The sequence below is a fragment of the Phycobacter sedimenti genome, assembly GCF_038148855.1.
Classification (GTDB): domain Bacteria; phylum Pseudomonadota; class Alphaproteobacteria; order Rhodobacterales; family Rhodobacteraceae; genus Phycobacter; species Phycobacter sedimenti.
Genome location: NZ_JBBVGR010000008.1, coordinates 1 through 114,919 on the forward strand (window position 1 = coordinate 1; position 114,919 = coordinate 114,919).

General features: G+C 60.1%; 104 protein-coding genes and 2 tRNA genes (1 of these 106 cut by a window edge). 34 read left to right on the forward strand and 72 right to left on the reverse strand.

The genetic code is table 11. The features are described 5' to 3' along the window. The 3 genes from AADA15_RS14590 to AADA15_RS14600 all read right to left on the reverse strand — a co-directional run. Window positions 1-1,430, reverse strand: a 1,430-nt coding sequence (locus AADA15_RS14590; protein ID WP_341642290.1) for a cache domain-containing protein, incomplete at its 3' end; no start/stop codon positions are given. Window positions 1,431-1,586: 156 nt separating this feature from the next. Further along, entirely contained in the window at window positions 1,587-2,459 is an 873-nt protein-coding gene (locus tag AADA15_RS14595) for a ribokinase (RefSeq protein WP_341642291.1), read from the reverse strand. An 11-nt stretch (window positions 2,460-2,470) separates the two neighbouring features. Further along, entirely contained in the window at window positions 2,471-4,726 is a 2,256-nt protein-coding gene (locus tag AADA15_RS14600; protein WP_341642292.1) for an NADP-dependent malic enzyme, read from the reverse strand. 324 nt (window positions 4,727-5,050) lie between these two features. Between AADA15_RS14600 and AADA15_RS14605 the strand changes: the two genes are divergently transcribed. Further along, a complete protein-coding gene (locus AADA15_RS14605) occupies window positions 5,051-5,896 on the forward strand; it encodes a flagellin N-terminal helical domain-containing protein (protein WP_341642293.1) in 846 nt (281 codons plus the stop codon). A 99-nt stretch (window positions 5,897-5,995) separates the two neighbouring features. Beyond that, a complete protein-coding gene (gene mutS, locus AADA15_RS14610) occupies window positions 5,996-8,629 on the forward strand; it encodes a DNA mismatch repair protein MutS (RefSeq protein ID WP_341642294.1) in 2,634 nt (877 codons plus the stop codon). 55 nt (window positions 8,630-8,684) lie between these two features. Here the strand turns inward: mutS and AADA15_RS14615 are convergent, their stop codons facing one another. Both AADA15_RS14615 and hrcA read right to left on the reverse strand, forming a co-directional pair. After that, window positions 8,685-9,245, reverse strand: a complete 561-nt coding sequence (locus tag AADA15_RS14615) for a nucleotide exchange factor GrpE (protein WP_341642295.1) — start codon at window positions 9,243-9,245, stop codon at window positions 8,685-8,687. 9 nt (window positions 9,246-9,254) lie between these two features. Then, window positions 9,255-10,319 (reverse strand): heat-inducible transcriptional repressor HrcA, encoded by a 1,065-nt coding sequence (gene hrcA / locus AADA15_RS14620; RefSeq protein WP_341642296.1) that lies wholly within the window; start codon window positions 10,317-10,319, stop codon window positions 9,255-9,257. Between the two features lie 142 nt (window positions 10,320-10,461). On the opposite strand from hrcA, the gene rph reads away from it, so the two are divergent. Genes rph through AADA15_RS14640 form a run of 4 tightly spaced genes read left to right on the forward strand, consistent with a single transcriptional unit; the run spans window position 10,462 to window position 13,307 of the window. Beyond that, window positions 10,462-11,175, forward strand: coding sequence for a ribonuclease PH (gene rph / locus AADA15_RS14625; protein ID WP_341642297.1), 714 nt, complete (start codon window positions 10,462-10,464; stop codon window positions 11,173-11,175). Continuing rightward, complete coding sequence (gene rdgB / locus AADA15_RS14630; RefSeq protein ID WP_341642298.1) at window positions 11,172-11,786, forward strand: RdgB/HAM1 family non-canonical purine NTP pyrophosphatase; 615 nt, start codon at window positions 11,172-11,174, stop codon at window positions 11,784-11,786. The genes rph and rdgB overlap by 4 nt, the downstream gene beginning before the upstream one ends. Continuing rightward, window positions 11,783-12,949 carry a radical SAM family heme chaperone HemW gene (hemW, locus tag AADA15_RS14635; RefSeq protein ID WP_341642299.1) on the forward strand — a complete coding sequence of 389 codons (1,167 nt, stop codon included), beginning with the start codon at window positions 11,783-11,785 and terminating at the stop codon, window positions 12,947-12,949. The genes rdgB and hemW overlap by 4 nt, the downstream gene beginning before the upstream one ends. Before the next feature lie 4 nt (window positions 12,950-12,953). After that, on the forward strand, window positions 12,954-13,307 hold the full coding sequence (locus AADA15_RS14640; RefSeq protein WP_341642300.1) for a YbaN family protein: 354 nt from the start codon (window positions 12,954-12,956) through the stop codon (window positions 13,305-13,307). On the opposite strand, the gene AADA15_RS14645 is transcribed toward AADA15_RS14640, so the two are convergent. The 7 genes from AADA15_RS14645 to AADA15_RS14675 all read right to left on the reverse strand — a co-directional run bounded on the left by AADA15_RS14645 (window position 13,297) and on the right by AADA15_RS14675 (window position 20,741). Further along, a complete protein-coding gene (locus tag AADA15_RS14645) occupies window positions 13,297-14,193 on the reverse strand; it encodes a ParB/RepB/Spo0J family partition protein (protein WP_341642301.1) in 897 nt (298 codons plus the stop codon). The genes AADA15_RS14640 and AADA15_RS14645 overlap by 11 nt on opposite strands. Before the next feature lie 15 nt (window positions 14,194-14,208). Continuing rightward, a complete protein-coding gene (locus tag AADA15_RS14650; RefSeq protein ID WP_341642302.1) occupies window positions 14,209-15,018 on the reverse strand; it encodes a ParA family protein in 810 nt (269 codons plus the stop codon). Continuing rightward, a complete protein-coding gene (rsmG, locus tag AADA15_RS14655) occupies window positions 15,011-15,628 on the reverse strand; it encodes a 16S rRNA (guanine(527)-N(7))-methyltransferase RsmG (protein WP_341642303.1) in 618 nt (205 codons plus the stop codon). The genes AADA15_RS14650 and rsmG overlap by 8 nt, the downstream gene beginning before the upstream one ends. Continuing rightward, on the reverse strand, window positions 15,625-17,499 hold the full coding sequence (mnmG, locus tag AADA15_RS14660; protein ID WP_341642304.1) for a tRNA uridine-5-carboxymethylaminomethyl(34) synthesis enzyme MnmG: 1,875 nt from the start codon (window positions 17,497-17,499) through the stop codon (window positions 15,625-15,627). Before mnmG ends, rsmG begins: the two co-directional genes overlap by 4 nt. Before the next feature lie 12 nt (window positions 17,500-17,511). Further along, entirely contained in the window at window positions 17,512-18,798 is a 1,287-nt protein-coding gene (gene mnmE / locus AADA15_RS14665) for a tRNA uridine-5-carboxymethylaminomethyl(34) synthesis GTPase MnmE (protein ID WP_341642305.1), read from the reverse strand. A gap of 31 nt (window positions 18,799-18,829) precedes the next feature. Further along, on the reverse strand, window positions 18,830-20,101 hold the full coding sequence (rho, locus tag AADA15_RS14670) for a transcription termination factor Rho (protein WP_341642306.1): 1,272 nt from the start codon (window positions 20,099-20,101) through the stop codon (window positions 18,830-18,832). Between the two features lie 184 nt (window positions 20,102-20,285). Beyond that, complete coding sequence (locus AADA15_RS14675) at window positions 20,286-20,741, reverse strand: CopD family protein (RefSeq protein ID WP_341642307.1); 456 nt, start codon at window positions 20,739-20,741, stop codon at window positions 20,286-20,288. A gap of 416 nt (window positions 20,742-21,157) precedes the next feature. Here AADA15_RS14675 and AADA15_RS14680 point away from each other — a divergent pair, with 416 nt between their 5' ends. From AADA15_RS14680 to dnaQ, 4 genes are read left to right on the forward strand one after another with little or no spacing between them, the layout of a single operon-like run. After that, window positions 21,158-21,757 (forward strand): Maf family protein, encoded by a 600-nt coding sequence (locus tag AADA15_RS14680; RefSeq protein ID WP_341642308.1) that lies wholly within the window; start codon window positions 21,158-21,160, stop codon window positions 21,755-21,757. Further along, window positions 21,754-22,587 (forward strand): shikimate dehydrogenase, encoded by an 834-nt coding sequence (locus AADA15_RS14685; protein ID WP_341642309.1) that lies wholly within the window; start codon window positions 21,754-21,756, stop codon window positions 22,585-22,587. Before AADA15_RS14680 ends, AADA15_RS14685 begins: the two co-directional genes overlap by 4 nt. After that, window positions 22,584-23,177 carry a dephospho-CoA kinase gene (coaE, locus tag AADA15_RS14690; protein WP_341642310.1) on the forward strand — a complete coding sequence of 198 codons (594 nt, stop codon included), beginning with the start codon at window positions 22,584-22,586 and terminating at the stop codon, window positions 23,175-23,177. Before AADA15_RS14685 ends, coaE begins: the two co-directional genes overlap by 4 nt. Beyond that, window positions 23,170-23,907: a DNA polymerase III subunit epsilon gene (dnaQ, locus tag AADA15_RS14695; RefSeq protein ID WP_341642311.1), complete on the forward strand. Its 738-nt coding sequence runs from the start codon at window positions 23,170-23,172 to the stop codon at window positions 23,905-23,907. The genes coaE and dnaQ overlap by 8 nt, the downstream gene beginning before the upstream one ends. Window positions 23,908-23,983: 76 nt before the next feature. On the opposite strand, the gene secB is transcribed toward dnaQ, so the two are convergent. Continuing rightward, window positions 23,984-24,484 carry a protein-export chaperone SecB gene (gene secB, locus AADA15_RS14700; protein WP_341642312.1) on the reverse strand — a complete coding sequence of 167 codons (501 nt, stop codon included), beginning with the start codon at window positions 24,482-24,484 and terminating at the stop codon, window positions 23,984-23,986. Window positions 24,485-24,595: 111 nt separating this feature from the next. After that, window positions 24,596-25,117, reverse strand: a complete 522-nt coding sequence (locus AADA15_RS14705; protein WP_341642313.1) for an FxsA family protein — start codon at window positions 25,115-25,117, stop codon at window positions 24,596-24,598. 113 nt (window positions 25,118-25,230) lie between these two features. Between AADA15_RS14705 and AADA15_RS14710 the strand changes: the two genes are divergently transcribed. From AADA15_RS14710 to AADA15_RS14720, 3 genes are read left to right on the forward strand one after another with little or no spacing between them, the layout of a single operon-like run. Then, the gene (locus tag AADA15_RS14710; protein ID WP_341642314.1) at window positions 25,231-25,890 is read left to right on the forward strand and encodes a Tim44/TimA family putative adaptor protein; all 660 of its coding nucleotides are present in this window, start codon (window positions 25,231-25,233) and stop codon (window positions 25,888-25,890) included. Continuing rightward, complete coding sequence (gene mltA, locus AADA15_RS14715) at window positions 25,887-26,954, forward strand: murein transglycosylase A (RefSeq protein WP_341642315.1); 1,068 nt, start codon at window positions 25,887-25,889, stop codon at window positions 26,952-26,954. Before AADA15_RS14710 ends, mltA begins: the two co-directional genes overlap by 4 nt. Beyond that, on the forward strand, window positions 26,954-27,553 hold the full coding sequence (locus tag AADA15_RS14720) for a Smr/MutS family protein (protein WP_341642316.1): 600 nt from the start codon (window positions 26,954-26,956) through the stop codon (window positions 27,551-27,553). The genes mltA and AADA15_RS14720 overlap by 1 nt, the downstream gene beginning before the upstream one ends. Before the next feature lie 13 nt (window positions 27,554-27,566). Here the strand turns inward: AADA15_RS14720 and AADA15_RS14725 are convergent, their stop codons facing one another. The 4 genes from AADA15_RS14725 to hslV all read right to left on the reverse strand — a co-directional run bounded on the left by AADA15_RS14725 (window position 27,567) and on the right by hslV (window position 31,725). After that, the gene (locus AADA15_RS14725; RefSeq protein WP_341642317.1) at window positions 27,567-28,679 is read right to left on the reverse strand and encodes an alpha/beta hydrolase; all 1,113 of its coding nucleotides are present in this window, start codon (window positions 28,677-28,679) and stop codon (window positions 27,567-27,569) included. 86 nt (window positions 28,680-28,765) lie between these two features. Then, window positions 28,766-30,076, reverse strand: a complete 1,311-nt coding sequence (gene hslU / locus AADA15_RS14730; RefSeq protein WP_341642318.1) for an ATP-dependent protease ATPase subunit HslU — start codon at window positions 30,074-30,076, stop codon at window positions 28,766-28,768. 13 nt (window positions 30,077-30,089) lie between these two features. Next, complete coding sequence (locus AADA15_RS14735; protein WP_341642319.1) at window positions 30,090-31,160, reverse strand: hypothetical protein; 1,071 nt, start codon at window positions 31,158-31,160, stop codon at window positions 30,090-30,092. Window position 31,161: 1 nt separating this feature from the next. After that, window positions 31,162-31,725, reverse strand: a complete 564-nt coding sequence (gene hslV / locus AADA15_RS14740) for an ATP-dependent protease subunit HslV (protein WP_341642320.1) — start codon at window positions 31,723-31,725, stop codon at window positions 31,162-31,164. Window positions 31,726-31,959: 234 nt separating this feature from the next. Between hslV and AADA15_RS14745 the strand changes: the two genes are divergently transcribed. Continuing rightward, window positions 31,960-32,154 (forward strand): DUF1127 domain-containing protein, encoded by a 195-nt coding sequence (locus AADA15_RS14745; RefSeq protein WP_341642321.1) that lies wholly within the window; start codon window positions 31,960-31,962, stop codon window positions 32,152-32,154. An 80-nt stretch (window positions 32,155-32,234) separates the two neighbouring features. Here AADA15_RS14745 and AADA15_RS14750 read toward each other — a convergent pair whose 3' ends face one another. From AADA15_RS14750 to regB, 11 genes are all read right to left on the reverse strand, one after another. Further along, a complete protein-coding gene (locus AADA15_RS14750) occupies window positions 32,235-32,600 on the reverse strand; it encodes a Lin0512 family protein (RefSeq protein ID WP_341642322.1) in 366 nt (121 codons plus the stop codon). Then, window positions 32,600-32,944, reverse strand: coding sequence for a Lin0512 family protein (locus AADA15_RS14755; RefSeq protein WP_341642323.1), 345 nt, complete (start codon window positions 32,942-32,944; stop codon window positions 32,600-32,602). Before AADA15_RS14755 ends, AADA15_RS14750 begins: the two co-directional genes overlap by 1 nt. A gap of 69 nt (window positions 32,945-33,013) precedes the next feature. After that, a complete protein-coding gene (locus AADA15_RS14760; protein ID WP_341642324.1) occupies window positions 33,014-34,660 on the reverse strand; it encodes an alpha/beta hydrolase in 1,647 nt (548 codons plus the stop codon). A 113-nt stretch (window positions 34,661-34,773) separates the two neighbouring features. Further along, a complete protein-coding gene (gene trxA / locus AADA15_RS14765; protein ID WP_341642325.1) occupies window positions 34,774-35,094 on the reverse strand; it encodes a thioredoxin in 321 nt (106 codons plus the stop codon). A gap of 62 nt (window positions 35,095-35,156) precedes the next feature. Continuing rightward, entirely contained in the window at window positions 35,157-38,519 is a 3,363-nt protein-coding gene (gene addA, locus AADA15_RS14770) for a double-strand break repair helicase AddA (protein WP_341642326.1), read from the reverse strand. Continuing rightward, window positions 38,516-41,452: a double-strand break repair protein AddB gene (gene addB, locus AADA15_RS14775; RefSeq protein WP_341642327.1), complete on the reverse strand. Its 2,937-nt coding sequence runs from the start codon at window positions 41,450-41,452 to the stop codon at window positions 38,516-38,518. Before addB ends, addA begins: the two co-directional genes overlap by 4 nt. Further along, window positions 41,445-42,140, reverse strand: coding sequence for a nucleotidyltransferase family protein (locus AADA15_RS14780; RefSeq protein ID WP_341642328.1), 696 nt, complete (start codon window positions 42,138-42,140; stop codon window positions 41,445-41,447). Before AADA15_RS14780 ends, addB begins: the two co-directional genes overlap by 8 nt. Continuing rightward, window positions 42,141-43,136 (reverse strand): aminoglycoside phosphotransferase family protein, encoded by a 996-nt coding sequence (locus tag AADA15_RS14785; protein ID WP_341642329.1) that lies wholly within the window; start codon window positions 43,134-43,136, stop codon window positions 42,141-42,143. It abuts the gene before it with no gap. Then, window positions 43,133-43,609: a tRNA (adenosine(37)-N6)-threonylcarbamoyltransferase complex ATPase subunit type 1 TsaE gene (tsaE, locus tag AADA15_RS14790; RefSeq protein ID WP_341642330.1), complete on the reverse strand. Its 477-nt coding sequence runs from the start codon at window positions 43,607-43,609 to the stop codon at window positions 43,133-43,135. The genes AADA15_RS14785 and tsaE overlap by 4 nt, the downstream gene beginning before the upstream one ends. Window positions 43,610-43,686: 77 nt before the next feature. After that, window positions 43,687-45,234 carry a PAS-domain containing protein gene (locus AADA15_RS14795; protein WP_341642331.1) on the reverse strand — a complete coding sequence of 516 codons (1,548 nt, stop codon included), beginning with the start codon at window positions 45,232-45,234 and terminating at the stop codon, window positions 43,687-43,689. A gap of 87 nt (window positions 45,235-45,321) precedes the next feature. Beyond that, a complete protein-coding gene (gene regB / locus AADA15_RS14800) occupies window positions 45,322-46,719 on the reverse strand; it encodes a sensor histidine kinase RegB (protein ID WP_341642332.1) in 1,398 nt (465 codons plus the stop codon). A gap of 157 nt (window positions 46,720-46,876) precedes the next feature. Here regB and AADA15_RS14805 point away from each other — a divergent pair, with 157 nt between their 5' ends. From AADA15_RS14805 to AADA15_RS14815, 3 genes are all read left to right on the forward strand, one after another. Continuing rightward, the gene (locus tag AADA15_RS14805) at window positions 46,877-47,497 is read left to right on the forward strand and encodes an SCO family protein (protein WP_341642333.1); all 621 of its coding nucleotides are present in this window, start codon (window positions 46,877-46,879) and stop codon (window positions 47,495-47,497) included. A gap of 82 nt (window positions 47,498-47,579) precedes the next feature. Beyond that, window positions 47,580-48,134 carry an ActR/PrrA/RegA family redox response regulator transcription factor gene (locus AADA15_RS14810; protein WP_341642334.1) on the forward strand — a complete coding sequence of 185 codons (555 nt, stop codon included), beginning with the start codon at window positions 47,580-47,582 and terminating at the stop codon, window positions 48,132-48,134. 27 nt (window positions 48,135-48,161) lie between these two features. After that, window positions 48,162-49,337 carry a glycosyltransferase 61 family protein gene (locus AADA15_RS14815; protein WP_341642335.1) on the forward strand — a complete coding sequence of 392 codons (1,176 nt, stop codon included), beginning with the start codon at window positions 48,162-48,164 and terminating at the stop codon, window positions 49,335-49,337. Here AADA15_RS14815 and AADA15_RS14820 read toward each other — a convergent pair. Beyond that, window positions 49,334-49,930 carry an HD domain-containing protein gene (locus tag AADA15_RS14820; protein WP_341642336.1) on the reverse strand — a complete coding sequence of 199 codons (597 nt, stop codon included), beginning with the start codon at window positions 49,928-49,930 and terminating at the stop codon, window positions 49,334-49,336. The two genes, AADA15_RS14815 and AADA15_RS14820, sit on opposite strands and share 4 nt — an antisense overlap. A gap of 195 nt (window positions 49,931-50,125) precedes the next feature. Then, window positions 50,126-50,202: transfer RNA gene (locus tag AADA15_RS14825), tRNA-Arg, on the reverse strand. A gap of 158 nt (window positions 50,203-50,360) precedes the next feature. On the opposite strand from AADA15_RS14825, the gene AADA15_RS14830 reads away from it, so the two are divergent. After that, window positions 50,361-51,386 (forward strand): LacI family DNA-binding transcriptional regulator, encoded by a 1,026-nt coding sequence (locus AADA15_RS14830; RefSeq protein WP_341642337.1) that lies wholly within the window; start codon window positions 50,361-50,363, stop codon window positions 51,384-51,386. A 3-nt stretch (window positions 51,387-51,389) separates the two neighbouring features. Further along, window positions 51,390-52,601 (forward strand): winged helix-turn-helix domain-containing protein, encoded by a 1,212-nt coding sequence (locus tag AADA15_RS14835; RefSeq protein ID WP_341642338.1) that lies wholly within the window; start codon window positions 51,390-51,392, stop codon window positions 52,599-52,601. A 5-nt stretch (window positions 52,602-52,606) separates the two neighbouring features. Here the strand turns inward: AADA15_RS14835 and AADA15_RS14840 are convergent, their stop codons facing one another. The 21 genes from AADA15_RS14840 to AADA15_RS14940 form a co-directional block, all read right to left on the reverse strand. Beyond that, a complete protein-coding gene (locus AADA15_RS14840) occupies window positions 52,607-53,536 on the reverse strand; it encodes a helix-turn-helix transcriptional regulator (RefSeq protein ID WP_341642339.1) in 930 nt (309 codons plus the stop codon). Between the two features lie 132 nt (window positions 53,537-53,668). Then, window positions 53,669-54,127 (reverse strand): acyl-CoA thioesterase, encoded by a 459-nt coding sequence (locus tag AADA15_RS14845; protein ID WP_341642340.1) that lies wholly within the window; start codon window positions 54,125-54,127, stop codon window positions 53,669-53,671. Between the two features lie 19 nt (window positions 54,128-54,146). After that, a complete protein-coding gene (boxA, locus tag AADA15_RS14850; protein WP_341642341.1) occupies window positions 54,147-55,349 on the reverse strand; it encodes a benzoyl-CoA 2,3-epoxidase subunit BoxA in 1,203 nt (400 codons plus the stop codon). Then, window positions 55,350-55,523: a hypothetical protein gene (locus AADA15_RS14855; RefSeq protein WP_341642342.1), complete on the reverse strand. Its 174-nt coding sequence runs from the start codon at window positions 55,521-55,523 to the stop codon at window positions 55,350-55,352. It lies immediately after the preceding gene. Window positions 55,524-55,649: 126 nt separating this feature from the next. After that, window positions 55,650-57,101 carry a benzoyl-CoA 2,3-epoxidase subunit BoxB gene (gene boxB / locus AADA15_RS14860; protein WP_341642343.1) on the reverse strand — a complete coding sequence of 484 codons (1,452 nt, stop codon included), beginning with the start codon at window positions 57,099-57,101 and terminating at the stop codon, window positions 55,650-55,652. A gap of 51 nt (window positions 57,102-57,152) precedes the next feature. Beyond that, window positions 57,153-58,811 (reverse strand): 2,3-epoxybenzoyl-CoA dihydrolase, encoded by a 1,659-nt coding sequence (boxC, locus tag AADA15_RS14865; RefSeq protein ID WP_341642344.1) that lies wholly within the window; start codon window positions 58,809-58,811, stop codon window positions 57,153-57,155. 142 nt (window positions 58,812-58,953) lie between these two features. Then, the gene (locus tag AADA15_RS14870; protein ID WP_341642345.1) at window positions 58,954-59,409 is read right to left on the reverse strand and encodes a DUF309 domain-containing protein; all 456 of its coding nucleotides are present in this window, start codon (window positions 59,407-59,409) and stop codon (window positions 58,954-58,956) included. Between the two features lies 1 nt (window position 59,410). Next, on the reverse strand, window positions 59,411-60,229 hold the full coding sequence (locus AADA15_RS14875; protein WP_341642346.1) for an alpha/beta fold hydrolase: 819 nt from the start codon (window positions 60,227-60,229) through the stop codon (window positions 59,411-59,413). Further along, entirely contained in the window at window positions 60,229-61,770 is a 1,542-nt protein-coding gene (locus tag AADA15_RS14880) for a benzoate-CoA ligase family protein (protein WP_341642347.1), read from the reverse strand. The genes AADA15_RS14875 and AADA15_RS14880 overlap by 1 nt, the downstream gene beginning before the upstream one ends. 288 nt (window positions 61,771-62,058) lie before the next feature. Beyond that, window positions 62,059-63,564, reverse strand: coding sequence for a TRAP transporter large permease (locus tag AADA15_RS14885; RefSeq protein ID WP_341642348.1), 1,506 nt, complete (start codon window positions 63,562-63,564; stop codon window positions 62,059-62,061). After that, on the reverse strand, window positions 63,561-64,142 hold the full coding sequence (locus AADA15_RS14890) for a TRAP transporter small permease (protein WP_341642349.1): 582 nt from the start codon (window positions 64,140-64,142) through the stop codon (window positions 63,561-63,563). Before AADA15_RS14890 ends, AADA15_RS14885 begins: the two co-directional genes overlap by 4 nt. A 73-nt stretch (window positions 64,143-64,215) precedes the next feature. Continuing rightward, window positions 64,216-65,262: a TRAP transporter substrate-binding protein gene (locus AADA15_RS14895; protein ID WP_341642350.1), complete on the reverse strand. Its 1,047-nt coding sequence runs from the start codon at window positions 65,260-65,262 to the stop codon at window positions 64,216-64,218. A 527-nt stretch (window positions 65,263-65,789) separates the two neighbouring features. Further along, a complete protein-coding gene (locus tag AADA15_RS14900; RefSeq protein ID WP_341642351.1) occupies window positions 65,790-66,488 on the reverse strand; it encodes a fumarylacetoacetate hydrolase family protein in 699 nt (232 codons plus the stop codon). 228 nt (window positions 66,489-66,716) lie between these two features. After that, window positions 66,717-66,941, reverse strand: coding sequence for a hypothetical protein (locus AADA15_RS14905; protein WP_341642352.1), 225 nt, complete (start codon window positions 66,939-66,941; stop codon window positions 66,717-66,719). 226 nt (window positions 66,942-67,167) lie between these two features. Continuing rightward, complete coding sequence (locus tag AADA15_RS14910; RefSeq protein ID WP_341642353.1) at window positions 67,168-68,574, reverse strand: oligosaccharide flippase family protein; 1,407 nt, start codon at window positions 68,572-68,574, stop codon at window positions 67,168-67,170. A 10-nt stretch (window positions 68,575-68,584) separates the two neighbouring features. After that, window positions 68,585-69,358, reverse strand: a complete 774-nt coding sequence (locus AADA15_RS14915; protein WP_341642354.1) for a sulfotransferase family 2 domain-containing protein — start codon at window positions 69,356-69,358, stop codon at window positions 68,585-68,587. A gap of 165 nt (window positions 69,359-69,523) precedes the next feature. Beyond that, window positions 69,524-70,117, reverse strand: coding sequence for an acyltransferase (locus tag AADA15_RS14920; protein WP_341642355.1), 594 nt, complete (start codon window positions 70,115-70,117; stop codon window positions 69,524-69,526). 4 nt (window positions 70,118-70,121) lie between these two features. Further along, window positions 70,122-71,099, reverse strand: coding sequence for a glycosyltransferase family 2 protein (locus tag AADA15_RS14925; protein WP_341642356.1), 978 nt, complete (start codon window positions 71,097-71,099; stop codon window positions 70,122-70,124). Then, the gene (locus tag AADA15_RS14930; protein ID WP_341642357.1) at window positions 71,096-72,202 is read right to left on the reverse strand and encodes an acyltransferase family protein; all 1,107 of its coding nucleotides are present in this window, start codon (window positions 72,200-72,202) and stop codon (window positions 71,096-71,098) included. Before AADA15_RS14930 ends, AADA15_RS14925 begins: the two co-directional genes overlap by 4 nt. Then, window positions 72,199-73,668 (reverse strand): O-antigen ligase family protein, encoded by a 1,470-nt coding sequence (locus AADA15_RS14935; protein ID WP_341642358.1) that lies wholly within the window; start codon window positions 73,666-73,668, stop codon window positions 72,199-72,201. Before AADA15_RS14935 ends, AADA15_RS14930 begins: the two co-directional genes overlap by 4 nt. 18 nt (window positions 73,669-73,686) lie before the next feature. Further along, window positions 73,687-74,976, reverse strand: a complete 1,290-nt coding sequence (locus AADA15_RS14940) for a right-handed parallel beta-helix repeat-containing protein (protein ID WP_341642359.1) — start codon at window positions 74,974-74,976, stop codon at window positions 73,687-73,689. A 106-nt stretch (window positions 74,977-75,082) separates the two neighbouring features. On the opposite strand from AADA15_RS14940, the gene AADA15_RS14945 reads away from it, so the two are divergent. Beyond that, window positions 75,083-75,589 (forward strand): acyltransferase, encoded by a 507-nt coding sequence (locus AADA15_RS14945; protein WP_341642360.1) that lies wholly within the window; start codon window positions 75,083-75,085, stop codon window positions 75,587-75,589. Between the two features lie 3 nt (window positions 75,590-75,592). Then, window positions 75,593-76,303, forward strand: a complete 711-nt coding sequence (locus AADA15_RS14950) for an SGNH/GDSL hydrolase family protein (protein WP_341642361.1) — start codon at window positions 75,593-75,595, stop codon at window positions 76,301-76,303. Between the two features lie 17 nt (window positions 76,304-76,320). Here the strand turns inward: AADA15_RS14950 and AADA15_RS14955 are convergent, their stop codons facing one another. From AADA15_RS14955 to AADA15_RS14965, 3 genes are all read right to left on the reverse strand, one after another. Further along, window positions 76,321-77,565, reverse strand: coding sequence for a glycosyltransferase family 4 protein (locus tag AADA15_RS14955; protein WP_341642362.1), 1,245 nt, complete (start codon window positions 77,563-77,565; stop codon window positions 76,321-76,323). 5 nt (window positions 77,566-77,570) lie between these two features. Next, a complete protein-coding gene (locus AADA15_RS14960) occupies window positions 77,571-78,857 on the reverse strand; it encodes a nucleotide sugar dehydrogenase (RefSeq protein ID WP_341642363.1) in 1,287 nt (428 codons plus the stop codon). 349 nt (window positions 78,858-79,206) lie between these two features. Beyond that, entirely contained in the window at window positions 79,207-80,067 is an 861-nt protein-coding gene (locus AADA15_RS14965) for a glycosyltransferase family 2 protein (protein ID WP_341642364.1), read from the reverse strand. A 379-nt stretch (window positions 80,068-80,446) separates the two neighbouring features. Here AADA15_RS14965 and AADA15_RS14970 point away from each other — a divergent pair, with 379 nt between their 5' ends. The 3 genes from AADA15_RS14970 to dxs are packed head-to-tail and all read left to right on the forward strand — an operon-like array spanning window position 80,447 to window position 83,554. After that, window positions 80,447-80,695, forward strand: coding sequence for an exodeoxyribonuclease VII small subunit (locus tag AADA15_RS14970; RefSeq protein ID WP_341642365.1), 249 nt, complete (start codon window positions 80,447-80,449; stop codon window positions 80,693-80,695). Window positions 80,696-80,699: 4 nt separating this feature from the next. Further along, complete coding sequence (locus tag AADA15_RS14975) at window positions 80,700-81,584, forward strand: polyprenyl synthetase family protein (protein ID WP_437343203.1); 885 nt, start codon at window positions 80,700-80,702, stop codon at window positions 81,582-81,584. Between the two features lie 41 nt (window positions 81,585-81,625). Then, entirely contained in the window at window positions 81,626-83,554 is a 1,929-nt protein-coding gene (dxs, locus tag AADA15_RS14980; RefSeq protein WP_341642366.1) for a 1-deoxy-D-xylulose-5-phosphate synthase, read from the forward strand. A gap of 78 nt (window positions 83,555-83,632) precedes the next feature. Here dxs and AADA15_RS14985 read toward each other — a convergent pair whose 3' ends face one another. The 3 genes from AADA15_RS14985 to AADA15_RS14995 all read right to left on the reverse strand — a co-directional run bounded on the left by AADA15_RS14985 (window position 83,633) and on the right by AADA15_RS14995 (window position 85,227). After that, window positions 83,633-83,878 carry a hypothetical protein gene (locus tag AADA15_RS14985; RefSeq protein WP_341642367.1) on the reverse strand — a complete coding sequence of 82 codons (246 nt, stop codon included), beginning with the start codon at window positions 83,876-83,878 and terminating at the stop codon, window positions 83,633-83,635. A gap of 98 nt (window positions 83,879-83,976) precedes the next feature. Next, on the reverse strand, window positions 83,977-84,864 hold the full coding sequence (locus AADA15_RS14990) for an SDR family oxidoreductase (RefSeq protein ID WP_341642368.1): 888 nt from the start codon (window positions 84,862-84,864) through the stop codon (window positions 83,977-83,979). Between the two features lie 123 nt (window positions 84,865-84,987). After that, a complete protein-coding gene (locus tag AADA15_RS14995; RefSeq protein ID WP_341642369.1) occupies window positions 84,988-85,227 on the reverse strand; it encodes a hypothetical protein in 240 nt (79 codons plus the stop codon). 344 nt (window positions 85,228-85,571) lie between these two features. Between AADA15_RS14995 and AADA15_RS15000 the strand changes: the two genes are divergently transcribed. Next, complete coding sequence (locus AADA15_RS15000) at window positions 85,572-87,581, forward strand: hydantoinase/oxoprolinase N-terminal domain-containing protein (RefSeq protein WP_341642370.1); 2,010 nt, start codon at window positions 85,572-85,574, stop codon at window positions 87,579-87,581. A gap of 76 nt (window positions 87,582-87,657) precedes the next feature. Here AADA15_RS15000 and msrA read toward each other — a convergent pair whose 3' ends face one another. Then, a complete protein-coding gene (gene msrA / locus AADA15_RS15005) occupies window positions 87,658-88,170 on the reverse strand; it encodes a peptide-methionine (S)-S-oxide reductase MsrA (protein WP_341642371.1) in 513 nt (170 codons plus the stop codon). Continuing rightward, the gene (gene msrB / locus AADA15_RS15010) at window positions 88,167-88,616 is read right to left on the reverse strand and encodes a peptide-methionine (R)-S-oxide reductase MsrB (protein WP_341642372.1); all 450 of its coding nucleotides are present in this window, start codon (window positions 88,614-88,616) and stop codon (window positions 88,167-88,169) included. Before msrB ends, msrA begins: the two co-directional genes overlap by 4 nt. 164 nt (window positions 88,617-88,780) lie before the next feature. On the opposite strand from msrB, the gene AADA15_RS15015 reads away from it, so the two are divergent. Beyond that, window positions 88,781-89,302 (forward strand): glutathione peroxidase, encoded by a 522-nt coding sequence (locus AADA15_RS15015; protein ID WP_437343204.1) that lies wholly within the window; start codon window positions 88,781-88,783, stop codon window positions 89,300-89,302. Window positions 89,303-89,311: 9 nt separating this feature from the next. Here the strand turns inward: AADA15_RS15015 and AADA15_RS15020 are convergent, their stop codons facing one another. The 4 genes from AADA15_RS15020 to ade all read right to left on the reverse strand — a co-directional run bounded on the left by AADA15_RS15020 (window position 89,312) and on the right by ade (window position 94,054). Continuing rightward, entirely contained in the window at window positions 89,312-90,199 is an 888-nt protein-coding gene (locus tag AADA15_RS15020) for a DMT family transporter (RefSeq protein WP_341642373.1), read from the reverse strand. Between the two features lie 156 nt (window positions 90,200-90,355). After that, entirely contained in the window at window positions 90,356-90,646 is a 291-nt protein-coding gene (locus tag AADA15_RS15025; protein ID WP_341642374.1) for an HU family DNA-binding protein, read from the reverse strand. Between the two features lie 142 nt (window positions 90,647-90,788). Further along, window positions 90,789-92,255 (reverse strand): AMP nucleosidase, encoded by a 1,467-nt coding sequence (locus AADA15_RS15030; protein WP_341642375.1) that lies wholly within the window; start codon window positions 92,253-92,255, stop codon window positions 90,789-90,791. After that, on the reverse strand, window positions 92,252-94,054 hold the full coding sequence (gene ade / locus AADA15_RS15035; protein ID WP_341642376.1) for an adenine deaminase: 1,803 nt from the start codon (window positions 94,052-94,054) through the stop codon (window positions 92,252-92,254). Before ade ends, AADA15_RS15030 begins: the two co-directional genes overlap by 4 nt. A 193-nt stretch (window positions 94,055-94,247) precedes the next feature. Here ade and AADA15_RS15040 point away from each other — a divergent pair, with 193 nt between their 5' ends. Beyond that, window positions 94,248-95,018 carry a class II aldolase and adducin N-terminal domain-containing protein gene (locus AADA15_RS15040; RefSeq protein WP_341642377.1) on the forward strand — a complete coding sequence of 257 codons (771 nt, stop codon included), beginning with the start codon at window positions 94,248-94,250 and terminating at the stop codon, window positions 95,016-95,018. A 29-nt stretch (window positions 95,019-95,047) separates the two neighbouring features. Then, complete coding sequence (locus AADA15_RS15045; protein WP_341642378.1) at window positions 95,048-96,247, forward strand: hypothetical protein; 1,200 nt, start codon at window positions 95,048-95,050, stop codon at window positions 96,245-96,247. Here the strand turns inward: AADA15_RS15045 and AADA15_RS15050 are convergent. Beyond that, window positions 96,244-97,182: a GlxA family transcriptional regulator gene (locus AADA15_RS15050; protein ID WP_341642379.1), complete on the reverse strand. Its 939-nt coding sequence runs from the start codon at window positions 97,180-97,182 to the stop codon at window positions 96,244-96,246. The two genes, AADA15_RS15045 and AADA15_RS15050, sit on opposite strands and share 4 nt — an antisense overlap. A 78-nt stretch (window positions 97,183-97,260) precedes the next feature. On the opposite strand from AADA15_RS15050, the gene AADA15_RS15055 reads away from it, so the two are divergent. The 3 genes from AADA15_RS15055 (at window position 97,261) to AADA15_RS15065 (ending at window position 101,627) form a co-directional block, all read left to right on the forward strand. Beyond that, entirely contained in the window at window positions 97,261-98,424 is a 1,164-nt protein-coding gene (locus tag AADA15_RS15055) for an acyl-CoA dehydrogenase family protein (RefSeq protein ID WP_341642380.1), read from the forward strand. 376 nt (window positions 98,425-98,800) lie between these two features. After that, window positions 98,801-100,831, forward strand: coding sequence for an acetate--CoA ligase family protein (locus tag AADA15_RS15060; RefSeq protein WP_341642521.1), 2,031 nt, complete (start codon window positions 98,801-98,803; stop codon window positions 100,829-100,831). Window position 100,832: 1 nt separating this feature from the next. After that, window positions 100,833-101,627 (forward strand): carnitinyl-CoA dehydratase, encoded by a 795-nt coding sequence (locus tag AADA15_RS15065; RefSeq protein WP_341642381.1) that lies wholly within the window; start codon window positions 100,833-100,835, stop codon window positions 101,625-101,627. Here AADA15_RS15065 and queG read toward each other — a convergent pair. The 5 genes from queG to AADA15_RS15090 all read right to left on the reverse strand — a co-directional run bounded on the left by queG (window position 101,624) and on the right by AADA15_RS15090 (window position 110,519). Beyond that, entirely contained in the window at window positions 101,624-102,676 is a 1,053-nt protein-coding gene (gene queG, locus AADA15_RS15070; RefSeq protein ID WP_341642382.1) for a tRNA epoxyqueuosine(34) reductase QueG, read from the reverse strand. The genes AADA15_RS15065 and queG overlap by 4 nt on opposite strands. A gap of 21 nt (window positions 102,677-102,697) precedes the next feature. Next, window positions 102,698-103,363, reverse strand: coding sequence for an FtsZ-binding protein FzlA (fzlA, locus tag AADA15_RS15075; protein ID WP_341642383.1), 666 nt, complete (start codon window positions 103,361-103,363; stop codon window positions 102,698-102,700). Window positions 103,364-103,427: 64 nt separating this feature from the next. Continuing rightward, window positions 103,428-104,114 (reverse strand): monofunctional biosynthetic peptidoglycan transglycosylase, encoded by a 687-nt coding sequence (gene mtgA, locus AADA15_RS15080; protein WP_341642384.1) that lies wholly within the window; start codon window positions 104,112-104,114, stop codon window positions 103,428-103,430. A 357-nt stretch (window positions 104,115-104,471) separates the two neighbouring features. After that, complete coding sequence (gltB, locus tag AADA15_RS15085) at window positions 104,472-109,004, reverse strand: glutamate synthase large subunit (RefSeq protein ID WP_341642385.1); 4,533 nt, start codon at window positions 109,002-109,004, stop codon at window positions 104,472-104,474. 75 nt (window positions 109,005-109,079) lie between these two features. Beyond that, complete coding sequence (locus tag AADA15_RS15090; RefSeq protein ID WP_341642386.1) at window positions 109,080-110,519, reverse strand: NAD(P)-dependent oxidoreductase; 1,440 nt, start codon at window positions 110,517-110,519, stop codon at window positions 109,080-109,082. Between the two features lie 235 nt (window positions 110,520-110,754). On the opposite strand from AADA15_RS15090, the gene AADA15_RS15095 reads away from it, so the two are divergent. Further along, on the forward strand, window positions 110,755-111,558 hold the full coding sequence (locus tag AADA15_RS15095) for an undecaprenyl-diphosphate phosphatase (protein ID WP_341642387.1): 804 nt from the start codon (window positions 110,755-110,757) through the stop codon (window positions 111,556-111,558). A gap of 77 nt (window positions 111,559-111,635) precedes the next feature. Here the strand turns inward: AADA15_RS15095 and AADA15_RS15100 are convergent, their stop codons facing one another. Continuing rightward, a complete protein-coding gene (locus tag AADA15_RS15100) occupies window positions 111,636-112,625 on the reverse strand; it encodes a complex I NDUFA9 subunit family protein (RefSeq protein WP_341642388.1) in 990 nt (329 codons plus the stop codon). 244 nt (window positions 112,626-112,869) lie between these two features. Between AADA15_RS15100 and AADA15_RS15105 the strand changes: the two genes are divergently transcribed. Beyond that, window positions 112,870-112,956 (forward strand) — tRNA-Leu (locus tag AADA15_RS15105). An 82-nt stretch (window positions 112,957-113,038) separates the two neighbouring features. Here AADA15_RS15105 and AADA15_RS15110 read toward each other — a convergent pair. Next, window positions 113,039-113,557 (reverse strand): hypothetical protein, encoded by a 519-nt coding sequence (locus AADA15_RS15110; protein ID WP_341642389.1) that lies wholly within the window; start codon window positions 113,555-113,557, stop codon window positions 113,039-113,041. Between the two features lie 778 nt (window positions 113,558-114,335). Between AADA15_RS15110 and AADA15_RS15115 the strand changes: the two genes are divergently transcribed. Beyond that, window positions 114,336-114,919, forward strand: partial view of a sugar transferase gene (locus AADA15_RS15115; protein WP_341642390.1) — the 5' portion only. Its footprint extends 97 nt past the window's final position; only the first 584 of its 681 coding nucleotides appear in the window; the start codon lies at window positions 114,336-114,338; the stop codon falls past the right edge of the window.

A 114,919-nucleotide genomic window follows, 5' to 3' on the forward strand; every position in this document is an offset into this window, starting at 1 on the left:
GATTTCACGCTTGCGGTGAGTTCATCGAGAGCGGCGGCGGTTTCCTCGAGCGTGGCCGCCTGGCTTTCGGTGCGGTGTGACAGGTCGTCCGAAGACTGGCTGATCTCGGCCGCGCCGTTGCGGATGCTCTGCGCCGATTCGACGACCTGAGCGACGGTGCCGTTGAGGTTTTCGACCGTCTTGTTGAAGTCGATCCGCAACTGTTCGTAATCCTCCGGGAAGGTACTGTCGATGCGCACGGTAAGATCGCCACCGGCGAGAGTGGCAAGATTTCGGCCAAGAGAAGATACAACCTCTGCCTGATGCTTGGCGCTGGCTTTCTGGGCCGCTTCAAGTTCTTTCTGGCGCGCAAGGGCATCGCGGAAAACCACGAGACTGCGTACCATGTCGCCGATCTCTCCCTTCGTCGGCAATCCGGCGGTTTCAATCGACAGATCGCCTTCGGAGAGAGAAATCATGCGGCGGCTGATGCGATTGAGCAGACCACACAGCCATTTGCCCAACAAAAGCGCCATGGCACCAGCCAGCAGCATGGCCACAAGGGCCGCGCCGATTCCGGTCGTGCGGATGGTGTTCGTGATTCCATGCACGGTTTTCAAGGGAACAACCGCATTGCCAACGGCAACCAGGTTGCCGGAAAAGTCACGTATTTCAAAGGGGCGGCCAGCGTATGCATCAGCGTTGATTTCGAAATTCTCCCGTTCAACGACGGTACCGCCGACAAAGGCTGCAAGTGTTTCATTGGTCAGCAACGCAGGCCCATCATAATTGCCCGTAAGGCGCTGGATTTCTCCGCCGCTTGCGGAAAAGGAACTGACATCGCTATCCGGCAGCAGATAGACTTCAATGCGGCTATCGCTGCCTTCGGTCAGGCTCTCGATCAATGCGCTGTCGAATTTCAACCCGATCTCTACAGAGCCCACGTGACGGCCATCATGGCTGATGGGACTTATGCCGCGAATGCCGATACCGGCCCGTCCACGCTCCAGTCCCGCGACTGGCGCCTGGGTTTGGTTCGCGGCGACAACGGAGTGGCGGAACCCGGACAGGTCATCTCCGAACTTTTCAGGCTTGTGCACACGGAACACAGACACCGCACCGGGCGTGTGAAACTGGAACTGGGCGATCCCGGCTTGAGCGGACAGCTCCTTGAAGTTCTGTGCAAAGAGACGGTTGAGGGTTTCCTGATCCTGTTCTGCAACGGCACGCTGGACGTCCGGCATTGATGCGACGATCTGCGCGGTCGTGAGGGCCAGACGCTGGCGGCCTTCGATCTCGGCGTTAACGCGCGCCTCGAACTGGCGCAGCTCTCGCTTGGTTCCTTCGTCGGACACTGTTCCAAGCCCCATGAAAAGGGGAACGGTCACAATGGCGATCGCGATCAATGAACTGATCAACAGCGAAACAACAATACGCATACGAAGGGACATACCAGGACTCCTAAAACCAGAGTCCTTTGCATACTGCAGAATGCCTTACCAAAACGTCTATTTTTCATGCAGAATCGTAATGGATCCCGGCTCAAAAGAGTGGGAAACCGTTCAACGGCGTAGGGCTTCAGGCCTGCTTCGGTGGATCAAAGACGCTCAGAAGCGGGCGTCTTGTACCTCTTTCAGGTCGGGGATGACATCGGCTGTGCCGTGGCGGGTAACCATCAGGGCCGCTGCGCGCGTGGCCTGCGCAATGGCCTGCGCCATCGGCATGGCGCGGTCGAGACCTGCCAGAACATAGCCTGTGAACGTGTCCCCTGCGCCGGTGGTATCAACCGGCGTCACCTGCAGGGCGGGGATCTCTTGTACTTCGCCGCTTGAACCGTGAATATGGCGTGCGCCTTTTGCACCCAGCGTGACGATTACATCCGAAACACCCAAAGCCTCTGGGGCAAGGCCGGTTGCATCCTGCAGCTGACACGCCTCGACCTCGTTCATGAACAGAAGGTCGATGCAGGGTAAAACATCCTGCACAGCCGCGGCATCGAAGGGGGCTGCAGCATAGGCAACGCGAAGTCCCAGCTCGCGACCCATCTTTGCCGCCTCAGCCTGAAGGTTGGTCTCGTTCTGTATCACCAGAATATCCCCGGCCGAGGCAGCCGACAGCGCCTGTCCAATCTGATCGCCACTGATCGCACGGTTGGCGCCGGGAAACAGGATGATCTGGTTTTCGCCCTTCTGATCCACCGCAACGATGGCATGGCCGGTGGGGGTGTCGATCTGGGCGATATGGCGGGTATCGACGCCGTATTCCATCAGCCGGTCGCGCGCCCATGCCCCTTCGGGCCCCACGGCACCGATATGGCAGACATGCGCCCCGGCGCGGGCGGCGGCAACGGACATGTTCGCCCCCTTGCCGCCAAGGAACTGGGCAAAATCCGTGGCCGCGAGTGTCTCTCCTGCCTGCGGAAGATGCGGCAGGGTATAGACCATATCGGCGTTGATCGAGCCCAGGTTCCAGATCGTCATGAGATGCCCCTTTAGCCGATGTTGCAGGCCGCCAGAACCGCCATGTTCAGCACGTCATTGGCGGTGGAGGTGGTGGAGCAGATCTGGATCGGCTTGTCCACGCCCGACAGGATCGGGCCGATCACCGTGGCGCCGCCCATCTCCTGCATCAGCTTGACCGAGATCGAGGCCGAGTGCCGCGCGGGCACAATCAGGATGTTCGCGGGGCCAGAGAGGCGCTGGAACGGGTAGTTCTCCTGCGCCTTGGCATTGAGCGCCACGTCCACGGTCATTTCGCCCTCGTATTCGAAATCGACGCCACGTTTGTCGAGAACACCGGGGGCGATGTGCATCTTTTCGGCGCGTTCGGACACCGGGTAGCCGAAGGTCGAGAAGCTGACAAATGCCACCCGCGGATCAAGGCCCATGTGGCGGGCAACACCGGCGGCGCGTTCGGCGATGGTCGCAAGGTCATTCTCATCAGGCCATTCGTGCACCAGTGTATCGCCGATCAGCACGATGCGCCCTTTATGGAGCAGCGCGGTGACGCCGGCAGCACCGTGTTTCGCATCAGCGTCAAAGACATGGTTGATCTGATCCATCACGTGCGCGGATTTGCGGGTCGCCCCGGTCACCAGACCATCGCCGTGCCCATGGGCCAGCATCAGCGCCGAGAACACGTGCCGGTCGCGCGCCACAAGGCGGTGGATGTCCTTTCGGTCAAACCCCTTGCGCTGCAGACGGTTGAACAGGAATTCCTTGTAGATCTCGAAATGCTGGGTGTTGGCGGCATTGACCACCTCCAATTCGCGCACCGCATCGCCTAGGCCGGCGGTTTCCAGCTTGGCCTTCACATCGTCGGGGCGACCCACAACCAGCGCCTTGCCAAAGCCTGATCGCTGGTAGGTGACCGCGGCGCGCAGCACGCGCGGATCGTCGCCCTCGGCAAAGATCATCCGCGACTGGGCCGAACGGGCGCGCGCATTGAGGCCGCGCAGGATCGAGGCGGTGGGGTCCATCCGGCTTTTCAGGCTGACCTCATAGGCCTCCATGTCGATGATCGGGCGGCGGGCGGCGCCGGTGTCCATGCCCGCCTTGGCCACGGCGGGCGGGATGCGGTGGATCAGGCGCGGATCGAAAGGTGTCGGGATGATGTAATCGCGACCAAAAGCCAGCGATTTGCCATAGGCCAGCGCCACCTCGTCCGGAACATCCTCGCGCGCCAGCGCTGCCAGCGCATGGGCGCAGGCGATCTTCATCTCGTCGTTGATGGCGCGCGCATGGATATCAAGCGCGCCACGGAACAGGTAAGGGAAGCCAAGAACGTTGTTCACCTGGTTGGGATAGTCCGAGCGGCCCGTAGCGACGATCGCATCGACGCGCACCTCGTGAGCCTCTTCCGGGGTGATCTCGGGATCCGGATTTGCCATGGCAAAGATGACCGGGTTATCGGCCATGGATTTGACCATTTCCTGGGTCACCGCGCCCTTGACCGACACGCCAAGGAAGACATCGGCCCCCACCATGGCTTCCTCAAGGCTGCGCAGCTCGGTCTTGACCGCATGGGCCGATTTCCACTGGTTCATACCCTCGGTACGGCCCTGGTAGATCACGCCCTTTGTGTCGCAGACGATGCAGTTCTCGTGCCGTGCGCCCATCGCCTTCAGGAGCTCGATACAGGCGATGCCCGCCGCCCCGGCCCCGTTCAGGACGATCTTCACGTCTTCGATCTTCTTTCCCGAGATATGCAGCGCGTTGATCAGACCCGCCGCGCAGATCACGGCGGTGCCGTGCTGGTCGTCGTGGAAGACCGGGATATCCATCTCTTCCTTGAGACGCTGTTCGATGATGAAACACTCGGGCGCCTTGATATCCTCAAGGTTGATACCACCAAAGGTCGGACCCATCAGGCGCACCGCCTTGATGAATTCGTCCGGGTCTTCGGTGTCGAGTTCAATATCGATGGAGTTCACATCGGCAAAGCGTTTGAACAGGACCGATTTCCCTTCCATCACCGGTTTCGATCCCAGCGCGCCGAGGTTGCCAAGACCCAGAACCGCCGTCCCGTTCGAGATCACCGCCACCAGGTTGCCCTTGTTGGTGTAATCATAGGCGGTTTCCGGGTTCTCGGCGATCGCCTCGCAGGGAACTGCAACGCCCGGAGAATAAGCCAGCGACAGATCCCGCTGCGTGGTCATCGGGACGGTTGCATTGATCTCCCATTTGCCGGGGGTGGGCTCCAGGTGAAAGGCGAGCGCCTCTTCGTCGGTGATCTTCGCTTTGGGCATGGGCTGTAGGTGTCCTCTCCTAATCGGGCACAGTCTTAGCCTAGGCCTGCGCGCCCCTCAATCCGATCTGGAAAGAATTTGACCCGCAAAAAGCAATATTATTTCAAATAAAACTTGATGGATTCAGTCAGATTTTCGCCACATTCCAGCCGCACCAAAGCTCGTTTCTGTTAATATATCCTAACGGCCTCCTGATCGTCGGGTGGCGCTCGGGCGGCTTTCAACGCCCTGTGAAGCCTATGTCAGAACGGCATACCATCTTTTCGAAGAGCCACACCCGCCGTCCTTGAACGGGACGCTGGGGTTAACTTGGGATGCAAGTGAATGACGAGTATCAACACAAACAGCGGCGCTATGACGGCGCTGCAGATGCTGGGCGGAACCGTCCAGAGCCGGGCGGAGGTCCAGGACGCGGTTTCGACCGGCCGAGACATCAACAGCGCAAAGGACAATGCAGCACTCTGGGCGATTTCCCAGATCATGGAAACCGACGCTGCTGCGTTCAAGGCAACCTCCAAAGCGCTCTCACTGGGCGAGGCGACGGTCGCGGTTGCATCGGTGGGCGCTGAAAGGATCGCGGAAACCGTCATGGAAATGAAGGAACTTGCGATCACCGCCGCCAGCGGATTGGTCGATTATTCCAAGATCGAAGCGCAGATGCAGCAGAAGACCGATGAGATCAATTCGATCATCTCCTCCAGCCAGTTCAACGGGGCCAACCTGCTGAAAACAAACGTTAACGACAGTGGCGCCACCAGCCTTTCGGTGGCCGCGTCGCTGGATCGGGACGGCTCGGGCGGGGTTTCCCTGTCGATGATCGAAGTGCAAAGTGTCAATTTCGAGGGCGACCCCGCCTTTGACATCAACGGCCGCAGCGCGATCACGGATCAGGCCAGTGCAATGGCCGCCGTGGGAGAGCTTGAGGGCTTTCTGCAGTTTGCCGTGAATGGTGCTGCAGCACTTGGCTCTTCGGCAAGTCGGATCGCCGTGCAGAACGAGACTGTTGGCAAACTGGCCGATGCAACACGTATGGGCATCAGTTCGATGGTGGATACCAATATGGAGGAAGCCGCTGCCCGGCTTGCGGCCCTCAATGTACAGCAGCAGCTGGGCACCTTGTCCCTGTCCATTGCGAACTACAGTCCGCAGTCCCTTGGAGTGCTGTTTTAAGCGTGTTGCCCAAAGACCTATAGCCGGTCAGGCGTAACCGGGTTTTCCTTGGACCTCCCGCATTGTAAATGTCGGGCGAACACTTCCGGGGGACCTTGCATGACCGTTACGCCCATGATGGCGCAATATCTTGAGATAAAAGCAGCGCATCCCGATGCGTTGCTTTTTTATCGGATGGGCGATTTCTACGAGATGTTCTTTGAGGACGCGGTCAATGCCGCCGAGGCGCTGGACATCGCCCTGACCAAACGCGGCAAGCACGACGGTGAAGACATCCCCATGTGCGGCGTTCCCGTTCATGCCGCCGAAGGGTATCTGCTGACCCTGATCCGCAAAGGCTTCCGGGTGGCCGTGGGCGAACAGCTGGAAAGCCCTGCCGAGGCCAAGAAACGTGGCTCCAAATCGGTGGTAAAGCGCGATGTGGTGCGGCTGGTGACGCCCGGCACGCTGACCGAAGACTCCCTTCTTGAGGCGCGCCGCCACAACTTCCTGGTCTCCTACTCGGAACTGCGGGACGAGGCCGCGCTGGCCTGGGCGGATATCTCGACCGGGGCGTTTCACGTGATGCCCATCGCCCGTGTGCGCCTGTCGCCAGAGCTGGCGCGGCTGGCGCCATCGGAACTGATCGTCGCGGACGGGGCTACCTATGACACCACCCGCCCGCTGGCCGATGAATACAAGATCCCGCTAACTCCGCTGGGCAAGGCCAGCTTTGACAGCACGGCAGCGGAGAAACGCATCTGCGCCCTGTTCAACGTCGGTGCGCTGGATGGGTTTGGCACCTTTTCCCGCGCCGAGGTTTCGGCCATGGGTGCGCTGATCGACTATCTGGAAATCACGCAGAAAGGCAAACTGCCCCTGTTGCAGCCCCCGGTTCAGGAAGCACAGGACCGTGTGGTGCAGATTGATGCCTCGACTCGCGCCAGTCTTGAACTGACGCGCTCCCTGTCCGGCGGACGTGCTGGATCGCTGTTGTCGGTTGTGGACCGGACCGTCACCCCAGGCGGCGCACGACTGCTTGAACAGCGCATGGCAAGCCCGTCACGCAATCTCGATGTGATCAGCGCGCGGCTGGCAGCACTGGATTTTGCGGTCGAAGCAACGCAGCTTTCGCAGGATATCCGCGCGGCCCTGCGCAAGACGCCGGATCTGGACCGGGCCCTGTCGCGCCTCGCCCTGGAGCGCGGCGGCCCCCGCGACCTGGCCGCTATCCGCAACGGGTTGATGCAGGCAGAGACCATCGCTCAGATGTGCGAGGGACAGAACCTGCCCGATCTGATCGCGGGTGCCGTGCACGATCTTCTGGGGTTCGACGATCTGTTGTCGCTTCTGGATGCGGCACTGGTCGCCGATCCGCCGCTGATGGCCCGGGACGGCGGGTTTATCGCGGCAGGTTATGATGCTGATCTGGACGAGGCGCGCACCCTCCGGGACGAAGGGCGCTCGGTTATCGCCGGGATGCAGCAGAAGTATTCCGAACACACCGGCATCGCCTCGCTGAAGATCAAGCACAACAACGTGTTGGGCTATTTCATCGAAACCACTGCAACCCACGCGGAAAAAATGCTCTCGGCGCCTTTGTCGGAAACCTATATCCATCGTCAAACCACCGCAAATCAGGTGCGATTCACCACGGTGGAGCTGAGCGAGATCGAGACCCGGATCCTCAACGCCGGAAACCGGGCGCTTGAGATCGAAAAGCGGCTCTATGAAAGGCTTTCTCGCGCCATTCTCGACACGGCGGCACGGCTGAACACCGCTGCCAAGGGGCTGGCGGAACTGGATCTTGTCACCGCCTTGGCTGATCTGGCGAGAGGTGAAAACTGGACGCGGCCCAAAGTAGACAACTCGCGGGCGTTTCACGTGGAGGGCGGACGACACCCAGTCGTGGAACAGGCGCTGCGACAGCAGGGCGGCGACAGCTTTGTGGCCAATGACTGCGATCTCTCAGCGAGCGATGGCGCGGCGATCTGGCTGCTGACCGGTCCCAACATGGCCGGTAAATCGACCTTTCTGCGGCAGAACGCGTTGATCGCGCTGCTTGCGCAGATGGGGAGTTACGTTCCCGCAGAAGCCGCCCATATTGGCCTTGTCAGCCAGTTGTTCAGCCGCGTCGGCGCTTCGGACGATCTGGCGCGGGGGCGGTCGACCTTCATGGTGGAAATGGTGGAAACCGCCGCAATCCTCAATCAGGCCGATGACCGCGCGCTGGTGATCCTTGATGAGATCGGGCGCGGCACGGCGACCTATGATGGTCTTTCTATTGCCTGGGCCACGCTGGAGCACCTGCACGAAGTGAACCGCTCCCGCGCGCTGTTTGCGACACACTACCACGAGTTGACCCAGCTGGCTAACAAACTGGAGGGCGTCGACAACGCCACCGTCACCGTGAAGGAATGGGACGGCGAAGTGATATTCCTGCACGAGGTCAAGAAAGGCGCTGCCGACCGATCCTACGGTGTTCAGGTGGCGCAGCTTGCCGGCCTGCCGTCTTCAGTGGTGGCACGGGCACGGGATGTTCTCGACATGCTCGAAAAAGGCAGCCGTGAAGGTGGTGGTGCAAAGATCCAGATCGACGATCTGCCCCTGTTTGCTGCCGCCCCACCCCCGCAACCAAAATCCGCTGCAGGCCCTTCGCCAATTGACGCGCTGCTCAGCGAGATCCACCCGGACGATCTGACACCCCGTGAAGCGCTGGAGGCGCTCTATCGTCTGAAAGACGCGGCCAAGTAAAAGAAAAGGCGGCCCTGCAGGGCCGCCTTTTTCGATACTATCCGAGAGATACGCGTTACGCGGGCGTGGAGGACACCCCAACCTGCGCCGGGCGCAGCAGGCGGTCGTGCAGCATGAAGCCTTCGGCAGATACCTGAATGATATCGCCGGCCTTGGTGCCGGGCACCGGTGCTTCGAACATGGCTTCGTGCATTTGCGGGTCGAACTTGTCACCCACCTGCGGCGAGACGATGCGGATGCCGTGCTTTTCAAAGACGCCCAGAAGCGCGCGCATGGTCAGCTCCACCCCTTCGATCAGGGCAGCAGAGACTTCCTTTTGCTCATCCGAGGCGGATTCCACGGCGCGTTTCATATTGTCAAAGACCGGCAGCATATCACGCGCCAGTTTCGAGCCACCGTATTGTTCGGCCTCGCGGCGCGCCTTGTCGCCCCGCTTGCGGGCGTTTTCGGCATCGGCCAGTGCACGCATGAAACGGTCCTTGAACTCGTCCCGCTCGGCGCGCAGGGCATCCAGTTCCAGCGCCGCGTCGTCAAACTCTTCGGTTTGTGCCGCCAGCTCTTCCGCTTCGGCATCTGCGATATCGTCCAGAAAATCGTCGTTCTTGGGCTCTGCCATTTTTCACCTCTAACTCCGGTCTGACAGCAATTTGCCGACCAGTTGCGCCGTATAGTCCACGATGGGCACAATCCGTCCGTAGTTCAGGCGGGTCGGGCCAATCACCCCCACCGCACCAATCACCTTTCGATCCGCGTTCATATAAGGAGACACCACCAAAGAGGAACCCGAAAGTGAGAAAAGTTTGTTTTCCGAGCCAATAAAAATGCGCACGCCTTCGCCTTCCTCGGTGAGTTCGAGGAATTCGGCAATATCCTGCTTGCGCTCCAGATCGTCGAACAGGCTGCGGATCAGATCCAGCTCTTTGGTCGCACCCTCGTCGGAAAGAAGATTCGCACGACCCCGCACGATCAGGCGCGCCTGATCGCTGCCATTGTCTTCCCAGGCCGCAAGGCCACTTTCGATCAGATCATGGGCAAGATTGTCGATCTCCTGCCTGCGGGCCGAGATCTCTTCCTGCATGTCACGGCGCACATCGCTCAGCGTGCGCCCCTCAACCAGGGCATTGAGGAAGTTCGCCGCCTCACGCATGGAACTGGGAGTCTGCCCCGGTGGCGGCGTGAACAGGCGGTTTTCCACGTGACCGTCGGAAAAAACCAGCACCACCATGGCCCGGTCATGCCCCAGCGAGACGAACTCGATATGGCGGATCTCCGCCTCATGTTTCGGTGTCAGCACAAGCGATGCGCCCTGCGTCACCCCCGATAGCGCCGCGCCGACACGGTCTAGCATACCGCTGACATCGCCGGAGTTGCGCCCCAGCGTCGCGTCGATCTTTTCGCGGTCCTGGGCTTTCAGATCTTCGACTTCCAGCAGGCTGTCCACGAACATCCGCAGACCCAGCTGCGTCGGCACCCGGCCCGCGCTGATATGCGGGCTGTCGAGAAGACCCAGAAACTCCAGATCCTGCATCACATTGCGCACGGTGGCGGCGCTGACCTTCTCGCTCAGCGAGCGGGTCAGGGTGCGACTACCAACGGGATCGCCGCTCTCCAGATAAGATTCCACCACCGCCCGGAATACATCCCGCGAGCGGTCGTTCATGTCTTTCAGGATGTCGTTTGCATCGGTCATGAGCATTTCAGCGGTTGAACGCTATATAGATTGGAACCAGTTTCCGGATTGCCATTAAAGAGCCCTGCGCGCAAAGGTCAATCATGCTTGCATCCTGCGCACCCGCAGGGCTATCCGAAGGCCAGCAACAAAAGGATATTCCATGCGACCCTCTGGACGACAATTGAACGAGATGCGCCCCATTTCCATCGAAACCGGATTTACCAAACATGCCGAAGGGTCCTGCCTGATCAAGGTTGGCGACACCCACGTTCTGTGTACAGCCACCATTGAGGACCGCGTACCCCCGTTCATCAAGGGATCGGGCCTTGGCTGGGTGACTGCGGAATACGGCATGCTGCCTCGCGCAACGAACACCCGCATGCGCCGTGAGGCTGCCGCCGGCAAGCAGGGCGGACGCACCGTCGAAATCCAGCGCCTTATCGGCCGCGCCCTGCGCGCCGGTGTTGACCGGGTTGCCCTCGGCGAACGTCAGATCAGCATCGACTGCGACGTGCTGCAAGCCGATGGCGGGACCCGCTGCGCGTCGATCACCGGCGGCTGGGTCGCTCTGCGACTGGCAGTGAACAAGCTGATGAAGGCGGGCGATGTCTCGGTCGATCCGCTGATCGACCCCGTTGCCGCCGTGTCTTGCGGTATCTATGCCGGCCAGCCTGTGCTGGATCTGGACTACCCCGAAGATTCTGAAGCCGGCGTTGATGGCAACTTCATCATGACCGGATCTGGCAAGCTGATCGAAGTGCAGATGTCAGCTGAAGGGTCGATGTTCTCGCGCGATCAGATGAACAACCTGATGGATCTGGCCGCGCATGGCACCGCGGAGTTGGCCGAAATGCAAAAGGCAGCCTGCGCATGACCCGCAAGTTCGAAGGCGACCGGCTGCTGGTCGCCACCCATAACAAGGGCAAGCTCGAGGAGATGGCCCATCTTCTTGAGCCCTTTGGTGTCTCGGTCGTGGGAGCGGCCGAGATGAACCTCCCCGAACCGGAAGAAACCGAAGACACATTCGTCGGCAATGCCCGGATCAAGGCCCATACAGCCGCCAAGGCAACCGGCCTCCCTGCCCTTTCGGACGATTCCGGCATCACCATCGACGCGCTGGATGGCGCGCCTGGCGTCTATACCGCCGACTGGGCCGAGACCGGCAATGGCCGCGATTTCATGATGGCGATGACTCGCGCCCACGAGGAACTGGAAGCCAGGAACGCGCCCCATCCCCGCACCGCGCAATTTCGATGCACCCTGGTCCTTGCATGGCCCGATGGACATGACGAGGTCTTTGAAGGCGTCGCCCCCGGTCACCTGGTCTGGCCAATCCGCGGCGCCGAAGGCTTTGGCTATGATCCGATGTTCGTCCCCGACGGCCATGAGGTGACCTTTGCCGAGATGGACCGCTGGGAAAAGAACAAGATCAGCCACCGCGCCGATGCGGTGGCCAAGTTCATCAAAGGCTGTTTCGGTGAATGACCGATTTTGCGGATGACTGGCGCAACGGGGGCTTTGGCCTTTACGTACATTGGCCCTTTTGCCAGGCCAAATGCCCCTATTGCGATTTCAACAGCCACGTCACCGCAAATATCGACCAAAAACAATGGGTTGAGGCCTATATTCAGGAACTATCCCGCACGCCTGAAGCACTGCGCGGCCGGGTTCTGAACACAATCTTCTTTGGCGGCGGAACGCCCTCGCTCATGCATCCAGATACCGTCGCCGCCGTGATTGATGCGGCACGTGATATCTGGCCCTTTGCCAATGACATCGAAATCTCGCTGGAGGCCAACCCCGGTTCGGTGGAGGCGGGCCGGTTCGCTGGGTACCGCGACGCCGGGGTCAATCGTATCTCGATGGGGATCCAGGCGCTGAATGACGACGACCTGCGCCGCCTTGGCCGTATTCATTCGCTGTCCGAGGCACGCGCGGCATTCGACATTGCCCGTGCCTGTTTCGACCGCGTCAGCTTCGATTTGATCTACGCCCGTCAGGGACAAACCCCGCAAGCCTGGGAGGCAGAGTTGCAACAAGCCCTGTCGATGGCGATCGACCACCTGTCGCTTTACCAGCTGACCATCGAGGATGGCACCGCCTTTGGTGACCGCTACGCCCGTGGAAAGCTGCGCGATCTGCCCAACGACGACAGCGCCGCGGATATGTATCAGCTGACACAAGACATCTGCGCCGATTACGGCATGCCTGCCTACGAGGTATCCAACCACGCCCGCCCCGGTGCGGAAAGCCGCCACAACCAGATCTACTGGCGCTATGGTGATTATGTCGGCATTGGACCCGGCGCCCATGGACGCGTCACGTTGAACGGTACCCGCTATGCCACCGAAACCCATCGTGCACCCGGTGCCTGGCTGGATGCAGTCGCCAAGGGGAGCGGAGAATCCCTGCGTGATCCCCTGGAGCGGGACGATGCCGCCGTAGAGTTTCTGATGATGGGACTACGCCTCACCGAAGGGTTGGACATGACCCGTTATACGCAGCTGTCCGGCAGGCCCCTGGACAAAGACCGACTGAACAACCTTGCCGACATGGGAATGGTCACTATTTCTGATCATAGGCTGCGCGCAACGGATCAGGGGCGTGCCGTGCTGAATGCAATCCTGCGGGAATTATTGGTGGACTGAACGGATGCGCTATATCTACGCCGGCCTGGGATTGTTGTGTGTGACCCTTGGCCTGATCGGCGTGGTTCTGCCCCTGCTTCCCACCGTTCCCTTTCTGCTGCTGGCAACGTTCTTCTTTGCAAATTCTTCCGAACGGCTGCACAACTGGATCATCACCCATCAGACCTTTGGCCCAATGATCCTGGATTGGCAGGAGAATGGAGCGATCCGGCCAACCGCAAAAAAGGCGGCAACCGGATCGATTGCCGCCGTATTCCTGTTGTCGCTCGTCCTTGGCGCCCCGTCACACGTATTGGGCATTCAGGCTATCGTCCTGTCCTGCGTTCTGATTTTCATCTGGACGCGGCCTAGCGGCTAAGCAAGTTGCACAGCTCATCAAGCTGATCGAGCGTTTCGTAGCTGATCGTGACAGACCCGGATTCGCCGCCCGGCATGTGGTCGATGGAAACCTTCATCCGCAACATGGCAGACAAGTCGCCCTCAAGCGCGCGTGTATCCGCGTCCTTCTCCATTTCCTTGCGTGGCTTCTTGGAGCCCGCCACCGGCGAGACACCAGCAGCGTCCTTTTTTACAAGGTTCTCGGTCGCACGAACGGATAAGCCGCCCTTTACGATCTTCTTCGCAAGCTCAGAGGCATTGTCAGACGTGATCAGTGCCCGCGCATGGCCTGCTGACAGCTTGCGATCCTGGACAAGCTGCTGCACATCCTGAGGAAGATGCAAAAGCCGGACAAGGTTCGCGATATGGCTTCGGCTTTTTCCCAGCGCTTCGGCCATGCGCTCCTGAGTGTGACCGAATTTCTCCATCAACTGCTTGTAGCTTTGCGCCTCTTCCATCGCATTCAGGTCAGAGCGCTGAATGTTCTCGATGATTGCAACCTCGAGCATTTCAAGGTCATCATAGTCCCGGATCAGGACCGGTACCTCGTGCAGCTGCGCCGCCTGGGCCGCACGCCAGCGTCGTTCGCCTGCCACGATCTCATACATGCCACCGTCGCGCGGACGCACGATCAGCGGTTGAAGCACGCCCTTTTCCTTGATCGAGGCCGTCAGATCATCGAGGTCTTCCTGCAGGAACTGCCGTCGGGGCTGATTGGGGTTTGCCGTGACCTTTTCGATTGGAACCAGGACTTCGGCATTCCGAGGTGACTCTGTTCGGGTGCTGACCGGTTCCGGGTTTACGTCCGCCATCAGTGCGGACAATCCCCGACCCAGACCGCGCGGCTTGTTCTTTTTTTCTGTCATAGTGCCCTCCCCGGTTTACGCTGCTAGTTTTTGATGGTTCGCGATTACTTCCTCTGCCAAGGCCCGGTAAGCCCGGGCACCAAGCGAGTTCGTATCATAGTTCAGGACGGGCAAGGCGTAAGACGGCGCCTCACTGACCCTCACGTTTCTCGGGATCACGGTACGGAATACCAATTCCCCAAGGTTATCACGCGCGTCCTGCTCAACCTGCTGTGAGAGATTGTTCCGACGATCATACATCGTCAAAACAACCCCTTCGATCCGCAAATCAGGATTGGCCGCCTGGCGGACCTGACGAATCGTAAGCATAAGCTGCGAGACGCCTTCGAGGGCAAAAAATTCACTCTGCAATGGAATCAAGACCGAATGCGCCGCAACCATTGCATTCACGGTCAACAGGTTCAGGGATGGCGGACAATCGATCAGGATGTAGTCCCAATCATAGTCATCCATGGCCGTCTGTCGCAGCGCATCGTGGAGAAGGAAGCTACGCTTCTCGTTCGCAAACAACTCGATATCTGCCGAGCTGAGATCAACGGTCGCTGGAATAACGCAAAGATCTTCGATTTCTGTAGCGCGAATGACCTCGGACAGGGGCGCATCGTCTACCAGAAGGTCGTAGGTTGTGAAGTCACGATCTTCCGGTTCAATCCCCAGGCCAGTCGAGGCGTTGCCCTGCGGGTCCAGATCAACGACAAGAACGCGCATTCCCGTCTCTACAAGAGCAGCCGCAAGGTTGATTGCCGTCGTTGTCTTTCCCACTCCACCCTTTTGATTAGCAACCGCGATTATACGGGGCCCATCCGGGCGGGATAAGTCAGACACGAGCAACTCCCTTGATTTTCAGTAAGACCGCGTCGGGTTCAGTTAAACTTGTAATCGGTTCGAAATCGAATCGCCATGTCTTGAATGCGTTATCCACCTCTTTTTTCCAATTTGCGCCCTTGGGGAACACTGCGACACCGTTTGGATCGAGATGTCTCTCGCAATACTCCAGCAATTTAGACAAATCTGCCAAAGCTCTTGCCGAAAGAACGTCAGCACATTGGGGTTCAACTAACTCTATGCGCTTGGATATTACCTCAACCCGCGCACCGCATTCTCGTGCAGCATTGCGCAGAAATGCACATTTCCTCTGATCTGATTCGATAAGCGTAACGCGAGTTTCGGGAGATTCTTCTGACGCCATGATAGCCACAACGATGCCCGGAAGGCCGCCCCCACTTCCGATATCGGTCCAGTGGCCAGCGGCATCAACAGATCTATAAACCTGTATAGAATCAACGATATGACGCCTCCAGATATCTGGAACGCTATGACGCGAAATCAGGTTTATCTTTGCGTTCCACTTTTTGAGGACTGACTCAAACATCTTGAGCCGGTCTATTGTTTCACGTGAAACATTCAGTTCCTCAAGCAGCAGATCCGCATTCATGCCGTTCTACTCCGGGCCACCCCTTCTTTGCGAATTCTGGCCAACACCAAGGCAAGCGCAGCAGGTGTCATACCATCAACCCTTGCCGCCTGGGCCAGGTTTTCCGGTCGTGCGCGTGTCAGCTTCTGCTGGAGTTCTTTTGACAAACCTTCGATGCCTGCGTACACGAAACCTTCCGGAATCAGATGCTGCTCATCTCGGCGCAAGGTTTCAATCTCGCGGTTTTGCCGCTCAATGTAATTCGCGTAGAGCGCGTCGCGCTCAACCTGCCGTCGAATATCTGGTTCAACGCCGACGAGGTCCGGAATTAGATGAACCAAGTCCTCGAAAGTAACGTCCGGAAATGCAAGAACATCCATACCCGTCCGCTTGTTTCCGTCTTGGTTGATCCTGATACCGGCTTCAGAAACCATTTTCGGCGTGTAACTCTTGGCATTCAGGTAAGAACGTGCCGATTGGAGCTTCTCAACCTTCTCTTGAAACATCAGACGCCGTTCATTTCCCACGCATCCAATTTCCATTCCCAAGGGAGTAAGCCTTTGGTCTGCATTATCAGCTCGCAGAGAAAGTCTGAACTCTGCCCTGGATGTGAACATTCGATAAGGCTCAGTCACCCCGTTCGTGGTCAGATCATCGATCATCACGCCGATGTAGCTCCCTGACCGGCCGAAGATTACCGGATCCTTTTCAAAGCTGCGCCTTGCAGCGTTAATGCCAGCGACCATCCCCTGCGCCGCAGCTTCTTCGTAGCCAGTTGTGCCGTTGATTTGCCCGGCAAGAAAGAGCCCCGGAATGTCTTTGAGTTCCAGGGAAAGCGTTAACGCACGAGGATCAACGTAATCATACTCAATCGCGTAGCCAGGCTGGAGGATCTTTGCGCCTTCCAAGCCAAATATGGAGCGGACGTAGTCCTCCTGCACATCAACGGGCAGGCTGGTCGATATTCCATTTGGGTAGACGGTGTTATCGTTCACGCCCTCCGGTTCCAGAAATATCTGGTGAGAGGACTTGTCGGCGAACCGCACTATTTTATCTTCAATCGATGGACAGTAACGCGGTCCTATTCCTTCGATGTGACCGCCATACATGGCGGAGCGCTCGAGGTTCTTCCGAATGATTTCGTGTGTGTTTTCGTTGGTATGAGTGATGCCGCAAGACACCTGGGGAGCGGAAACAGACCTGGATCCAAAGGAAAAGAACGTGGGTTCATCATCTCCGGGCTGCATCTCGAGCACATTCCACCGAATAGTGGTCCCATCCAATCGTGGAGGGGTACCTGTCTTCAAACGGCCGAGAGGAAGTTCAAAGCTATCCAGACGATCCGCGAGCTGGACGGATGGCTTATCACCCATTCTGCCCCCTGGTTTTGACACATCGCCAATATGGATAACGCCCCGTAGAAACGTACCGGAGGTCAGCACAACAGAACGAGCTGTCACTTCGCTGCCATCTGCCAGAGCAACGCCAGCGACCGTGTTTTCTTTCATCAGGAAGTCAACTACCTCAGCTTCTAGGATTTCGAGGTTTTCTTGTTCTTCCGTCAGTTTGAGCATTTCCCGCCGATAGATGCTCCGATCGGATTGTGCCCGCGGCCCCTGGACGGCTGGTCCTTTTCGACGGTTTAGGAGGCGGAACTGAATACCGGCAAGGTCAGCGACTTTTCCCATGACTCCGTCCAGAGCATCGATCTCGCGAACGAGATGTCCCTTTCCCAATCCACCGATTGCCGGATTGCACGACATGACGCCAATGCCGGATCGCTTGAGCGTAACCAGGGCAGTTTTTGCACCCAGTCTGGCGGATGCGTGAGCTGCTTCCGTTCCGGCGTGACCGCCGCCAACAACAATTACATCATAGTCCGAATGTTTCACGTGAAACACTCCTCACTTACCAAGACAAAAGCTGGAGAAGATCTCATCCAGCAGGTTTTCCACCCCAACCCGGCCAACCAAAAACTCCAAGGAACGAATCGCCGATCGCAGGTCTTCGGCGGCTAATTCATAGTGATCTGGTCCCAATTTCAAAACGGCTTCCGCGCTATTCAGGCTTTCCAAGGCTGCCAACAACGCATCTTTATGCCTTTTTCGAGTCGACACACCTGCCCGAGTTGATCGCTCTTTCAACACAGACCCGATATGATCAACCAATGCGTCGATCCCCTGCCCTGTCTTCCCCGAAATCCCTGTTACAGCGTCCACTTTCTGATCGGCTTTTGGTACCAATCGAATATCGCCGGGTTGCATCTCAATATCCAAGGATTCGCCAGGATCAGCAAGAAATACCCGCAAGTCAGCACGTTCGGCACGTTCACGGGCGCGTGCTATGCCGATACCTTCGACGTGATCTTCGGTATCCCGCAACCCAGCCGTATCAAGCAATGTAATAGGTAAACCCGCAAGATCCATCCTCACTTCGATGATATCACGCGTCGTTCCCGCATACTCGGATGTGATCGCAGCCTCCCGGCCCGCCAAGGCGTTCAGAAGCGTGGACTTACCAACATTAGGCGCACCAACAATAGCCACTTCGAAGCCCGATCGGATTCTTTCCGCTATACCGACCCCGGCGACCTCAGCCCTCAGATCTGTTTGAACCCTGGAAAGAAGCGATGACACCTCGGGCGTCACGTCAACCGGAACCTCTTCATCTGCGAAATCAATCGTGACTTCAATGAGCGATGCAGCTCGAATCAGATTCGTCCGCCAACCGTCTGCCAGATCTCCCAATGCGCCAGACAGAACCAGCTGCGCTTGCTTTCTCTGCGCTTCCGTTTCCGCTTCGATCAGGTCCGCCAGACCTTCGACCTGAGCCAGGTCCAGATTTCCGTTTTCAAGGGCACGGCGGGTGAACTCTCCCGGAGCTGCAAGACGCAACCCATCGATCTGACCTAGACGGTCAAGAACGGCTGAAACAACAGCTGTGCTTCCGTGCGTCTGGAATTCGACAACGTCTTCACCCGTAAAGCTGTGCGGCGCAGGGAAGGTCAGAACCAGGGCCTCATCAAGGAGATCCCCAGAGGCGTCCATCAGCCGACGTACCCCGCGCCCCGGAGCGGACACAGACATTCCGCATATCTGCACAACGGAACTGAGCGCTTCAGGTCCAGAGACCCGGATTACCGCGACCCCGGCTTTTCCTTGAGCAGAGGCCAACGCAAAGATCGTATCCATGGAAGGCCTTCCTTTCTTTGAAATATAAGGCCTAGGTGTTCATCGAGTCGAAGAACTCAGAGTTTGTCTTTGTCTGCTTGAGTTTGGACAAGAGGAACTCAATAGCCTCGGTGGTGCCCATCGGGTTGAGAATTCGACGCAAAACGAAGGTCTTAGCGAGGTCAGCCTTGTCGACCAGAAGGTCCTCCTTACGGGTACCCGATTTGAGAATATCAATCGCCGGGAAGACACGTTTATCGGCAATTTTGCGGTCCAGAACCAGTTCGGAGTTACCCGTACCTTTGAATTCTTCAAAGATGACTTCGTCCATACGGCTCCCGGTGTCGATCAGCGCGGTTGCAATGATGGTCAAGGAGCCGCCCTCTTCAATATTCCGGGCCGCACCAAAGAAGCGCTTTGGTCGCTGCAAAGCGTTTGCATCCACACCACCCGTCAGAACTTTGCCCGAAGATGGGACTACAGTGTTGAAGGCACGACCAAGTCTTGTGATCGAATCAAGAAGAATCACAACATCTCGCTTATGTTCGACCAGACGCTTGGCTTTTTCGATCACCATTTCAGAAACCGCCACGTGGCGTGTTGCCGGTTCATCAAAGGTGGAGGAGACAACCTCGCCCTTAACGGACCGCTGCATGTCGGTGACTTCCTCGGGCCGTTCATCGATCAGCAGAACGATCAGGTAGCACTCCGGGTGATTTTTCTCGATGGAATGCGCGATGTTCTGCAGGATTACGGTTTTACCGGTCCGCGGCGGCGCAACGATGAGCGAGCGCTGACCCTTGCCGATCGGCGCGACCAGGTCGATCACACGGGCGGACTTGTCCTTGATGGTGGGATCCTCGATTTCCATCTTCAGGCGCTCATCCGGATAAAGCGGTGTGAGGTTGTCGAACGCGATCTTGTGACGGGCCTTTTCGGGGTCCTCGAAATTGATCTTCGTCACATTGGTCAGGGCAAAATAGCGCTCGTTTTCCAGCGGAGCCTTGATCTGGCCTTCCACCGTATCCCCGGTGCGCAGCGAATACTGGCGGATCATTTCAGGGGAGACATAAATATCGTCCGGACCCGGCAGATAGTTCGCCTCGGGAGAGCGCAGGAAACCAAACCCATCCTGCAACACTTCCAGAACGCCATCACCACCGATGTCCCAGCCCTCATCCGCGCGTTCCCGCAGGATCTGGAACATCATCTCGCCCTTGCGCATGGTCGAGGCGTTCTCGATCTCCAGCTCTTCGGCCATGGACAACAGGTTTTTTGGGCTTTTCGCTTTGAGATCGGACAGATTGAGGGATTGAGCGGTCATACACATACAGCCTTTGCAGCCCCAATGATCGGGGAGAGGTGTCATTTACAATTCGGAAGACACGAGTGCCCGGACGGGCCCGTTAAGCGCCATTCATAGGGATATGTCGCCAATGAGTCAAACCCCGGCTGTATGGCGCTTTTTGGGGCCTCTGAGAGCACACTCATATGCCGAGGTGCAATCGTCAGAACTTGAAGATGACCGAGATGACGATGATCACCATGAACAAGGTCGGGACTTCGTTCATCATACGGTACTGGCGACCTGTCAGCGTGTTGCGGTCTTCTTCAAAGTCATTGATGCGCCGCTTCAGCCAGATGTGAAACCAGGTCATGCCGATTACGCTGGCTCCCTTGGTCCAGGGCCAGATCGACGACCAGTCAACGAAACCCGGTGTGAAGGCAATGAACAGCCCAGCCACCCAGGCCGTATGCATGGCGGGACTCATGATCACTTTCATCAGTTTGCGTTCCATGGTGAGAAAGATCGGGATGGCGTCCTGAACCTTCTCAGCCTGCTCCACGTGATACACGAACAGTCGTGGGAGATAGAAAAGACCTGCCATCCAGCTGAGGACTGCCATGATGTGGAGGGACTTTGCGTATGGATAGAGGACATACATCCAGTCAGTCAGGCTCATGGTCGCTCTCTTTCCTTCGTTCTCGTGGGGCACCCTAAAATAATAAAGAAAGATTTAAAGGATGATGTTTTTGTAGGGCATAGGGATTTCAGTGGATTATCGAGTCCTTCCCCCGCATATCCCCAGCGTGGACAAACCTCCATGTGTCACATTGGGTTAAAGGTGAATAAATCATTAAAGACCTTGTTTTCATGGCTTCTTAAGGTTTGGTTAACCAAGGTAAACATGGGGATAACCCTGGGATTATTCATGAAACCGAGAGATATCCACGATCCGAAAGTTATCCCAATCCACGCGGGGCGAATCCCTGCACATCCGGGATGAAATCGCCGCTTTGGCTGTGGGCTTGCCAAACGGGCTGAAAACCATACAAAACATTCCGATACTGTGAACCGATTTCCCACGGGGTTTTCCACATGACTGCCCACATAGTGCTGGCCTCCGGGTCCGAAATCAGGGCTCATCTTCTGCGTCAAGCGGGTATTGAGTTTGCCCAGGACATACCGCGGCTGGACGAGCAGAGCATAAAAGCTGCCCTTCTGGTCGAAGAGGCCCCGCCGCGCGACATTGCCGATGCACTGGCCGAGGCAAAGGCGCGCAAGATCAGCGCGAAACACCCCGGATCCATGGTCATCGGTTGCGATCAGGTGTTGGATTTTCAGGGGCGGCTGCTGTCCAAGCCCAAGACACCCGAAGAAGCGCTGTCTCAGCTCAGCGAAATGCGCGGACATCGGCACATGCTTTTGTCTGCAGCGGTGATCTATCGCGATGGGGAACCCCTGTGGCGGCACGTGGGACAGGTGCGCCTTCTTATGCGCAAAGCATCAGATGAATACCTACAGGACTATGTGACCCGCAACTGGGACAGCATCCGCCATGCGGTTGGCGCCTACAAGCTCGAAGAGGAAGGCGTACGGCTCTTTGCGAGCATCGAGGGAAGCTATTTTAACGTTTTGGGATTACCGCTGACTGAACTTATAAACTACCTGGGACTGCAGGGAGTTATCGATCAATGAGTCTTGCCAAGATACCTCTGGCCGGGGTCATCGGATGCCCGGTGGCCCATTCGCGGTCTCCGCAGATCCAGAACCACTGGCTCCGGACATACGGGATCGCGGGGTATTATGTGCCTATGCATGTAGAGCCCCAGGATCTGGAAACGGTGATCCGCAGCCTGCCAAAGGCGGGATTTGTCGGTGCGAACGTCACCCTGCCCCACAAAGAATCCGTGATGCAGATCGCCGACAAGGTTACGGATCGGGCGACCCTCATGGGGGCAGCCAATACGCTTATCTTTCGCGAAGATGGGTCTATTTTGGCTGATAATACAGATGGTTACGGTTTCATTACCAACCTTCATCAGGGCGCGCCCGACTGGAAACCGAAAGCGGGACCGGCTTTGGTTCTTGGAGCGGGCGGCGCATGCCGGGCCGTGATCGCGTCATTGGTAGAGGCCGGCGTGCCCGAGATCATGCTATCCAATCGCACCCGCGAGCGCGCCGATCAGTTGCGCAAGGAATTTGGCAAGCGGATCCGTGTCATCGATTGGATCCAGGCCGGCAACGCGGTCGAGGAGGCCTCTCTGGTTGTCAACGCCACCTCGCTCGGCATGGAAGGCAAGCGCCCCCTGCGGGTGCCGATGGATGGGCTGCAGCCGTCTTGCGTGGTCACCGATCTGGTCTACACCCCGCTTGAAACTGATTTGATCAAGTCGGGCAAAGAGGCCGGTTGCACGGTGGTCGATGGCCTCGGCATGTTGCTTCACCAGGCGGTTCCGGGGTTCGAGCGCTGGTTTGGCCAACGGCCCAAGGTGGATGAGGCAACCCGCGCGGCGGCGCTGGCATGACGTTTTCTCTGGGTCTGACCGGCTCGATCGGCATGGGCAAAAGCACCACGGCCAAGATCTTTGCCGAGCTTGGCTGCGCGGTCTGGGACGCGGATGCGGCGGTGCATCGACTGTATGGTGTCGGCGGTGCGGCCGTCATGCCGATGGCCGAGGCGTTTCCGCAGGCGATCACCGCAGGCATGGTGGATCGCGGCGCGCTGAAAGAGATTATCTCACGCGACCCCTCTGCCTTGTCCGTGATTGAAAAGATCGTGCACCCTTTGGTGGCCGAGGACCGCGCGAAATTTCGACGCGGCGCAGACAGTGACATCCTTGTGTTTGACATTCCCTTGCTTTTTGAAACCGGTGGCGATGCGGCCATGGATGCGGTCGCCTGCGTCTGGGTGGATGCTGAGACACAGAAACAGCGGGTTCTGGATCGCGGCACCATGACGGTTGAGCAATTTGCCCAGATCCTGCAGAAACAGATGCCAATCGAAGAGAAACGCGCCCGCGCCGATTATGTGATCGAGACCGATACCCTGGATCACGCCCGCGCGCAGGTGGAAGAGATCCTGAAAGACATCAGGGGAAAGATGGCAGATGCGTGAGATCGTTCTGGATACCGAGACGACGGGTTTTGACCCCTTCACCGGCGACCGCATTGTCGAGATCGGCGCGGTGGAACTCTATAACCACATGCCCACCGGCAAGACGTTTCATGAGTACATCAACCCCGAACGCGACATGCCGGAAGAAGCCTTTGGCGTCCACGGGATCGGTCCTGACCTTCTCAGCCCGCCGCAGCCTCCTGCCCCCGGAGCCGTAACCCTGCGGGACAAGCCGGTTTTTGCCAAGATTGGCCAGAAGTTCCTCGATTTCGTGGGCGATGCACGTCTGGTGATCCACAACGCCAGCTTTGACATGAAGTTTCTCAATGCCGAACTTGGCTGGATGAACCTGCCGCAGCTGCCCATGGATCAGGCGATCGACACCCTGGCCATGGCGCGCAAACGGTTTCCGGGGTCACCTGCCACGCTTGATGCCCTGTGCCGCCGCTTCAGTATCGACAACTCAAACCGGACCCTGCACGGCGCGCTTCTTGATTCCGAAATCCTGGCCGAAGTCTATCTGGAGCTGATCGGGGGTCGACAACCGGATTTTGGCCTGTCCACGGCAGGATCTGGTGGATCGCAGGCGGGATCGGCCGAGCCTGACTGGCGTCCTTCTCCGCGTCCATCCCCCCTGCCCCCACGACTGACGGCCGAGGAAAAAGCGGCTCATGATACCTTTGTCGAAAAAATGGGCGACGGCGCGCTTTGGGCAGCCGTGCAGTCCTGATACTTTGACCAATCAAAGAAAAACGCTGCCGGACTGACCGACAGCGTTGGAATTTCTGCAAGCAGTAAAAAGGGGATTACTGCTGCGGCTGGGATTCTGCCTGACGGCGGGCCAGTTCGTTGCGGTAGATCGCGACAAAGTCGATGTTGTCGAGGTTCAGTGGCGGGAAGCCGCCGTCGCGCGTCACATCCGATACGATACGGCGCAGGAACGGGAAGGTCATGCGCGGGCATTCGATCAGAAGGAAGGGGTGCAGCTGCTCATCCGGGACACCCTGGATGTTGAAGACACCAACATATTCGATTTCCAGAACAAAAAGGACTTCGCCGCCTTCCTTGTTCTTGGACTCGACGGTCAGCTTGGTCATCACTTCATACTGATTTTCTGCAGCGCGCTTCTTGGCGTCGAGGTTGACCTGAACGTTCACGTCGGGCTGCACTTCGCCGCCGGCGCCTTTTTGTGCCATCACGTTTTCGAACGACATGTCGCGGATGAACTGACCCAGAATGTTCATCTGGACCTGGGGCTGCTGCGGGGCTTCTGCTGCTGTGCCTTCGGTGGTTCCATTTTCGGCCATGGAGATACTCCTGAAATAAGGTTTTGCGGTTTGCTTAGCAGCTTGTCGCGGGTATCTCAACGGTCACGCTGGGCAAGGCTTTCAGACAGGAAGATGTGGGGCAGAATGTCGTTATTCCGGGCCCTTTACCCAGCCCGATGGGTGATCAGCCGGGCCACGAGGGGTCACATCTTCGAAATCCCCGTCAATCACATCACCCTGGCCTCTCATTTGATCCGGGCGCCGAGAGTACCTGGGATCCTGTGGATGGCCCTGCCCGTGCATGCTACCCATTTCGAACTGGGATACAGTGATGCGCGAGCTCAAGTAACGGAAGACGGCCAGCCGAACCGGCGGCATGAGCAGCGCAAATCCTATGGCATCCGTGAAAAATCCTGGTGTCAGCAGCAGCGCGCCGGCAAAGAGGATCATCGCGCCATGAGCCAAAGGCTCTGCCGGGTCCGACAGAGTCTGGAACGAGGACCGAAGCTGCCCCATCGCAAGACGACCCTGAGAGCGCACCAAAGATGTGCCGAGGATCGCGGTCAACACCACGATTGCCAGGGTGGGCCAGAGGCCGATCAAACCGCCAACCTGGATGAAAAGGGCGATTTCAATCAGGGGCACCATCAAAAAGGCCAGAAAAAGATACATCTTGGGGTCCTTTGAACTTGCGCTGGATGGTGGACTTGGCCCCACCCGTCACCTACATAAGAGCAGATCGCTTTGGTTTCAAACAAGGCATGGTTGCCTAGCATGAGGTTCACATGGAGTCGCCCTTGATTCAGATTTTGGTATTGGCCGGCATCGCCGTCTTCCTGATCCTGCGCCTGAAAAGCGTATTGGGCACCCGTGAGGGGTTTGAAAAGCCGGCACCGCAACAGATGCCGACAGCCGACAAACGACGTCCTGATTTCGAGGTGATCGAAGGGGGCCCGGATCGTGACATTACGGACTACGTCGACGAGGGCTCTTTGCAGGCTGATGCACTTGCCGCGATGAAACGGGCGGACCCGTCGTTTCAGGTTCAGGACTTTGTTCAGGGCGCGCGCGGCGCCTACGAGATGATCCTGATGGGGTTCGAGAATGGTGATCTGAATGAGATCCAGCCCTTCCTGGCCGAAGACGTCTACGAGAGCTTTGTCGACGCCGTGTCCCAGCGTGAGGATCAGGGTCTGACCATCGAGGCCGAATTCATCGGCGTGCGGGAAACCGCTATCGAGGACGCCCGGTTTGACGAAGCCACCCGCACCGGAGAAATCACCATGCGTTTCGTGGCGGAGATGACTTCGGTCGTGCGCAACAAGGACGGTGAGATCGTCGAGGGAGACCCCAAGGCCATCAAACGCTTGAAAGACACCTGGACTTTTGCGCGCGCCATGGGCGAAAGCGATCCGAACTGGCAACTGGTGGCCACGGACGCATGATTGGTGCGCTCCGGGCGTCACTGCGGGCAGCGGCCTTCCTGGGCGCTGCCATGACCGCCTCGGGTGCATCCGGCGAGACTGCATATTCGCTTGTGGATTTTTCTCAGCTTGATGGCTGGGAAAAGGACGACCACGCTGCGGCTCTGGACGTCTTTCTTGAAACCTGCCCCGATCTTGATGATCCCGATTGGCACAGTCTGTGTGCGCTTGCTCAGTCTCAGGTACAATCGGAAGCCCCGGATGCGGCGCGGACATTCTTTGAACTCTTCTTCCGGCCGGTTCTTATCCAGGATGGCGCGGACACCGCCCTGTTCACTGGGTATTTCGAACCTGAGCTGGACGGCTCCCGTTACCGGACGGATCGATTCCGTTACCCCGTCTACAGGCTGCCGCGCGAGGCGCGTGAGACAAACCTGTGGCTCCCGCGCCGTGACATCCTGACAAGTGGCGTGATGGAGGGGCGTGGCCTTGAGATCGCCTGGGTGGACGACCCGGTCGAGCTGTTCTTTCTGCAAATCCAGGGGTCGGGTCGGATCAGAATGCAGGATGGATCAACCGTCCGCGTCGGCTATGGCGGCGCCAACGGCCATCCCTACAAATCCATCGGGGCGGAAATGGTGCGCCGGGGCATCTACAAAGCCCATCAGGTCAGCGCGCAGGTTATCAAGGCCTGGGTGCGGCGCAATCCGGTCGCAGGCCATGAGCTGCTGATGCACAACCCGTCCTATGTTTTCTTTCGAGAAGTCCGACGGGTGCGCGCCGCAGATGGACCGCTTGGGGCCATGAACCGGTCTGTCACCGCGATGCGCAGTATCGCTGTCGATCCGAAATTCACGCCCCTTGGCGCGCCGGTCTGGGTGGAGAAAGACGGTGAGACTCCATTGCGCCGTTTGATGATTGCCCAGGACACGGGTTCCGCTATCAAAGGCGCGCAGCGCGCGGATATCTTTTTCGGTACGGGGGATACTGCGGGGCAGGCGGCTGGTCGTCTGCGCGATCCGGGGCGTATGATTGTTCTTTTGCCGATCCAGCGCGCCTATGCCATGTTGCCGGAAGAGTTCTAATGACCCGCCGCAAGCTGACCTCGGATGAAATTGACCTCTGGCACAAGGTCGTGAAACACGCAGAGCGGCTGCATCCCGGCAGCCATTCGACCCCACCGGATCTGCCGCTTCCAAAGCCCAGGCCGAAAAAGACTCCGCATCCCCACGCCGAGCCACAGATCGATGCCTTTCGCATTGGCAGCCGCGCCCGCAGCAAACCTGCAAAGCATGACCTCAAGGCGCCGGTTTCCAAATCCTTGGTAACCGCGCCGGTGCAAATGGACGAAAAGGCCTATCGGCGCATGAAAAGGGGCAAGCTGCGCCCTGAAGGGAAGCTGGACCTGCACGGAATGCGCGTGGATACGGCGCACCCGGCGCTGACCCGGTTCATCCTGTCCGCTCAGGCCTCGGGCAAGCGCCTGGTGCTTGTAGTGACGGGCAAGGGCAAGGACAGGGACGAGCCTGGTCCGATCCCCACACCGCGTGGCGTGCTGCGCCACAGGGTGCCGCAATGGCTGGCGCTTCCGCCTCTGGCACAGGCGGTATTGCAGATCACACCCGCCCATATCAGCCATGGCGGGGAGGGCGCCTATTACGTCTACCTGCGTCGCAGCCGTTAGAGACTTCGGGCGTTCATCGCGGGCTTTCGATCAGGCGAACCAGCGACAGATCCTCCACTTTCTCTTTTTGGATCTGCGGCGGTGGAAGGATGGTATTGAAGACCAGCCCTTTGCTATTGAAAGACCGCGCTGTCTGCTGCGCCGCGCTCAGGATCGCCAGAAGGGCAGGGGAGGTGCCCGCCACCAGATGCCCCGAATTGGCCGTATCGGCATAGGCGGTGGTATCGATGACGCTGATCGGCAGGTCTTCAAGATCCTCAACCGAGGCCAGATTGCCAAGCCGTGACCTGCTATGGGTGCCGCGAAGGCGCTGTGACACGGTCAGGATCTTGTCTTTGCGCGATATGAAAACAAGAAAAGGCTGTGGCACTGGGTCAAACCGGCTCATCTGACTTTTGAACACGTCAAGATCGAGATCCGGCGACAACAGTATGACGCCGTCCAGGTGACGGGCCGCCCAGCCGGGCGCGCCGATTTCGATCTGGCGCAGGGTCTCCATGGTCAGCATCGATCCCATTGAGTGTGCAACCAGAACAACGCGCCGGGCCTTGGTGCGGCTCAGGCTTTTGAGAAGGCGCTCCAGACCATCCCGCGCAAATATCACGCTGTCGGCGTCATAGGCATATCCCAAAGGGCTGCCGAGACTTGGCCACGAGTAGACCACTGTTGCACCGGGAACCCCGATATCGTTTGTCAGCTGCGCCGCGCGAAAGGCGGTTTCCGACTGGGTCGAATTATAGCCATGCACAAAGACGGTGATGTCCTGCTCATCGGGCGGATACTTCAGCAGTTCCTGATTGAGGCGATCAGAAAAGGCGGCAGAGGTCTCGAACGTCCGTCTGGCGGCCATGGTGAATTCTGTTCGGGGATCCGGGTTTTCGCCGGCAAAGACGAGGTGACCGGGCTTGTGGTTTGGCGGGATGGAGACGGTCAGCTCCAAGAGGTGATAGCCGTCGGTGCGTCCGGCCCCAAAACCGCCTTCCGGCTGCGAGTCTCTGATTGTTGCGGCAAAGATCGTCTTTGGCGTGCCGATATCCAGCGCCTCGGGCATTGTGGGCGTATAGGGCCGCGGGCCGCACGCAGCGACAAAGGAAAGAAGGACCAAGAGGATTCGAAGGCGCCGCATATCAGCCGTCCCAAAACAAACAGTGCCACGGATAGAATGAATGCCGCCTGTTACCAAGCGGCATCTCCGATTTCAGGGTAAGATCGTTACAGCACGTAGCGGCTGAGATCGGTTGAGCGAGTCAGCTCCCCGAGATTCGAGGTTACGAATTTTGCATCTACCGTGATCGCCTCGCCGGCCCGGTCGGGGGCTGAAAAGGACAACTCCTCAAACACCCGCTCCATGACCGTATAAAGACGTCGCGCACCAATGTTCTCGATCGATTGGTTCACCTCGGCTGCGATCTTGGCCATGGCTGCGATCCCGTCTTCCGTGAAGGTCACCTTCACATCTTCGGTACCCATCAGCGCGGCGTACTGGCGGGTCAGAGCATTGTCGGTCTCGGTCAGGATGCGGACGAAATCCTTTTCGCTGAGCGCGCGCAGGTTGACCCGGATCGGCAAACGCCCCTGCAGTTCCGGCAACAGATCGGAAGGCTTGGCGATATGAAACGCGCCCGAGGCAATGAACAGGATATGGTCGGTCTTCACCGGGCCATGTTTGGTACTGACCGTAGTGCCTTCGATCAGCGGCAGAAGGTCCCGCTGCACGCCTTCACGGCTGACATCGCCGCCACGTGCATCTGAACGGGCGCAGACCTTGTCGATTTCATCCAGGAATACAATTCCGTTCTGTTCGACGGCATCGAGCGCCGCGCGGGTCACGGTTTCATCATCCAGAAGCTTGTCGGCTTCTTCACCGATCAGCACCTCATAGCTTTCGGCGACGGTGAGGCGCTTTTTGACCGTGCGCCCGCCGAGCGCTTTTCCAAACAGATCGCCAAGGTTCATCATCCCGCCCATTGCGCCGGGCTGGCCGGGTATGTCGAACATCCCGCCCATGGGGTTAGAAGTGTCCGCGACCTCCAGTTCGATCACCGTATTGTCCAGCTCACCCGATTTCAGCTTCTTGCGGAACACCTCGCGGGTGCTGTCACGGGCTTCGGTCCCGGCGATGGCGGTAATGACGCGATCCTCGGCGGCCTTGTGGGCCTTGGTCTTGACGTCTTCGCGCATGAATTCGCGGGTCTGCAGGATCGCGGTGTCCACCAGGTCCCGCACGATCTGCTCCACGTCACGGCCCACATAACCGACTTCGGTGAACTTGGTTGCTTCGACCTTGATGAAGGGCGCGCGGGCCAGTCTTGCCAGACGGCGGCTGATCTCGGTCTTGCCGACCCCGGTGGGGCCGATCATCAGGATGTTCTTGGGGTAGACCTCATCGCGCAGGTCATCGCCCAGTTGTTTGCGTCGCCAGCGGTTGCGTAGGGCGACAGCTACGGCGCGTTTTGCCTCTTTCTGGCCGATGATGAACCGGTCCAGTTCCGAAACGATTTCGCGGGGGGTGAGGTCAGACATGAGAGTTCCCGTATCAGTGTGAGGGCGGCAGCCGATCCAGCGGCACCAGCCCGGACAGGGGTGAAAGAAGCGCAGCGCGAATGCGGGTCCAGAAGGCCCCGAGCGCCACAAGGAAGACGCCCAGCACCAGAATGGTCGATGCGGCGCCCTCGCCATCGAAAACGGTTCCGGCCAGTGTCACGCTATAGCCGATGGCGGCGATCAGGAAAGACCGCCGGTCGATCACGATCGCAACAACGGCAAAGGCAAACAGCACCCCCAGCAGCAACAGATGTGCGCCACTGCTGCCGTTTTCCAGAAGGCTGAGCGCGATGGTGTTCACAAGGGCAGGGGCCGCAACCACGTGTAGCCAGAACCCCTGTGCCGAGCGGCGCGTGACCCGGTGCGGATCGCTCATGTCAAAAACCATCGCGACGATGAACACGGCGAGCCCCACCAGAAGCGTGATCCAGGCAAAGGGGCCGCTGGCCGAGAGCAGAAAGAAATCGCCGATGTCCTCGGGCGTGCCCATGCGGATCGCGCCCATCAGAAGCGCGAGCGCAAAAACGCCAAGCGCGATCAGCGCCATGGCAAAGGGCACCTTGAACCGCAGCCAGTAGACCGCGATGGCCGCAGTCGTCAGGGCAAAGGGGAGCTGCATGCTGGAATAATCCGCCTGCGCCATCATGAAGGGCTGCGAAAACTGAGACGTCAGCCCCATTCCGGCATTCGTGGCCCAGAGGATCGACAGGGCAATCGCCGGAGCCACCATGCGACGACGGCGGACAAAGTACTCGGACAAGGCCCAAAGGATTGCAGCCCCGATGATAGCGGCTGTGACGGCCTTGTCCTGATATCCGCCAAGGCTGCCTGCCAGAGAGGTGGCCGTGACCGCCGCCCAGCCCGAGGCCAGGATCAACAGGCCGATGACGATGAAGATCTCGTTGAAGCCCTTGAACAGCTCGAACGGCTCATCCCCTTCTGGCAGGTTTTCCCGCGCGCCCTTGCGGCTTTGGGCCAGCGCCAGCAACGAAGCCGCCTGCGCCTCGGTCAATAGGCCCGAACCGACAGCGGCGCGCAGGTCATTGCGGTCGATGTCCGACACCTCAGTGCCCCGCCCCGATGGTTTCGACCGTCAGGTTGCCATTCGTGTAGACACAGATGTCGGCGGCAATAGCCATCGCCTCGCGCGCAACGGTTTCGGCGGATTTTTCGCTGTCCATCATGGCGCGGGCGGCAGCCAGAGCAAAATTGCCGCCAGATCCGATGGCGGCCACATCATGTTCTGGTTCCAGCACATCGCCGGCGCCGGTGATCACCAACAGATCCGTACCATCGGTGACGATCAGCATAGCCTCAAGCTTTTGCAGGTATTTGTCCGTGCGCCAATCCTTGGCGAGTTCGACGCTGGCGCGGGCCAGTTGGCCGGGTGTTGCCTCCAGTTTGGTCTCAAGCCGTTCCAGCAGCGTAAAGGCGTCTGCGGTCGAGCCGGCAAAACCCGCCACCACGTCATAACCACCGGGCGACAGGCGCCGCACCTTGCGGGCGCTGCCCTTGATCACGGTCTGGCCAAGCGAGACCTGGCCATCGCCGGCAATCACCACCAGCCCGTCTTTCTTGACGCCGATGATGGTGGTCCCGTGCCAGCCGGGGAATTGGTCGTCTGCCATCTGTGCCTCCAATCTCGTTGCAGCATATATGGGCGTTGGGGACGTCAGGCTCAACCGTGTATGTGGACAGGGCAAACAACGCTCCGATGGGTCTTTTGTTAACGAATTGGTCATTTGTTATGCATTGCCTGCAGATCAGGGCTGTAAAACGGGCAATTGTGAGACTCAGGGTGGTCTCCTACATGAGCCTGAGAACCGGCATGGGGCCGGTTATCTTGTTTTAGGATGCCCGACATGGCCACAACTGCAAACATCCATGCACCTCTCGGAGCCGTTGCCGTTCTCCGCGCGGTTGACACTCTTCTGAATGCAAAAACCGCATTCCTTGAAGCGCGCGAAGCCCGCTTGACCCGCCGTGCCCTGTACCGTCTGACCGACGCTCAGCTGGCTGATATCGGCCTGACCCGCGACGATATTGCAAAGATCTGATCTGACAGGCAGATTTTCCAATGACACCTCATCGCTAGCAAAGCCGTCCATTTCCGGGCGGCTTTTCGCTCTTTGGGGGTCTACTCAGACCAGCGATAGCGCCCGGCCTGATCCGGCAGCCAGGCCTCGATCGCTGCCGTGGCAATAACATGCGGTGCCTTGCCATCTGCGCCCGGCACATCAAGCCCTCCGAAAACGGCCCGCACCTTTGCCCGGCCCCGCGGCAGATCACCAGCCACCTGATCGCAATCCACGGCTTCGGGATTTTGCACCGCAATGGTCACTTCGACCCGCATTTCTGAATGATCGATGCCCAGCTCGGAAAACAGCGTGATCGAGGAATGGTGCAGCGCGTCCTGCACCGCACGCCGGGCCGCCTTGGTGTAGTCCTGACCATAGAGGTCATTGCCGGTGCCCATTTCCAGAATGATGCGTTTGTCCGCCATCACACGGCCTCCATCTCGAATGAGACGATGACCGCAGCATTGGCGATCACTGTCTTGCCGCCGCCGGGTTTGTCGATATCAAGACCGCCCTTGCTGATGCGGATATCGGGGCGTCCGTAGGGAAAGATCGCTTTCAGGGCCTCGGCGTCCACCTGATCAGGGTCCTGAACGCCGATCTCGGCATCGATGATCATGGCTTCTTTTGGAAAGTCGAACAACTCTGCCACGTTGATCGAGTTGTGCCACAGCGCATCTGTGATCGCGCGTTTTGCGGCCTCGGTATAATCGGCGCGGCGCAGCGACGTGCCCATTCCGAATTCGACCAATACCCGGGTTTTGGCCATGAGGTTCCTCCTGTTCTGTGCGATCACTTTGCCGGGAACGACGACAAGGGAAAAGGGGCGGATTGCGGATCAGATCGGAGAAGCGGAAAAATCCGCGAAGATTTCTTTGAGCCTGGCCGTGTCCGCTTCGGTCCAGTTCTTCGGTTCCATCACCGCGATCCAGCCGTCGATATATTCCGCCGGGATGAAATTGTGGCCGTAGCCCTGTGAAACAGAGGTCGCCATCGGGATATCAAAACCGACCTGAAGGAAGGTGACCACCGGGAACCACCTGAAATAGGGTGAGATATCGCGTCCCCGCTCTGCGCCCAGCCACGCGGGGTGTGTGAAGGCCAGGCTGGTGGAGAAAAAGCTCATAGGGTCACTGGCATGTTGCAGGTAGACGATGCGCAGAGGCCCCCAATCGGCGAAGTCCACATCGGTAAATCCGTCCTGGGTCATGAAGCGCACCATGGCGCCATCGCGATACAGCGGCTGCCATTCTGGTGATCCGACCTGCCGGTTGCGTGTCAGTCGTGGCCAGCCAGAACTGGCAAAGGGCGGCCCGGCCCAGAAGGCCCCATGAATCGGGTCGGCCAACAGCTCAACCAGGTCAGTGGAGGCTTCGGACCCTAACGAACCGAGGCTGAGACCAAAAAGGTACAGCCGGGGTCTTTGATCCTTGGGCAGGGTTCTCCAATGGGAAAAGATCGCCTGAAACAAGGCGCGTGATGCCTGCGAGGACCGGCTAGGGTCCACCATCAGAGTCAGCCAGCTGGGCAGATAGGAATACTGCATCGACACGATCGCAAGATCGCCGTCATGCAGATAGGGCAGAGGCTGCACGGCACCGGGATCAAGCCACCCTGTGCCGGTCGGGCTGGCGACAACAAGGACCGAACGGTCGAACCCGCCTTGTCGTTTCAGTTCTGCCACCGCGGCCTCTGCACGCTCATTCAGGTCTTCGGCGGTGTTGAGACCGGCATAAACGCGGATGGGCTGTAATGCAGGCCGCCCGGTGAAGGCTTCGATCTCGGCGCGGTTTGGTCCGTCGGTCAGGAACCTCTTGCCGTTGCGTCCAACATCGGCCCAGCGAAGGACCGCGTCCGGATCGGAAAACTCTCGCGGGGCTTTGACGCCCGAGTCGATGATCAGATCCACCTCGGCAAAGGTGCGGTCCATGAAGGCCAGCGCGCGGCGCAGCACCAGCCCGTCGAACAGGGATCCAAGGAAGATCGCAACCAAGATGCTGCCGAGCCCGATGGAAATCCGCCGTGGCAGGATCCGGTTCACCCAGCCTGAAACCGCGCGGCCTAGACGAAGAACTGCCCGTGCGATCAGCAACAGGACAAGCCCGGTCAGCAGGGCCACTCCCAGCACCGTGAAAGGATAGCCGCTGTCGACGGGGGGCATTTCCATCAAGGTGCGAATAGAGTTCTGCCATTCGCTCATGCGGGACAGGGTCAGGGCTGCCACTACGGACCCTGCGCCAAGAGCTGACACTGCCGCGCGTCTGCGCCATGTCCCAGCCAGAAGGGGCAATTCAAAGAACCGCCAGACCGACAGGACCATATTGCCTATGCCATAACCAACACCAAAGGCCACGCCGGCAAGGGCCCCTTGCACCATGGGCACCCGGGGCAGCAGGGATGGCGTAAGAGACGCGCAGAACAGCGCAAGACCAATCACCAGCCCTGTGACCGGCATTGTTCTCAGGAAATCGGTGAGCAGCTTCAAAGAAAACCTCTTTCCATGCCCTGTGGCGTGTCGACGTTCCGACATTGTGGCACGCAAAGAAAAAGGGCGCCACCTTGGCGCCCCATTAACCTGTCGATCCGAGTGACAGCGGATCAGATGCTTTCGTTGATCCAGCTTTGCAGTGCGGCCTTGGGAGCGGCACCGGCGCGGTTGGAGACAACCTGACCGTCCTTGAAGATGAACAGCGCCGGAATGCCGCGCACGCCCATGGCGGCGGCAGAGTTCGGGTTGCTGTCGACATCGACCTTGGCGATTTTCACCTTGTCACCGTATTCAGCGGCCAGCTCTTCCAGAGCCGGGCCAATCTGCTTGCAGGGGCCGCACCATTCGGCCCAGAAGTCCACGACTACGGGAACGGGAGAATTCTTGACTTCTGCGTCAAAGGTTTCGTCGGTGACGGCTACGGTGGACATGGAAATGTCTCCTGAGATGAGTGGCAACTGGATGCAGAACCTAGGTAGGGCTTAAGGTCTCGTCAAGGTTCCCCGTGTCGTGCAAAGGCCGCAGTCACAAGATCGTGCGGCAGGGGCATCAGGCTCGCGTTACGGGTCCACAAAAGGGCGGTTTCCACGGTCTTGTCCGGGTAGATCTGTGCCAAGGCAAGGGCATAGGCGCCCATTTGCCGCAGCAATCCTTCGGGGCAGTCCGCCACCGTTTGCGGCACAGTTGCGTTTGATTTGAAGTCCACCGCAAGAACACGATCCGGTCCTACGATCAGCCGGTCGATCACCCCATGCAGGCGCAGGCCATCGATTTCGGCAGTGACGGGCACTTCGGCCAGGGTATCGGGGACAAAGACATGGGTCAGATCCGGGTTGCGCAGCACGGCGCTGGTTTCTGCCAACAACGGCTCAGTGTCTTCTGCGTTTTCCAGAAGGCTCTGCGCAAGGTCGGGCCACCTGTCCTGGGGTTGTCCGGGAAGGTGCTCAAGCAGCAGGTGAAGGGCCGTTCCGCGCGCTTTGGCAACCTCCTCGTCCAGCCCCTGATCGCCAGGCAGAGCCTTGGCGCCGCCCAGTTCGGACGGGCTGAGGGTCGCATCGGGCGCAACATAGGGCGGGGCAGGGCGCGTAAAGAGGTCCGGTAGTGAGACCGTTTTGGTTTCGGGCGCTTCGCGATGGACAAGTTCCAGCCCCTCCCAATCGCCATGCTGCATCCGCAGGCCCGGCCCGCCGGGCATGTCGGCCTCGACCCCGCCGCCGGTGCGCAGGGCGCCTTCGACCATCTGGTACCAGCTGTCGCCCTCTTTCGACAGCTCTCCGGCGCTGGCGACGATCAGCCACTTTTCCGCCCGTGTCAGAGCCACATACAAGAGCCGCAGCCGTTCATTCCGCTGCTTCTCCTGCGCGGCATCGCGCGCGGCCAGCATCGCCGCTGGCATTTGGTCCTTGGGAACCCGCCACAAAGGCGCGCCCTCTGCCACGATGATTTCGGCATCGGTCGGCGGCTTGCGCTTGGCGGTATCGGGCAGGATCACGATCGGCGCCTCCAGCCCCTTGGAGCCATGCACCGACATCACCCGGATCATATCGCCAGCCGCGCCCATCTGGCGCTTGATCTCCAGATCGTCGGTCTGCATCCAGACCAGAAACCCGGTGAGGCTGGGAATATCCGTGCGTTCATAGGCCAGCGCCTGGGACAACAGCGCGTTGATCCCGTCCTCCGCCTCGGGGCCGAGACGCCCCAATAGCCGCTGGCGCCCCTTGTGGCGGGTCAGCACCCGTTCGATCAGGTCATAGGGACGCAGGAAATCGGTCTGGCTGCGCAGATCGTCAAGGATTTCCATCGTGTCGCGGAACTCACCCGCCCGCTCTCGCAGGGCGGTCCACAGGTAGCTGCCCGGCTTGCGACGGTGCGCAAGGTCAAACAGCATCTGCTCGGACCAGCCAAACAGCGGTGATTTCAGCGCGGCGGCCAGCGACAGGTTGTCCTCGGGGGTGGCGAGGAAGGACAAAAGCGCGGCGATGTCCTTGACCGCCAGTTCCGCGCCTACCTTCAGACGGTCGGCCCCGGCGATGGGCAGGCGCGCGGCCTTGCAGGCGCGGATGATTTCGGAAAACAGCTCGGACCGGCGTTGCACAAGGATCAGAAAATCGCCCGCATGTACCGGGCGGCGCTGGAAAGTGCCGCGGGTGGGGCAGTCTTCGGGGATGGTGACCTTGTCGTCGATCATCCGCTTGATTTCACGGGCGATCCGCTCGGCCAGGATTACCGTGTGATGGCGTGCACCCGGCCGGTCGACAGGGTCGGTCCAGTCGCGGTCCTCTTCCTCGTCCACCTTTTCCACCGCTGGCCAGAGATCCACCCGCCCCGGCAGGTCGGACTTGAAGGCGCGGTGAAGGGACTCTTTGTGAAACCCTGCGCGGGGGAAATCCTGAAATACCAGATCGACCAGCTTCAGGATCGCTGCCGAGGAACGGAAGGAAAACTCCAGCGCTGCATTCTGAAGGCCCGCGCCTGTCTCGGCCAGACGTTGCCCGAACTCTTCCTGCATGCGGTCAAAGGCATCGGGGTCGGCACCCTGGAAGGAGTAGATCGACTGTTTCTTGTCGCCGACCACGAAAATCGTGCGCTCCACCTCGGACCGCGCCCCGGCGCCTGATGTGAATTCCTGCGCGAGTTTCTCGATCACGTCCCATTGCACCGGGCTGGTGTCCTGCGCCTCGTCCACCAGGATGTGATCAATCCCGCCATCAAGGCGATAGAGCACCCAGGCCGCCACCGCCGGATCGTTCAAGAGGTTCCGCGCCTTCAGGATCAGGTCATCGAAGTCGAGCCAGCCGCGCAGCTGCTTGCGCCGTTCGTACTCCGGCAGGAATGCTGCGGCAAAGGCATGAAGGTCTTTGGACTTCTCTGCTGCCATCAGGGCAAGGCGTTTGGCGCGGGCATCTTCTACCCGCAGCATGAAGGGTTCCAGCCGGTCCATCAGATCGGCATGCGCCTCGCGCAGCTTTTTCGTCGGGAAGCTGCCGATCTTGCCGATGAACGGCTCCTTGGCGCTGGCCCCAGTCAGAAAAACAGACTCTAACAATGGCAAATCATCGATAGAGGGCACCCCGATCCCAGCCAGTTTCACGGCGGCTTTCTGATCGTTTGTTCCACCTTGGGCCAGCATCTCGCGGGTGCGGGCCAGAAGGTCGGCCTCGCCACCAAGAAACACGAGATCTTCCAGCGCGCCGGCATCAAATCCTTCGGGCAGCTCGAACAGTTTCAGTAGCCCTGCGCGATCCAGGGGCGCTGCGAACTCGGCTCGGCGTTGGCAGATGGCGGCGGTCAGCTCGTCAAAATCGCTGCCGGCCACATGGCGGGCAAGGGCGTCCACCAGATGCGCTTCTGGCCCCCTGGCAATGTCCTCGACGATTTCGGCGCGCAGCAGAGTGGCTGCGCGGTCTTCCATCTCGGCAAACTGCGGGCTGACGCCGGCCTCAAGCGGGAAGCGCCGCAACAGGGAGGAACAGAAGGAGTGGATCGTCTGGATCTTGAGGCCACCGGGCGTTTCAATCGCGCGGGCAAACAGCGTGCGTGCCTGTGCCAGCCCCTCGCCATGGGCCACGTCGCTGGCACCCAGTTCCTCTAGCGCGGCGGCAAGCTCAGTATCCCCCAGCATTGCCCATTCGCCCAAGCGCTGGAACAGGCGGTTCTGCATCTCGCTGGCGGCGGCCTTGGTGTAGGTCAGGCAGAGGATATGCTGCGGCTGAACGCCCCGCAGCAGCAGCCGTGCCACCCTGTCAGTCAGAACCTTGGTCTTGCCCGATCCGGCATTGGCCGCCAGCCAGGTCGAGGCATCGGGCCGTGCGGCGCGAAACTGTGCCTCGGATGCCGCATCGCGGGGGGCGTTCATGTCAGATCCTCCGGCTTCGGCGTGTCGCTGCGGTCCCATTCGCCAAAGCGTGCAAGGTGGTCGTAATCCCCGGCAAAATCGTCCCGGTGGACCATGCGGCGGCTACTGTAGCCCTGCGCGGGGTCGAAATAGGCTTCGATCAGTGTCTTGAGTTCCGACCAGACCTTGGCCGGAGGTTCATCCGCAAGCGGCGCGGGGACCTCCTTGATTGGGGATTTGAGGCCGATGAAGACCGCCCGTTCCACCCGCGCGGCGCCATAGTCCCTGAACGCGCCCTGTTCGGCCATGGCGGCCTCGATCAACAGCTGTTTGTCAAAGGCGCGCTGTTGTTTCTCGGTTGGCGGATCGCCGGTCTTGTAGTCGAACAGATGCAGGCAGCCACGTGCGTCCACGTCGATCCGGTCGGCTTGACCGATGATCTCGAAATCAAGGGGAGCAAGCGTGACCCCGCCTTTCAGTTCAAAGCCCGATGGGCGTGCATTGGCGCGGCGGGTCTGCTCTCCGGCGACAAAGCTTTCGGCTATGCGGGCAATCCGCGCCAGCCACAGGCTGCGGGCGACGGGCCAGGGAACCTCGGCCTGCAATTGTTCGCGGGTGCGTTCGATTAGTATCTCTGGCGTCAGCAGATCCGGGTTGTCGCGGCTGTCGCGGATGAAATCCTCGAAGACCTTGTGCACGACGATCCCGCGCAGCAGCGCATCGGGTTCCCGCATCAGCGGATCGAGTGGTTTCAGGCGCAGCACGTGCTTTGCGTAGATCGCGTAAGGATCGCGGATCAGGCGCGGGATTTCGGTGACCGACAGCCTGCGGGGACGTGCGTAAACAGGCGGGCGTGGGGCAGGGCGCTGGGCGGGATCGCTCGGCAGCGGCGCCTCTAGCACGGTGGACCAGTCAAGCCAGACCTGACCACGGGCGCGCATCGCATCAAGGGCCGCGCGACCGCCTTGATCCGGCAGACCGCGCAGCAAATTCTGCATCCGGTTGAGCCAGCGCGAAGGGACCGTATCGGCCTCTTCCGAACGCACGGCGCGGGTCAGCCAGACCTCGGGCGCGGCCACGGCCTGCTGGAAATCATGCGCCGACAGACCGATGCGCCGCTCGGGCAACAGTAGACCCGCCTTGTGGCGCATCTGGCGATTGAGCCAGGGATCGGGGCTGGCGGCCTCGGGCCAGCTGCCCTCGTTGAGGCCCGCAAGTATGACAAGATCGGCGCCCTGAACACGGGCCTCAAGCGTGCCCCAGATCATGATCGAGCCATAGGGCGCATCGCGGTCGCGGACCTCTCCTTGCGCCAGAAGCGCGCCCAGAAGATCGGCAAAATCGTGGGCGTTCATCTCGCCGCCGTAGTGGGCGTTCTCTTCGAGGTCGATGATCACTTCTAGAGCCTTTTGACCGGCCTTCTTGTCCCACAGGGTGCCGCTGCCGGTCGTCTGACTGCCCGCTGCAATGCCTTCGGCGCGAATTCGCAGGCGGGCGATCCAATCAGACAGGTGCAAAGTGCCGGAGATGGACTGATCGGCGAACTGTTCACTCAGCCAATCGGCCCAGCCGGGCAGCAGATCATGTGTAGCGGCATAGGCGGCAAAGCTGTCTGCATCCGGGAAGGGCGGACCCTTGCGGCGCAGGTGCAACTCATAGTCGCGGGTGTGGCGTAGATGTTCCCCGCGCGCCGCGTCTGGTCCGTCATGGGTCAGCGGGTGTTTCAGCAGCGTTAGCAGCCTGTCCGGCGTCAACTCGTGACAGAACAGCTCTGCCACATGGCGCAGGAACCGGCCGGGCGGGGAGAGTTGCAGGGGCTGGCCAGCGGAGTCATCTGGCAGGATGTCCCAGCGATCCAGAGCGGCGGAGACCTGCCGCGTCAGCATCCGGTCCGGGGTGATCAGCGCGGCGGTCTGGCCATCCTCGGCGGCCTGCCGCAGGCGCAAGGCGATGGCGAGCGCCTCTGCCCTTGGGTTCGGGGCTTCGACCAGCGTGATGGTGTCGGTCGCGTGGTCTAGATCGGTCAGCTGTGGTCCCTCGCTCATCCAGGCGTCGGTCACGGGCGCGGGGCGCAGCGCGAGCGAGACCATCCGGTTGCGCGCCGGGTAGGGCGGGGCATCCGGGGTCCAGGGCTGCACATCGCGCGGTGACAGCTCCAGATCCTTCATCAGCTTGTAAAATCGGTACTGCGGATGATCTTCGGAGATCAGCGGATCGTCCAGCCCCTCCCAGACGCGATCCGGTTGGTCGAAATCGAATCCGGGCAGCACCACCGCGCCTTGGGGCAGGCGGGCAATCGCCTCCATCAGCATCAAGGTGGTGCCCCGTGACCCGGTCGAGCCGGCAAGGATGACCGGGTGTTGCGGCGGGGAGTTCTGCCACTGGTCGATCAGGTTCAGCACCACCTGCCGCTGGCGGGCCTCCTTGTCCATGGCGTCATCCGTGCGGTCCACGAATTCATCGGCGATGGCAATGAACTGCTGGGCGCGTGACCAGTGGTCGGATTGATCGGAAACGTCCAGATTGCGGATGGTCTCCGGGCTGACGCCTTCGCTTTGCATCTCGTCGAACAGCGTCGCAAGGCTGTCGGAAAGATCATAGAGCGAGGCGCGCGACGCCAGATCAGGCTGTGCATCGAGCAGCTTGGCGATTAGCTGCGACAGTTCGAGCCGACGGCGCAGGGCGGGCAGGGCCGGAGGCAACCCGCTAAGCGCGGCGCGCTGGGCCAGATCGGTGAGCAGCATCAGACGCGGCAAGAGTAGGGTGGGACCAGCATCGAACAGGCTGCGCACCCGGCGCTGCATACGGGCGGTGTTGACGATGACTTCGGCGCGGGCCAGGGCCTCGGGCGGATGCCCTGCGCTGCGGGCGATTAGCCCCTTGACCAGGGCGCGCGGGAAATCGACGCCGCATGGCACGGCAAAAACGCGGGGTCTTTCCTGTGGTTCAAACATGGACGTTTGCCAGCATCTGTTCGGCCAGGGCGATCCCCTCGGGGTGGCCGACATCGCACCAGTGGCCGGGGTATTCCAGTGCCACAAGGCGCCCGGCGTCGATCATCGGGTTCCAGAGCAGGCGGGTGGAAAAGGCCTGCTCGTCGATGGCGCGCAACCCGTCCGTCTTGATGATCTGCACTCCGCCCCAGACCAGACCACCGCCCCAGGAGATACGCCCGTTCCCATCGGACGAGAAATCGCCGCCGCCCTGGCGCCCAACGGCCCGCGCCAGCGGCACACACAGCATCAGGCCGTCCATTCGCGCAGGATCCCATGCCGCGCGCAGCAACTGAAACGGGTTGGGACCGCTCCAGATCGCGTCCGAATTGGAGGTGTAAATCGGCCCCTCGCCCAAGAGCGGCAAAGCATGGCGCAGGCCACCGCCGGTATCAAGGATCCCGGGCTGCTCGTCGCTGATCAGAACCGCTTGGAGCGCCAGATGGTTCTGCAGGATATCGGCCTTGTAATGGGTGTTGACCACGATCCGGTCAGGCCCAACCGCGCGGGCCAGATCCAGCGTGTGATCGATCAGCGGACGACCGGCGACCGGGATCATGGGCTTTGGAATGTCGCGGGTCAGAGCCTTCATTCGGGTGCCGAAACCGGCGGCATAGACCATGACCGAGCGTGGGAAAGATCTATCCATCTATCTGAGCCTGTCGAGGTTTTCGGCACTGGGCGCGGGCAGTTCGTCCCTCAGCCAATCTGACAACGGCGCCAGGGCGGGATGGTCCAGCCCCCGCATGACGTGGTCCCAGACGCGGGGGATCAGGTCAAGGTACTGCGGCTTGCCCATCTCCTGCGACAGTCGCGCAAATATCCCGAGAATCCTGAGGTTGCGCTGCACACCGATCACCGCATAGGCGGTGCGAAAGCCCGACGGATCGACACCGGAGGTTTCGATATAGTGGTCCATCATCTGCATCTCGACCCCTGCAGGGACATCGCGGCGCGCGTCCTGAAGAAGTGAAGCCAGATCATAGGCGGGATGCCCTGTGCGGGCGTCCTGAAAGTCGATCACCCCGACGCGGGCAATGCCCTCTCGGTCCGGCAGCCACAACAGGTTCTGCGCGTGAAAATCACGGTGCACGAAGACGGGATCGGATTTCACGCTTGCGCGCAGGATGTCTTCGAACTGATCCTCAAACCGGTGGGTGAGCACCGGATCCTCTTCTCCGAGGATACCAGCGCGGTAGGAGGTCATCACGAGGCTAGCCATCTCGGCCATCACGCGCGGGCCCAGGAGGGTAAGGTCAGGAACTGGCGCCCGGTGGAGGGAAATCAGAAGATCCGTCGCAGCGCGATACAGCGGCATTTCCTGCTTTGGCTCCCGGGCAATGACGCTGCTGAACAGCGCATCGCCCAGATCTTCGGTCAGCAAGAGACCCGTTTCGGCGTCCTGCGCGAGGATTTCAGGGGCGCTTATGCCCTGGTCGCGCAGGTAGGCGTCGACCTCGACAAAGGGGCGGATATCCTCGCCCTTGTCCGGCGGGGCGTCCATCAGGACCGCCGTTTCGCCAGTCGGGGAGGTGAGCCGTTCGTACTGGCGCATGGAGGCATCCCCGGCCAGCGGGGCACGCGACCAGGCACCATAGCCTGCCTCTTCAAGAAACGCGGCAATCAGCTCCGATCTGTCTGTCATGGAAATATGCGCTCCATCAATGGCTGCCATTTCTCATCACTCCACTGCAGGGTCAGGCGGCGGGCGTCCTCGTTTTCGGGATCAAGGTCAAAGGTCAGATGCAGGGCATGGGCGGGCGTCAGCTCTTCCAGCCTGTCCGGCCACTCGACCAGGGTGATGGCATCGTCAAAGGCTGCGATGAGGCCCAGCTCTTCGATTTCGTCGAGCGAGGTCAGCCGGTAAAGGTCAGCGTGCCACAGATCTCCCTCTGGAAGATCGTAGGTCTGCACCAATGTGAAAGTGGGTGAGGGTACATCCTCGGGCACCTCCTGAAGCGACTGGATCAGGTTGCGCGCAAAATGGGTCTTGCCGGCGCCGATCGGGCCCTCCAGCAGCAGGCAATCGCCCGGACGCAGGGTCCCGGCGATCTGTTCGGCCAGTTCGGCGGTCTTATCGGGTGTATCAAGGGTGCAGGAATGGGGGCTTTCGATCATGGCCACACAATGGCCTTGCGCGCCCGTCGCTGCAAGCGGGATCGCCCGGCGGATGAGGCGCCGGGCGAGGTTGTTCGTCAGCTCTGATCGGTGATGGCAAAGCGTTCCTGATCGGCGCGCGGCAAGCTGGTTTGCGGGTCGCGGAAGCTGACCATGGTTGCACCGTTCGGGATGCCGGTGACCTTGCACATCAGCGGGGTGCCATCGCGCAGTTTCACATTTGCCCACCAGGGCTGGCGCGTGTCGTTGGCGGCCACGAAATCGCGGATCTCGCCCCAGGCCGGGGTGGGTGCGCAGGTGTCCTGCCAGATGCGGCTGGCATCCATGATCGACACCTTGGCAAAGCTGGCATCGGGATCCATTTTCCAAAGATTGTGGTATGCGGTGTTCGAGAAGGTCATGGTGCCGTCATTGGCAAAGACCGCGATGGCTTCGTCCATCTGATCCATGATCGACTGGCCCATTTCCAGCTCGGAGCGGAACTGACGCGTCAGGGACACTTCGGCGGTGATGTCTTCGAAAAGGAAGGCAATGGCGCCATCGGGATGGGGGCGGCCCGAGACGGAGTAGACAGAACCCGAGGGCAGTGACCAGGTTTCCTGGTAGTTCCCTTCTGCCGCAGCTTTCAGAAGGTCCTCCATCTGCTGACGCCAGCTGGAATAGTTTTTCGGCTCGGGCATCATGCGCTGATCGCGCAGACGGTCGAAAAAGCTCATAAGGTTGGGACGCGAGCTGAGGAAATCGGGCGACAGCGCCGTCAGATCCACCAGGACCGGGTTGAACAGCACCAGTTGGCGGTTGCGGTCAAAGATCGCAAGACCGATCGAGAGCTGGGCAAAGGTCTTTGCGAGGGTCTGCACAAAGTTGCGCTGGGCCACCTCTGCGTCTACCACAGCGTTCACATCGACCGCGTGGCACAGCCAGCCGGCCTCGGTTTCGGTGGTCGAGATATTGTACCACAGGCGCTTGTTGCTTTCGGGCAGGGGGATCGAGATCCGCTCAGGCTTTCCACTGGCCTTGGGCTGGTCCAGCTCGGTGAACAAAGGGTTAGTCACATCCGAGTCGCGCCCGCGGATCTTCTGGACCAGATCGTCATAGGCCAGATTCGACCAGGTGATTTCCCCTTCGTCCGATTGCAGCCACACCGGATAGGGTGCCTGGTGGACGGCCGCGCGCAGGGTCGTCAGTTCCTGATCGAGTGACCGGTTCTGTTCATCAAGGGTCGAGCGGCGCAGTTGAACGCGGGTGATCCCGTCGATCCATTCGCAATGGGCTTCGCGGCTTTCCGCGGCGGCAGTACCGGACAGAACAAGAGGGCCGACGTCCTTTAGGAAGCCGGGGGATTGGGGCAGGCCAGGATAGTTGCGGGCCAACTGGTCGCGCAGCATGTTCCAGCTAAAACTTTCCGCATGTTCACCAATGAACTTGCGCGCGCCCGAAGACCAGCCGATCAGGGTGGTGTCGTCGAACAGGAAAACGGCATCCGTGCGTCCGTCGCTGGTCAGAAGATCCTGCTTGAGCGAGTTGGATCGCGTGGCCGGGGAAAGCCACCACACCGCAGCAGCAGCCGTCGCGGCGCAGAGGGCTGCCAAGATTAACCATTCGATCGAAACGATGTTCTGCATGTTGTCCTGCCTGGGTCACCTATCGTTCGTCAATGGTTCACCAATAATGGTTAAGTGAAGTTTAATTAGTTGCCAAAAAATGAATAGCTAAAATTCGATTTTTCGGTTTTCACCCTTCGGAACGGCGTTTTCTCCGTGAAGAGCGTCAATTTTGTCGCGGGGCCAGGAAACCTCGACAATAGCGCCGAGCCTATCTTTAGGCAGGACCAGGCCGGGCAAAGGGTTCGAACCGTTGGTGAACCGCAAGGCGGCGCCGCTGCGTTCCAGCAACGTTTTGGCGATGAACAATCCCAGTCCCATGCCTTCGTATTCCGGGCGTTGCCTGCGATCCGATGGCAAACGCCGACGTCGCACGAAAGGGTCACCAATCCGCCCCAGCAGATGTGGTGGATACCCGCGCCCGTCGTCGCTGATTGTCACTCGGATGACCTCGTCATCCCAGGCCGCATCGATCCAGACCGTACCACCTGAAAAGTCGACGGCATTTTGCACCAGGTTGCGCAGCCCGTGAATGATTTCGGGTTTGCGCAGGATTGTTGGCTGCTGAAGACTATCTGCGGACAGCGGCGCTTCGTGCAGGATGATCGTCTTGCCACGGTTCATATGCGGTTCCGCAGCTTCGTGAATCACTGTCGAAAAAGGCGCCTGGCGCAGATGCAGGTCGTCTTTGCCCGCCCGCCCCATGCTGCGCAGGATGTCCCGGCAGCGGTCGGCCTGCTCGCGGATCAGGGCCGCGTCTTCGCGCAGGTCTGGGCGGTCTTCCAACTCGTCCAGCAGCTCGGCGCTGGTCAGCTTGATGGTCGCGAGCGGAGTGCCCAGCTCATGCGCGGCGGCGGCCACAACGCCGCCCAGGTCGGTCAGTTTCTGTTCACGCGACAGCGCCAGCTGCGTCGCGGCCAGCGCGTCGGACATGCTGCGGATCTCGGCGCTGATGCGAAAGGAATAGGCGCCAATGAACAGGATCGCGATCACGATTGCGGTCCAGTTGCCAAAGACGAAGATGTCCGGGACGCGCAGCAGGAACCCCTGTTCGGTGCGCAGTGAAAAGTGGAATTCAGCCATCAAAGTCACAAGGATGATGGCGGCGCCGCCGATGATCAGGGTTGGGCGCAGACCCATCATGGCGGCAGAGATCGTCACCGGTGCCAGCACCAGAAGAGCAAAGGGATTGTGCAGACCGCCTGTCAGATAGAGCAGAAAGGACAGTTGCAGCAGATCAAAGAACACCATCAGAAAATTCTCAAATTCCGACAGGCGCTTGTTCTCAGGGTACATGAAGGTGACAACGAGGTTGCCCACAACGGCGATGCCGACAGCCAGAAAACACAAGGTCAGTTCCAGCTGCAGCTCATAGACATATTGGGCGACAAAGATGGCCGTGACCTGCCCTGCAATGGCCACCCATCTCAGGAGGATCAGCGTGCGCAGACGAATCCAGTGGCTGCGCTCCTGCCCGTGCATCAGGCCGAACTGGGTTTCGCTCATCTGGATCTCCTGATCTGCGGCATCTTCACCGGATATCATCACGATTTCGCGCCGATCCGTGGTGTGACGCCTTGCGCCAGTTGCATCGGCTGAGTTTCTTGATAGGTCTGGCGCCCGAAACGATCAACAACCCTTCCTTTTAGTAAAGTGTGATCAAATGACCCGCCTCTACGCTCTGCTTGCCGTAATTTTCATTGCCATCGTCGCCGGTGGAACCTGGTTCCTGACCCGCCCCGGTGACAGTGACGACAAGTTTGCCCAGTGCCGCAGCAGCAGCATCGCCGGTGGCGCGGGCACCATTGGCGGCCCGTTCGAACTGCTGAACGCCAAGGGAGAGACCGTTACCGACAAGGATGTGATCACCGAGCCTGCTCTGGTGTACTTCGGCTATACTTTCTGTCCCGATGTCTGCCCGCTGGATGTCTCGCGCAATGCCGAGGCCGTGGATGTGCTGAGCGAGCGCGGCTATAGCGTCACCCCTGTTTTCATCTCCATCGACCCTGACCGCGACACGCCCGAGGTGGTCGGCGACTTTGCCTACAACATGCATGAAAAGATGATTGGCCTCACCGGATCGCCCGAACAAGTCAAGGCCGCAAGCCAGGCCTACAAGACCTATTACAAAAAACAGGACGGGGATGAGGATTACTACCTCGTGGATCATTCGACCTTCTCTTACCTTGTTCTGCCGCAAGAGGGATTCGTCGAGTTCTTCCGCCGCGATGACACGCCCCAGCAGATGGCGGACAAAATCGGCTGCTTTATCGATAACATGTAGGCATGGCCGTCATTTGACCTTTCCCTTCCAGCGCATAATATCAATAACAAGAATATGACGATGGTACGCGGAAGGAGCAGGCATGGGTGACGCGGCACAAAAGGACATCGGACCCGACAAATCCCTTTTGCTGGTCGATGACGATGAACCGTTCCTGCGGCGTTTGGCCAAGGCCATGGAAAAACGCGGCTTTGAGGTTGAGACCGCAGGCTCGGTTGCTGGCGGAAGCGCCATCGCAACGGCGCGTCCACCGGCTTACGCGGTTGTCGATCTGAGGCTTGAGGATGGCAACGGCCTTGATGTGGTCGAGGTGATCCGCGAAAAACGCCCCGACAGCAGGGTTGTGGTTCTCACGGGATATGGCGCGATTGCCACTGCCGTGGCCGCCGTCAAGATCGGCGCGACGGACTATCTGTCAAAGCCCGCCGATGCGACCGACATCACCAACGCGCTGCTGGCCTCCGAGGATGAGTTGCCGCCACCGCCGGAAAACCCGATGAGCGCGGACCGCGTGCGCTGGGAGCATATCCAGCGGATTTACGAGCTGTGCGACCGTAATGTCTCGGAAACGGCGCGCAGGCTGAATATGCACCGCCGGACCCTTCAGCGGATCCTTGCAAAGCGCAGCCCGAAATAAGCGGCTCTTGCCACGACAGGATACCAGATGACAGATCTCGGCACCGGACCCGATAATCAGCCGATGCCGGGGGGCGGGTGGTCCGAACAGATCGTGACCCTCAGGAACGCGCGCGTCGTACCGCCCGTCGAAAGCGCCCTGGTCCAGAAGGCCGGAATTCTGAAGGAGGACGGAACCTATTGCCGGGAAGGCGCCCTGTGGCGCAGGTTCCGCCCGATCACCATTGCACCAGACCAGCCAAAGGCGATCAGGGAAACGATTTCGGGCCGCTGGCTTTGGGGTGGCGTTCTATGGGTGCATTTTGGCCATTTCCTGGTGGAAAGCTCGTCCCGTCTGTGGGCGCTGGCGCATCTGGATCAGCCGGTGGACGGGGTTCTGTTTATTCCCAAACGCCCGAGCGTAGGAGGTGAGACGCGCGGCTTTCAGCGCGATTTCATAGATCTTTTTGCACCCGGAATGCCGATCCGCGTCGCCGCAGAGCCTTCGGAGGTCGAAGAGCTTGTCGTGCCGGGGCAGGGCTTTGGCCTTGGGCAGATCACGCAAGGGACGCGCAAGTTCCGCTCCGCCATTCACAGCGGCTTTGCCCGAGATGTGAAACCGGAAGGGCCGGGCAGGATCTATATCTCCCGCTCGAAGCTGGGTCTCAGCAAGGGCGGTCTATTGGGCGAAGAGCAGATGGAAGAGCGGCTGCGCGGCGAAGGCTACGAGATATTCCACCCGCAAGAGCACAACCTGCGCGAACAACTGGCGCGCTACAAGGCCGCCAAACATGTGATCGCGGCAGATGGGTCGGCCATTCACCTTTATGCCATGGTGGGGCGCCCAGATCAGAAGGTGGCCATCGTTCTGCGGCGTCGCTCGGGGGCCAATAACCTGTTGGCCTCAAATGTCGCGCATTTCTGCCGCTGCAACCCGGTGGTGATCGGCGCATTGCGCACCGAATGGGTGCCAAAGAACAAGCCGACATCGAACCGCAACAGTTTTGGCGAGATCGACCACGCGGTCATCGGTCGTGCCCTCGCGCAGCATGGGTTCATTGCCCCGGATGCCCAGTGGCCGGTTCTGAGCGATGTGGAGCGCAGTCAGATCCTGATGGACAAGGGATTTGGCGGTGGAGATCGGTTTGTGGAATCGCCTGAGTTCAAACAGCAACGGGTCCGCGAGATGCGCCGCGCCCGCCGCGCAGCCAGAAGCGCCCCCTAGAGCAGCCCCAACAACTCGGCATGTCGTGCGACGAACTCATGGCGCACCTCGACCGGCGGGCGCAGCCGGATCGACAGGTCTGCGATCATCTGTTGATCGGGGCGACCAAAGAACCTGTTGGCCTCTGTTTCAGAAAACCCGGCGATCTGCACCGCCTCCATCCAGGCGCTGACCTTGTCGGCCCGCTTGATCTTGGATTTGATGGTCTTTGGCAGGGCGGCGGGCAGGCCAAACCGGACATGGATCGCTGTGGTCAGCCGCTCGTCCAGGCTTTCATAGCCGGGGCCGACGGCGGCCTTCACCGGGGAGATCATGTCTCCGATCACATATTCCGGGGCATCATGCAGCAGCGCGGCAAGACGCCATTTTACCGGCGCCTTTGGATAAAGCCGGGTGAACAGGGTTTCGACCAACAGCGAATGCTCGGCCACTGAATAGGCAAAATCCCCTTCTGTCTGTCCGTTCCAGCGCGCCACGAAGGCCAGCCCGTGGGCGATATCCTCGATCTCGATATCCACAGGGGTGGGATCCAGAAGGTCCAGACGACGCCCGGACAACATCCGTTGCCAGGCACGGGCAGGTTTCAAAGCCATGGGTCAGATCGGTCTCTTGTCACGATTTGCCCTGTGCCTACCCTGTCGGCCTATGCTGCGCAAACCCTCAATCCTTTAGACAGCCATGTCGGAATACTGGACCGAGAAACCATTCCAAACCGTTGGGAAGATGATGTGACAGGACTTTCTTCTGGACAAGCTGAGCCGCAGATAAGGCATCAGACTTTGTGAAACTGGCGACCCCGACAGGATTCGAACCTGTAACCTGCCCCTTAGGAGGGGGCTGCTCTATCCAGTTGAGCCACGGGGCCGCGCGTGTTTACGCGATAGCAAATCGTCTCTGTCATCACAATGGGGGCGCGCTCGGGGCCTGCGTGTTTTCGAAGCGTTGCCCCGTTGCAGTTCCCATTGTGCATTCCGCGCTGTCTGCGCTAACATCGGATAAACAAACCCAAAGAGGCCCACGCCCGTGACCACCGACAACAAGCGCCCGCTCACCCTTCGTGACGTCTCAGAAGCGACCGGTGTCTCCGAAATGACCGTCAGCCGGGTGCTCCGCAATCGCGGCGATGTGTCGGACAAGACCCGCAGCAAGGTTCTGACCGCCGCCAAGGAGCTGGGATATGTGCCCAACAAGATCGCCGGGGCGCTTGCCTCCAAAAGGGTGAACCTGGTGGCTGTCATCATTCCGTCGCTGTCGAACATGGTCTTTCCCGAAGTGCTGACCGGCATCAACAAAGTGCTGGAAAACACCGAGTTACAACCCGTGGTCGGTGTCACCGATTATCAGCCCGAGAAAGAGGAAAAGGTCCTTTATGAGATGCTGTCCTGGCGTCCCTCTGGGGTGATTATTGCTGGTCTTGAGCACACCGAGGCGGCCCGCGCCATGCTGAACGCCGCCGGGATCCCGGTGGTGGAGATCATGGATACCGACGGCAAGCCGGTGGATGCGATGGTGGGGATCTCCCATCGCCGCGCGGGCCGCGAGATGGCCAAGGCGATCCTCAAGGCCGGGTATCGTCACATCGGTTTCATGGGCACCAAGATGCCGCTCGATCACCGTGCCCGCAAACGGTTCGAAGGCTTTACCGAGGCGCTGGCCAAGGAAGGTGTGGAGATCGAGGATCGCGCCTTTTATTCCGGCGGCTCGGCGCTCGCCAAGGGGCGCGAGATGACGGCGGAAATGCTGGAGCGCTCGCCAGAGCTGGATTTTCTCTATTATTCCAACGATATGATCGGGGCCGGTGGGCTTTTGTACCTGCTGGAACAGGGCATTGATGTGCCGGGTCAGATCGGCCTTGCAGGTTTTAATGGGGTGGAGTTGTTGCAGGGCCTGCCGCGCAAGCTGGCCACCATGGATGCCTGCCGCCAGGAAATCGGGCGCAAGGCGGCAGAGATCATTGCCGCGCAGCTGGAAGATCCCGAGGCCGAGATCGAACGTCATGTGACCCTCAACCCCACGATCACCTATGGTGATACGCTGAAACGGCGCTGAGCGATGCGCGCGCGGCTGGGAAACCGGGCCGCGCGGCGGCTGTTTCTTGATCGGCACGGGCTGCTGGAGGCCCCTTCAGGCCCGTCGCAGGGCGGGGATCTGTTGGAGTTGATCCATCGGCTGGGGTTCGTGCAGCTCGACAGTATCAACACGGTCGCGCGTGCCCATGATGTGATCCTCTATTCGCGTCGGCCCAGCTACCGTCCCGCCCATCTGAAGCGGCTGTATGAGCATGATCGTGCCCTGTTCGAGCATTGGACCCATGATGCGGCCGTGATCCCCATGGCGTTCTATCCCCACTGGCACCTGCGGTTTCAGCGCGACGCGGACCTTTTGCGTAAACGTTGGCGCAACTGGAGGCGCGACGGGTTTGAAGAGCGGTTCAAGGCGGTGTTGGAGCACATCCGCGACCATGGACCAGTAAGCTCTTCGGATGTGGGCAAGGACGAAAAGAAGGGGTCTGGCGGTTGGTGGGACTGGCACCCCTCCAAGACCGCGCTGGAGTACCTCTGGCGGTCGGGCGCACTGACCGTGGTGGGGCGCGAGGGATTTCAGAAACGCTATGATCTGACCGAGCGAGTGATCGAAGAGCAACTGCATCCCGCCGCTTTGAATTGCAATGCCGAAGCCACCGTGGACTGGCTATGCAATGCGGCGCTGGATCGGCTCGGATTTGCCACCTCGGGAGAGATTGCGGCCTTCTGGGATACCGCCTCGGCGGCGGAGGCGAAGGACTGGGCGATGGAACAGGTCAACTCGGGTGCCCTGGAAGAGATCGAGATCGAACAGGCAGATGGTGGCTGGCGCAGGATGCTGGCGCGTCCGGGAACGATGCAGCAGGCTGCGGAGCTTGGCCCTGCGCCGGGGCGGATGCGGGTGCTCAGCCCGTTTGATCCTGCCTTGCGTGATCGTAAGCGGGCCGAACGGCTGTTCGGCTTTCACTATCGGATCGAAGTCTTCACCCCGGCCCCAAAGCGCAAATATGGCTATTATGTTTTCCCCCTGATGGAAGGGGAGCGGCTGGTGGGGCGGATCGATATGAAGGCGGATCGCAGTTCGGACCGCCTGAACGTCACTGCAGTCTGGCCCGAACAGGGCGTCACTTGGTCTCCGCGCCGCATCCAGCGTCTGGAGGCGGAACTGGACCGGGTCGCCCGGTTTGCGGGGGTGGATGGCGTTGCCTTTGCCGAGGGTTGGCTACGCGAACCGCTGTAGGGCGGTCAGAGAGCAGGCTGCTCTGTGAAACCCCGCTCGTTGATCATCGCGATCAGGCTGTCGCAGGACTGTTCCACCGTCTGACCCGAGGTGTCGAGCTGCGCCAGCGCGCGGCCATAGAGCGCTTCGCGACTGGTCAGGATCGAGCGCAGCTGCTCCATCGCTTCGGGATTTCCCGCCATCGGGCGTTCGTCGCCTTGTGCGCGCACGCGGGCCATGTGCTCATCCGGGCGGGCCTTGACCCAGATGGTGTGAAAATGGGCCAGAACGTTGGTATAGGTCTCAGGCTCGGCCACGATGCCACCCGCGACCGCCAGGATCAGGCTGTCATGGGTGGCGATGATGCGATTGATCGCCTGCGCCTCCAGCTGGCGGTAGCCTTCCTGCCCGTAAAGGGCCATCAGTTCCGACACGGGCATGCCGGACTGGCTTTCGATCTCGCTGTTGAGTTCGAGAAAAGGAATACCCAGAACCTTTCCGGCCATGGCGCCAAGGGTGGATTTCCCGGCGCCCCGCAGACCTACAAGGCAGACACGTCCTGCGCGCTGGGTTTCGGGGGCTTCGGGGGCCAGCAGGTTCAGGACCGCCTGCTGGGTTGCGCTGGTGGCGCCGCGATAAAGGTCGGCTACGCGCAGCGCGTCAGATGTCCAGGGATCTTCCTCGCCGATCAGCCATTCGATCCGATGATCCAGTGCTACCGCCACGCGCTGTAAAAGCCCGATGGAGATATTACCCTCACCGGCCTCCAGCTGGGCCAGGTAGCGGGGCGACACGCCCGAACGATCCGACAAAACCCGGCGCGGAATGCCTTTGCGTTCGCGCGCCTTGCGTACACGATCACCAACCCGCGCAATCAGCGTGGGCACCGCCTGATCGATTTCGCTGGCGGTCTGAACCGGGCGGGTCTCGCCCCGGAAGTTGGTGATTTCACTCATTCGATGCCGCTTTATGAAACATAATGCATAAACCTAAGGCGCTGGCGCATCTGGTTCAAATGAAAACCCGCAAGGTTCGGGCTTATCCATGCATTATCTTGCGGAACCCCTCGTCAGACGCGGAAGCGCCCCTTAGGCAGGACGCAACTGCGGCTCGACCACCGCACGATAATCAGCGGGGGCGGCTTTGGAGGTGAAATCAGTGGGATCGATAAAGACGCAGGTGAAGGTGCCTTCAAAACAGAGGATCCCGTCCTGGCGGGCATCCACCCGGAAGGTGATCGATTTGGTCCCCAGCTTGCAGGGCCAGACCTCGCACATCAGACGGTGGCGCGGCGTGACAGGTGAGCGAAAATCGATGCTCATGTTCACGAAAGGCGTGCCGGTGCCCCGGTCCAGCTCCATCTGAAACCAGCCGTCGCCATCAAGGTTGTGTTCCCACCAGGCGTCGATCGCCTCCAGCGCAAAGGCGGGCAGGCGGCCGGTATAGGCGATCTTTGCGGGATCGCAGTCACCCCAGCCGACGCGGATTTCATGCACGAAGGTATCCGGTCCGGAGCCTTCTCCGGCGGGGGCGATCTGGTCTGTCATCTGGGCTTTGTCCTGCGGCTCAATAGGTTTCGACGTGGTAGCGTCCATCGGCGCGCATCGTATCGCGCAGATCGGCCCAGTTCAAACCATTGGCGCGGGCAATATCGCGCAGCGCCTCTTCGACACCTTGCTCCATCGCCTTCAGACCACAGATGTAGATATGGCCCGTGGGGCTTTGCATCAGGGCGGCGACCCGGTCAGCCTCTTCACGCAGGCGGTCCTGTACGTATTGCTTGGGCGCGTCCTCCTGCCGGGAGAAGGCGAAGAGCTTGCTCATGAAGGCGTCAGGCACCTTCTTGAGCGGGCCAAAATACGGCAGCTCTCCGGGGCGGCGGGCGCCAAACACCAGTGTCATCTTGCCGGTTTCATGCGGCGCTTCGCGCAGGCGGCGCATGGTGAAGGCGCGGAACGGTGCCGAACCGGTGCCGGTGCAGACCATCATGATGTCCGCAGCCGGATCCGAGGGCAGCAGGAAGGTGGCGCCGAAGGGACCGGTCACCTGCACTTCGTCGCCTGCGTTCAGATCGCAGACGTAGTTGGAACACAGTCCCTGTTCCTCACGCTTCACGGTGAGCGAGATGTTGTGATAGCCGGGCCGTTCCCCATCGCGGGGGCTGGAGACAGAATAGAGCCGGGGCAGATGCGGCTTTCCTTCGGCATCCGTGCCGGGAGGGATGATGCCAATGCTTTGCCCCTCAAGCACCGGAAAGGGCAGGCCCGCCGGATCCAGGATGATATGGCGCACATCGCTGTCGCTGTCCTTGTCCGTCAGCCGGTAGTTGCCCTGCACCTTGAGCGTGGCGGGCTTGCCTGGGGTGTACATGTTGATCACGGGCTTGCTGGCGCTGGCCGGGGCAACCGCCTTGCCGCCCGCACCGGCGTGGGCATCTGCCAGAAGCGCCGCCACGGCGTCGTCGATGGCTTCCTCATCGCCATCTGCGTCACCGCCAGCAATCTCTTCCTGCTCGGGCAGCTCCATCCATTCGAACTGCTCGTCCACCGTGTAGGGCGTGTTCACCACCCGCCATTCGTCGATCGAGCCGGTGGGGCAGACCGGGATGCAGTCCATGCAGAAGTTGCATTTCTCGGCGTCGACAACCACGTTCATGTCGTCATGGACGATCGCCTCTTCGGGGCAGGTCATTTCGCAGGTGTAGCAGCGGATGCAGATCTCAGGATCGATCAGATGCTGTTTCAGCGGTGCGATTGGGGCATGGGTCATTCAGCTTCTCGGTGCTTTCTTGAGGATCGCATCGGGGACGGTCAGCGCATCGATCAGCGCGCGGCACATGCCGACGCAATCCGAGCAGCCCACGCAGGGCCCTTTGAGGCCATTGATCTGGACCGACAGGCGGTCAGCATTCGGCGTTTCTGCCGGGGTGCGGTTGATGTCCATTGGGTGATCCTCCGGTCTGGCTGGGGTTGATCCGGCTGGGTGTGCTCCGGTCTGGATGCCCGGCGCCTATCGGACAGTGTGACAGGCGCCGGGAAAGAGAGGGTTAAGCTCTCAGCGGCCTTTGGATCAGGCCATGTGCAGTTTGACGTATTCGAAATCGCCCGGTTTGTTGTCGATGCCAACCTTTGGCGGTGCGATCCAGCTGGCGTATTGACCGGGCTCGTAGACCGGCTTCATCAGCGACTGGATGAAATCGCCATCCGCGTGGGTCGGCAGCCACTCCTGAATGCCCTTGTCGTATTCGGCGCCCGAAACGTGGTTGCCTTCGGGGTCGAAGTTCTTGTTGGCAAAGACGCCGATCTTGCGGTTGAAGGCCTGGTGGGGCAGCTTCATCTCGAACTCGATCCCGTACTTTTCGATGATCTTGTTCCAGCGGCCCACGCCCCCGGCCGCGTCTTTGACGTAATCGTCGCGCAGGCGCATATTGATCGCAGTCAGTGCGGGCACTTCGCGTTCGACGATTGTGTCGCCTTCGAGATCCAGCACGTTGTAGGTGTCGTTGGTCAGCTTGTGGTCGTCCTTGAGGCGCAGCTCCATGTAGCGGCCCTTGATGCCCGCGTTGAAGGCATTGGCGGCGTTGGTGGAGACTTCCTGACCGAACAGATCAAGCGACAGCGTGTAATGCAGATTCAGCTTTTTCTGGATGGTGGGCAGGTCGATGACGCCCAGATCGCGGATCTTGTTGGTGTCAAAGGGATCGGTGATCCCGGCCTTCTTCATCGCCTCGCAGGTGGCCTGGATGGTACGGCCGACGCCGGTTTCGCCCACGAACATGTGGTGCGCCTCTTCGGTCAGCATGAAGCGGCAGGTGCGCGACAGCGGATCGAAACCGGATTGCGCCAGGCTTTCCAGCTGCATCTTGCCGTCGCGGTCGGTGAAATAGGTGAACATGAAGAACGACAGCCAGTCCGGCGTTTCCTCGTTGAACGCCCCCAGCATCCGCGGCGCCTCTTCCGAGCCGGAGGAGCGGATCAAAAGATCGTTCGCCTCTTCGCGCCCATCACGGCCAAAGTATTTCTGCAGCAGATAAACCATCGCCCAAAGGTGGCGACCTTCCTCGACGTTCACCTGGAACAGGTTGCGCATGTCATAGAGCGACGGCGCGGTCAGGCCGAGGAAGCGCTGCTGTTCGACCGATCCCGGCTCGGTATCGCCCTGGATCACGATCAGGCGCTTCAGCATGTTGCGGTATTCGCCGGGCACTTCCTGCCAGGCGGGTTCGCCATAGTGTTCGCCCATGGGAATGGTGCGGCCTTCGACCTGCGGGGCCAGCAGCACGCCCCAGCGGTATTCGGGCATCTTCACGTAGTCGAACTTGGCCCAGCCTTTGGGGTCTACCGAAACAGCCGTGCGCAGGTAGACCATGGATTCCTGAAAGTTCTGCGGGATCAGGTCATTCCACCAGTTGATGTAACCGGGGTGCCATTTTTCCAGGGCTTTCAGAACCTTCTTGTCGCTGGACAGGCCAACGTTGTTGGGGATCTGGGTGTCGTAGCTGACGTTGATGAGATCTAGCATTTCGTTCCTCCGTCGTGCGGTGCCGCATTGGCGGGCCGCTGAATTTCCTGATTACACGCGTTCCATGTTGTATTCGCCGCGCTGGCCGGTGCCGTAGCGCTGCAGGGCACCCTCTGCCCCCACCGCATTGGGGCGCTGGAAGATCCAGTTCTGCCAGGCGGTCAGGCGGCCAAAGATGCGGGTCTCCATGGTCTCGGGTCCGGCAAAGCGCAGGTTGGCCTCCATGCCGGTCATCGCATCGGGGCTGAAGCTGGCGCGTTCCTCAAGGAAGATACGGACCTCGTCCTCCCAGTCGATATCGTCAAAGGCATAGGTGATGAGACCCAGTTCCTCGGCCTGATCGGCCTCGAGCGGCTCACCGATATGATCACGAAGCTCTTCGATCGACTCGGGGGTGCCAAGGAAGCGGGTCTGCAGGCGGGTCAGGTCGTTGCCCATCGGATAGGTGCCAAAGTTCCCCTCGCTGAGGGTGATGGCGGCCAGCGGGCGATTGTCGCCTTCGAACTCTTCCAGCATCATGTAGGAGCGGTCGACAGCCCACAGCAGTTCCGCCAGCGGCCCGGCAAAGCAGGAGCCATGCTCGACCACCGCCACCAGGGACCGAGAGGTCATGTCGACGCGTTTCAGCAGGCGCTTCCAATAGGCCAGGATCTCGTTGGCCAGCCAGTGATCGCGATTGTTCAGAAGCAGTGCCTCATGCGCGAGCAGTTTCTCTGCGTCACCTTGGGTCTGGAACACCACGGTGCCGACCTCGCGTTCATTGAGGCGCAGGTGCAGGATGGCGTCATCCAGCTCGCGTGCCAGGCGCAGCATGTAGGTCTGATCGCCTTCGGCCTGCAGCGCCGCAGTATCTGCCGGGGCGTCCGCATCGGGGCCTTTCAGGGTGATAGTGGCGCGACCGCCGTCGCGGTCGATTTCGACCTCGACCAGAGAATAGGTGATGGAATCCTCGCCAAAGCTGCGGGTGATCGGCCCCAGCGTGATGCCGGTCAGCCCGTCCGGTTTGGCGCTGGCTTCGGCGAACTCTTTGGCGCGCTCGGCCACGGTGTCTGCAAACTTGGAGTTTGGCACAACCTCGTCCACCAGACGCCAGTCGACAGCGCGCTGGCCTTTCACGCCTTCCTCGATCGAGCAGAAGACATCGGCCAGATCGCGGCGCACCTTGCGTTTGTCCGTCACACGGGTCAGCCCGCCGGTGCCCGGCAGAACCGCCAGCAGCGGTACCTCGGGCAGAGCCACCGAGGATGTGCTGTCGTTGGTCAGCATGATGTAGTTGCAGGCCAGCGCCAGCTCGTAGCCGCCACCGGCGCAGGCACCCTGAACGGCGGCGATGTATTTCTGGCCCGAATCCGCCTCGGCGGCCTCGAAGGTGTTGCGGGTTTCGTTGGTGAATTTGCAGAAGTTCACCTTGTGGGCGTGGCTGGCGCCGCCCAGCATGCGGATGTTGGCGCCGGCGCAGAACACTTTTTCCTTGCCGGACTGCATGACCACCACCTTCACCTCGGGGTGTTCAAAGCGCATCCGCTGCACGATGTCGGCCAGTTCGATGTCAACGCCCAGATCGTAAGAGTTGAGTTTCAGCTGGTAGCCGTCGAACAGCCCGCCGTCCTCGTCCACATCCATATAAAGGTTGGCGATGGGGCCATCGTACTCCACCCGCCAGTGCCGGTATTTCGAAGGGTCGGTCTGAAAATCGATTGCCTGGGGCATGTCGCGCTCCTGAGTTCTGTTGGGGTCAACTTACCGCAGCTTTTGAGTGCGGCAAAGAAAAAGATGCATAATAATGCCCATCACCAGCGAGATATTGCAGAATTGTTCACGAATTTATCCGGGGCCCACCCCGAGTAATGCATTATAATGCATTACTCGGGTGTGCGGTGCCCGATTGGCCAAGCTTCGAGAGCTGGTTGCGAATCTGCTCTTCCCGCAGGCCTGAGGTGATCCAAAGGCTGGACGGTAGCCCGTCCAACTGCCTTCCACAGATCTCACAGAGCCGCTGAACCGCGCGCGGGCGCTGCATCCGTCGCTTGAGGCAGGCATTGGCGAGCTGGATCATCCCCTGAACCAGCCGCTTTTCGTCCGAGCCGCCCGGCAGGGCCATCCAGACCGCTTCCCAGACCTCATGGGCCTCCCAGAAGTATCCGGTGTCAAAGAATTGCAGCCCCGCACGCCAGGCATCAGACGCGAAAACAGCCCCGCAGGGCTGTTCAGGTCTGGCCGTTTCACATAGCGCATCGAATGTACCTTCCGGATGCCGGGGTGTCTGGCCCGGGATATGGGCGTGCGGCGGATCCGGAAAGCGGGCCATGTCAGGCGGTCTCGACTTCGGCGGCCTCGATCCGGGCCAGACGGCTCGTAAAGTCGGCCACAGCCGCGATCACCTGTTCCGGCTGGTCCTGATGCGGGCTGTGCTTGCAGTGATCGAGGATCAGCATATCGCAGGGGCAATAGGTCCGTTCCTCGATCACTTCGACTTGTGCCAGTGTGCCGTATTGATCTTCGCGGCCCTGGATCGCCAGTACGGGAATGCGCAGATAGTCGATCACATCTGCAACATCCCAGGCGCGGAAGCCGTCATCCAGCCATACATCGTTCCAGCCTTTGAAGGCACCGTCCGGATCCTTGTGGTATTTCGCAAGTTTTTCCTTCAGATCACCGCTCTCGTAGGCCTCTTTCGCCTTGGCGATTTCAGCCAAACCACCCGGTTCGGTGAAGAAATGCGGCGCCATCAGGATCAGACCGCGCACCCGGTGATCAATCACGCTGCCGCCATAGATCGCCGCGATGGTGGCGCCGTCGCTGTGGCCCAGAAGGACACCATGCTCCAGCCCGATGGCATCAAGCAATTCGGGCAGCACGTCTTTGGCTTCGCGCGTCATGAAGTCGAGCGGGCGGGGCAGAGCCACGGGATCTGACTGCCCGTATCCCTGGCGCGAATAGACAAAGACGCCCCAGCCGGTCGCCGCAGCCAGTTTTTCAGGGAAGTCTCGCCACAGGGCGACGCAGCCCAGCCCTTCATGCAACAGAACCAGTGTCGGCGCCTGATCCGGCGCCGGGCCATGGCTTGCATATTCCAGAGTGGCACCACCTGCAGCGATGGTACCGCTTCGCCCCCATTCAAAAGCCATCATGCTTCCTTTCGCAGTTTGAAGCGCTGGATCTTGCCGGTTGCCGTTTTCGGCAGATCCTCGGCAAAAACGATCCAGCGCGGATATTTCCACTTGCCGATCTTGTCCTTCACAAAGTCCTTCAGCTCGGTCGCAAGCGCATCGTCTCCGTTGCCTTCCTTCAGGACGATATGGGCTTTTGGTTTTTCGAGGCCTTCTTCGTCACGAGCAGGAACCACGGCGGCCTCCAGAACAGCGGGGTGGGAAACCAGCGCCTGTTCTACCTCAAACGGCGAAAGCCAGATGCCGGAGACCTTGAACATGTCATCGGTGCGACCACAGTAGATGAAACGCCCGTCTGCGCTGCGTTCGTATTTGTCGCCCGTGCGAGTCCATTCGCCTTCGAAGGTACCCCGGCTTTTGCCGCGCTGGTTCCAGTATCCCTCCGCGGCCGAGGCACCGCGTACAAGCAGTTCACCTATCCCGCCCGGTGCGGTCACCTCTTCACCGGCTTCATCCACGAGGCGCAGTTCGTAGCCCGGCACGGCCACGCCGGAGGTGCCGTAGACAACATCGCCCGGCGTGTTGGACAGGAAGATGTGCAGCATCTCGGTGGAGCCGACACCATCCAAAATCTCGACGCCCCAGATCTGCTCCCATTTGCGGCCGACTTCTTCGGGCAGGGCTTCGCCAGCGGAAATGCAGCGGCGCAGGGGGGCGTCGGGTTTGCCCGTGGTCTCCAGCGCCGCAACCGTTGCCGCATAAAGGGTGGGCACGCCGCAATAGATGGTGGGTTTCTGCTCTTCGAGGATCGATAGCACCGTATCCGGTGTGGGGCGACCATTGAACAGGATGGTCGTTGCCCCAACCGACATGGGGAAGGTCATCCCGTTGCCAAGACCATAGGCAAAGAAGAGCTTTGCGGCGGAAAACACCACGTCGTCTTCAGCGATCTGCAGCACCTGATCGCCGTAGGTTTCCGCCGTCGCGGCCAGAGCGCCGTGGACATGGCGCACGCCTTTTGGCTGACCGGTGGAGCCAGAGGAATAGAGCCAGAAGGCAGTCTCATCCGGACAACAATCGATGGCGGACTGCGGCTCGGCTCCTGCGAGGAAATCGTCGTAGCTCTCGCAGCCCTCGGGGGTGTCGCCGCCAATGACCACGATTTTCTGAAGGTCAGGGCAGGCGCTTAGGGCGGGCTCTACCACTTCCCAGAGTTCGGCGTTGACAAAGAGGATGGTGGCGCGGCTGTCTTTGAGGATGATTTCATAGACCGAGGTTGCCAGCAGTGTGTTCAGCGGCACCGGCACCACGCCCGCCTTGAGCGCGCCCCAGAAGATCTGCGGAAATTCGATCTGATCGAGAACCAGCATGGCGGCGCGGGTCTCTCGGGCGATTCCGGCGCGGCGCAGGGCGCCGGCCACACGGTCCGTTACCTCTGCCAGTGCGCCGTAGGTGATCTGCCGCTTTGCCCCTTCCGCCTCAAGAAAGGCAGGTTTGTCCGGGCGCTCGGCCCGGTGGCGGTCCACAAAAAATCCTGCCGCATTGCCGCTGGGTGTCATCCTCGCTCCTCCCTTGTCTGCCCGGCAGGCCTATGATGTCGCCGGGCCTGCGCAGCCCTCCCCGGCGGCGCAGTGGTGTTCGTGGGCAGATTAATGCACTGGTCGCAGAATAATGCAACATATTGCGCAAGAAAAATGCATTATCTTGCACAATTCTGATGATCGCCTTGATCCAAAGAGTTTCTTTGGGATCCTTGGTGCCCGCTTGAACGCGAGCATAAACGAAAAGGCCCCCGCCAGATGTCTGACAGGGGCCTCTTTTTGCGTGTTTTGATTCTACTTAGGTGGTCAGTGCAACCACATCAGCGGCAACAAGGTGATGATCGGGAAGGCCACCAGGATGATCACCCGGATGATGTCGGAGGCGACAAAGAACATCACGGCCTTGTAGGTGTCGACCATCTTGGTGGTTCGATCCATGGCGTTGATGATGAAGAGGTTCATCCCCACCGGCGGGGTGATGAGGCCCACCTCGACCACGATCAGCACCAGAATGCCGAACCAGATGGCGACATACTCGGCTTCGATCCGGTTCACACGGCCTTCTGTGACGCGAATGCCCAGTTCCTTCATCTGCTCGCGCGTCAGCTCCATGCCGTTTGCGATGGCCTCCTGAATTGAGGCCAGCATTTCGGCGCCCATGCCGGGTGGAACACCGTTGCGCAGAACTTCCATCGCCGCGTCTGCCTGCATGGCGGGCAGGGACAAAAGGCCAAAGTCCATGGCCGAAATCACCGGAAAGAAGATCGGGATTGTCAGCAGGATCATCGAGAGGCTGTCCATCAGACAGCCAAACACCAGGTAGAAGGCCAGGATCAGCGCAAGCACTACCCAGGGGCTCAGGCCCTGGCTGACCACGAAATCGGCGAGTTCCTGTGGCACCTGCGTGAGGGCGAGGAAACCGTTGTAAAAGCCAGCGCCCAGAACAATGAAGAAGATCATCGCCGTGGAGCGGGCCGTCACAAGGAAGCTTTCGACCAGTGTTTCGCGGTTCAACCCGCCATTGAGCCAGGCGATAAAGCCGGTGCCGAATGCGCCGACGGCCGCGCCTTCGGTGGGGGTGAACCAACCGGCATAGATGCCGCCTACCACAAGGCCAAAGACCAAGAGGACAGGCCATACCTTGAACAGGTTTTCAAACCGTTCGCTCCACGGGATCGCGGGGCGCGTGCCTGCGCTGTCGGGGAACATGCGCACATAGATCGAAATGGCAACGACATAGCCGATCGCGGCCAGAATGCCGGGAATGAAGGCCGCGAGGAACAGCTTGGCGATGTTCTGTTCGGTCAGGATGGCATAGATCACCAGAACGACCGAGGGTGGGATCAGGATCCCCAGCGTACCGCCAGCGGCCAGCGTCGCAGTGGAAAAGCCACCCGCATAGCCATAGGCGCGCAGCTCGGGCAGGGCGACGCGGCCCATGGTGGCCGCTGTTGCCAGTGACGATCCGCAGATCGCGCCAAAGCCGGCGCAGGCCCCGATCGAGGCCATGGCCACCCCGCCTTTTCGGTGCCCAAGGAAGCCCGCGGCTGCCTTGAACAGCGCCGAAGACATGCCGCCCAATGTCGCGAAATGCCCCATCAAAAGGAACATCGGCACAATGGTCAGCGAATAGGAGGAAAAGGTCGAATAGGTTTCGCTTTTGAGGCGGCCAAAGGCGACCTGGGTGCCCCCCGTGACCATGATCAGCCCGACGAGACCAACGAGGAACATCGACAGCCCAATCGGTACCCGCAGGAAGATCAGAACCATCAGGATGGGAAAAGAGGCTATTCCGATTTCAAGAGCTGTCACTGCTCACCCTCCACACCGTCCCACAGCTGGATGCGGCCGGTCATAAATTCAGTTGTGCGCACGATGGCCATGTAGATGCCAACGATAGCGGCCGTGCTTGCGGCAAAGAGGCTGGCCGCATAGGCCCACCAGGTCGGAAACTCGAGCAGGAACGAGGTTTCCCCGTTGTGGTATTTCCCGATCATCCCATCGGCGAGCTTGACCGTGATCAGCCCCAGAACACCGGCAAAAAGGATGGCAATCACCATGCGCAGGAACCGGTTCACCTTGACCGGAAAGGCGTTGGCGACCACATCGACCGAGGCATGCCCCGAGGTGATCTGGCACAGTGGAATGAAGGCAAAGATCGCAAATGCCACCCCGGCCTCGACCATTTCGAAATCACCGTTGATTGGTCCGATGTAGTTGATCAGCCAGTTGGACAGATCCGGAAGGTTCTCTTGCATGAAATCTGCGTGCAGAACGCCGTTCAGCAGACGACCGATGATCGACAGGCACGTCAGCAGGATCAGGAGTACCAGGACCATACCGCCCAGAATGGCCATTTTTCTGGCCAACCCCATCATGAGCTTGTGCATGGTGTTTACCTCTTTCTGAGTACACGAAGGGCCGCGGCACGGGTGCGCTGCGGCCCTTCGGTTATGCTATCGCTTACTTCACGTATTGCGGAGTGTATTTTTCGATCAGGTAGGATGCCTCTTCCAGCAGGGCCTGACCATCGATACCCTTTTCCGCCATATCCGCCAGCCACTTGTTGTAGATCGGCTGGGCCAGGGCGCGCCACTCATCGGTCTGCTCTTGGGACAGAGTGATGACGTTGTTGCCGTTGTCCAGGGCGAATTCACGTGCGGGACCGTCCGAATCTGCCTGGGTGCCACCTGCGAAGACCGAGAACTCGAGGCCCGAGTTGTCGTCGATGGCTTTTTTCAGGTCGTCGGGCAGGCTTTCGTACTTTTCCTTGTTCATCGCCAGAACGAAGGTCAGGGTATAAAGCGCCTTGCCGGTGAACTCGGTGTGGTTCTCCACCAGTTCCGGAACCTTCAGCGCGGTGGTGACTTCCCACGGAATGGTGGTGCCGTCGATCACGCCCTTGGACAGGCCTTCAGGGATGGCGGGAACCGGCATGCCGACGGGGGTTGCACCCAGTTCGGTCAGCAGCGCGTTGACCGAGCGCGAACCACCACGGATCTTCATACCCTGCAGGTCGCCGGCTTCCTCAACCGGATCGGTGGTGTGGATCATGCCGGGGCCATGCACCCAGGTACCCAGGATGTGGACGTCCTTGAACTCGGTGTCTTTCATGTGGCGCTCGAACATTTCCCAATAGGCGTGCGAGGTGGCGCGCGCATTGGTCATCATGAAGGGCAGTTCGAAGACTTCGGTCGACGGGAAGCGACCCGGCGTGTAGCCGACCACGGTCCAGACGATATCCGCGACACCGTCGATGGCCTGGTCCATCAGCTCTGGCGGCTTGCCGCCCAGCTGCATCGAGGGGTAGCGGTCGATTTTGATACGGCCGTTCGAGGAAGCCTCAACGTTGTCAGCCCAGACATCCAAGACCAGTTTCGGCACGTTTGCCTGCGCCGGCAGGAACTGGTGGAGCTTCAGCGTCACCTCCTGAGCGAAGGCGGACGTGGCGCACATCGCGGCAATTGCCGCCGCGCCTGCTGCACCAAGAATCTTTCTGCGAGTGGTCATGTGATTCCTCCCTTTGACCCTATTTCCAAGCAACATAATGCCGGCAACTAAGAATATTGCAATATATTGCCTATTTCTTTCTGCTTTGGTCTCGTACACACCCCTTCGGTTCGCAAAAGAAACCATGCAGGGCCTCTGCTATTTGGTGCATTTGTAACCATCAACAGCAGATCATGCATTTTTCACTCATGAATTGGTCGGGCCCAATCAGCCCACGGCCCGGCCTAAGTGTTACAGAATTTTCGCAAAGCAGTTCTGCGTGATACATTCCAGCATTTCGCTTCGTGAAGATCAATCACAGAATGGCATCACAGGCATGAAAAAGCGTCTCAAGACCATTTGCCGCGTGGCGGCCGTGGTCCGTCACGTGTGTCCCCCCCCCTTTTGGTGACCGCAGTGCGCCTTGCGCACAGCCTCATATTTCATAGGCGAAAGCCGCCGGTCTCAGGAATGGATCAAGCGCACATCTTCTTGACGAAATCGAACCACAATCACCGGACCGGCCACATGAGCGTCTTGCATGCGGATTATTGCGCCGGGCTCAAGGTCAGCTTGACTGGCGAAAGCCCGTCGATACCACCCTCGATCACCTGACCGGCGTTGACCGCGCCAACCCCGGCCGGCGTACCTGTCATAATGACGTCACCGGGGCGCAAATGATAATAGAGCGACAGATGGCACAGGATGTCTTCGACCGACCAGATCATCTCGTCGAGGGTGGCGTCCTGGCGCAGTTCGCCGTCAACCGTCAGCCAGATCCGCTTGCGAGCTGGCCCATCCCAGTCAGCGCTACGGGTCAGGGGGGCAAAGACGCTGCCCTGTTCAAGATCCTTGCCCAGGTCCCAGGGGCGTCGTTTGTCCTTGGCCTGCCCCTGCAGGTCGCGGCGGGTCATATCGAGCGCAGAGCCGTAGCCAAAGATCGCATCCCTTGCCTGCTCCGGGCTGGCGCGAAACAAGGGAGCGCCAAGGGCAACCGCAAGCTCCATCTCGTGATGGTAATCTTCCGTACCCGGGGGATAGGGCACCATTGCACCGCTCATCACGGCGTTTACAGCGGATTTGGTGAAGTAAAAGGGCGCTTCGCGGTCCACCTCATTGCCCATTTCTGCGGCATGGGCGGCATAGTTGCGCCCCACGCAAAAGATCCGTGCGATGGGGTAGCGATGCTCTTCCCCCAAGACCGGAATGGCAGGTGTTTCGGGCAGGTCGAACAAGGTCCGTGTCATATTGCTGCGCTCCATGCAAATCGCGGCCTTGGCCGCAGGGCTTGCCTGATGCGTAGCATAAGTTCGTCATGGACCACAGCCCCGGCCAAGTCTGCGCATGCACATAGCACTACGCCATGCCGAAGCAGGGGCTCAAACGCCATGCCGCCGACGGGTCAAGTCTGAGTTGACCCCAAGTCGCAGCTTATATCCAGGGCAGGATTTTTCGGCCCCAAGGAGGCTCAAAGCTCACTGAGTGAGACGGGCCGTCTTGAGCCAGTTGTTGATACCGAGCGTTATCTTGAACGCCAGAATAGCTACCACAACGACCGGCCAGACAAGGCACAGAACCATACCAATGGCGCGGTAGCCCTTTGTCTCTTTTCGATTCTCCTCGCCCTCAATGTAAGTCAACACCAGCGCGGCGGCAGTCAGAAACAGATAGATTGCAAACAAGACTGTGAAATCGAACATAAATCGTCACTCTCGAAGATCGGCTTTCTTTGAACGTGTGGCCATCGGTATTCAACGGCAGGTATAATATTAGACTCAAGTTGAGGCAATTTGTAGTCAATTCATGGGAAAACTTGCGAAAACGTCGCAACTGATCACGAAACTGGCACAAACATGCAGGTCCGAATGCAGACCGCTGTGAATTGATGTGGCAGGCTACCCGATCGGCCCTGGATGACCGCCCCGGTTATTTGTTGCGGAAATGGCGCAAGAAGGCTCTTGAACTGAACAGCAGAAGGCCAAAAAACGCCAGGCAAAGCCACAGCGCCCCCGCGGCCCATTGTTCGGTCAGACCCAGGCCGGATGCCCCCGAGGCAATACCCGCCATCACAGCAACTCCAACCGCACTCAGGTGACTGGGCAACAAAGGCGCCATCGCCATCGCCACCTTCATCTGCATCAGCGCCAGGGAGAGTGCCCAGCCCAGCAGCTCGGCGACTATGGCGATGGCCAGAATTGCGGGCAGGCCATGGCCGTTTGTAGCAGCCCACCACGTCGCCCCAAGGCTGGCAACGCGAACAAGGTTCGAGGCAAGGGCATTTCCGGTGAATCCCAAGGCCAGGGATACCAGGTTTGGCCCGTTCTTGAAGACGCGAATACCCTGCTGGATCGCAAGCCAGATCAGCATCCACGACAGATCCTGAAAATCGTCCCCCAGAAAAACGTCCACGAACCAGGGACCCAGCAGCAAGGCACCGACTACCACCGCCGTTCCACCAAGCAGGTTCCCCTGTACGGCGGCTTCGGCGGTGTCTTGAAATGCGGTTGGCGTCTCGCGACGTGCCTCACCATAGCGGCTGAGGTGAGTCAGAAAGAGATTTCGAATTGAGCGGCTAACGATTTGAGTGGGGGTCAAGGTCAGGGTAAAGCCCATGGCGACAACGGCAAGAACCTCGATCCCCAGTTCCCGACCGACGATGACCTTGTCGCCTTGGAAGACCAGAAACAAGAGCACACCGTTCAGCAAAAGCGGCCATCCAAAGCGCACCGATTCTGCAATTACCGCACGATCCAGGACCAGGCGGTAACGCCGTTCGGCCAGCAGGTGTGAGGTCAAGGTCTCCAAGACACCCTGCAACAAGAGCGCGTAAAGCATCACTCGGAAATCATTCAGAAAAGCCGCAAGCGGCCAAAGCGCCAACAAGGAGGCCAATGCGGGCATCGCAGAGGTCAATACGAGAGGAGCAAACCGCATGTCCCGGTTCAGTCGGTGAATGTCAAAATGCTGCAGAGACCGCAGCACGGGTATCAGCGCCATCATCTGGTAGGCCCAGGCCACGTCGGGAATGTTCATGAAGTCGGCAATTGCGCCTGCCGCAAAGAACAGGATGACGCCCGAGATGACTCCGCGCAGCACCTGAAAGCCCTGCAGCGCGGCCTGAAAGTCCGGATCCTCGCCTTTCTTGTCCTGAACAATCTGCACTTGCAGGCCAAACTGGGTCGATACTTCCACGACGGCCATGGCAATGGCAAAGGTCGAGGCAATCCCGTAGTCCTCAACCGAGACCAGTCGCGCAAGAATGAGGTTCCTTGCAAACAGCATAAGGGACGTGGCTGCGTTGCCCGACAGCAGCAGTAGGATGTGACGCAGCATCGCTTGCCCTTCAGAGTTTTCGCAATTTCTGCTTGATCTTGCGCTTGAGCCTTGCCACCGGTTTTTGCGCATCGATCAGCGCCTTGTCGCGCTCGGTCAGGAAGGTTTCGTCAAAGACGGGTGCTGCCGCCTTTGGAGCTTTGTCCCCAAGGTTATAGCCAAACCGCTTGAAATCCTCGGCATATATCTGACCGATGAGGTCCAGTTCGGCATCGCTCGGTTTGACGCGTCCCTGAACGGCATTCTTCACATACTGGCCGCGCGTGTTTTCCGGAATGATTGCCCGCGGACCATCCTTGCGACCGGTCAGACTGTCAAACCACAGGACCAAACTGTCGAGGCCATGCTCCATGTGAAAGACCGTTGCGCCTTCGGGCACGATATCACTCATCGGGCGGGCGTGATTGTCGTAGGAAAAAGGCGACATGGCATATTGCGCCTCAAGTCCCTTCAGCCAGTCACCGAAGCTTGTGCTCTCGGGGATCGATTTCTCGACCTCAAGCTGGAAGTGATACGTGCTGACGATCCGGGACACTGGGTGACGCACGATGGTGAAAACAGCCGAGAAAAAGGAAAGCGGGATCAGATGCTCAAGAGTGGCGGCATCGACGTGCTGTGCGGACGAACGGGTCCAACGGTGGCTCTCAGGACGCTGAAAATAGGTGTTATCCTGAAAGGCAAGCGCTCCGAAACGCGCATTCAGGTAATAGGCGACAGAGGTGCCGCCACATTTCGGAACATGAGCATAGTAGATCAGACGGTCGTCAAACTTGAAAAAGGGCATAGGGAATCACGATTATGAAGAGGTGGCGGTCGAGAAGATCAGCAACGGCGTGTCTATCTCAGGCTCTACCACTGGAATTGCAAGGAAATCTACTCGCACAGGAAGGGCGGGCTTTGCCGATGCGCAGGGATCGCGCACTTCCTGCACCCGTATCGGCGCGTTCGCTCAAATCGACCCCTCCGTTTGGGTTGACGGTTTGGACACCTCGCGCTGCCCTACGATCTTTGCGGGAGAACCCGCAATGATGGCATTGTCCGGAAATTTCCCCCGGACAACGGAATGTGCGCCCACGATGACGCCCCGCCCAAGCTCTGTCCCTGCGAGCAGAATGGCGCCGCGTCCGATCCAGCAGTCGTCCCCGATCAGGATGTCGGCTTCATCCATGGCCTGCCTTGTGACCGGGGACCCGTCGTTGTAGCGATAGGTACTGGCGGTAACCATAACGTCGGGCGCAAACAGGGCATCGGCGCCGATCACGACCCTGGCTTTGCCCGGTCCGGCCCAAATCCGGCAGTCTGCCCCAAGGGTCACATGGGGGCCAATCTCTATGTTCTGCCCATTGGCAAAACTAGCTGTGGGCGAGATATTTGCAGAACGCGCGACCTGTGCTTTCCGTAGTTCCTGCAGATGCGTGTAGTTGTAGTAGTTCACGATCTTGACCAGATGAGCCCATGCCCTTGGATCCAGCGCTGACGCGATCAGCCGCAGGAAGCGCTGGGCACGGTTTCGGCGGACCTTGTGGACGGCTTCTGTGCTCATTCTTTCAATACCCTTGCATCCAGTCGTGCCGCTCGGCCCAGATTTCGGCCCATTTACGGGCGGCTTCATTTTTCTTTCCAGTCAGTTTTGCGATCAGGCCAATCAGAAGGGCACGACTGCCCGCCCAGAACCCGAGCGTTGCCCGCCCGAACGGCACCTGCCAGGTCGGCCAGTGATCCTGCATCAATGTCATACGGCCTTTGGCGCTGAGTACATACTTGCGGGACTGCTGTTTGGAAGCCGCACCAACAAGGTGCATGATCTCGGCATCCGGGGTGATCATTGGCCTATACCCAAGAGACCGAGCCCGGAGGCAGAGATCAGCCTCCTCGCCGTACATGAAGTATTTCAGATCGAAGCCGTCCAATTGGTCCCACAGGGATTTTCGTATCATCAGAAAGCAGCCCACTACGATGTCGACTTCGCGCACACTGTCGCGTTTCCAGCTGCCCATGCCTTCGAAATTGAAAAAGTCGCTACCTGAAAAGATCGAGGACAAACCCGTTGCCTTGCAGAAGGCAGACCACGGCGTGATGCGCATCCAGCAGGAGGCGATATTGAGGGACCCATCGGGAAACACCGTGCGCCCTCCGGTGATGCCCGCCTCGGGGTGCGCTTCCGAGAAGGCCAACAGGTTATCAACCGCGCCTTCGTGGCATTCGGTATCGGGATTGAGCAGCAACAGCCATTCGGTCTTTGCTTCAGCTGCCACAAGATTGTTTGCCTTGGCAAAGCCCAGGTTTTCTTTTGAGGCGATGAGGGTGACCTGCGGAAAGGCCTCTGCGATAGCCTCTGCCGAGCCATCCTGTGATGCATTGTCGAAAACCACTGTTTGAAACGCGGTCTTCCGGGTGGTTGCATAAAGAGTTTCAAGCGCTTTCAGTGTCAACTCACGCGTGTTGTAGCTCACGATGATGACGGTGAGTTTCGCGTTCTCGGATGCGGCTGTTTGCTGGTCTTGAGAGGAGTGGGACGCGTTCATGATTTTGATCTTCCTGTTCGTCCCGAGGAGGACGAGGTTGTCTCTGCGCCATTGTTGGTCTGCTTCTTGAACCTGGTTTCTAGCGACCTGCCGTATTCGATAAGTGGCAGTTCGAATTTGGTCCAGGAGACATAGGCCGCCAGCCAGGTCAACGCGGTGGTCATAGCCATCAGACCGGTTGGGGACAGGTCGACATCAATCTTCTGCGCCACCATCTGGATCCCATAGAGGAAGAAATAGTGAAACAGATACATGAAATACGCGAGGGCGCCGATCGCTGCAAAAAAGCGGGAGGCCAGAGATGAAAAGCTGTGGAAGTAGGTCCAGATGACCACAATGATCAGACAAACCGCAGTCGCAACCGACGGATAGAGGGCAACCCGGAAGGCCAGTGTCGAGGTTTGGGCGACCAGAAGTTGGACACAGAGAAACGCCAACAGCGTCACCAAGAGAGTGCGCTTGTTCATGTAGAGCACACCAAGAGCTGTCAGAGCACCAAGGAACACCGAGTCGAGCCGCGCAAGAGGGAAGCTGTAAACTTCGTTTTTGGGCAGCCCGTAGTGCAAGGCTGCCGCCCGAACGAGAACCGATCCAACCGACAGGACAACCAGTGCAATGGGCGCCCTGGACCGCAAGAACAGAAATGACAGACCACAGAGGATATATGCAAATTCTTCGACAGACAGCGACCAGGTGATGGTGAAAGGAACATTGGCCTTCCCTTCAATCAGGATAACCCAGCCGGTCAGGAAAAGAAGATTGATCCAGGCGGTTTCAATTCCGGGTTCCCGGTTCAGAGCCTCCGCAACAACAAAATAGCATCCAACCGCGATCAAATAGATCGGTATGATGCGAAACATCCGGCGCGTGAAAAAGACTTTGATGCCTGCCGGGTCGTGATTGCGAGACAGGAAAAGAGTGATCAGGAAGCCTGACAAGGGAAAGAATACATCAACCCCGAGGAACCCGTACTTTGCGAGCCAGGACCATACCGCATCAAGCTTTTCTGGAGGAAATTCGATGGCTACATGGTAGGCGATGATCATCAGGATCGCGGCCGCGCGGATACAGTCCAGTAGCTCTAGGCGCTTGTGTTTGGTCATTTGCGCTGCCTGTCTTGATTGAATCTTTTGGTTGCGCCGGACCTGTCGCGCTCATGCGCGGGAAACCGTGTGAAACGGTTGGCGGCACGCTGACTGGTTGCGGCGTCTGGCGGGGCGACGCCCTCCTCGTCCCGCCTGGTGATGTCAACGGAGCCAAGAAAAGCGCCCGATCCAATTATGAAGAAGACAATTGAAGTCATCTCGGCCCATACGGCAACCGTGGCTAGAGTCAGGATCAGGCCGAACATTGCAATCATCCAGGCCCGGCGCACATCGGCAACTGGCGAATCGGGATCAAACTTCCGCCGTGCCGCTTCCCCCATCAAAGTTGCAAAGACCGCCACGAGGAAGAACAGCGCCGGCAGACCGTAGACCACGGCATTCAGCAGCCAGTAGTTATCCATACTGCCCGACATCCATTGAGGCAGACCCCAGTAGTTGTAGCCAACGCCCATGAGCGGCGTGCGTCCAATTTGCGCGATGCCGTATTCCAACAGGACCATGCGCACGTTGGCGGTGCTGGAGTTGAATGCCATGCGCGAGGCAATGGCATAAAATGCCGGACGATCTGAAAGCAGTTCCGCCAGAATGTAGAGAAACACAAAACCGCAGATCAGGAAGACCCAAAGACCGCGAAATTTGCGGAACATCAGCCAGTAGATGATCAGCGCAAGCTGGAACAAAAGCGCCAGAAACGGGCCGGAAGACACCGAAACAAAACAGGCAACACCGATCAGAAAGCCGAACAACAGGCGTTTTCCCCGTCCCCAAATGCTACGGAACGCCACCAAAGAGGCCGAAAACCCGATCGAGGCAAATGTCCCCCAGTGAATTGGGTGGTCAAAAACGACCTGTGCGCGGTCAAGGCCCAGTCGCCTCGGATAGTCGACTTCTGTCCGGCTGAACACACCAGGGATCTTTTCGATAAGGGCAGGAATCACGAAATTCGATGTGATCGCTTCGTAGACGGCCAGGGGGAGCAAAAGGACAATGACCCAGGCCAGGAATTTGTAGACGTCTATGAAATCCTTCTCGTTACGAATACATGCTCGGGCTGTCAGGTATCCACCAAGGAACGCCAGCGCGTTCATCCCCACGAAGGTGACCAAGGAACTTGGATTGTTCTTGGCGATGGATATGCCAATCCAGAAAATGAACAGCGCAACAAACACGTCTGCTGCCTTGATCGGACCGTATTTTCCTCGCAGCAGGTTGATGCACAGGTAAGGCACAAGGAAAATGAAGACCAACCGGGACGTCGTCATCAGCAAAGAGCCGAGATTGAACAGAACAGGTGTTAGAATGGCCAGAATGACAACCTTGGCCAGAAAGGTGTTTGAGGGCGCTGCAGCGTGCAACGCCCCGGATCCGTGAGGCACGGCCTTTGTTGAGTTATCTACAGTCGACATTGGTCCGGCGTCTTCCGCAAAATGCGGATTTTGTTCTTTGGAAATCTGTTGGTTCAACGATTGAAAGGCGGCGATTCATGGACGCATCCCAAGTTTTTCTGCGCCAACCCGGCCATCCGAAAGGGGGCCTGTCGCAAGATAGCGGAAATTGGCCAGATCCAAGGGGTCGCCTGCCAGTGCGTTCTCGAACACCCGCCCGTAAAAGCCTGCGTCCATACGCCGTTCGGATTGGATCGACACATTGTCCCGCACGCTCCAATCGGCTGCCTCGGACCTGGGAAACCTGAAGGCTGCATTACGCTTGATCACGACGTTACGGCTGCGTTCTGCCACCTTGATTTGTGGCGAAGCCCAGACCTCGTTGAACCGCTCAGCTTCAGATCGGGAGTTACGTATCAGGGTGTTGTTGAGAATCGCAAGCCCGTCGGTTTCTCCAACGTAGATCCCATGTATGTGAGCGTTGATGATGACGTTGTTCTCTATGCGGATGTTACGGAAGAACAACTCTTTCCCGGCACGTCCCTTGTCCACAAGGTCATTGCGCATGAAGATCGTTTGCGTCCAAAGGCCGTGCCCTGAATTGAAGACATTGTCGCGCACGGTGACCCCATCCGTAGGAGCATCGGTCTTGTTCGTCCACAGCTGTATCATGTCGGCATGGTCCCCGGCATCGGGTGCGCGATTGAAGCTGTGAAAATAGTTCCCTTCGATCAACAGGTTCTGGACCTGTGCAAGTGTCAGTCCGTCCTTGCGTAACCCGTGAATGTCGTTGCCGGAAATCACGACGTTTCTGCTTCGATGAACCGACAAGCCGAGAAAGAGATTACGGATTTCGCAGTTTTCGATGGTTACGTACCGGCTGTCGCGGACAAGCAGGCCCTTTCCGGCCGGAAATCCATCCTCGACCGGCCCGTGACCCCGCGCCAGATCCCCTTCGAACAGCACACCTGAAAAGGTAATGTGACTTGATCCGTAGACACGGAACGGCGCAGTAAAAACCGACTCTTTGTCGCTGCTTATTCTGTAGCTGAGGGCAACTCCCTCAAGAGTAACCGAGGTGCTGTCAACGATCTGCAGCCCCGCCAGTTCCGGGCGTCGATCTGCTGACTGCGGCTGCAATTTCACCGGACTTTTGATGTCTCTGATGTTCAGCTTATCATAGCGCCCCGGTGCAAGGCGCAAAGTGAGAAGGGGTTGCCCGGGCTCTTTGGCAGAGCGCAGGGCTGTTTGAATGTCCGTTGTCGTCTGAACAACCAACACGTTCTCGGCACCTGCAACACCGGGAAAACAGGCTGCCCAAATGGCAACAAAAGCAGTCAGAAGGAAATGGTTTATGTCGGCCATACTTTTAAAAAACAACGACATCCAGAGTTCCTTGCTTGACCATATCCGCAGATATTGCGATGCCTGTAATACCCACTATTTCTAAACATTTTGGACTTTACGAACACATAGAGGAACGGTCTATTCCATGCCAGATCAAATCTCCGCGACGCCCAAAAAAGCCCGTCGGCGCGGGCTTAATCGCATATCCGGTGTGCGAAATGCGCTGGTGGGCCTGCGACGCAAGATGCTGGTGAAGCTGTGGGGTATGGACCTTCATCCGACGATGCAGATGTCCCTGTCCGCGAAGTTTGATCGGACTTTTCCGATCGGCGTGCATGTTGGTGAGAATTCCTACGTCGCCTTTGAGGCGCGCATCTTGACCCATGACCGCACGCGCGGGTTGTACCTTCACACACGTGTGGGCAAGAACTGCTTCATCGGTGGCCGCTCGATGATCCTGCCGGGGGTGGAAATCGGGGACAACAGCATCGTGGCGGCCGGCGCGATTGTCACCAAATCCGTGCCCCCCAACAGCATCGCGGCAGGCAATCCTGCCCAGATCGTGCGAACGGGGATAGAGGTCGGACCCTATGGGCGTTTCCTGTCTGCCGATGAAACCGAGGCCCGCCTGGTCGAAGCGGGTCTGACCTGAGCCATGAGGCGTGTCCGGCTCGCTGCGGGTGCGCTATTGGTGATTGGTCTGATCGCCGTTGCTGTCATCGGGGTACGTGCCCCTGATCCTGCCGACCGCGCCGTGCCGTTACCCTTGCCCGATGATCGTCCCCTGCGGATCGCCGTTTTCGGAACCAGCCTCACCCATGATGAGGTCTGGACGCACGAGTTGAAAGCCAGCCTGGAAAACCGGTTTGATCGGGACATTCGGCTTGATGTGGTTGCCAAGCCCGGAGCCGGGTCGACCTGGGCGTTGGAGCAGGTCCATCAGGTCTTGGATCTGAAACCGGACTGGGTGCTGATTGAATTTGCCATCAATGATGCGGATATCCGGGATGGCCTGAGTGTCGCTGACGCCCGAAGCACGCATGAGGCACTGCTGAACACACTTGTTGAAAGCCTGCCCAATGCGGAGACCGTTCTGATGACGATGAGCCCGGCGCAAGGGCTGCGGGGGATGTTGCGTCCTCGTTTGGCGGCACACTACCGTCAATACAGGGATCTGGCCGATCAGTTTGATATCGGGCTGGTCGATCTACACGCGCGCTGGCTGGCAATCCCGCGGGCATCGCGCGGTTTGCAGCAAGATGGATTGCATCCGCACCCGCAGGTTGCAGCCAATCTGATCGTGCCTGTGCTTTCGCGCTATCTGGCCCAATGTGCGGCTCTGGCCCGCACCGGGGCCAGGGACTGAGACGCCTGCTTTGGCGCCTACTTCTCCATGACCCGTTTGTAAGCGGCGATCAGCGTGTCGACCTGGTAGGCCCAGCTCAATTCCGTTTCGATGCGATGACGGCCGATCCGACCCATTTCGGCGCAGCGGTCCGGATCGTCAAACAGTTCGATGATCTTGCTCGCCATATCTGCGCTGTCGTTGGGCGCTGCATAAAGTGAGGCTTCCTGCGCGGAATACCGTCCCTCAGTCACGTCGAACTGAACAATCGGTTTGGAAAACGCCATGTATTCCAGGATCTTGTTCATCGTCGACTTGTCATTCATCGGGTTTACCCGGTCTGGGTTCACACAGACATCCGCCGACGAGAGCACCGAGAACAGATCCTCGTCCGGGGCGCGCCCCGTGAAGGTCACGTAGTCGGACAACCCCATTTCCGCGGCCTGCTCCTTGAGTGATGCGAGCGCCGGGCCCCCGCCTACGAAGACGAATTGCGTATCGCGCTTGTGTTCGAACACGACGATGCGGGCGGCTTCCAGCATCAGGTCGATGCCTTCCTGATCGCCCATCACACCGACATAGCCCACCAGGAATTCCCGCCCGTTGCGCCACTTTGGATCCGGCGGCATCGGCTTGAGCTTGTCCAGATTCGGGCCCGATCGCACCACGAATACATCCTCGGGATCCTTGCCGCCTCGGGTCAGCGCAATTTCACGGTAGGAATTGTTGGTGGAAATCACCGTCTGAGCGGCCCTAAAGGTCCGCTTCTCAAGGAACAACATCAAGCGCCAGAAGAAATCACGCCGCCCGAACTTCGCCTCATAAAGCTCAGGGTTGATGTCGTGGTGGTCGAAAATGAAGCGCACGCCCTTGAACCATTTGAAAGGCAGGGCGACCAGGAACATCAGATCCGGTGGATTGCAGGCCTGAATGGTGTCGAACCCATGGCGTCGCCAGACCTTCCAGGACAGGCGAAACTCATGCCAGAGCGCTGCAGAGTATTCCACAAGGTAACCAGCCGCACCTTTTGCATCCAGCGGCAGCGAATGGCGGTAGATATGCACGCCTTCCAGCTCTTCATAAGCGGCTTCATAGCCCTTTCCGGTTGGGCAGATGACCGAAACCTCGGCCCCGGCAGCCCGCAGTGTCAGACACTCATGCCAGACACGGCGGTCGAAGGGCAGAGGCAGGTTCTCGACAAGAATGAGGATCTTGCGCCCTGCAAGGGGGCGTTCCTCGGTCAGGCGCGAAAACACGTCGGAGGCATGCAGAACGTCTGCCATGGGCCCTAGTGCTCCTTTTCAATCCCGGAGAGCTTCGAGAGATCAACAATCTCACAGCTCTTGGGAAGGTCCAGCAGGTCGGCGGTTGCGTTCGTAACGATGACCCTTGCGAATTGCCCGGTTTCGGCGGTGGCCTTGTCGACCAAAAGCCGCTTCAGCTGCGGCAGGTGGCTGAACGCATAGCCAAGGTTCGCACCCACCAGCTTGCGCGCGTCCACGGCCGGATCGAAAATCTTGAGCTCATAGCCTGCAGCCAGTATCTTGCGGGCAAGATCGACGTTCGGGCTTTCGCGCAGATCGTCGGTGTGGGCCTTGAAGGCCAGGCCCGCCAGAAGAACCGGGGCACCGGGCTCCAGCCCTTCTACTGCGTGAAGGAACAGGCGGTGCTTGTGCGCCTCGTTCGACCGCAGGAGGCTGTCGATCAGATGCGTGCTGGCGCCGATGTCGCCAGCAATATACTGCAGCGCCCGCACGTCTTTGGGGAGGCAGGAGCCACCAAAGGCGCCACCCGGACGCAGGTAGTAGGGCGACACGTTCAGCTTGGTATCGGAGACAAAGATTTCGTGCACATCTGCGGGCGGAATTCCGAGATCGAGACAGATCCGGCCCAGTTCGTTGGCATAGGCGACCTTGACCGCATGCCAGGTGTTGTCCGCGAACTTGGTGAATTCTGCGGTACGGAAATTGACGTGGAAGGTGGGCGCATCGATGTTGGCATGCAGTGCGTCCATATTTGACGAAGCCTTTCCATCACGAGTGCCAACCACGATCTTGGGCGGCGCGAAATAGTCGTTCACTGCCGAACCCTCGCGCAGGAACTCGGGGTTGTAGACGATCTCGACCGCCTTGCCCCAGTCTGCACCGAACCGGTCCTCAAAGATCGGGATGACGATATCCTCGACGGTACCGGGTCTGAAGGTGGAACGGAAAGCGACCGTCAGCGGCTTGGCGCGGCTTGCGGACACCGAACGGGCGATCTGCTGCGTGACGTCGATAATGTAGCGCATGTTGTGGCTGCCGTCCGGGCCGGACGGCGTGCCGACGCAAACGATCGCGATATCCGCGTCATCCAGCGTGTCCCCGATATTAGTAGAGGCTGTCAGCCGTCCGGCCTTGAGCGACTCGGCCATCATGTCTTCAATCTTAGGTTCGATGATCGGGGGGCGCCCTTCAACAATATCCCGGACCTTGTCCGGGCTGACATCGATGCCGACAACGCTGTGGCCTTCGGACGCTATGCAACAGGCCGCAGTCAATCCCACATAACCAACACCAAAAATCACAACTTTCATTCGACAAACTTCCTCAACAATCGATGGTCTGTGTAGCAGAGATATCACAGCAACAATGACTTCAAGACGACAACGGCGCCCTTTGACCTGACTATCGCAGCTGTCCGAAGTGCCAACGCACTAGATGCTTGAATCAGGTACTTTCCAGTAGATTCCCCATTCTGGGTTATTCAGGCCCCGTTATATTGCACGAGACAGCCCTCGCAAGAATAAAGGCCTGCGCAATGTGGGAATCCGCCGAACGCAGTGGCAGATGGTCATTTCTGCAGCCGATATATGCGGGACTCAGGTCAGTGTGCACTGCCTCTGATTGAAGTCACAAAGAGGCCATAGCCCCATGCCCGGCTGGTCACGGTCGCCCTGTGAGGGCCTGTCCGATCATCCATATCATCCTTTGGAAGCGCAGGCGAAACAGGGTGAACAGGGCTGCCGCCCGCTCTTGCGGGTCGCGCAGGCGGGAATTGCGTAACACACGCGGCGTATGGGCCACGGCGCTGGCCGGCATCAACAGGGCCAGAGCCAGCCATTTTACCCGCGCCAGCGCGCCACTGCCGTTGACGCCGAATTTTTCTTCGGTCATCCGCTTCCACTTGCGTCGCAAGGCCGTCCAGTCCTTGCGCGACGGATGGGCCACCCTGAGGGAGTCCTCATAGCGCAGCGTATAGCCATTGGCGGTGGCGCGATGGCACCAGTCCAAGTCCTCAGACAGACCGGCGATGAAGGGGCCCGTCGCCTCAAACACGTCACGACGGGTCAAAAGATTGGCCGTGACCGAGAAATTCTCTTCTTCCACGTAGCGGCGGTTATGAAACGCAAAGACCGTCTCAAAGGCTTCAGAACCAGAGCGCGGCGGCGGTGTCTCGTCGAAAACGGATATGGAGCCGCCGATCACATCGCCGCGCTTGGCCACCGCCCGTGCGGTTGCAAGCCAGTCGTCTTCCGGTACGCAGTCGCAGTCCAAAAAGAACAACAAGGGCGCAGTGGTCTCAAGGACGCCCCGATTTCGTGCCTCTGCGGCCCCCTTTTTGTGTTCCGTCACGATCCGTAGATCCGGCCATCGCTGGTGCAGACGTGACAGATCTTCCGTTGAGGCGTTGTCGACAAGGATGAGTTCCACCTCCGGAACCAACTGGGGCATCAGCGCCTCAAGGCATCGGATCAGGCGATCACAGTCGTTGTAATGGGGAATGACTATGGCAGCTTCAAACATTGAAAAAGGAAACCTCACGGGAATTTCCCGGCATCATTGCCGCAATTCCACTTGGATGTCACCCATTGAGCCAGGGCCAGCACCGGATATCGGCAGACGGCGCCTACCATGAGGGCATTGGCTGCAATGCAGACCACGCGTGTTGCTGATGGCGTACAGCTTTGTCGTCAGGCTGCCCATTCGCTGTCCGAAACATGCGGACTGAACCTGACGGTATCGGCCACCTGTGCAGGTCCGTGTGAGTTCTGCCATCCGAAGGGGGGGTCGGGACCGTATCGCCTCGACTTTGGGGTGCGGATATGGTCTGAACACCCTGCCCGCCTGAGCCAGGGCGGCTTGTGGCAAACGTGGACAAACAGACACCGACAAAGGCAGCCAGATGACCGAGACCCCGATCCCCGTCGAAGAGATGAGCTTTGAACAGGCCATGGCCGAACTGGAGCGCGTCGTGGACCAGTTGGAGCGCGGCGATGTGGCGCTCGACAAGTCGATCGATCTTTATGAACGCGGCGCGGCGCTGAAGAAGCGCTGCGAGGACGAGCTGAAGCGCGCCGAGGAAAAGGTGGCGGCCATCACGCTGGATGCGAATGGCGCCCCCACCGGCACCCAGCCACTGGATGCGGGCTGAAGGCATGACCGCCGATACCAAGACGGTCGCACAGGCCTTCAAACCTGCGCTTCTGGATGCACAGGCGCGCATCACCTCTCATATGCACAGTCGCCTCGAAGGCGGGGATCTGCTGCACGAGGCCATGCGCTATGCGATGGTTGGCGGAAAGATGTTGCGTGGGTTTCTGGTGCTTGAAAGCGCTCGCCTGCATGGCGTGTACGAGGTCGCCGCGCTGGACGCAGCCCTGGCGATCGAGTGCATTCACGCCTATTCGCTGGTGCACGACGATCTGCCTTGCATGGACGATGACGATCTGCGCCGGGGCCAGCCCACTCTGCACCGCAAATGGGACGAGGCCACCGCGACTCTCGCCGGGGATGCCCTGCAGACCTTTGCCTTCGAGCTACTGTCTGCCGACCACATGGGCGCGCAGGCGCTGCCCCTGATCAGGGCGCTGGCTGTGTCGGCGGGCAAAGACGGGATGGTGTCCGGACAAATGCTGGATATCGCCGCGGAGACTGCCGAAACTCCGCTGACGCTGGAGGAAATCACCCGCCTTCAGGCTCGCAAGACCGGCTGCCTGATCGAATGGTCCGCCACGGCTGGCGCGGTATTGGCCGGAGCAGATACCACCGCTTTGCGCGCCTATGCAGGCGCCCTTGGCCTTGCCTTTCAGATCGCCGATGACATCTTGGATGTAGAGGGTGACGCCAAAACTGTCGGCAAGGCCCTGCGCAAGGACGAAACGGCTGGAAAAGCCACTTTTGTTTCCCTTCTGGGCCTTGAAGCCGCAAAAGCCCGCGCACAGGACTTGTGCGACACCGCCTGCGCCGCGCTTTCTCCTTACGGGGAAGAGGGCGAAACCTTGAAGGACGCCGCGCGCTTCGTTATCTCGCGCGACAGCTAAACCAGCGTAGCCCCGCGCCGCGCCACTCCCGAGGAGGAGCCATGTCAGAGAGGCCCCACACCCCGCTTTTGGACCAGATCGCCCGCCCGGCGGATCTGAAGGGCCTCAGCGACCGCCAGTTGGTGCAGGTTGCAGACGAGCTGCGCCAGGAAACCATTGCCGCCGTGTCTGAAACCGGTGGTCACCTTGGCGCAGGCCTTGGCGTGGTGGAACTGACCGTGGCGCTGCATTCGGTGTTCGACACGCCGCGCGACAAGGTGATCTGGGACGTCTCACACCAAAGCTACCCGCACAAGATCCTGACCGGGCGCCGGGACCGCATCCGCACCCTGCGCAAGAAGGGTGGCCTGTCCGGTTTCACCAAACGCTCTGAATCGCCATACGACCCCTTTGGCGCCGCCCATAGCTCTACCTCGATCAGCGCGGCCCTCGGGTTCTCAGTGGCGCGCGATCTCGGTGGCAACATCCCCGAAGGGCTGGGCGATGCCATCGCGGTGATCGGTGATGGTGCCATGTCGGGCGGCATGGCCTTCGAGGCGATGAACAACGCAGGCCATCTGGGCAAGCGGCTGATCGTGATCCTCAATGACAACGAGATGTCCATCGCTCCGCCGGTTGGTGCTTTGTCGTCCTACCTCAGCCGTCTTTATGCCGAAGAACCCTTTCAGGAACTCAAGGCCGTCGCCAAGGGTGCGGCCTCTTTGCTGCCCGAACCCTTCCGCGAAGGCGCCAAGCGCGCCAAGGACATGCTCAAGGGCATGGCGGTGGGCGGCACCCTGTTCGAATCCCTTGGCTTTTCCTATCTCGGACCCATCGACGGGCACGACATGGACCAGCTTCTGCCGGTGCTGCGCACCGTGAAGGCGCGCGCCTCGGGGCCGATTCTGATCCATGTGCTGACCAAAAAGGGCAAGGGATACGCCCCGGCCGAGCGCGCCGACGACAAGGGCCACGCCACGGCGACCTTTGACATGGTGACCGGCAAGCAGAACAAGCCGCCCTCCAACGCGCCCTCCTATACCTCGGTCTTTGGCAACGAACTGGTGAAACTGGCCGCCACGGACGACAAGATCTGCGCCGTGACCGCCGCCATGCCCGATGGCACCGGCCTCAGCCTGATGGCGGAACGCTACCCCTCTCGCACATTCGATGTGGGGATTGCCGAACAGCACGGCGTGACCTTTGCCGCCGCTCTGGCCGCAGGCGGGATGAAACCCTTCTGCGCCATGTATTCCACCTTCCTGCAGCGCGGCTATGATCAGGTGGTGCACGATGTGGCCATCCAGCGCCTGCCGGTCCGTTTCGCCATCGACCGTGCCGGTCTGGTGGGCGCAGACGGCGCCACCCATGCGGGCAGCTACGACATCGCCTATATGGCCAACCTGCCGGGCATGGTGGTGATGGCCGCCGCCGATGAGGCCGAGCTGAAGCACATGACCGCCACCGCCGCCGCCTATGACGACGGCCCCATCGCCTTCCGCTATCCGCGCGGTGAGGGCGAAGGTGTCGAGATGCCCGAAGAGGCCGAGGTGCTGGAAATCGGCAAGGGCCGGATGATCCAGAGCGGGACCCGCGTTGCGATCCTGTCCTTCGGCACGCGCTTAGGTGAGGTCAAAAAGGCTGCAGAGTCGCTCGCGGCCAAGGGGATCACGCCCACGATTGCCGATGCGCGCTTTGCCAAACCGCTGGACCGCGAGATGATCCTTGGCCTTGCCACCGATCACGAAGCGCTGATCACCATCGAAGAGGGCGCAGTGGGCGGTTTCGGCAGCCATGTGGCGCAGCTCTTGGCGGATGAGGGCGTCTTTGACACCGGCCTCAAGTTCCGTTCCATGGTGCTGCCCGATACCTTCATCGACCAGGCCAGTCCCAAGGACATGTATGACGTGGCTGCCATGAACGCCCCCCAGATCGAAGCCAAGGTGCTGGAGGTTCTGGACATCGCAACGATTGGGGAAAAGCGGGCTTGATAAGCCTTCGATAGGCTTGGGACTGCCTGCCCCCATGGCAGGCGCAGGCCGGGGGGCAAGCGCCCGGCGTCCCATGACCTACGTGCTCGACAAACCCGTAAAAGCAGCCAAACGGCAGAATAACTTTGCCGAGGTCTTACCATTTAGCTGGAAAACCAGCTTCGCAACTTCGTCATCTCCTAGCAAGAAGACCGGTATGTCTTCCCGCTTGGCAACAAAAAGGAACATCAAAGCGGCACGATCAGAAACCGCAGTGAAGATCGTCGGGGAAGCTGTAATGTCCCAACGCGCAAAATGACCGAGATTGTCCCAGATTTTTTCCATTTGCCCCGGAAACCTCTGGTGCAACCTTTTGCGCAACCGTCCCAGCAGCCGGAAGTTCAGAAAAACGAAAATCAGATGCCACGTTCCCACTCTGCCACCTACAACGCAGGCGGCTCTGGCGGGGGCGCGTAGTTCTCCAGATCCTCGGCGGCCTTTACGGCACACAGGCCCACCCGGTAGTCGGGATAGGCCAGCGTCACGCCCAGCTCCTCCTTGATCCGGGTATTGCGGACGCGCTTGTTCTCTCCGTAGAAACTGCGCGCCATGGGGGTCATCCCGGCCTCGTCAAAGGGAACCTCGGCGGGGATCGGCAGGCCCAAGAGCTCGGCCCCGTAGCCCAAAACATCCTGCGGCGGGGCGGGTTCATCGTCGCAGACATTGTAGATCGCACCCGGATTGGGGCGATCGATCGAAGCCTCCAGCACCGTCGCGATATCCTCCACGTGGATACGCGAGAAAACCTGTCCGGGCTTTACGATGCGGCGCGCCTTGCCCGCCATCAGCTTGGCAAAGGGGCCGCGACCGGGGCCATAGATACCGGCGAGGCGAAAGATATGCAGTGGCAGAGCGGGGATCGCCTGCCACTCTGCCTCAGCCTGCGCACGCCAGTCGCCGCGACGGGAAGAGGGGGCAACGGGCGTCTCCTCATCCACCCAGGCACCCCCCTGATCGCCATAGACGGCGGTGGTGGACAGATAACCAACCCAGTCGAACTGCCCCGTGGCGGCGCGTTTGGCCAACTCGTCCCGCAACGCCGCAATCACCGGATCGCCCGTCTCATTTGGACCGACCGAGGATAGAACATGGGTGACAGCATCGAGGGGGAGCGTTGCGTCGGGCCATTGGCGCAGCTGCACGCTCTCATCCGCTTGAGCTTTGTGCAGATCCCGCGTGGTGCCCATAACCCGCCAGCCCCGCGCCAGCATCCGCCGCGCCAGTGCCCGTGCCGAATAGCCATAGCCGATACAGAGAAGTGTCTTTGTCATGCCGCTATAGATGCGCCGCAAAACGCTCCCCGGCAAGGGTCGAAAGGGAGAGTTCGCTAAGCAACCTGGCACAAGTCGTGCTGGAACACTTGTAAAATGATGGAAATGGTGCACCAGCACAGTTCAGGCCGGGCCATCACCATTTTGAGATGTTGGAACCCGTTTCTTCTTTTTCCCCTTTTCAATAGCGGAATGCCCAATGTCGCACAGAACGAAAGCAAGAAAAACATAGGGGCCATAGCTCAACCAAAATTTGCTCTCTAACGCTCTCCTGTCGAAAAACTGCTCGTCTCCCAGCAGGTATCTCAATAGATGCAAGCCAAGATAGCTCCCCCAAAAAACGGGATAAAACTTGGCGTTCATGTAGTTGTTTCTTGAAAAATATCCGCACAGACCTCTGATGCACGCCCTAAATGCTCGTTTCATACACCGTCGTCCGCAATACCTTTGCTTCCAGTAGATCAAAGATACCGCGCCGCTTCAACTTGTTGGTGCAGCAATTGATCGGTGCACCTCGATACGCTATTACAATCACCTTTCCGATTGGCTTCCACATCCATCATACGCCATTGTCCCTTTTCGTTCCCCCCAACCGGCAGACACGCGTTCCGATCCTTACTTGATTATATCAGGAATGACGCAAACAGGATGGACCGGCCCAAATTCGACGCTACACCGGGGGACAGCGAGCAGAAAAGGAACAGGTGATGGCGCTGCTACTGGGTGTGGATACGGGCGGGACCTATACGGATGCGGTGCTGATCCGTGACGAGGAAGAGGTGATCGCCTCGGCCAAGTCCCTGACCACCCGCCACGATCTGGCCGTCGGCGTGGGCGGCGCGGTGCGGGCGGTGTTGGCGCAATCGGGCGTCGCGCCGCAGGATGTCTCAATGGCTGCGCTGTCCACCACACTTGCCACCAATGCCCTGGTCGAGGGGCAAGGCGGGCGTGTGGCGCTGATCTATATCGGCTTTGCCCCCGAAGATCTCGATCGCCACGGGCTCAGCGAGGCGCTGAGAGGCGACCCGGCAGTTGTGCTGGCGGGCGGGCATACCCATGCGGGCAGCGAGGCTGAACCTCTCGACACAGATGCGCTTTTTGCCTTTTTAGAGACTGAATATGCAGGCGTCAGCGGTTACGCTGTGGCCGGTATCTTTGCCACCCGAAACCCGGCGCACGAACTGGAAGCCGCCCGCATCATTGCCGAGATAACCGGCGCCCCGGTGACCTGTTCCCATCAGCTTTCGGCGAAACTCAATGGGCCGAAACGGGCGCTGACGGCGGTGCTGAACGCGCGGCTGATCGGGATGATCGACCGGCTTATCGGCCGCGCGCAGGACACGCTGGCCGAGATCGGGATCACCGCTCCGATGATGGTGGTGCGCGGTGACGGCGCATTGATGTCTGCCGAACAGGCGCGAGAACGTCCAATCGAGACGATCCTCAGTGGCCCTGCCGCCTCCATCGTTGGGGCGCGCTGGATGACCGGGGTCGATACCGCGCTGGTCAGCGATATCGGCGGCACGACTACCGATGTGGCGCTGATCCGGGATGGCAGGCCCGCAATCGACCCCGAGGGCGCGCGCGTCGGGGGCTATCGCACCATGGTGGAGGCGGTTGCCATGCGCACGAGCGGCCTTGGCGGGGACAGCCAGGTTCACATCCGAACCGAAGGGCTGCAAGGCGGGCTGACGCTCGGCCCCCGCCGGGTCGTGCCCATTTCGCTGATCGGGGCAGAGGCGCCTGATGTGGTGCATGCAGCGCTGGACCGGCAGATGAACGCCCCGGTGGTCGGAGAGCACGACGGAAAATTCCTGCGCGCGGTGCCGGGCCTGCCCGTTGCTGGCCTTAGCGAGCGGGAAACGGCCCTGCTGGCGCGCATCGGGACCGGGGTACACCCCCTTGGCGCGGTGCTGCGCACCCGCATGGAACAGGGCGCGCTGAACCGGCTCGTGGACCGGGGGCTGGTGCAGATCGCCGGGGTCACGCCCTCGGATGCGTCTCACGTGCTGGGGCGGCTTGAGGCCTGGGACCGGGATGCAGCGGAGAAGGCGCTGACCCTGTTCTCCCGCCGCCGCATCGGGAGCGGCGACCCCCTTGCTCAGGATGCCAAAACCCTCGCCCAAATGATCATCGACCAGTTGACCGAGCAGACCACTTTGACCCTGTTAGAGACTGCTTTTGCCGAAGAAGCCGAGAATTTCGGCCTGCCACCAGACCAATTGGCGCGGCACATCCTGCTGCGCCGGGGCCTGAAAAACCATCGCGGCATGCTGGCGCTGGATGCGGCATTGAATGTAGATGTGGTGGGGCTTGGCGCCTCGGCGCCCAGCTATTACCCGGCGGTGGGAGAGCAGCTCCATTGCCGGATGATCCTGCCAGAGCACGCAGGCGTCGCCAATGCCATCGGCGCGGTTGTGGGCCGTGTCACCATGCGCCGCAGCGGTAGCGTGACCTCTCCGGCCGAGGGAAAGTTCCGGGTGCATCTGGAGGGTGGCCCGCAGGATTTCACGTCATCGGAGCAGGCACTGAAAACGCTTGAGGACCATCTGACCGCCGAGGCCCGCCAAGAGGCGCAGGCCGCCGGGGCGGAAGACATCCATATGCACATAACGCGGGACATCCGCACGGCGCAGGTGGAGGCGCGCGAGGTCTTTGTCGAAGCCTTCCTCACGGCAGAAGCCAGCGGCCGTCCGCGCGTGGCAAAGGACGACTAGCCACAAGAAAACCCGCTCAAACCACAAGGCGAGAGCGGGTCAAATCAGGCTCTAACAGGGGGGAACTGCCCCGGATTCATTCGGCCGCGTTGCGCTTGGGTAGAACCCAATCCGGGCGCGGGAAATGGCAGGTATAGCCGTTGGGCAGGCGCTCCAGATAATCCTGATGCTCGGGCTCGGCCTCCCAGAAATCTCCGACCGGTTCCAGTTCGGTGACCACCTTGCCGGGCCAGATGCCGGAGGCATTCACATCGGCGATGGTGTCCTCTGCGATCTGCTTCTGGGTCTCGTCCACATAGTAGATGGCGGAGCGATAGCTCATACCGATGTCATTGCCCTGACGGTTCACCGTGGTCGGATCGTGGATCTGAAAGAAGAATTCCAGCAGCTCCCGGTATGAGGTCTTGGCCGGATCGAACAGGATCTCGATCCCTTCGGCGTGGGTGCCGTGGTTGCGATAGGTGGCATTGGGCACGTCGCCGCCGGTATAGCCGACGCGGGTCTTGATGATGCCGGGGCGCTTGCGGATCAGGTCCTGCATGCCCCAGAAACAGCCACCTGCCAGAACGGCGCGTTCAGGATTGCTCATCTGTGGTCCTCCACTTGATCGATGTACTCGCCATAGCCTTCGGCCTCCATGTCGTCGAGATGGATAAACCGCAGCGAGGCGGAGTTGATGCAGTACCGCAGGCCGCCCCGGTCCAGTGGACCATCGGGGAAGACATGCCCCAGATGGCTGTCACCATGGGTCGAGCGGACCTCGGTGCGGATCATGCCGAGGGTACGATCCTCAAGCTCCTGCACATGGGCAGGCTCGATCGGTTTGGTAAAGCTGGGCCAGCCGCAGCCGGATTCGTATTTGTCGGACGATGCAAACAACGGCTCGCCCGAGACGATATCGACGTAGATCCCCGGCTCCTTGTTATACAGCAGCTTGCCGGTGCCGGGCCGTTCGGTGCCAGATTTCTGCGTGACGTAATATTCCTCGTCCGAAAGGGCTGCGATGGCGTCTGGGTCTTTGGTGTAGCGCGTCATGTCATGTCTCCGGCGGGTCTTTGCTACCTGATACATGGTCCGATGCGCGGAAAATGCAAAGCGATTATTGCAGATCCTCGCGGGCTTGTGCGTCACGTCAGACGCCAGATTGATCCTTTGGCCGACCCGGTCCGTACCCATTGCAAAAGCTGCGGAGGGTAAAGATGTTCAGGATGTGGATTTTGGCCGCTCTGGTCATGGTGGGGCAGATGGCGCAGGCGGCTCCGGCCGGAGGGCGTTTTGACTCGATTGACGGCGGCGTGATTGACCTTGCCTCGTTCCGAGGGCAACCCGTGCTGGTGGTGAACACCGCCTCGCGCTGCGGCTTCACCAAACAGTACGCGGGGCTGCAGACCCTTTATGATCGATACCGGGACCGGGGCCTGGTTGTGCTGGCTGTTCCTTCGAACGACTTCAAGCAAGAGCTGGGAAGCGCCGAGGAGGTTAAACAGTTCTGCGAATTGAACTATGATCTGACCCTGCCGATGACCGATATTACGCCCGTGAAAGGTACGAATGCCCACCCGTTCTTTCAGGCGGTGCGCGCCGAGACGGGTTTCGAGCCAGGCTGGAACTTCAACAAGATCCTGATCGCGCCCGATGGATCCGTGGCGGGCACCTGGGGGTCAGTTGCGCGGCCCCTGTCGGGACAGATTACGGGGGCGATTGAACGCCTCTTGCCCTGATATCAGTCTCTATTTCGCGGGTTTTGCTTGCCGTCCCGGTTGGCGGGACAGCTGCACGGCCAGAATGCCGCCAGTCACGATCAAAACGCCGATGATGTCGAGCGGACCCAGTTTTTCTCCAAGCAGGGCGCTTGCGATTGCAACGCCAAAGACCGGGTTGAGGAAATGAAAGGTCGCCGCCCGCACCGCGCCGATGCGGTTCAGCAGCAGCACCCAGATAAAGGTCGCGGCAAGACCGGGAACCAGGGTGGTATAGGCAAATGCAAACGCAAGTGGCAGCGTCGGATTGACAAAGATGTCCTCAAAGATCGGCGCGGCAACAAAGAGGATCCCCGAACCGATCAGCATCTGCAGCCCCACCACCATCATGAAGTTCCCCCCCGAGGTGGCGCCGCGCAGGGCCAGGGTGGCCGTGGCCAGCGCGACCACCCCGATCACGCAAAGAAGAACACCGAACAGATCCACCCCTTCGCTGATCCGCGTTCCCATGATCAGGGCAACACCCAGCACCCCTGCCAGAAGACCGGCGATGCCGAGTGGTTTCAACCGTTCGCGGAAGATCGCCCAGGAGGCCAGCGCAACCAAGAGCGGCATGGTCGAGGCGATGATGGCAGCAAAGGATGCCTCGATTGTCTGCATGGCAACAAAGTTGAGGCCCAGATACAGGGCGTTCTGGCAGATGCCGAAGATCACCGTCGCCCGCCACTGTCCCCGCGTCAGCCGCCAAGTCTGCCCCATGGCCGCCGCGATGGCGACGCCGATCAGGCCGGAAATCAGGAAGCGCACAGCGAGCGAGAACAGCGGCGATGCATCCACCACGATAATCCGCGCCGAGGTGAAGGCCGAGGACCACATCAGGGCAAAGGTCAGCCCCATGGCAATTGCACGAATATCCAAAGCCTGTCCTTTCGCAGTTCCGCCGGGACAGTCCCGCAAATGATCGGACGTTGCAAGCGACAGAGGCGCCCGAGTTGTCAATCCTTCACGCAAAAATGAAGGGCCACCCTTTGGGGCGGCCCTTATGAATTCTGATCCACGGATCAGCCTCAGGGCTTAAGCTTCGTTAACGCTGTCCTTGAGGGCCTTGGCGATGGTCATTTTGACGACCTTGTCGGCCTCTTTCATGAACTTCTCGCCAGTGGCAGGGTTGCGCACTTCGCGCTCGGGGCGCTCGCGGCAGTAGATTTTTCCGACACCGGGCAGGGTCACGGCACCGCCGTTCGACACTTCACGCGTGATCAGCGCACAAACGGCATCCAGCGCGGCGCCGGCGGCTTTCTTGTCGCTGCCCATTTCCTCAGCCAGTGCGGCGACAAGCTGGGTTTTGGTCATCGGTTTGGACATTCTTAGCTCTCCTTAAAACTGCCCGAACTCTGGGGCCTCATTGCGTGACTTTATCGTTATGTTGTGCGCCAACACAACGCATAGAGATGCCAAAGACAACCAAAACAAGCGATTTTCCGCAGAAAACTGGGGAAAACTGCCCTCAGAGGAAGGCGGTTTCATCAAAAGAGCGCAGTTTTCGGCTGTGAAGACGCGCCAAAGGCATGCCGCGCAGCTGCTCCATCGCGCGAATTCCAATCTGCAAATGGCGTGAAACCTGGGTCTGATAGAAGTCGGAGGCCATGCCCGGCAGCTTCAATTCGCCATGCAGCGGCTTGTCGGACACACACAGCAGCGTGCCATAGGGCACCCGGAAGCGATAGCCATTTGCTGCGATCGTTGCGCTTTCCATATCCAGTGCAATGGCGCGCGACTGGTTGAGCCGCTGGACCGGGCCGGACTGGTCGCGCAGCTCCCAGTTGCGATTGTCGATGGTGGCTACGGTGCCGGTGCGCATGATCCGTTTCAGATCGTAGCCTTCCAGTTCAGTCACCTCGGCTACGGCCTGTTCCAGCGCGATCTGGATTTCCGCCAGCGCCGGGATTGGCGTCCAGACCGGCAGATCGTCATCCAGTACGTGATCCTCGCGCAAGTAAGCATGAGCCAGAACAAAATCGCCCAGCGCCTGGGTGTTCCTGAGACCCGCACAGTGCCCAACCATCAGCCAGGCATGGGGCCGCAGCACCGCGATATGGTCTGTCGCGGTCTTGGCGTTCGATGGGCCGACGCCGATATTGACCAGGGTAATGCCGCTGCCGTCCGCGCGTTTCAGATGGTAGGTCGGCATCTGCGGCAGCTTGGCGATGGGCGGGATTTCGGCATCTGCATCCGTGATCTCGAAATCGCCGGTGCTGACAAAGCTGGTGTAGCCCGACGCCGGATCCGCCAGTTGCGCACGGGCATAGGCTTCGAACTCCGCCACATAGAACTGGTAGTTGGTGAACAACACGTGGTTCTGAAAATGCTCGGGATCGGTCGCGGTATAGTGCGCCAGTCGCGCCAGCGAATAATCGATGCGCTGCGCGGTGAACAGCGACAGCGGCCCCGTGCCGTTGGTGGGCTGATGGGTCCCGTTGACGATATCATCATTGGTTGTCGACAGATCCGGCACGTCAAAGACATCGCGCAGGGTGAACCCCGCCGCCCCCTCTTGCGGCACCGTCAGGTCGGGGCGCGCGGCCACCGCGAAATGCACCGGGATCGGTGTGTCAGATGCCCCGACCATGACCGGCTGGCCGTGGTTCTTGATCAGCAGTCCGATCTGCTGGGTCAGGTAGTTGCGGAACAGATCGGGGCGCGTCACCGTCGTGGCATAGGTACCCGGCATGGACACATGACCAAAGCTGAGCCGGGAATCCACCTGTGCATATGAAGAGGTGGTAAAGCGGATCTCGGGGTAGAAGGCGCGGATACGCTGGTCCTGCGCTGCCGAGCCCGCCATCACTTGCATGAACCCGTCGCACAGGAAGTCCGTGGCCTGCTCGTACAGTAGCTCAAGCCGCTCTACCGCCTTTGCGGAATCGGTAAAGGCTTCGGGTTCGGGATGTTTGGGTAGACGGATTGTCGTCATGAAACAGGCTCTAATACAGGGATTTTCTTGAATGTGCGCACATCCACCAGCCCAAGGTCCGAAATCCTCAGCTCGGGGATCACCACCAAAGCCAGAAGGGAGTGCTGCATATAGGCATTGTTCAGCTTGCAGCCGCAGGCCTCCATCGCCTCGACCAGTTTCTGCGCCTTGGCAGCGACCTCGGTGGCGGGGCGGTTCGACATCAGGCCCGCAATGGGCAGTTCGACCAGCGCCAGTTCCTCGCCGTCGCGGAACAGGGTGACGCCGCCGCCCACCTCGGCCAGGCGATTGGCGGCGAGCGCCATCTGTTTGCGATCCGTGCCGACCACAATCATATGGTGGCTGTCGTGGGCCACGGTGGAGGCCATGGCCACAGGCCCCTCGTACCCAAACCCGGAAACAAAGGCATTGGTGACACCGCCCGTGGCACGGTGACGTTCGACCAGGGCGATCTGGCAGACCTCGCCTGTGCCTTCGACCAAGCCGTCCATCACCGGCAACTCGGCCTTGAGCGCCTTGGTCGGGGCCTGGTTTTCCACCACGCCGATCACATTGGCCGTTACCGAATTTGCACCCTCGGGCGCTTTCAGTTCAAAATCCTCTGCCGTCAGATCGTGGCCCAGATGAACGGTGCCCGTCGCGCTGTCCGGCCAGTCAAAATGCGGGCATTCCACCGTAATAGAGCCGTTTTCCGCCACGATCTGCCCACGCGCCATCACCAGCTCAATGGGTAGCGTACGCAGGTCAGAGGTCAGGATCACATCGGCGCGGCGCCCAGGTGTGATCGAGCCAAGCTCACGCTCCAGCCCGAAGTGCGTCGCCGTGTTGATCGTCGCCATCTGCAGCGCAATCACCGGGTCACAGCCGCAGTCGATCGCATGACGCACCACCCGGTTCATGTGGCCGTCGTTCACCAAGGTGCCCGAATGGCAATCATCGGTGCACAGGATGAAATTGCGCGGATCCAGACCCTTTTCGGTGATCGCGGTGATCTGCGCTTCGACGTCGTACCAGGCAGAGCCAAGCCGCACCATGGCACGCATCCCCTGACGCATCCGGGCGATGGCATCGGCTTCGCAGGTGCCTTCATGGTCATCCGCAGGACCCCCTGCAACATAGGCGGCAAAGTCGGGACCCAAATCGGGCGAGGCATAGTGCCCGCCAACAGTCTTGCCAGCACGCTGGGTCGCGGCGATCTCGGCCAGCATCTTGGGGTCGGCATTGGCAACACCCGGGAAGTTCATCATCTCACCCAGACCGATGATGCCGGGCCAGGTCATTGCTTCGGCCACGTCTTCGGCGGTGATTTCAAATCCGGTGGTTTCCAACCCCGGAGCTGACGGCGCGCAGCTTGGCATCTGGGTGAAGATATTGACGGGCTGCATCAGCGCCTCATCGTGCATATAGCGCACACCATCAAGGCCCAGCACATTGGCGATCTCATGCGGGTCAGTGAACATTGATGTGGTGCCATGCGGGATGACCGCGCGGGCAAATTCCGCCGGGGTCAGCATACCGGACTCAATATGCATATGGCCATCGCACAGGCCGGGGATCATAAAACGGCCGTTTGCCTCGATCACCTGAGTATCCGGCCCGGTGCAATAGGAGGCATCGGGTCCAACATAGGCGATACGCCCCGCAACGATGGCGATGTCGTGACCATCCAGTACCTCACGCGTGTGGACATTCACCCATTTGCCCTGCCGGATCACTGTGTCTGCGGGCACGCGGCCTGCGGCAACATCTATCAGTTTCGGGGCGGAATCGGGCCAACTTGGAAATGCGGTCTGTGTCATGCGCCAATTGTTATGATTGCGCTCACAAGTGCAAGAGCAGACGGCCGTCTGTCATCAAAGGATCACCTTCTGAAAGATGCGAAGAATGATCTGCCGTGAACCGGTGCAGCCGAGGATTCCCCCTTGCCTCTTGCCGGTGGACGCGTGAGGCTGAGCGCAAAGAACCCCTTATCAGACATTTGGAGGCAGCCTCATGACCGTCACCGATCTGCGGCCAGACATGGACAGGCAGAATATCGAGCACTGGCAGGACCGGGTCGATCTGGCCGCCACGTTTCGCTGGGCCGAGCGGCTTAACATGCACGAAGGGGTCGCCAACCATTTCAGTCTGGCAGTAAACCCCGAAGGCACGAAGTTCCTGATGAACGCCAATCAGATGCATTTTGCCCGCATCACCGCCTCGAACCTTTTGCTGCTGGACGCGGACGACCCCGCGACGATGGCGCGGCCCGATGCGCCCGATCCCACCGCCTGGGGGCTGCATGGCTCGATCCATCGCCTGTGCCCCCATGCGCGCTGCGTGATGCATGTGCATTCGATCTTTGCCACGGTTCTGGCCTCGCTTGCCGACAGCACCCTGCCGCCCATCGACCAGAACACCGCAACCTTCTTCAATCGCTACGTGATCGACGATGGCTATGGGGGCCTCGCGTTCGAGGACGAAGGCGCGCGCTGCGCGGCCATGCTGAGCGACCCCAAGAAGAAGGCCATGATCATGGGCAACCATGGCGTTCTGGTGATCGGGGACGATCCGGGCGATGCCTTCAACCGGCTCTATTACTTCGAACGCGCCGCCGAGACCTACATTCGCGCGCTGCAGACCGGCCAGCCCCTGCGCCGCCTGTCGGACGAGATCGCCGAAAAAACCGCGGCCGAGCTGGACGACTACCCCGGTCAGGCCGAAGCGCACCTGCGCGAGATCAAGGCAGTTCTGGACGGCGAAGGGTCAACCTACGCAAGCTGAACCGCACAAACCGCAGGAGGCCAGCACAGATGCACGCGATTGCAGACACAACCAAGCTCACCGCGGAGGGCGTGATTACCGCCGATCAGGCCCGCATTATCGAATCCCGTGCGCGCGAGGCCATGATCACCCTTGGCGTCAACGTGATCCTGTGCCTTGGCATCCTTGCGACCACGGGCGGCTTCATACTCTTGCTGGCGGACCCGCTGCTGGTGGCCATTGCGGGCCTGTTGATGACTGCCGGTGGTCTTCTGATCCTCGCGCGCACCTCCGATATGTTCCGCATGTTCGGCAATGCTGCGACGCTGATCGGGGCAGGGATGCTGATCGGAGGCGCGACGCTTGAGCTGATGGAGAACCATAAAGACATCGCAGGCTGGATTCTGATGCCCGCCGGGGGCGCCCTTCTGGCAGGTCTTGCGCTGCGTTACTGGCGCGGCGGGCTGACCTCTCAATTCGTGCTTGGCTCGCTGATCCTGATGGCGCTGGTGGTGCATGTCATAGGAATAGAAGCGCTGAGCGATCAGCATGACATCGGATCGCCCCTGCGTAATTTCGAAATGCTCTACTACGCTGCACTCCTGGCGGGGATCGGCACGCTGATCGATGTGCGGCTGATCACGGCGCTGGCACTGGCGCCCTTTGCCCAGGCGCTTGAGACCGGCAGCGCCTACTTCCATGCGGCCTATGTGTTCTATTCGCCAGAGCCGACCCTTTCGATCTTGCAGATGTCCCTGCTGATCGCCCTGTGCCTGTGGTTGGCCCGAAGCCAGCCGGAGCGGATCGCCCGGCACCTGCGCACCCTGGTGATGCTGGCCTTCGTTGTGGCCAATCTATGCGCCCTTGTCGGATCGCTCTGGGGGGATTTTGTCGGCGAAACCATCTGGGGGCCAGGCCGCTACTATGGCAATGCTTATGAGGATTGGGAGGCTTTTGATGCCGCACGCAACGCCTTCCGCGCGCAGGCCTTCGAACTGACGGCAGGGCTTTATTCCGTGCTTTGGGCGCTGATCCTAGCGGCGATGGTGGTCTGGTCCGCGCAGCGCAACGAACGGGGGCTGTTCAATGCCTCGCTGACCTTTGGCAGCATTCACGCCTACACCCAGTTGTTCGAGAGCTTCGCGGATGAACCCCTGACCTATGTCATCGGCGGACTGGCAGCAATTCCGCTGGCCTGGGGCATCTGGCGGCTGAACCTCTGGATCACCGCGCGGCAGGAGATCGGTTAACCCCTGCGCAGTTTCTGCGGCGTGGTTCCGAATTCGCGGCGAAAGGCGCGGGTCATGGCGCTGGGATCTTCGTAGCCGCAGCGCAGGGCGATTTCCGACACGCCAAGCGGCGTTTCCAGGACCAGCTTGCGCGCCTGAATGAGACGGAGCCTGCGGTAGACCGCCTGAGGCGCGGCGCCCAGCTCTGCTTTCATCCGCGCCTCCAAATCCTTTTGGCTGCGCCCAATACGGCGAGCAATCGCACCGATTGTCAGCGGCTCTTCAAGATGTGCCTGCATCACCTCAATCGCCCGCACCAGCGAGCGGCTGCGCGCCAGCGGAACGGCCTGCCCGCCCGTTGCCTCGGGGCTCATGAACAGGGCGGCAAGCTCTAGTCGCAAGGCCTGTCCGTGCCGCTCTGCGATCAGATCCAGCATCAACTCGAACGCCGCCAGCGCGCCGGAACAGGTGATTCTGTCCCCATCCCGAACGAAACGCAACCGCCGGGCATCAATGGCGGGAAACGCCTCGGCAAAGCCTGCAAGTTCCTCCCAGTGGATGGTGGCGCGACGCCCGTCCAGTAGCCCCGCCGCGGCCAATAGCCAAGCGCCCGCATCAAACCCCGCCATCACATCATAGCGCTGCGCCGCCGCCCGCAGCGCACGGCCTGCCGCCTCGCTCGCCAATTGCCGATAGTCATAACTGGGCATGGCAATCAGCATATCGCCACGACAATCGCCAAGGCGGGCGTGTGCCTTGACCTCCATTCCGGCCGAGGAAACAGCCGTGCCGCCATCCAGCGTCAGGAACCGCCAGTCATAGATCCGCCGCCCCGCCAAGGTATTTGCAGCGCGCATCGGCTCCACCGTATTGGCAAGGCAATGTCCGGAAAAGGCATCGAACAGCAGCACATCGACTTGCTGCGGCGCGGCGGTATCTTTAATCCAAGACTGCATGATTTGGCCCGTTACTGCATGATATGAGCCTACGACCACCATAGGCTTTGCGGCAAGCAAACAAGAAGGATCCCGCAGATGCAGTTTGGCATGAGCGAAGAACAGGCGATGATCGTCGACACCACCCGCGCCTTTGTCGAAAAGGAGCTTTATCCGCACGAGCTGGAGGTGGAGCGCAGCGGCCATCTGCCGATGGAGCTGATCAAGGAGATTCAGGGAAAGGCGATCGAAGCAGGCCTATATGCCGCCAACATGCCCGAAGAAGTCGGTGGTGCGGGCCTCGATACACTCACCTGGCTGATGTACGAAAAAGAGCTGGGCCGCGCCAATTACGCGCTCCACTGGACCTGCGTTGCGCGCCCCTCGAACATCCTTCTGGCCGGCACGGAGGAGCAGAAGGAAAAGTATCTCTACCCCTGCATGAAGGGCGAAAAATGGGATTGTCTGGCGATGACAGAACCCGGCGCCGGGTCCGACCTGCGCGGGATGACGGCAACGGCGCGGGCCGATGGCGATGACTATATCCTCAACGGCACCAAGCATTTCATCAGCCACGCCGATATCGCCGATTTTGCAATTGTCTTCATGGCCACCGGCGAAGAAATGACCCCGCGCGGGCCGAAGAAGAAGATCACCGCCTTCTTCGTCGACAAGGGCACCCCGGGGTTCACTGTGCGGGACGGGTACAGGAACGTCAGCCACCGGGGCTATACCAATGCGGTGCTGGAATTCGACGACTGCCGCCTGCCGAAATCCGCCATTCTGGGCGAGGTGGACAAAGGATTCGAGGTCGCCAACACCTGGCTCGGCGCAACCCGCCTGCAAGTGGCAGCAACCTGTCTTGGCCGGGCCGAACGGGCGCTCCAGCACGCGGTGGAATACGCCGCCGAGCGTAGGCAGTTCGGCCAGCAGATCGGCAAGTTTCAGGGCGTTTCCTTCAAGCTGGCCGATATGGCGCTCGAACTGAAGGCCGCAAACCTTCTCACCTGGGAGGCGGGCTGGAAGTTCGACCAGGGCACCGTCACCGAAAGCGACATGTCCATGGCCAAGCTGAAAGCGACAGAGATGCTGGCCATGGTCGCAGACGAGGCGATCCAGATCCACGGCGGCATGGGCCTGATGGACGAACTGCCCCTCGAACGGATCTGGCGTGATGCCAGGGTCGAACGCATCTGGGAAGGCACCAGCGAAATTCAGCGCCACATCATCAGCCGCGAACTCTTGCGCCCGCTTGGCGGCTAGGGAAGGTGCCGACGATGGCGCAGAACAGATGCAAATGCGAATACGGCTATCGCAGGACTCTGCCCTTTTTGGGCGAGTCCGGTAATTTGGTCAGCATCATGGACGCATTAACCAGGTCCCGCAGGGTCAGGAGTTTCGGAATTATACCGACCAGACGTCTTGAGAAGGGGACCAAGGCCAGCAAAACGGGGGTCTTGAAACAGTCAGCCCCCCGACGCCGAGACGGCTCGGGGGGCCTCCTGAAAGTGCGGTCTAAAGCATCCCTACTCGTTCCGCACAACCATAAAGGGTTGAAAATGTTAATCAAAGGTTACTGTCGTCACGGAAATCCGGGCAAAAAACCAATTTCTATGATTTTGCACGGGGTTTCACGGTGATACCGGAGCTTTCAAGACTGATACGGCCCAAAAACATCGCGGTTGTTGGCGGCGGAGACTGGTGTCGCCTAGTGATCGAGCAATGTCAGGCCATGCGATTCGAAGGGCAAATCTGGCCGGTCCATCCCAAGGCCGAAGAAATCGCGGGGCTGACCGCCTATGCCTCTATCGCGGATCTTCCCGAGGCGCCGGATGCTGCCTTCATCGGCGTGAACCGCCATGCTACCGTCGATGTTGTCGGGCAGCTTTCGGCGTGCGGGGCCGGTGGCGCGGTCTGTTTTGCCTCCGGGTTTCTCGAAGCGCAGGCCGAGGACGCCGATGGCGCCGATCTTCAGGAGCGCCTGCTAAAGGCTGCCGGAGACATGCCGATCCTCGGACCAAATTGCTATGGGCTGATCAACTATCTGGATGGTGCGCTGTTGTGGCCGGATCAGCATGGCGGTGACCGTGTGGACAGCGGTGTGGCCATCGTCACCCAGAGTTCCAACATCGCGATCAACCTGACCATGCAGCAGCGCGGCCTGCCGCTGGCCTATGTGGTCACGGCAGGAAATCAGGCGCAGGCGGACATCTCTCATATCGGTGCGGCCCTGCTGGAGGACGACCGGGTCACCGCCCTTGGCCTTCATATCGAGGGGATCAAGGACCTGCACGCGTTCGAGGTGCTGGCGGCCCGTGCCCGCACCCTTGGCAAACCCATCGTCGCATTGAAGGTTGGCAAATCGGACCAGGCGCGTGCGGCGACAGTTTCGCATACAGCATCCGTCGCGGGAGGAGATGCGGGGGCGGCCGCGCTTCTGGCGCGGCTTGGCATTGCGCGGGTCGATGACCTGCCCACCTTCCTTGAATCGCTGAAGCTCTTGCATGTGGTGGGGCGGTTGCCGTCGAACCGGATCGCCTCGATCAGCTGCTCGGGGGGGGAGGCGAGCCTTGCAGCCGACACTGCCTATGGGCGTGACCTGGTTTTCCCACCCCTCAACCCACGCCAAACCGAGAACCTTCGCGCCGCCCTGGGGCCGATGGTGGCTTTGGCGAATCCGCTGGACTACCACACCTACATCTGGCGCGATGTTGAGGCGATGACCCGCGCCTTTGCCGCGATGATGGACCCAGGTCTTGCCATGACCCTGCTGATCGTGGATTTTCCACGGCCCGATCGCTGCTCGGCCGCTGATTGGGACTGCGCGATCGAGGCCGCCATCGGGGCGCGCCAGCAGACCGGCGCCAATGTGGGGGTCGTCGCCACCTTACCGGAACTCATGCCCGAGGACGTCGCAGGACGGCTGATGAAAGCCGGTGTCGTATCCTTCTGTGGACTGACCGAGGCGATCAAGGCTTGTGAAGCCGCTTCCCGAACTGCTGCGTCCAGCGCTGATCCGCTTTTGCCGCCCACACCGACAGTGGAGCCGAACCTGATCCCCGAGGCAGAGGCCAAGCGGCGGCTGTCGGACTACGGTCTGCGCATTCCGATCTCTCACCGCGCCCGCACCCCGGGCGCTGCCCGTGCCTGCGCTGCCGATATTGGCTATCCCGTGGTTCTGAAAGGTGAGGGGTTAGCCCATAAATCCGAGGCAGGCGCCGTGGTGCTGAACCTGCAATCGGGCGGCGATGTCAGCGAAGCCGCAAATGGTATGGAGGCCAGATCGTTCCTTGTGGAGGAGATGATCACCGGCGCCGTGGCCGAGCTGTTGATCGGGGTCGTCAAAGATCCCGCGCACGGCTTCGTCCTAACGCTGGCGGCAGGAGGCACCCTGACCGAGATCCTGCAGGACAGCGCCTCGCTTTTACTACCGGCAAGCGATGCCATGATCGAAGAGGCGCTTGCCTCCTTGCGCATCAATACCGTGCTGAAGGGCTATCGCGGCAAACCTGCCGCCGACCGCGCCGCCATCCTGCGCGCGATCCGCGCGGTCGAGGCTTATGTGCTGGACCATGCCGAAGGTCTGGAAGAAATTGAAATCAACCCGCTGATATGCACCCCATCGGATGCCATTGCAGCGGATGCGCTGATGCGCAGAAAGGACTGGTAAGATGACCGAATCCGCTCAAAGCCCCGTCAAAACCCGCCGCGAGGGCGCCATCCTCGAGGTGACACTGGACCGGCCCAAGGCCAATGCCATTGATCTGAAAACCAGCGTCGTGATGGGCGAGGTCTTTCGCGAGTTTCGCGACGATCCAGAATTGCGGGTTGCCATCCTGACAGGTGGCGGGGACAAATTCTTCTGCCCCGGCTGGGATCTGAAAGCTGCCGCCGATGGCGATGCTGTGGATGGCGATTACGGTGTCGGTGGCTTTGGCGGGCTGCAGGAAATGCGCGACATGAACAAGCCGGTGATCGCTGCCGTTAACGGCATTGCGTGCGGTGGCGGGCTTGAGCTGGCCCTGTCGGCCGACATGATCATCGCCGCCGATCATGCCACCTTTGCACTGCCGGAAATCCGCTCGGGCACCGTGGCCGATGCCGCCTCGATCAAGCTGCCGAAACGCATCCCCTATCACATCGCCATGGAGCTATTGCTGACCGGGCGCTGGTTCGACGCGACAGAGGCAAACCGCTGGGGCCTGGTGAATGAGATTGTGCCCGCCGATCAGCTGATGGACCGCGCCTGGGAGCTGGCGCGCCTTCTCGCCTCCGGCCCGCCGCTGGTCTATGCGGCGATCAAGGAGATCGTGCGCGATGCGGAGGATTCCAAGTTTCAGGACGCCATGAACCGCATCACCAAACGGCAGCTGCGCTCGGTCGATGTCCTTTACGATAGCGAGGATCAGATGGAGGGCGCGCGCGCCTTTGCCGAAAAACGCGATCCGGTCTGGAAGGGGCGTTAAGCGGCGTTCAGACGCTCAACCGCCCAGCGCGCGGCTTCGGCGACCACGGGATCGGGATCCTCGGTCAGCCGCGCTGCCGCCGGGGCAAGCGCGGGATCGTTCGAGTTGCCGATGGCATAAAGCACATTGCGCACGAACCGGTCCCGCCCGATGCGTTTGATCGGAGATCCTGAGAACATCTCCCGAAACCCCGCATCATCCAGCGCGGCCAGATCGGCAAGTCGCGGCGCCACCAGCCCTTCGCGCGCGGCATAGCGCATATCGCTGGCGGCAACGGCAAACTTGTTCCAGGGGCAAGCGGCCAGACAATCATCGCAGCCATAGATCCGGTTGCCCATCTTGGCGCGCAGTTCGTGATCGACGGGGCCTTTGTATTCGATGGTGAGATAGGAAATGCAGCGCCGCGCGTCGAGTTGATAGGGCGCCGGAAAGGCATCGGTCGGACAGGCGGTCAGACAGGACCGGCAAGATCCGCAATGGTCCCGCTCTGGCGCATCAACCGGCAGGTCCAGAGTGGTAAAAACAGAGCCTAAAAAGGCCCAGTTGCCCCAATCTCGACTGACAAGGTTCGTGTGCTTTCCCTGCCAGCCCAGGCCCGCCGCCTGCCCCAGCGGCTTTTCCGGAATGGGCGCGGTATCGACAAAGACCTTGACCTCTGCCGCATCGCTGTCCTTTTCCGCCTCGGCAATCAGCCAGCGCGCGAGACGTTTCAAGCGTTTCTTGACCAGATCGTGGTAATCCTTGCCGCGCGCATAGACCGACACGGCGCCCCGGTCCGGCAGGCTAACAACCGCCATCGGATCCTCATCGGGCGTATAGCTTTCGGCCAGCATGATCACCGACCGCGCTTCAGGCCACAGCTGCGCCGGATCGCTGCGCCAATGGCTGCGCTCTGCCATCCAGCCCATCTGCCCATGATAGCCCGCCGCAAGGAAGGCCTCCAGCCGCGCGGGCACCTCGGGCACATCCCACGGGCGGCAGATGCGGCAGGAAACAAAGCCTTCCTCCTTCGCCTGCCGAACCAGCCTTTCCTTCAGCGCGGCGCTCATATCTGCACCTGCGCCGCGAGATCAGAAATCAAGGTCGGCATAATGCGGCGGCGGGCGGAACCCCGGGATCTGATCGGCAAGGATCGACCGGAACGCCGGGCGCGACTTGATCTTGGCGTACCAGTCCTTGACCGTCGCCGACCGGTTCCAGTCCACGTCCGAAATATAATCAAGCGACGACAGATGCGCCGCAGCCGCAAAATCCGCCAGCGTCATGCTGTCCCCCGCCAGCCAGCGGCGATGATCCAAAAGCCAGGCCATGTAATCGAGGTGATACTTGATCGCCCGCGCCCCGGCCTTGACGTTGTGGCTGTCCGGATAGCCCTCTCCGGTGACCTTCTTGTTGACCCGCTCATAGAGTAGTTTTGACGTCACCTCATTGTGGAACTTGTCATCGAACCAGGAAACCAGGCGGCGCACCTCATAGCGGCCATCCGGGTCCGAGGGCATCAGCGACGGCTCGGGGCGGGTTTCCTCCAGGTATTCGCAGATCGCGGCACTTTCCGACATCATCTTGCCGTCAAGCCGCACCACCGGGATCTTGGCCGCCGGGTTGCGGCGCAGGAAATCGGGATCTTTCTCCCAATAGCGTTCTTCGACCAGTTCGACCTCGATCTTCTTTTCCGCAAGCGACAGGCGCACCTTGCGGCAGAAGGGGGACAGGGGGACATGATACAGGCGTGCCATTGGCTGATGGTGTCTCCTGAAGCGGGTGGAATTGCATCAGCAATGCCTGCTTGCTGCAAAAACTTCAATCCTCGAAACAGTCCGAACGCCCATCTGCGCGGATGGTAGCCGCCCCGTCCTCGATCTGCGCGGCCCGCTGGCGCAGATTTTTTGATGGGCGCGCTGCCGAACGGCCTTTCGGGTTTGGCAATACCGCCGCGATCAGAGCCGCCTGACGCGCCGAGAGTTCATCCGGACCAACACCAAAATAATGCCGCGCCGCCGCCTCGGCACCAAAAATGCCCTCGTCCATTTCAGCGACGTTCAGATAGACCTCCAGAATGCGCCGTTTGCTCCAGATCGCCTCCACCAAGGGCGTCAGCGCTACCTCCAGCGCTTTTCGAAACCAGCTGCGCTCCTGCCAGAGGAAGACGTTCTTCACCACCTGCTGAGAAATGGTTGACCCGCCGCGCTGACCACCTTCTGCGAGCGCCGCGCGGATTGCGGTCACATCGATCCCCCAATGCTGGCAGAATCGCGCATCCTCAGCCGCCACCACGGACCTCGCCAGAACCGGAGCGATATCTTCAAGCGGAACCCATTCCCTGTCTATGTCACCAAGACGGCGCTGTTCAGCCCAGATCGTATGGGTGATGGGCGGATTCACCACGGAAAACAGCACAACCAGCGCCACAGCCAGCACCAAGACCGCCAAACACACGCGCATCACCCATTTGCGCACCCACCTCAGAGGCGAGGTGATCCTTCGCATGAGGGGGGGGCTGCTCTTGCCTGTCTTTTTCGCCGCCTTTGCCATGCCTCCTCTATAGGCCAGAGCCGCCCCATGCTGCCACCGTGAAATCGACCTGCTGCTCCGGAGCCCTCATCGCTTGCCCGGGAACAGGCGCGGGGCAAAAAAGACGGCTCAGGCAGAATTGCGGAGGCTCCGCGCCGCAGGCGTGGAAACCGCCATTGTGCTTGAACCGGCTTTGGGCCGTGCCAGACAGGGCATGAAGAGATGTGGGGTTTGGTGCTTGCTGCTCGGGTGACTCAGGAAGCGATACCCAAAAAGAAAAAGCCCCGCAGGCGGTCAGCCTGCGGGGCAATTTGATAGTGCTGGATACGCGGTTTACTCCGCTGGCATGGCTGCCTGTTCCAGCGACAGCGGGTGCTGCAGCTTGTCCAGCATCTCCTTGGGGCAGACCTGAACGAAATTGGTTTTCTCGGTCTCCCAATGCTGCAGGATATCGGCGGCCTTGCGGCTCCCGGTTTCCTCCAGATGGCGCTCGATCAGGCCTTTCAGCTCACCTTCCCAGTGGTCGACGGTTACCGCGCAGGTGACCAGAGACTCCATATTCATCATGGTCTCGGCCTTGCCTTCGGGATCGTAAAGGTAGGCCATGCCGCCGGTCATGCCCGCGCCAAAGTTCGCCCCGATCGACCCCAGGATCACTGCCACACCGCCGGTCATGTATTCACAGCCGTTCGATCCGCAGCCCTCGATCACCACCTTCGCGCCCGAGTTGCGCACGGCGAAACGTTCACCCGCGCGACCCGCTGCAAAGAGATAGCCATCGGTCGCGCCATAGAGCACGGTATTGCCGACGATGGTGTTGTCGCTCGCCACCAGCGGCGAGGCCATCGGCGGACGTACCACGATCATGCCACCCGACAGGCCCTTGCCAACATAGTCGTTGGCATCGCCCGAAACCTCAAGCTTCAGACCGGGCGCGGCAAAGGCCCCCAGGGACTGACCGGCGGAGCCCTGCAGCTTCACCGTCAGGTGATCCGGCTGGAAGGAATTGCGCATGCCAAAGTTGCGCACGATATGGCTCGAGGTGCGCGTGCCCACCGTCCGATGCGTGTTCTGCACCGCGTAGGAAAGCTGCATCTTCTCGCCATCCTGCAGGAAGCGGGCCGCATCGCGCACGATTTCCGCATCCAGCGTATCGGGCACCGCGTTGCGCTCCTTGTCGCGGTTGTAGACGATGCTGGCCGACCCATCGACAGTGATCAGCAGCGGGTTGAGGTCCAGATCGTCCAGATGTGCCGACCCACGCGAGACCTGCGCCAGTAGATCCGCACGGCCGATCACCTCGTCCAGGCTCCGCGCACCGATGGAGGCGAGGATTTCCCGCACTTCCTGTGCGTAGAAGGTGATGAGGTTCACCACCTTGTCAGCATTGCCGGTGAATTTGGCGCGCAGGCTCTCGTCCTGTGTACAGACGCCCACCGGGCAGGTGTTCGACTGGCACTGGCGCACCATGATGCAGCCCATGGCAATCAGGGCGGCAGTGCCGATGCCGTATTCCTCAGCGCCCATCATCGCAGCCATGACAATGTCACGACCGGTGCGCAGGCCGCCGTCGGTGCGCAGGGTCACACGGTCGCGCAGGTTGTTCATCGCCAGAACCTGATGCGCCTCGGTAAGGCCCATCTCCCACGGCAGACCCGCGTATTTGATCGAGGTCGCCGGAGACGCCCCGGTGCCGCCGTTATGGCCCGAGATCAGGATGATGTCTGCCTTCGCCTTGGCCACGCCAGCGGCGATTGTGCCAACGCCCGAGGAGGCCACCAGCTTCACCGTCACCTTGCAGCGCGGATTGATCTGTTTCAGGTCATAGATCAGCTGCGCCAGGTCCTCGATCGAGTAGATATCGTGGTGCGGCGGCGGCGAGATCAGCGTCACACCCTTGGTCGAATGGCGCAGGCGCGCGATGAGGTCGGTGACCTTCATGCCCGGCAGCTGGCCACCCTCACCCGGCTTTGCGCCCTGGGCCACCTTGATCTCCAGCTCTTCACACTGGTTCAGGTATTCGGCGGTCACACCAAAGCGGCCCGAGGCCACCTGCTTGATCTTGGCGGAGGGGTTGTCGCCGTTGGGTTCGGGCACGAAATGCGCCGGATCTTCCCCGCCTTCGCCACTGTCGGACTTGGCGCCGATGCGGTTCATCGCGACGTTCAGCGTCTTGTGCGCCTCGGGCGACAGCGCGCCCAGGGACATGCCCGGCGTCACGAAGCGCTTGCGGATCGCGGTGATGCTTTCCACCTCTTCCAGCGGCACCGGCTTGCCCAGCGGCTTGATGTCCAGAAGGTCGCGAAGATGGATCGGCGGGTTGGCCTGCATCTTTTTCGAATACTGCTGCCACATCTGGTAGGAGGCCTTGTTGCAGGCCATCTGCAGCATGTGCATCGAGGTCGCTTCCCAGGCGTGGGTCTCACCGGATTTACGCGCCTTGTAGAAGCCACCGATGGGCAGCACGTTCTGTTGAGCGCCCCAGGCGGTGGCGTGGATTTCCTCGGCCTTCACCTGGATACCAGACACACCGATGCCGGAAATCCGGCTGGTCATGCCGGGGAAATACTCAGCGCACATGGCGCGGGACAGACCGACGGCTTCGAAGTTCAGGCCACCACGGTAAGAGGACACCACAGAGATACCCATCTTGGCCATGATCTTCAGAAGGCCCTGGTCGATGGCCTCACGGTAACGGGCGACGTTTTCGGTCAGGGACCCATCCAGCAGGCCCCGCTCGATCCGGTCAGCAAGAGAGTCTTCGGCCAGATAGGCGTTCACCACGGTGGCGCCACAGCCGATCAGCACCGCAAAGTAATGCGGGTCGATACATTCCGCCGAGCGCACGTTGAGCGAGCAGAAGGTGCGCAGCCCCTTGCGCGTCAGGTGCGAGTGCACGGCCGAGGTCGCCAGGATCATCGGCATGGCGATCTTGTCAGCATTCGAATGCTGGTCGGTCAGCACGATATGCCCCGCGCCCGAACGCACCGCCTCTTCGGCTTCAGCGCGGATGCGCTCCAAGGCCGCGTTCAGAGCGCCCTTGCCGGGTGTGAAGGTACAATCCACCTCAGCCGGGGGTTCTTCCAGCGTTTCCACCAGCTTGTCCCACTGACTGTTGGCCACAAACGGGCTTTCCAGAACGATGATTTCGGTCTGGGAGCTGTCTTCGTCCAGCACGTTCTTGAGGTTGCCGAACCGCGTCTTGAGCGACATCACGCGATATTCGCGCAGGCTATCGATCGGCGGGTTGGTCACCTGGCTGAAGTTCTGACGGAAAAAATGCGACAGCGGGCGGTATTTCTTGGACAGAACCGCCGAAGGGGTGTCATCGCCCATCGAGGCCAGCGTTTCCTTACCGTCCTCGGCCATCGGCGCAAGGATCTGCTCCAGCTCTTCGATGGTGTAGCCAGCCGCGATCTGGCGGCGGCGCAGTTCTTCCCCGCTGAACAGCGGCTTTTCTTCCACCGTGGCGAGGGTCTCGTCCAGATCGTTGATTTTTTCGACCCAATCACCGAAGGGCAGCGCCGCGGCGAGTTTGTCCTTGATTTCGGTGTCGTGGTAGAGCTTGCCCTTTTTCATGTCCACGGCCAGCATCTGACCCGGACCAAGGGCGCCCTTCTCGACGACGGTTGCTTCATCGATCGGCACCATGCCCGCCTCGGAGCCAGCGATCACCAGACCGTCGCCGGTGACGACATAGCGCATCGGGCGCAGACCGTTGCGGTCCAGACCGGCGCAGACCCAGCGGCCATCGGTCATGGCGAGGGCGGCGGGGCCATCCCAGGGTTCCATCACCGAGTTGCAGTAGGAATACATGTCGCGCCAGGCCTCGGGCAGTTCGACCGCCTGTTTCGACCAGCTTTCGGGCACCAGCATGGTTTTCGCCATGGGCGCAGAGCGGCCTGCGCGCACCAGAACCTCGAACACGGAATCCAGCGCCGCCGAGTCTGAGGAGCCACCCGCGATGATCGGCTTGATGTCCTCGGCGTAGTCTCCAAAGGTCGCAGAAGCCATGCGGATCTCATGGCTTTTCATCCAGTTGATGTTGCCCTTCAGAGTGTTGATCTCCCCGTTGTGAGCCAGCATGCGGAAGGGCTGCGCCAGCCACCACTGCGGGAAGGTGTTGGTGGAATACCGCTGGTGATAGATCGCAAAGGCGGATTCAAACCGTTCGTCCATCAGGTCGGGGTAGAAAACGGCAACCTGTTCGGCGAGCATCATGCCCTTGTAGATGATCGACCGGCAGGACAGCGACGCGATGTAGAGACCGCCGATCCCGGCAGCCGCGGCTGCCTTTTCGATGCGGCGACGGATCACGTAGAGCTCGCGCTCGAACGTATCCTCATCCACGCCCTTGGAGTTGGAGATCAGGATCTGCTCGATCTCGGGGCGGGTGGCGTTGGCCTTTTCACCGAGGCAGGTCACATCGACCGGCACATGGCGCCAGCCGTAGATATAGTAGCCCATGCGCAGGACTTCTGTTTCCACAATGGTCCGGCATTTCTCCTGAGCGCCAAAATCGGTGCGCGGCAGGAAAACCTGGCCAACCGCGATCAGCTGGTCGGTGTGCGGCTCGTGGCCGGTCCGCTTGATCTGGTCATAAAAGAAGGGAACCGGGATCTGCACGTGGATACCTGCGCCGTCGCCGGTCTTGCCGTCGGCATCCACCGCGCCGCGGTGCCAGATCGCTTTCAGCGCATTGATACCGGCCTCGACCACCTTGCGGCTGGCGCTGCCATCCTTTGAGACCACCAAACCCACACCACAGGAAGAATGCTCTTCTTCCTCGGAATAAAGACCGTTTTCGGCCATCCACTTGCGCTTGGCTTCCTCGGCGCGGACCCATTCTGCATCATATTTGGTCATGTCGTTTTCCTTTGCCTGACGGCGGCGCCTCACCTTTGAAAGGGGCGCGCAACCGTTTGAGACCGAAGTCTGTTGTTATTCCGCTGCCACGGCAGCTTTTGCGTTGAACCGTTCGATGATCGCCTCGGCGCAGTCGCGGCCGTCCTTGATGGCCCAGACCACCAGGCTGGCACCGCGCACGATGTCGCCCACCGCGTAGACACCCGGCAGATCGGTCGCGCCGGTCGTGAACTCGGCCTTGACGGTGCCCCAGCGGGTGACCGGCAGTTCCGGCTGCCCCCAGAGGGTCGGCAGGTCTTCGGGCTCAAAGCCCAGCGCCTTGATCACCAGATCCGCCTCTTCCACGTAGTCGGCACCTTCGATCACTTCGGGGGCCTGACGGCCGGTGGCATCGGGGGCGCCAAGGCGCATCTTCTGCACCATCACGCCAGAGACCTTGCCACCGTTATCCACGAACCCTTTGGGCGCGGACAGCCATTCAAAGACCACGCCTTCTTCTTCGGCGTTCTGGGTTTCACGCTGCGAGCCGGGCATGTTGGCACGGTCGCGGCGATACAGACATTTGACCGAGGTCGCCCCTTCGCGGATCGAGGTGCGCACGCAGTCCATCGCCGTATCTCCACCGCCGATCACCACGACCTTCTTGCCTTCGGCGTTCAGCTCACCGCTTTCGAACTCCGGCACGGTGTCGCCAAAGCTGCGTTTGTTGGACGCAGTCAGGAAGTCGATCGCCTTGACGATGCCGACAGCGCCGCTACCGGGCATGGCGAGATCGCGGGACTTGTAAACACCGGTGGCGATGATCACCGCGTCATGCTTGCCGCGAATGTCCTCGAAGGAGATATCCTCGCCCACGTTGCAGTTCATGACAAAGGTCACGCCGCTGTCCTCAAGCAGCTTGTTGCGGCGCATGACCACGTCTTTTTCCAGCTTGAAGCCGGGGATGCCGTAGGTCAGCAGGCCGCCCGCGCGGTCATAGCGGTCATAGATCGTGACCTGAACGCCAGCGCGGCGCAACATGTCGGCGGCCGCCAGACCGCCGGGGCCGGCACCGATGATGCCGACACTTTCGCTGCGTTCTTGCAGCGGGGCAACGGGCTTGACCCAGCCCTGCTCCCAGGCGGTGTCGGTGATGTATTTCTCGACGGCGCCAATGGTGACGGTGCCGTGGCCGGACTGCTCGATCACGCAGTTGCCTTCGCACAGGCGGTCCTGCGGGCAGATGCGACCACAGATCTCGGGGAAGGTGTTGGTGGCCTGGCTGGTCTCATAGGCCTCTTCCAGCCGTCCGGTTGCGGTCAGACGCAGCCAGTCGGGGATGTTGTTGTGCAGCGGGCAGTGGGACTGGCAATAGGGCACGCCGCACTGGCTGCAGCGGCTGGCCTGCTCTTCGGCCTTGGCGGCGGCGAACTCGGCGTAGATCTCGTGGAAGTCTTCCTTGCGATCTTCGGCGGCCCGCTTTTCGGGCATGTCGCGTTCGATTTTCACGAATTTGAGCATCGGTTGCTTGGCCACGGGTGGACTCCCTTATTAGCTTGCTACGAGTGTCATAGTTCGAAGCGCGGCGGATTAAAAGTCAACTGTGCTGACCTATTTTGTCAGCTGTTAACTCCTGATACTCGTCGCAGCGGAAATGTACAGCAATTTTAGGACCGAACCGGACCCAAACCATGAGCTTCCCATTCGGGAACAGATTCACTAAGCAAAAAGCGCATTTAGGCCGTTCCCGGCCGTATAGGAGCAGCCAGCCATGTCATTGTTTCACCTCGTTCTGGTGGCCCTTCTCCAGGGGGTAACGGAATTTCTGCCGATATCCTCTTCGGGGCACCTGATTCTGCTTCCGGCGCTGAGCGGCCTGGAAGACCAGGGACAGGTCATCGATGTTGCGGTTCACGTGGGCACACTGGCTGCGGTGATCATCTATTTCTGGCAGGATGTCCGCACTGGTCTTCTGGGCTTGCCGCGTCTCTTTCTTGGACGTGCGGATACCGAAGGCGCACGCCTGGCCCTGGGTCTGATCATTGCCACTATTCCAACGGTGATCCTGGGCGCTGTTCTCCATTTCACCGGCCTCAGCGACATGCTGCGCTCCACCGCCGTGATCGGATGGACCATGCTGATCTTTGGGATCGTGCTTTATATCGCCGACCAGAAAGGCGCCGAGGTCAAGACGGGCCGCGACTGGGGGCTGCGCGACGCGCTGATCATGGGGCTGTGGCAGATGATCGCGCTGATCCCGGGAACCTCGCGGTCGGGTATCACCATCACCGGCGCGCGGCAGCTTGGCTACACCCGGACCGAGGGCGCGCGGATCGCCATGCTGATGTCCATTCCCACCATCCTTGCCTCGGGTATCCTGCTGGGCGCCGAGGTCGCGGTGGAGGCCAACACCGCATTGATGCGGGATGGGTTGATTGCCGCTGCCTTCGCCTTTCTGTCTGCATTGGCTGCGCTGACCCTGATGATGCGGCTTTTGCGCTCCGTCAGCTTTACGCCCTATGTGATCTACCGGGTCATCCTCGGGGTCATTCTGCTGGCGGTTGCCTACAGCTAAAGCGGTCCATCAGGTAAAGAAGAAGGCGCGGAGCCAAAGCCCCGCGCCCTATTCGCTACCACCTGCCTGCGTTGGGATCAGGCGTCGCCGCGCAGGTTGCGGGCTGAGGCGGTCATTTCGTCATACTGGCCCGAGGGGCGGAACTTCCACAGGTAGTCGGGCAGGACAGGGCCCATCAGCGAGGGTTCAATCCCGAGATCCGCAAAGCCTTTGGCACCGTCGGACACGACATTATCACGCCCAAGGTTCCTGAGCTGGTCACGTGTCAGCACCTTGTTCTCGATCAGCTGGAAGCTGACGAACTGAAGGATATCAAAGCCAAGCGCGATGATTCCGGCTACGAAACGCGGCAGCGAGACCACGATGCGGCGGCGGTGAATCACCGCAAGCATGTCCTGCATCAGCTCTTCAAAGGTTTTGACCTGAGGGCCGCCCAGCTCGTAAATTCCCGGTTCCGCCTTGCCCAATACGCCAGCCACAGCTGCACGGGCCACATCATCCACATAAACCGGCTGGAAGCGGGTGGAGCCGCCGGCAATCGGAAGAATCGGCGAGAGGCGGGTCATCCCGGCAAAGCGGTTGAAGAACTGATCTTCGGTCCCAAAAATGATCGAGGGGCGCAGGATCACCGCGCCCGCAAAGGCCTCTTGCACGGCGGCTTCGCCAGCGGCCTTGGTCCGGGCATATTGACTGTCGCTGTCGGCATCCGCGCCGATCGCCGAGATATGCACCATCTGACCGACGCCCTGATCGGCCGCGATACGGGCGATACGTCCAGCACCTTCGGCCTGAACCGCGTCAAATGTGTTCTTGCCAAGCTCGTTCAGAACTCCGACGCAGTTTACGACAGCATCGGCTCCCTGCATCACAGCCGCGACCGAGGCATCGTCGCGGATGTTGCAGAAGACCGGCTCGACCTGGCCGGGCACCCCGTAGGGCTTCACATGCATCGCCTCGTTCGGGCGGCGCACGGCGACGCGCACGCGCCAGCCTTCCTTGGCCATGCGGCGCGCGATGTAACGACCGACAAAACCGGATCCGCCATAGATCGTAACCAGTTTGGACATCTGTTGGCTCCTGCAATTTGCTCTGGTTCCGATCTACCGGTCCGGCCGCTGTCAAACAAGGCGCAAATCACACCCTGCGTTGCAGTTTCATCATAAATCGCGGGTTTTGCGCAGGGTTTGAGGCCCTCGGCACCTGATCTCCAAAAGGTTTGACGCAAAGATATCTGTTGTGAGTTGTCCAGCTTCGGCAAAATTCCGTTTGACGGCTGCACGCCCCATGCGTATACGCCGCTGCACGACACCTGCCCAGGTGGCGGAATTGGTAGACGCGCTAGCTTCAGGTGCTAGTGTCCGTACGGACGTGGAGGTTCGAGTCCTCTCCTGGGCACCATTCCCAAAAACTCATAACAACTTTCATCTCGTCGGCAGATCTGCCAGGAAACTGTTCCGGACACTCTGGCGACGCTTGCTGATCAGCAAGCCTGTACGCCCATATTGATGATGTCACGGCCGGAGATACGATAGATCCCGTCGATCTTGTTGCGGCCAGTCTTGATGTACCAGGCGTTCAGTTTGGGCGGGTAATACTGAGCGATGACGCGTGAATAGAAGTCGAAGCGATCCGGCGACAGCCGTTGACCGTTTTTGGAGGGACCGTGGAACCCGAATTGCGTATGCGGGGATACACAGGTGTTCGGAAGCCCCAGCAACATGGTGCAGGTCGAATAGCAGATCTGACCCCGAATTTCGACGCGGCGTCCGGATGCCTCGAGGTTGCGCAACTCTCGCAGGCGATCACTGATGTAGCCACCGCGGTCATTCTGCACGACGTAGGCTCTGGCAGCGGCCGCATTGACTGGGGTGCTGCTGGCCGCAAGGCACGTGGCGCCGATCACCGCAGCGGCCGCAATCGACCGACCAATCCTGGAAAGCAGCCCTGAGATCAACGTAGTCTTCCGGGGCGAAACCGTCTTCTTTGCCGCATGTTCCATTACCCAATCCTCGTAGAAGAATTTCTGTTCGAAACGATTGCTATCGAGGCAAGCTGAAACCTTCGGGCTAAACCTGTGGCGAAATCTTGGCCCTTAGTTCTAAGTTTACTAAGATGCGCCATAGCAGCCTCCGCTTCCGAGGTGGAATCGTCTTCCGACAACCGCGCTGATCGGAGGGATGGCACAACGGTCTGTCGTGACTTTTCCGCAGTTCCGTCCCATCCGGGCGATGAGGATGAAAGCTAGCGCAGAACGCATGTGTTGTGGAGGAAATCGCCTGCCGACGATGCTGCGGGAACAGCGCGCCAGCATGGCGACATCGGGCATGCATTGAAAAACAGGTTCGGGCGTTTTCTGGAACTCGCGGTTCTTTGAGGATCACTGCCCATCAAGGCATATCACCCGTTCGGTCATGCAGTCGCCGCCAGGCATCCGTTGTCCATCGATTCCCGTGTTGCCTGTCGATTCCCTTTGAACGGGTCAAAGATGGACAAGTGCCAACGCGCCGGGGGCCCGAAATCCTGCTTTGAGGCCTTCTGCAGTAGAATCTTTCGAGCCAAAAACACCCATAGGGAGAAGTCGTTTGGTTTCCGGTCGACGAAGGGCCTTAGAAAGCAGCACAACCACCCCGATTTGCTTCAAACCCAATAGTTAACCATTGATCTCAAAAATCATAAAAATTAGAATTAATTTGATGATATACGAGTGCAGAGCTACCTAGGGCAGGCAGCTTCAGGCCCGGCTCTGGTTGTTTTGATAGATAAATAAGGTTTTGAAAATGCAAGATTTCTCCGCAACACTTCGAAACTCGGAAACTTATTCCGAGCTCGGTGGGCGAAAAGCCAATAATCATGGATTTTATCGCCGCTTCGGAAAGCGGGCTGTCGATATTTCTCTCGTTTTGATGTCCGCTCCGATCGTGATCATCCTGCTCTTTCCCATCATGCTTTTGATCGCGCTGGACGGCGGAAACCCGCTCTACTCTCAGCTCCGTCTCGGACGGGGTGGGCGCTCTTATCGCATGTGGAAGCTGCGCTCCATGGTCGTCGATGCTGACCAGAAGCTTGAAGCCTATCTGGCGTCCAATCCGGAAGCGGACGCAGAGTGGCGCCTGAATCAGAAGCTGAAGAAAGATCCGCGCATTACAAAGATCGGCCGCTTGATCAGAAAGACGTCTCTGGATGAGCTTCCGCAACTGTGGAATGTGCTGGTCGGCGACATGAGCCTCGTCGGTCCGCGGCCCATGATGGTCTGCCAGAAAGACCTCTACCCGTCCAAGGACTACTTCGAGATGAACCCCGGCATCACTGGTGCCTGGCAGGTGAGCGCGCGCAACGAAAGTACATTCGAAGAGCGTGCCAC

Bases quoted from the DNA above. Each gene is read 5' to 3' on its own strand.
- AADA15_RS14595 (WP_341642291.1), bottom strand. From the start codon at position 2,459: ATGACGATCTGGAACCTGGGCTCGATCAACGCCGATATGGTCTATACC.
- AADA15_RS14600 (WP_341642292.1), bottom strand. From the start codon at position 4,726: ATGCCCAAAGCGAAGATCACCGACGAAGAGGCGCTCGCCTTTCACCTG.
- AADA15_RS14605 (WP_341642293.1), top strand. From the start codon at position 5,051: ATGACGAGTATCAACACAAACAGCGGCGCTATGACGGCGCTGCAGATG.
- mutS (WP_341642294.1), top strand. From the start codon at position 5,996: ATGACCGTTACGCCCATGATGGCGCAATATCTTGAGATAAAAGCAGCG.
- AADA15_RS14615 (WP_341642295.1), bottom strand. From the start codon at position 9,245: ATGGCAGAGCCCAAGAACGACGATTTTCTGGACGATATCGCAGATGCC.
- hrcA (WP_341642296.1), bottom strand. From the start codon at position 10,319: ATGACCGATGCAAACGACATCCTGAAAGACATGAACGACCGCTCGCGG.
- rph (WP_341642297.1), top strand. From the start codon at position 10,462: ATGCGACCCTCTGGACGACAATTGAACGAGATGCGCCCCATTTCCATC.
- rdgB (WP_341642298.1), top strand. From the start codon at position 11,172: ATGACCCGCAAGTTCGAAGGCGACCGGCTGCTGGTCGCCACCCATAAC.
- hemW (WP_341642299.1), top strand. From the start codon at position 11,783: ATGACCGATTTTGCGGATGACTGGCGCAACGGGGGCTTTGGCCTTTAC.
- AADA15_RS14640 (WP_341642300.1), top strand. From the start codon at position 12,954: ATGCGCTATATCTACGCCGGCCTGGGATTGTTGTGTGTGACCCTTGGC.
- AADA15_RS14645 (WP_341642301.1), bottom strand. From the start codon at position 14,193: ATGACAGAAAAAAAGAACAAGCCGCGCGGTCTGGGTCGGGGATTGTCC.
- rsmG (WP_341642303.1), bottom strand. From the start codon at position 15,628: ATGAATGCGGATCTGCTGCTTGAGGAACTGAATGTTTCACGTGAAACA.
- mnmE (WP_341642305.1), bottom strand. From the start codon at position 18,798: ATGGATACGATCTTTGCGTTGGCCTCTGCTCAAGGAAAAGCCGGGGTC.
- rho (WP_341642306.1), bottom strand. From the start codon at position 20,101: ATGACCGCTCAATCCCTCAATCTGTCCGATCTCAAAGCGAAAAGCCCA.
- AADA15_RS14675 (WP_341642307.1), bottom strand. From the start codon at position 20,741: ATGAGCCTGACTGACTGGATGTATGTCCTCTATCCATACGCAAAGTCC.
- AADA15_RS14680 (WP_341642308.1), top strand. From the start codon at position 21,158: ATGACTGCCCACATAGTGCTGGCCTCCGGGTCCGAAATCAGGGCTCAT.
- AADA15_RS14685 (WP_341642309.1), top strand. From the start codon at position 21,754: ATGAGTCTTGCCAAGATACCTCTGGCCGGGGTCATCGGATGCCCGGTG.
- coaE (WP_341642310.1), top strand. From the start codon at position 22,584: ATGACGTTTTCTCTGGGTCTGACCGGCTCGATCGGCATGGGCAAAAGC.
- dnaQ (WP_341642311.1), top strand. From the start codon at position 23,170: ATGCGTGAGATCGTTCTGGATACCGAGACGACGGGTTTTGACCCCTTC.
- secB (WP_341642312.1), bottom strand. From the start codon at position 24,484: ATGGCCGAAAATGGAACCACCGAAGGCACAGCAGCAGAAGCCCCGCAG.
- AADA15_RS14705 (WP_341642313.1), bottom strand. From the start codon at position 25,117: ATGTATCTTTTTCTGGCCTTTTTGATGGTGCCCCTGATTGAAATCGCC.
- AADA15_RS14710 (WP_341642314.1), top strand. From the start codon at position 25,231: ATGGAGTCGCCCTTGATTCAGATTTTGGTATTGGCCGGCATCGCCGTC.
- mltA (WP_341642315.1), top strand. From the start codon at position 25,887: ATGATTGGTGCGCTCCGGGCGTCACTGCGGGCAGCGGCCTTCCTGGGC.
- AADA15_RS14720 (WP_341642316.1), top strand. From the start codon at position 26,954: ATGACCCGCCGCAAGCTGACCTCGGATGAAATTGACCTCTGGCACAAG.
- AADA15_RS14725 (WP_341642317.1), bottom strand. From the start codon at position 28,679: ATGCGGCGCCTTCGAATCCTCTTGGTCCTTCTTTCCTTTGTCGCTGCG.
- hslU (WP_341642318.1), bottom strand. From the start codon at position 30,076: ATGTCTGACCTCACCCCCCGCGAAATCGTTTCGGAACTGGACCGGTTC.
- hslV (WP_341642320.1), bottom strand. From the start codon at position 31,725: ATGGCAGACGACCAATTCCCCGGCTGGCACGGGACCACCATCATCGGC.
- AADA15_RS14745 (WP_341642321.1), top strand. From the start codon at position 31,960: ATGGCCACAACTGCAAACATCCATGCACCTCTCGGAGCCGTTGCCGTT.
- AADA15_RS14750 (WP_341642322.1), bottom strand. From the start codon at position 32,600: ATGGCGGACAAACGCATCATTCTGGAAATGGGCACCGGCAATGACCTC.
- AADA15_RS14755 (WP_341642323.1), bottom strand. From the start codon at position 32,944: ATGGCCAAAACCCGGGTATTGGTCGAATTCGGAATGGGCACGTCGCTG.
- trxA (WP_341642325.1), bottom strand. From the start codon at position 35,094: ATGTCCACCGTAGCCGTCACCGACGAAACCTTTGACGCAGAAGTCAAG.
- addA (WP_341642326.1), bottom strand. From the start codon at position 38,519: ATGAACGCCCCCCGCGATGCGGCATCCGAGGCACAGTTTCGCGCCGCA.
- addB (WP_341642327.1), bottom strand. From the start codon at position 41,452: ATGTTTGAACCACAGGAAAGACCCCGCGTTTTTGCCGTGCCATGCGGC.
- AADA15_RS14780 (WP_341642328.1), bottom strand. From the start codon at position 42,140: ATGGATAGATCTTTCCCACGCTCGGTCATGGTCTATGCCGCCGGTTTC.
- AADA15_RS14785 (WP_341642329.1), bottom strand. From the start codon at position 43,136: ATGACAGACAGATCGGAGCTGATTGCCGCGTTTCTTGAAGAGGCAGGC.
- tsaE (WP_341642330.1), bottom strand. From the start codon at position 43,609: ATGATCGAAAGCCCCCATTCCTGCACCCTTGATACACCCGATAAGACC.
- AADA15_RS14795 (WP_341642331.1), bottom strand. From the start codon at position 45,234: ATGCAGAACATCGTTTCGATCGAATGGTTAATCTTGGCAGCCCTCTGC.
- regB (WP_341642332.1), bottom strand. From the start codon at position 46,719: ATGAGCGAAACCCAGTTCGGCCTGATGCACGGGCAGGAGCGCAGCCAC.
- AADA15_RS14805 (WP_341642333.1), top strand. From the start codon at position 46,877: ATGACCCGCCTCTACGCTCTGCTTGCCGTAATTTTCATTGCCATCGTC.
- AADA15_RS14810 (WP_341642334.1), top strand. From the start codon at position 47,580: ATGGGTGACGCGGCACAAAAGGACATCGGACCCGACAAATCCCTTTTG.
- AADA15_RS14815 (WP_341642335.1), top strand. From the start codon at position 48,162: ATGACAGATCTCGGCACCGGACCCGATAATCAGCCGATGCCGGGGGGC.
- AADA15_RS14820 (WP_341642336.1), bottom strand. From the start codon at position 49,930: ATGGCTTTGAAACCTGCCCGTGCCTGGCAACGGATGTTGTCCGGGCGT.
- AADA15_RS14835 (WP_341642338.1), top strand. From the start codon at position 51,390: ATGCGCGCGCGGCTGGGAAACCGGGCCGCGCGGCGGCTGTTTCTTGAT.
- AADA15_RS14840 (WP_341642339.1), bottom strand. From the start codon at position 53,536: ATGAGTGAAATCACCAACTTCCGGGGCGAGACCCGCCCGGTTCAGACC.
- AADA15_RS14845 (WP_341642340.1), bottom strand. From the start codon at position 54,127: ATGACAGACCAGATCGCCCCCGCCGGAGAAGGCTCCGGACCGGATACC.
- boxA (WP_341642341.1), bottom strand. From the start codon at position 55,349: ATGACCCATGCCCCAATCGCACCGCTGAAACAGCATCTGATCGATCCT.
- AADA15_RS14855 (WP_341642342.1), bottom strand. From the start codon at position 55,523: ATGGACATCAACCGCACCCCGGCAGAAACGCCGAATGCTGACCGCCTG.
- boxB (WP_341642343.1), bottom strand. From the start codon at position 57,101: ATGCTAGATCTCATCAACGTCAGCTACGACACCCAGATCCCCAACAAC.
- boxC (WP_341642344.1), bottom strand. From the start codon at position 58,811: ATGCCCCAGGCAATCGATTTTCAGACCGACCCTTCGAAATACCGGCAC.
- AADA15_RS14870 (WP_341642345.1), bottom strand. From the start codon at position 59,409: ATGGCCCGCTTTCCGGATCCGCCGCACGCCCATATCCCGGGCCAGACA.
- AADA15_RS14875 (WP_341642346.1), bottom strand. From the start codon at position 60,229: ATGGCTTTTGAATGGGGGCGAAGCGGTACCATCGCTGCAGGTGGTGCC.
- AADA15_RS14880 (WP_341642347.1), bottom strand. From the start codon at position 61,770: ATGACACCCAGCGGCAATGCGGCAGGATTTTTTGTGGACCGCCACCGG.
- AADA15_RS14890 (WP_341642349.1), bottom strand. From the start codon at position 64,142: ATGCACAAGCTCATGATGGGGTTGGCCAGAAAAATGGCCATTCTGGGC.
- AADA15_RS14895 (WP_341642350.1), bottom strand. From the start codon at position 65,262: ATGACCACTCGCAGAAAGATTCTTGGTGCAGCAGGCGCGGCGGCAATT.
- AADA15_RS14900 (WP_341642351.1), bottom strand. From the start codon at position 66,488: ATGACACGGACCTTGTTCGACCTGCCCGAAACACCTGCCATTCCGGTC.
- AADA15_RS14905 (WP_341642352.1), bottom strand. From the start codon at position 66,941: ATGTTCGATTTCACAGTCTTGTTTGCAATCTATCTGTTTCTGACTGCC.
- AADA15_RS14910 (WP_341642353.1), bottom strand. From the start codon at position 68,574: ATGCTGCGTCACATCCTACTGCTGCTGTCGGGCAACGCAGCCACGTCC.
- AADA15_RS14915 (WP_341642354.1), bottom strand. From the start codon at position 69,358: ATGCCCTTTTTCAAGTTTGACGACCGTCTGATCTACTATGCTCATGTT.
- AADA15_RS14920 (WP_341642355.1), bottom strand. From the start codon at position 70,117: ATGAGCACAGAAGCCGTCCACAAGGTCCGCCGAAACCGTGCCCAGCGC.
- AADA15_RS14925 (WP_341642356.1), bottom strand. From the start codon at position 71,099: ATGAACGCGTCCCACTCCTCTCAAGACCAGCAAACAGCCGCATCCGAG.
- AADA15_RS14930 (WP_341642357.1), bottom strand. From the start codon at position 72,202: ATGACCAAACACAAGCGCCTAGAGCTACTGGACTGTATCCGCGCGGCC.
- AADA15_RS14940 (WP_341642359.1), bottom strand. From the start codon at position 74,976: ATGTCGTTGTTTTTTAAAAGTATGGCCGACATAAACCATTTCCTTCTG.
- AADA15_RS14945 (WP_341642360.1), top strand. From the start codon at position 75,083: ATGCCAGATCAAATCTCCGCGACGCCCAAAAAAGCCCGTCGGCGCGGG.
- AADA15_RS14950 (WP_341642361.1), top strand. From the start codon at position 75,593: ATGAGGCGTGTCCGGCTCGCTGCGGGTGCGCTATTGGTGATTGGTCTG.
- AADA15_RS14955 (WP_341642362.1), bottom strand. From the start codon at position 77,565: ATGGCAGACGTTCTGCATGCCTCCGACGTGTTTTCGCGCCTGACCGAG.
- AADA15_RS14960 (WP_341642363.1), bottom strand. From the start codon at position 78,857: ATGAAAGTTGTGATTTTTGGTGTTGGTTATGTGGGATTGACTGCGGCC.
- AADA15_RS14965 (WP_341642364.1), bottom strand. From the start codon at position 80,067: ATGTTTGAAGCTGCCATAGTCATTCCCCATTACAACGACTGTGATCGC.
- AADA15_RS14970 (WP_341642365.1), top strand. From the start codon at position 80,447: ATGACCGAGACCCCGATCCCCGTCGAAGAGATGAGCTTTGAACAGGCC.
- AADA15_RS14975 (WP_437343203.1), top strand. From the start codon at position 80,700: ATGACCGCCGATACCAAGACGGTCGCACAGGCCTTCAAACCTGCGCTT.
- dxs (WP_341642366.1), top strand. From the start codon at position 81,626: ATGTCAGAGAGGCCCCACACCCCGCTTTTGGACCAGATCGCCCGCCCG.
- AADA15_RS14985 (WP_341642367.1), bottom strand. From the start codon at position 83,878: ATGGAAAAAATCTGGGACAATCTCGGTCATTTTGCGCGTTGGGACATT.
- AADA15_RS14990 (WP_341642368.1), bottom strand. From the start codon at position 84,864: ATGACAAAGACACTTCTCTGTATCGGCTATGGCTATTCGGCACGGGCA.
- AADA15_RS14995 (WP_341642369.1), bottom strand. From the start codon at position 85,227: ATGAACGCCAAGTTTTATCCCGTTTTTTGGGGGAGCTATCTTGGCTTG.
- AADA15_RS15000 (WP_341642370.1), top strand. From the start codon at position 85,572: ATGGCGCTGCTACTGGGTGTGGATACGGGCGGGACCTATACGGATGCG.
- msrA (WP_341642371.1), bottom strand. From the start codon at position 88,170: ATGAGCAATCCTGAACGCGCCGTTCTGGCAGGTGGCTGTTTCTGGGGC.
- msrB (WP_341642372.1), bottom strand. From the start codon at position 88,616: ATGACGCGCTACACCAAAGACCCAGACGCCATCGCAGCCCTTTCGGAC.
- AADA15_RS15015 (WP_437343204.1), top strand. From the start codon at position 88,781: ATGTTCAGGATGTGGATTTTGGCCGCTCTGGTCATGGTGGGGCAGATG.
- AADA15_RS15025 (WP_341642374.1), bottom strand. From the start codon at position 90,646: ATGTCCAAACCGATGACCAAAACCCAGCTTGTCGCCGCACTGGCTGAG.
- AADA15_RS15030 (WP_341642375.1), bottom strand. From the start codon at position 92,255: ATGACGACAATCCGTCTACCCAAACATCCCGAACCCGAAGCCTTTACC.
- ade (WP_341642376.1), bottom strand. From the start codon at position 94,054: ATGACACAGACCGCATTTCCAAGTTGGCCCGATTCCGCCCCGAAACTG.
- AADA15_RS15040 (WP_341642377.1), top strand. From the start codon at position 94,248: ATGACCGTCACCGATCTGCGGCCAGACATGGACAGGCAGAATATCGAG.
- AADA15_RS15045 (WP_341642378.1), top strand. From the start codon at position 95,048: ATGCACGCGATTGCAGACACAACCAAGCTCACCGCGGAGGGCGTGATT.
- AADA15_RS15050 (WP_341642379.1), bottom strand. From the start codon at position 97,182: ATGCAGTCTTGGATTAAAGATACCGCCGCGCCGCAGCAAGTCGATGTG.
- AADA15_RS15055 (WP_341642380.1), top strand. From the start codon at position 97,261: ATGCAGTTTGGCATGAGCGAAGAACAGGCGATGATCGTCGACACCACC.
- AADA15_RS15065 (WP_341642381.1), top strand. From the start codon at position 100,833: ATGACCGAATCCGCTCAAAGCCCCGTCAAAACCCGCCGCGAGGGCGCC.
- queG (WP_341642382.1), bottom strand. From the start codon at position 102,676: ATGAGCGCCGCGCTGAAGGAAAGGCTGGTTCGGCAGGCGAAGGAGGAA.
- fzlA (WP_341642383.1), bottom strand. From the start codon at position 103,363: ATGGCACGCCTGTATCATGTCCCCCTGTCCCCCTTCTGCCGCAAGGTG.
- mtgA (WP_341642384.1), bottom strand. From the start codon at position 104,114: ATGCGAAGGATCACCTCGCCTCTGAGGTGGGTGCGCAAATGGGTGATG.
- gltB (WP_341642385.1), bottom strand. From the start codon at position 109,004: ATGACCAAATATGATGCAGAATGGGTCCGCGCCGAGGAAGCCAAGCGC.
- AADA15_RS15095 (WP_341642387.1), top strand. From the start codon at position 110,755: ATGTCATTGTTTCACCTCGTTCTGGTGGCCCTTCTCCAGGGGGTAACG.
- AADA15_RS15100 (WP_341642388.1), bottom strand. From the start codon at position 112,625: ATGTCCAAACTGGTTACGATCTATGGCGGATCCGGTTTTGTCGGTCGT.
- AADA15_RS15110 (WP_341642389.1), bottom strand. From the start codon at position 113,557: ATGGAACATGCGGCAAAGAAGACGGTTTCGCCCCGGAAGACTACGTTG.